This is a genomic window from Pseudomonas sp. C321 (assembly GCF_055407105.1).
The window spans coordinates 396,272-509,486 of record NZ_JBUZRB010000001.1; the positions used below are offsets into that span (position 1 = coordinate 396,272).

112 protein-coding genes, 1 tRNA gene and 4 pseudogenes (2 of these 117 cut by a window edge) are annotated in these 113,215 nt (G+C 58.7%); 54 read left to right on the plus strand and 63 right to left on the minus strand.

Annotated elements, in window-relative coordinates:
* A protein-coding gene (locus tag ACZRJ6_RS01820) for an inorganic phosphate transporter (RefSeq protein ID WP_463966846.1) crosses the window boundary here: on the plus strand, positions 1-453 show its end. 1,164 nt of this gene lie to the left of the window's left edge; only the last 453 of its 1,617 coding nucleotides appear in the window; the start codon falls outside the window, past its left edge; its stop codon occupies positions 451-453.
* A 121-nt stretch (positions 454-574) separates the two neighbouring features.
* Here ACZRJ6_RS01820 and ACZRJ6_RS01825 read toward each other — a convergent pair whose 3' ends face one another.
* Entirely contained in the window at positions 575-1,012 is a 438-nt protein-coding gene (locus ACZRJ6_RS01825) for a multidrug/biocide efflux PACE transporter (RefSeq protein WP_463966847.1), read from the minus strand.
* Between the two features lie 89 nt (positions 1,013-1,101).
* Here ACZRJ6_RS01825 and ACZRJ6_RS01830 point away from each other — a divergent pair, with 89 nt between their 5' ends.
* Positions 1,102-1,956: a LysR family transcriptional regulator gene (locus ACZRJ6_RS01830; protein WP_463966848.1), complete on the plus strand. Its 855-nt coding sequence runs from the start codon at positions 1,102-1,104 to the stop codon at positions 1,954-1,956.
* Between the two features lie 74 nt (positions 1,957-2,030).
* On the opposite strand, the pseudogene ACZRJ6_RS01835 reads toward ACZRJ6_RS01830, so the two are convergent.
* The 3 genes and pseudogenes from ACZRJ6_RS01835 to ACZRJ6_RS01845 all read right to left on the minus strand — a co-directional run.
* Positions 2,031-2,360 (minus strand): annotated as a pseudogene (locus ACZRJ6_RS01835) (sigma factor); the annotation flags it as partial.
* Positions 2,357-2,851: an SRPBCC family protein gene (locus ACZRJ6_RS01840; RefSeq protein WP_463966849.1), complete on the minus strand. Its 495-nt coding sequence runs from the start codon at positions 2,849-2,851 to the stop codon at positions 2,357-2,359. The pseudogene ACZRJ6_RS01835 and the gene ACZRJ6_RS01840, both read right to left, overlap by 4 nt.
* A 33-nt stretch (positions 2,852-2,884) precedes the next feature.
* Positions 2,885-3,229, minus strand: a complete 345-nt coding sequence (locus tag ACZRJ6_RS01845) for a YciI family protein (protein ID WP_149413817.1) — start codon at positions 3,227-3,229, stop codon at positions 2,885-2,887.
* 279 nt (positions 3,230-3,508) lie between these two features.
* On the opposite strand from ACZRJ6_RS01845, the gene ACZRJ6_RS01850 reads away from it, so the two are divergent.
* A complete protein-coding gene (locus tag ACZRJ6_RS01850) occupies positions 3,509-4,003 on the plus strand; it encodes a GNAT family N-acetyltransferase (protein ID WP_463966850.1) in 495 nt (164 codons plus the stop codon).
* 8 nt (positions 4,004-4,011) lie between these two features.
* Here ACZRJ6_RS01850 and aac(6') read toward each other — a convergent pair whose 3' ends face one another.
* Both aac(6') and ACZRJ6_RS01860 read right to left on the minus strand, forming a co-directional pair.
* Complete coding sequence (gene aac(6'), locus ACZRJ6_RS01855; protein ID WP_463966851.1) at positions 4,012-4,473, minus strand: aminoglycoside 6'-N-acetyltransferase; 462 nt, start codon at positions 4,471-4,473, stop codon at positions 4,012-4,014.
* Between the two features lie 57 nt (positions 4,474-4,530).
* On the minus strand, positions 4,531-5,013 hold the full coding sequence (locus ACZRJ6_RS01860) for a GyrI-like domain-containing protein (RefSeq protein WP_463966852.1): 483 nt from the start codon (positions 5,011-5,013) through the stop codon (positions 4,531-4,533).
* Between the two features lie 196 nt (positions 5,014-5,209).
* On the opposite strand from ACZRJ6_RS01860, the gene alaC reads away from it, so the two are divergent.
* Positions 5,210-6,418, plus strand: coding sequence for an alanine transaminase (alaC, locus tag ACZRJ6_RS01865; protein WP_463966853.1), 1,209 nt, complete (start codon positions 5,210-5,212; stop codon positions 6,416-6,418).
* 59 nt (positions 6,419-6,477) lie between these two features.
* Here the strand turns inward: alaC and ACZRJ6_RS01870 are convergent, their stop codons facing one another.
* Together ACZRJ6_RS01870 and ACZRJ6_RS01875 are read right to left on the minus strand one after the other, a co-directional pair.
* Complete coding sequence (locus ACZRJ6_RS01870; RefSeq protein WP_133099489.1) at positions 6,478-7,830, minus strand: GntT/GntP/DsdX family permease; 1,353 nt, start codon at positions 7,828-7,830, stop codon at positions 6,478-6,480.
* A gap of 84 nt (positions 7,831-7,914) precedes the next feature.
* On the minus strand, positions 7,915-8,448 hold the full coding sequence (locus tag ACZRJ6_RS01875) for a gluconokinase (protein ID WP_463966854.1): 534 nt from the start codon (positions 8,446-8,448) through the stop codon (positions 7,915-7,917).
* A gap of 211 nt (positions 8,449-8,659) precedes the next feature.
* On the opposite strand from ACZRJ6_RS01875, the gene gntR reads away from it, so the two are divergent.
* The 3 genes from gntR (at position 8,660) to ACZRJ6_RS01890 (ending at position 11,156) form a co-directional block, all read left to right on the plus strand.
* A complete protein-coding gene (gene gntR, locus ACZRJ6_RS01880; protein WP_463967406.1) occupies positions 8,660-9,691 on the plus strand; it encodes an HTH-type transcriptional regulator GntR in 1,032 nt (343 codons plus the stop codon).
* 131 nt (positions 9,692-9,822) lie between these two features.
* Positions 9,823-10,455 (plus strand): glutathione S-transferase family protein, encoded by a 633-nt coding sequence (locus ACZRJ6_RS01885; RefSeq protein ID WP_463966855.1) that lies wholly within the window; start codon positions 9,823-9,825, stop codon positions 10,453-10,455.
* Positions 10,456-10,655: 200 nt separating this feature from the next.
* Positions 10,656-11,156 (plus strand): hypothetical protein, encoded by a 501-nt coding sequence (locus ACZRJ6_RS01890; RefSeq protein ID WP_463966856.1) that lies wholly within the window; start codon positions 10,656-10,658, stop codon positions 11,154-11,156.
* Between the two features lie 89 nt (positions 11,157-11,245).
* On the opposite strand, the gene ACZRJ6_RS01895 is transcribed toward ACZRJ6_RS01890, so the two are convergent.
* Entirely contained in the window at positions 11,246-11,815 is a 570-nt protein-coding gene (locus tag ACZRJ6_RS01895; RefSeq protein WP_463967407.1) for a methyl-accepting chemotaxis protein, read from the minus strand.
* Positions 11,789-12,565: pseudogene (locus ACZRJ6_RS01900) on the minus strand (PAS domain-containing protein); the annotation flags it as partial. The pseudogene ACZRJ6_RS01900 and the gene ACZRJ6_RS01895, both read right to left, overlap by 27 nt.
* 511 nt (positions 12,566-13,076) lie before the next feature.
* Here ACZRJ6_RS01900 and ACZRJ6_RS01905 point away from each other — a divergent pair.
* Both ACZRJ6_RS01905 and ACZRJ6_RS01910 read left to right on the plus strand, forming a co-directional pair.
* Positions 13,077-13,433 (plus strand): annotated as a pseudogene (locus ACZRJ6_RS01905) (glutathione binding-like protein); the annotation flags it as partial.
* 298 nt (positions 13,434-13,731) lie between these two features.
* Positions 13,732-14,169, plus strand: a complete 438-nt coding sequence (locus tag ACZRJ6_RS01910; protein WP_463966857.1) for a GNAT family N-acetyltransferase — start codon at positions 13,732-13,734, stop codon at positions 14,167-14,169.
* 121 nt (positions 14,170-14,290) lie between these two features.
* On the opposite strand, the gene def is transcribed toward ACZRJ6_RS01910, so the two are convergent.
* The 3 genes from def to ACZRJ6_RS01925 all read right to left on the minus strand — a co-directional run bounded on the left by def (position 14,291) and on the right by ACZRJ6_RS01925 (position 16,140).
* Positions 14,291-14,830, minus strand: a complete 540-nt coding sequence (def, locus tag ACZRJ6_RS01915; protein ID WP_463966858.1) for a peptide deformylase — start codon at positions 14,828-14,830, stop codon at positions 14,291-14,293.
* Complete coding sequence (locus ACZRJ6_RS01920) at positions 14,820-15,773, minus strand: YihY/virulence factor BrkB family protein (protein ID WP_463966859.1); 954 nt, start codon at positions 15,771-15,773, stop codon at positions 14,820-14,822. Before ACZRJ6_RS01920 ends, def begins: the two co-directional genes overlap by 11 nt.
* A 175-nt stretch (positions 15,774-15,948) precedes the next feature.
* A complete protein-coding gene (locus ACZRJ6_RS01925; RefSeq protein ID WP_463966860.1) occupies positions 15,949-16,140 on the minus strand; it encodes a CsbD family protein in 192 nt (63 codons plus the stop codon).
* Between the two features lie 199 nt (positions 16,141-16,339).
* Between ACZRJ6_RS01925 and ACZRJ6_RS01930 the strand changes: the two genes are divergently transcribed.
* Positions 16,340-16,717, plus strand: coding sequence for a hypothetical protein (locus ACZRJ6_RS01930; RefSeq protein ID WP_149413794.1), 378 nt, complete (start codon positions 16,340-16,342; stop codon positions 16,715-16,717).
* 88 nt (positions 16,718-16,805) lie between these two features.
* On the opposite strand, the gene fadD1 is transcribed toward ACZRJ6_RS01930, so the two are convergent.
* Positions 16,806-18,497, minus strand: a complete 1,692-nt coding sequence (gene fadD1 / locus ACZRJ6_RS01935; RefSeq protein WP_463966861.1) for a long-chain-fatty-acid--CoA ligase FadD1 — start codon at positions 18,495-18,497, stop codon at positions 16,806-16,808.
* A 332-nt stretch (positions 18,498-18,829) separates the two neighbouring features.
* On the minus strand, positions 18,830-20,518 hold the full coding sequence (gene fadD2 / locus ACZRJ6_RS01940; RefSeq protein WP_463966862.1) for a long-chain-fatty-acid--CoA ligase FadD2: 1,689 nt from the start codon (positions 20,516-20,518) through the stop codon (positions 18,830-18,832).
* 209 nt (positions 20,519-20,727) lie between these two features.
* Here fadD2 and ACZRJ6_RS01945 point away from each other — a divergent pair, with 209 nt between their 5' ends.
* Positions 20,728-21,672, plus strand: a complete 945-nt coding sequence (locus tag ACZRJ6_RS01945; protein ID WP_463966863.1) for an alpha/beta hydrolase — start codon at positions 20,728-20,730, stop codon at positions 21,670-21,672.
* Positions 21,673-21,731: 59 nt separating this feature from the next.
* Positions 21,732-22,202 (plus strand): MaoC family dehydratase, encoded by a 471-nt coding sequence (locus ACZRJ6_RS01950; protein WP_463966864.1) that lies wholly within the window; start codon positions 21,732-21,734, stop codon positions 22,200-22,202.
* A gap of 60 nt (positions 22,203-22,262) precedes the next feature.
* On the opposite strand, the gene ACZRJ6_RS01955 is transcribed toward ACZRJ6_RS01950, so the two are convergent.
* A complete protein-coding gene (locus ACZRJ6_RS01955) occupies positions 22,263-22,730 on the minus strand; it encodes a ferritin-like domain-containing protein (protein WP_463966865.1) in 468 nt (155 codons plus the stop codon).
* 203 nt (positions 22,731-22,933) lie between these two features.
* Here ACZRJ6_RS01955 and ACZRJ6_RS01960 point away from each other — a divergent pair, with 203 nt between their 5' ends.
* The gene (locus ACZRJ6_RS01960) at positions 22,934-23,170 is read left to right on the plus strand and encodes a DUF3820 family protein (protein ID WP_463966866.1); all 237 of its coding nucleotides are present in this window, start codon (positions 22,934-22,936) and stop codon (positions 23,168-23,170) included.
* A gap of 12 nt (positions 23,171-23,182) precedes the next feature.
* Positions 23,183-24,373 carry an aminotransferase class V-fold PLP-dependent enzyme gene (locus tag ACZRJ6_RS01965; RefSeq protein WP_463966867.1) on the plus strand — a complete coding sequence of 397 codons (1,191 nt, stop codon included), beginning with the start codon at positions 23,183-23,185 and terminating at the stop codon, positions 24,371-24,373.
* A gap of 87 nt (positions 24,374-24,460) precedes the next feature.
* Here the strand turns inward: ACZRJ6_RS01965 and ACZRJ6_RS01970 are convergent, their stop codons facing one another.
* Genes ACZRJ6_RS01970 through zwf form a run of 3 tightly spaced genes read right to left on the minus strand, consistent with a single transcriptional unit; the run spans position 24,461 to position 27,310 of the window.
* Positions 24,461-25,126 (minus strand): bifunctional 4-hydroxy-2-oxoglutarate aldolase/2-dehydro-3-deoxy-phosphogluconate aldolase, encoded by a 666-nt coding sequence (locus ACZRJ6_RS01970; protein WP_149413788.1) that lies wholly within the window; start codon positions 25,124-25,126, stop codon positions 24,461-24,463.
* A gap of 17 nt (positions 25,127-25,143) precedes the next feature.
* Entirely contained in the window at positions 25,144-25,857 is a 714-nt protein-coding gene (pgl, locus tag ACZRJ6_RS01975; RefSeq protein WP_463966868.1) for a 6-phosphogluconolactonase, read from the minus strand.
* Positions 25,844-27,310: a glucose-6-phosphate dehydrogenase gene (gene zwf, locus ACZRJ6_RS01980; RefSeq protein ID WP_463966869.1), complete on the minus strand. Its 1,467-nt coding sequence runs from the start codon at positions 27,308-27,310 to the stop codon at positions 25,844-25,846. Before zwf ends, pgl begins: the two co-directional genes overlap by 14 nt.
* Positions 27,311-27,529: 219 nt before the next feature.
* Here zwf and ACZRJ6_RS01985 point away from each other — a divergent pair, with 219 nt between their 5' ends.
* Entirely contained in the window at positions 27,530-28,390 is an 861-nt protein-coding gene (locus ACZRJ6_RS01985; RefSeq protein WP_178114508.1) for a MurR/RpiR family transcriptional regulator, read from the plus strand.
* Between the two features lie 80 nt (positions 28,391-28,470).
* On the opposite strand, the gene ACZRJ6_RS01990 is transcribed toward ACZRJ6_RS01985, so the two are convergent.
* The 10 genes from ACZRJ6_RS01990 to ACZRJ6_RS02035 all read right to left on the minus strand — a co-directional run bounded on the left by ACZRJ6_RS01990 (position 28,471) and on the right by ACZRJ6_RS02035 (position 39,589).
* Positions 28,471-29,316: a D-hexose-6-phosphate mutarotase gene (locus tag ACZRJ6_RS01990; protein ID WP_463966870.1), complete on the minus strand. Its 846-nt coding sequence runs from the start codon at positions 29,314-29,316 to the stop codon at positions 28,471-28,473.
* Between the two features lie 102 nt (positions 29,317-29,418).
* Complete coding sequence (locus ACZRJ6_RS01995) at positions 29,419-30,768, minus strand: carbohydrate porin (RefSeq protein WP_463966871.1); 1,350 nt, start codon at positions 30,766-30,768, stop codon at positions 29,419-29,421.
* A gap of 97 nt (positions 30,769-30,865) precedes the next feature.
* A complete protein-coding gene (locus ACZRJ6_RS02000) occupies positions 30,866-32,026 on the minus strand; it encodes an ABC transporter ATP-binding protein (RefSeq protein WP_463966872.1) in 1,161 nt (386 codons plus the stop codon).
* A 2-nt stretch (positions 32,027-32,028) separates the two neighbouring features.
* A complete protein-coding gene (locus ACZRJ6_RS02005; protein ID WP_133099513.1) occupies positions 32,029-32,874 on the minus strand; it encodes a carbohydrate ABC transporter permease in 846 nt (281 codons plus the stop codon).
* Complete coding sequence (locus ACZRJ6_RS02010) at positions 32,867-33,775, minus strand: carbohydrate ABC transporter permease (RefSeq protein WP_463966873.1); 909 nt, start codon at positions 33,773-33,775, stop codon at positions 32,867-32,869. The genes ACZRJ6_RS02005 and ACZRJ6_RS02010 overlap by 8 nt, the downstream gene beginning before the upstream one ends.
* A 75-nt stretch (positions 33,776-33,850) precedes the next feature.
* Entirely contained in the window at positions 33,851-35,137 is a 1,287-nt protein-coding gene (locus ACZRJ6_RS02015; RefSeq protein WP_149413781.1) for an ABC transporter substrate-binding protein, read from the minus strand.
* A gap of 105 nt (positions 35,138-35,242) precedes the next feature.
* The gene (locus tag ACZRJ6_RS02020) at positions 35,243-36,502 is read right to left on the minus strand and encodes a D-mannose isomerase (RefSeq protein WP_463966874.1); all 1,260 of its coding nucleotides are present in this window, start codon (positions 36,500-36,502) and stop codon (positions 35,243-35,245) included.
* A gap of 177 nt (positions 36,503-36,679) precedes the next feature.
* On the minus strand, positions 36,680-37,525 hold the full coding sequence (locus tag ACZRJ6_RS02025; RefSeq protein WP_463966875.1) for an ATPase: 846 nt from the start codon (positions 37,523-37,525) through the stop codon (positions 36,680-36,682).
* Positions 37,526-37,644: 119 nt separating this feature from the next.
* Positions 37,645-38,643, minus strand: a complete 999-nt coding sequence (locus ACZRJ6_RS02030) for an NAD-dependent epimerase/dehydratase family protein (protein WP_133099518.1) — start codon at positions 38,641-38,643, stop codon at positions 37,645-37,647.
* 52 nt (positions 38,644-38,695) lie between these two features.
* On the minus strand, positions 38,696-39,589 hold the full coding sequence (locus tag ACZRJ6_RS02035) for a LysR family transcriptional regulator ArgP (protein ID WP_463966876.1): 894 nt from the start codon (positions 39,587-39,589) through the stop codon (positions 38,696-38,698).
* 98 nt (positions 39,590-39,687) lie between these two features.
* Between ACZRJ6_RS02035 and ACZRJ6_RS02040 the strand changes: the two genes are divergently transcribed.
* From ACZRJ6_RS02040 to ACZRJ6_RS02070, 7 genes are all read left to right on the plus strand, one after another.
* A complete protein-coding gene (locus ACZRJ6_RS02040) occupies positions 39,688-40,089 on the plus strand; it encodes an ACT domain-containing protein (protein WP_463966877.1) in 402 nt (133 codons plus the stop codon).
* Between the two features lie 5 nt (positions 40,090-40,094).
* Positions 40,095-40,697 (plus strand): LysE/ArgO family amino acid transporter, encoded by a 603-nt coding sequence (locus ACZRJ6_RS02045; protein ID WP_463966878.1) that lies wholly within the window; start codon positions 40,095-40,097, stop codon positions 40,695-40,697.
* 187 nt (positions 40,698-40,884) lie between these two features.
* On the plus strand, positions 40,885-41,481 hold the full coding sequence (locus tag ACZRJ6_RS02050; protein WP_463966879.1) for a superoxide dismutase: 597 nt from the start codon (positions 40,885-40,887) through the stop codon (positions 41,479-41,481).
* 139 nt (positions 41,482-41,620) lie between these two features.
* Positions 41,621-41,839 (plus strand): hypothetical protein, encoded by a 219-nt coding sequence (locus tag ACZRJ6_RS02055; protein WP_133099522.1) that lies wholly within the window; start codon positions 41,621-41,623, stop codon positions 41,837-41,839.
* Between the two features lie 223 nt (positions 41,840-42,062).
* The gene (locus ACZRJ6_RS02060) at positions 42,063-44,114 is read left to right on the plus strand and encodes a putative bifunctional diguanylate cyclase/phosphodiesterase (protein WP_463966880.1); all 2,052 of its coding nucleotides are present in this window, start codon (positions 42,063-42,065) and stop codon (positions 44,112-44,114) included.
* Between the two features lie 220 nt (positions 44,115-44,334).
* On the plus strand, positions 44,335-45,675 hold the full coding sequence (locus ACZRJ6_RS02065; protein ID WP_463966881.1) for an imelysin family protein: 1,341 nt from the start codon (positions 44,335-44,337) through the stop codon (positions 45,673-45,675).
* Between the two features lie 117 nt (positions 45,676-45,792).
* Positions 45,793-47,247, plus strand: a complete 1,455-nt coding sequence (locus tag ACZRJ6_RS02070) for a TrkH family potassium uptake protein (RefSeq protein ID WP_463966882.1) — start codon at positions 45,793-45,795, stop codon at positions 47,245-47,247.
* Here the strand turns inward: ACZRJ6_RS02070 and ACZRJ6_RS02075 are convergent.
* Positions 47,204-48,265 (minus strand): AraC family transcriptional regulator, encoded by a 1,062-nt coding sequence (locus ACZRJ6_RS02075; protein WP_463966883.1) that lies wholly within the window; start codon positions 48,263-48,265, stop codon positions 47,204-47,206. The two genes, ACZRJ6_RS02070 and ACZRJ6_RS02075, sit on opposite strands and share 44 nt — an antisense overlap.
* A 172-nt stretch (positions 48,266-48,437) precedes the next feature.
* Here ACZRJ6_RS02075 and ACZRJ6_RS02080 point away from each other — a divergent pair, with 172 nt between their 5' ends.
* The 5 genes from ACZRJ6_RS02080 to ACZRJ6_RS02100 all read left to right on the plus strand — a co-directional run bounded on the left by ACZRJ6_RS02080 (position 48,438) and on the right by ACZRJ6_RS02100 (position 51,232).
* Positions 48,438-48,749, plus strand: a complete 312-nt coding sequence (locus tag ACZRJ6_RS02080; protein WP_149413769.1) for an Mpo1-like protein — start codon at positions 48,438-48,440, stop codon at positions 48,747-48,749.
* 32 nt (positions 48,750-48,781) lie between these two features.
* Positions 48,782-49,372, plus strand: a complete 591-nt coding sequence (locus ACZRJ6_RS02085) for an HD domain-containing protein (RefSeq protein ID WP_463966884.1) — start codon at positions 48,782-48,784, stop codon at positions 49,370-49,372.
* Positions 49,373-49,524: 152 nt separating this feature from the next.
* Positions 49,525-49,653: a hypothetical protein gene (locus tag ACZRJ6_RS02090; protein ID WP_256666316.1), complete on the plus strand. Its 129-nt coding sequence runs from the start codon at positions 49,525-49,527 to the stop codon at positions 49,651-49,653.
* A gap of 76 nt (positions 49,654-49,729) precedes the next feature.
* Positions 49,730-49,912, plus strand: coding sequence for a hypothetical protein (locus tag ACZRJ6_RS02095; RefSeq protein ID WP_463966885.1), 183 nt, complete (start codon positions 49,730-49,732; stop codon positions 49,910-49,912).
* A gap of 120 nt (positions 49,913-50,032) precedes the next feature.
* Positions 50,033-51,232 carry an MFS transporter gene (locus tag ACZRJ6_RS02100; RefSeq protein WP_463966886.1) on the plus strand — a complete coding sequence of 400 codons (1,200 nt, stop codon included), beginning with the start codon at positions 50,033-50,035 and terminating at the stop codon, positions 51,230-51,232.
* Here ACZRJ6_RS02100 and arfB read toward each other — a convergent pair.
* Both arfB and ACZRJ6_RS02110 read right to left on the minus strand, forming a co-directional pair.
* Positions 51,229-51,642, minus strand: a complete 414-nt coding sequence (gene arfB, locus ACZRJ6_RS02105) for an alternative ribosome rescue aminoacyl-tRNA hydrolase ArfB (RefSeq protein ID WP_133099531.1) — start codon at positions 51,640-51,642, stop codon at positions 51,229-51,231. The two genes, ACZRJ6_RS02100 and arfB, sit on opposite strands and share 4 nt — an antisense overlap.
* A gap of 96 nt (positions 51,643-51,738) precedes the next feature.
* Entirely contained in the window at positions 51,739-53,160 is a 1,422-nt protein-coding gene (locus tag ACZRJ6_RS02110; RefSeq protein WP_463966887.1) for an amino acid permease, read from the minus strand.
* Between the two features lie 426 nt (positions 53,161-53,586).
* On the opposite strand from ACZRJ6_RS02110, the gene ACZRJ6_RS02115 reads away from it, so the two are divergent.
* Together ACZRJ6_RS02115 and ACZRJ6_RS02120 are read left to right on the plus strand one after the other, a co-directional pair.
* Complete coding sequence (locus ACZRJ6_RS02115) at positions 53,587-53,724, plus strand: hypothetical protein (protein WP_178114440.1); 138 nt, start codon at positions 53,587-53,589, stop codon at positions 53,722-53,724.
* A 74-nt stretch (positions 53,725-53,798) separates the two neighbouring features.
* Positions 53,799-54,758 (plus strand): M29 family metallopeptidase, encoded by a 960-nt coding sequence (locus tag ACZRJ6_RS02120; protein WP_463966888.1) that lies wholly within the window; start codon positions 53,799-53,801, stop codon positions 54,756-54,758.
* Between the two features lie 84 nt (positions 54,759-54,842).
* Here the strand turns inward: ACZRJ6_RS02120 and rluB are convergent, their stop codons facing one another.
* From rluB to ACZRJ6_RS02150, 6 genes and pseudogenes are all read right to left on the minus strand, one after another.
* On the minus strand, positions 54,843-56,090 hold the full coding sequence (gene rluB, locus ACZRJ6_RS02125; RefSeq protein WP_463966889.1) for a 23S rRNA pseudouridine(2605) synthase RluB: 1,248 nt from the start codon (positions 56,088-56,090) through the stop codon (positions 54,843-54,845).
* A 177-nt stretch (positions 56,091-56,267) separates the two neighbouring features.
* Positions 56,268-56,390, minus strand: a pseudogene (locus tag ACZRJ6_RS02130) (outer membrane lipoprotein carrier protein LolA); the annotation flags it as partial.
* On the minus strand, positions 56,378-57,277 hold the full coding sequence (gene scpB, locus ACZRJ6_RS02135) for an SMC-Scp complex subunit ScpB (protein ID WP_463966890.1): 900 nt from the start codon (positions 57,275-57,277) through the stop codon (positions 56,378-56,380). The pseudogene ACZRJ6_RS02130 and the gene scpB, both read right to left, overlap by 13 nt.
* A 12-nt stretch (positions 57,278-57,289) precedes the next feature.
* Entirely contained in the window at positions 57,290-57,988 is a 699-nt protein-coding gene (locus ACZRJ6_RS02140) for a segregation and condensation protein A (protein WP_177410104.1), read from the minus strand.
* A 120-nt stretch (positions 57,989-58,108) separates the two neighbouring features.
* Entirely contained in the window at positions 58,109-58,738 is a 630-nt protein-coding gene (locus tag ACZRJ6_RS02145; RefSeq protein ID WP_053257721.1) for an L-threonylcarbamoyladenylate synthase, read from the minus strand.
* A gap of 13 nt (positions 58,739-58,751) precedes the next feature.
* Positions 58,752-59,615: a PHP domain-containing protein gene (locus ACZRJ6_RS02150; protein ID WP_149412004.1), complete on the minus strand. Its 864-nt coding sequence runs from the start codon at positions 59,613-59,615 to the stop codon at positions 58,752-58,754.
* 87 nt (positions 59,616-59,702) lie between these two features.
* On the opposite strand from ACZRJ6_RS02150, the gene ACZRJ6_RS02155 reads away from it, so the two are divergent.
* The 6 genes from ACZRJ6_RS02155 (at position 59,703) to ACZRJ6_RS02180 (ending at position 63,835) form a co-directional block, all read left to right on the plus strand.
* Complete coding sequence (locus tag ACZRJ6_RS02155) at positions 59,703-60,299, plus strand: septation protein A (protein WP_463966891.1); 597 nt, start codon at positions 59,703-59,705, stop codon at positions 60,297-60,299.
* 1 nt (position 60,300) lies between these two features.
* The gene (locus tag ACZRJ6_RS02160) at positions 60,301-60,600 is read left to right on the plus strand and encodes a YciI family protein (protein ID WP_133099539.1); all 300 of its coding nucleotides are present in this window, start codon (positions 60,301-60,303) and stop codon (positions 60,598-60,600) included.
* Positions 60,601-60,705: 105 nt separating this feature from the next.
* Positions 60,706-61,128, plus strand: coding sequence for an SH3 domain-containing protein (locus tag ACZRJ6_RS02165; RefSeq protein ID WP_463966892.1), 423 nt, complete (start codon positions 60,706-60,708; stop codon positions 61,126-61,128).
* A 7-nt stretch (positions 61,129-61,135) separates the two neighbouring features.
* Positions 61,136-61,813: a response regulator transcription factor gene (locus ACZRJ6_RS02170; RefSeq protein WP_463966893.1), complete on the plus strand. Its 678-nt coding sequence runs from the start codon at positions 61,136-61,138 to the stop codon at positions 61,811-61,813.
* A 147-nt stretch (positions 61,814-61,960) separates the two neighbouring features.
* Positions 61,961-62,425 carry an LTXXQ domain protein gene (locus tag ACZRJ6_RS02175; protein WP_463966894.1) on the plus strand — a complete coding sequence of 155 codons (465 nt, stop codon included), beginning with the start codon at positions 61,961-61,963 and terminating at the stop codon, positions 62,423-62,425.
* Positions 62,426-62,491: 66 nt separating this feature from the next.
* The gene (locus ACZRJ6_RS02180; RefSeq protein WP_463966895.1) at positions 62,492-63,835 is read left to right on the plus strand and encodes a sensor histidine kinase; all 1,344 of its coding nucleotides are present in this window, start codon (positions 62,492-62,494) and stop codon (positions 63,833-63,835) included.
* Between the two features lie 167 nt (positions 63,836-64,002).
* Here ACZRJ6_RS02180 and arcD (ACZRJ6_RS02185) read toward each other — a convergent pair whose 3' ends face one another.
* Positions 64,003-65,430, minus strand: a complete 1,428-nt coding sequence (gene arcD / locus ACZRJ6_RS02185) for an arginine-ornithine antiporter (protein WP_463966896.1) — start codon at positions 65,428-65,430, stop codon at positions 64,003-64,005.
* 450 nt (positions 65,431-65,880) lie between these two features.
* On the opposite strand from arcD (ACZRJ6_RS02185), the gene arcD (ACZRJ6_RS02190) reads away from it, so the two are divergent.
* From arcD (ACZRJ6_RS02190) to ACZRJ6_RS02245, 12 genes are all read left to right on the plus strand, one after another.
* Positions 65,881-67,308: an arginine-ornithine antiporter gene (gene arcD / locus ACZRJ6_RS02190; RefSeq protein ID WP_463966897.1), complete on the plus strand. Its 1,428-nt coding sequence runs from the start codon at positions 65,881-65,883 to the stop codon at positions 67,306-67,308.
* A 34-nt stretch (positions 67,309-67,342) separates the two neighbouring features.
* Positions 67,343-68,599 carry an arginine deiminase gene (gene arcA, locus ACZRJ6_RS02195; RefSeq protein ID WP_463966898.1) on the plus strand — a complete coding sequence of 419 codons (1,257 nt, stop codon included), beginning with the start codon at positions 67,343-67,345 and terminating at the stop codon, positions 68,597-68,599.
* Between the two features lie 68 nt (positions 68,600-68,667).
* Positions 68,668-69,678: an ornithine carbamoyltransferase gene (locus ACZRJ6_RS02200; protein WP_463966899.1), complete on the plus strand. Its 1,011-nt coding sequence runs from the start codon at positions 68,668-68,670 to the stop codon at positions 69,676-69,678.
* 193 nt (positions 69,679-69,871) lie between these two features.
* Positions 69,872-70,801, plus strand: coding sequence for a carbamate kinase (gene arcC / locus ACZRJ6_RS02205; RefSeq protein ID WP_463966900.1), 930 nt, complete (start codon positions 69,872-69,874; stop codon positions 70,799-70,801).
* A gap of 62 nt (positions 70,802-70,863) precedes the next feature.
* On the plus strand, positions 70,864-71,226 hold the full coding sequence (locus ACZRJ6_RS02210) for a DUF5064 family protein (RefSeq protein WP_133099550.1): 363 nt from the start codon (positions 70,864-70,866) through the stop codon (positions 71,224-71,226).
* Positions 71,227-71,477: 251 nt separating this feature from the next.
* Positions 71,478-72,986: a sigma-54-dependent transcriptional regulator gene (locus ACZRJ6_RS02215; protein ID WP_133099551.1), complete on the plus strand. Its 1,509-nt coding sequence runs from the start codon at positions 71,478-71,480 to the stop codon at positions 72,984-72,986.
* Positions 72,987-73,772: 786 nt separating this feature from the next.
* Entirely contained in the window at positions 73,773-74,156 is a 384-nt protein-coding gene (gene gcvH / locus ACZRJ6_RS02220; RefSeq protein WP_463966901.1) for a glycine cleavage system protein GcvH, read from the plus strand.
* Between the two features lie 10 nt (positions 74,157-74,166).
* On the plus strand, positions 74,167-77,016 hold the full coding sequence (gene gcvP / locus ACZRJ6_RS02225; protein ID WP_463966902.1) for an aminomethyl-transferring glycine dehydrogenase: 2,850 nt from the start codon (positions 74,167-74,169) through the stop codon (positions 77,014-77,016).
* 147 nt (positions 77,017-77,163) lie between these two features.
* Positions 77,164-78,540, plus strand: a complete 1,377-nt coding sequence (locus ACZRJ6_RS02230; protein ID WP_463966903.1) for an L-serine ammonia-lyase — start codon at positions 77,164-77,166, stop codon at positions 78,538-78,540.
* 39 nt (positions 78,541-78,579) lie between these two features.
* On the plus strand, positions 78,580-79,704 hold the full coding sequence (gene gcvT / locus ACZRJ6_RS02235; RefSeq protein WP_463993530.1) for a glycine cleavage system aminomethyltransferase GcvT: 1,125 nt from the start codon (positions 78,580-78,582) through the stop codon (positions 79,702-79,704).
* A gap of 387 nt (positions 79,705-80,091) precedes the next feature.
* Positions 80,092-80,307 (plus strand): cold-shock protein, encoded by a 216-nt coding sequence (locus tag ACZRJ6_RS02240; RefSeq protein WP_133099556.1) that lies wholly within the window; start codon positions 80,092-80,094, stop codon positions 80,305-80,307.
* 96 nt (positions 80,308-80,403) lie between these two features.
* Positions 80,404-80,892 carry an RDD family protein gene (locus ACZRJ6_RS02245; protein WP_463966905.1) on the plus strand — a complete coding sequence of 163 codons (489 nt, stop codon included), beginning with the start codon at positions 80,404-80,406 and terminating at the stop codon, positions 80,890-80,892.
* Between the two features lie 7 nt (positions 80,893-80,899).
* Here the strand turns inward: ACZRJ6_RS02245 and nadA are convergent, their stop codons facing one another.
* From nadA to ACZRJ6_RS02260, 3 genes are all read right to left on the minus strand, one after another.
* Positions 80,900-81,958 carry a quinolinate synthase NadA gene (gene nadA / locus ACZRJ6_RS02250; protein ID WP_463966906.1) on the minus strand — a complete coding sequence of 353 codons (1,059 nt, stop codon included), beginning with the start codon at positions 81,956-81,958 and terminating at the stop codon, positions 80,900-80,902.
* Between the two features lie 254 nt (positions 81,959-82,212).
* Positions 82,213-82,905, minus strand: a complete 693-nt coding sequence (locus ACZRJ6_RS02255) for an RES family NAD+ phosphorylase (protein ID WP_463966907.1) — start codon at positions 82,903-82,905, stop codon at positions 82,213-82,215.
* Positions 82,899-83,303, minus strand: a complete 405-nt coding sequence (locus ACZRJ6_RS02260) for an antitoxin Xre-like helix-turn-helix domain-containing protein (protein ID WP_463966908.1) — start codon at positions 83,301-83,303, stop codon at positions 82,899-82,901. Before ACZRJ6_RS02260 ends, ACZRJ6_RS02255 begins: the two co-directional genes overlap by 7 nt.
* A 650-nt stretch (positions 83,304-83,953) precedes the next feature.
* Between ACZRJ6_RS02260 and ACZRJ6_RS02265 the strand changes: the two genes are divergently transcribed.
* On the plus strand, positions 83,954-85,669 hold the full coding sequence (locus tag ACZRJ6_RS02265) for a ShlB/FhaC/HecB family hemolysin secretion/activation protein (protein WP_463966909.1): 1,716 nt from the start codon (positions 83,954-83,956) through the stop codon (positions 85,667-85,669).
* 104 nt (positions 85,670-85,773) lie between these two features.
* Positions 85,774-90,729, plus strand: a complete 4,956-nt coding sequence (locus tag ACZRJ6_RS02270) for a hemagglutinin repeat-containing protein (RefSeq protein WP_463966910.1) — start codon at positions 85,774-85,776, stop codon at positions 90,727-90,729.
* Positions 90,730-91,163: 434 nt separating this feature from the next.
* Here the strand turns inward: ACZRJ6_RS02270 and ACZRJ6_RS02275 are convergent.
* From ACZRJ6_RS02275 to ACZRJ6_RS02355, 17 genes are all read right to left on the minus strand, one after another.
* Positions 91,164-91,239, minus strand: a tRNA-Lys gene (locus ACZRJ6_RS02275).
* Positions 91,240-91,302: 63 nt separating this feature from the next.
* Complete coding sequence (gene queC, locus ACZRJ6_RS02280; protein WP_463966911.1) at positions 91,303-91,992, minus strand: 7-cyano-7-deazaguanine synthase QueC; 690 nt, start codon at positions 91,990-91,992, stop codon at positions 91,303-91,305.
* Between the two features lies 1 nt (position 91,993).
* On the minus strand, positions 91,994-92,641 hold the full coding sequence (gene queE, locus ACZRJ6_RS02285) for a 7-carboxy-7-deazaguanine synthase QueE (RefSeq protein WP_149411983.1): 648 nt from the start codon (positions 92,639-92,641) through the stop codon (positions 91,994-91,996).
* Positions 92,642-92,806: 165 nt separating this feature from the next.
* Entirely contained in the window at positions 92,807-93,640 is an 834-nt protein-coding gene (ybgF, locus tag ACZRJ6_RS02290; RefSeq protein WP_463966912.1) for a tol-pal system protein YbgF, read from the minus strand.
* A gap of 6 nt (positions 93,641-93,646) precedes the next feature.
* Entirely contained in the window at positions 93,647-94,147 is a 501-nt protein-coding gene (gene pal / locus ACZRJ6_RS02295; RefSeq protein WP_133099567.1) for a peptidoglycan-associated lipoprotein Pal, read from the minus strand.
* Between the two features lie 52 nt (positions 94,148-94,199).
* On the minus strand, positions 94,200-95,480 hold the full coding sequence (tolB, locus tag ACZRJ6_RS02300) for a Tol-Pal system beta propeller repeat protein TolB (RefSeq protein ID WP_178114441.1): 1,281 nt from the start codon (positions 95,478-95,480) through the stop codon (positions 94,200-94,202).
* Positions 95,481-95,497: 17 nt separating this feature from the next.
* A complete protein-coding gene (tolA, locus tag ACZRJ6_RS02305) occupies positions 95,498-96,568 on the minus strand; it encodes a cell envelope integrity protein TolA (protein ID WP_463966913.1) in 1,071 nt (356 codons plus the stop codon).
* The gene (gene tolR, locus ACZRJ6_RS02310) at positions 96,568-97,020 is read right to left on the minus strand and encodes a protein TolR (protein ID WP_178114448.1); all 453 of its coding nucleotides are present in this window, start codon (positions 97,018-97,020) and stop codon (positions 96,568-96,570) included. Before tolR ends, tolA begins: the two co-directional genes overlap by 1 nt.
* A 23-nt stretch (positions 97,021-97,043) precedes the next feature.
* A complete protein-coding gene (tolQ, locus tag ACZRJ6_RS02315) occupies positions 97,044-97,739 on the minus strand; it encodes a protein TolQ (protein ID WP_133099571.1) in 696 nt (231 codons plus the stop codon).
* Complete coding sequence (gene ybgC / locus ACZRJ6_RS02320; RefSeq protein WP_149411979.1) at positions 97,729-98,196, minus strand: tol-pal system-associated acyl-CoA thioesterase; 468 nt, start codon at positions 98,194-98,196, stop codon at positions 97,729-97,731. Before ybgC ends, tolQ begins: the two co-directional genes overlap by 11 nt.
* Before the next feature lie 139 nt (positions 98,197-98,335).
* Positions 98,336-99,394, minus strand: a complete 1,059-nt coding sequence (gene ruvB, locus ACZRJ6_RS02325) for a Holliday junction branch migration DNA helicase RuvB (protein WP_463966914.1) — start codon at positions 99,392-99,394, stop codon at positions 98,336-98,338.
* A complete protein-coding gene (gene ruvA, locus ACZRJ6_RS02330; RefSeq protein ID WP_149411977.1) occupies positions 99,395-100,006 on the minus strand; it encodes a Holliday junction branch migration protein RuvA in 612 nt (203 codons plus the stop codon).
* Between the two features lie 117 nt (positions 100,007-100,123).
* Complete coding sequence (ruvC, locus tag ACZRJ6_RS02335) at positions 100,124-100,648, minus strand: crossover junction endodeoxyribonuclease RuvC (RefSeq protein ID WP_133099575.1); 525 nt, start codon at positions 100,646-100,648, stop codon at positions 100,124-100,126.
* A 157-nt stretch (positions 100,649-100,805) separates the two neighbouring features.
* Complete coding sequence (locus ACZRJ6_RS02340) at positions 100,806-101,552, minus strand: YebC/PmpR family DNA-binding transcriptional regulator (RefSeq protein WP_463966915.1); 747 nt, start codon at positions 101,550-101,552, stop codon at positions 100,806-100,808.
* Between the two features lie 149 nt (positions 101,553-101,701).
* Positions 101,702-103,477: an aspartate--tRNA ligase gene (gene aspS, locus ACZRJ6_RS02345; RefSeq protein WP_463966916.1), complete on the minus strand. Its 1,776-nt coding sequence runs from the start codon at positions 103,475-103,477 to the stop codon at positions 101,702-101,704.
* A 107-nt stretch (positions 103,478-103,584) separates the two neighbouring features.
* Complete coding sequence (locus ACZRJ6_RS02350) at positions 103,585-103,806, minus strand: FmdB family zinc ribbon protein (RefSeq protein ID WP_010208103.1); 222 nt, start codon at positions 103,804-103,806, stop codon at positions 103,585-103,587.
* A gap of 258 nt (positions 103,807-104,064) precedes the next feature.
* Entirely contained in the window at positions 104,065-104,538 is a 474-nt protein-coding gene (locus ACZRJ6_RS02355; protein ID WP_463966917.1) for a Dps family protein, read from the minus strand.
* Positions 104,539-104,964: 426 nt separating this feature from the next.
* Between ACZRJ6_RS02355 and ACZRJ6_RS02360 the strand changes: the two genes are divergently transcribed.
* Positions 104,965-105,567 carry a cold-shock protein gene (locus ACZRJ6_RS02360; protein ID WP_463966918.1) on the plus strand — a complete coding sequence of 201 codons (603 nt, stop codon included), beginning with the start codon at positions 104,965-104,967 and terminating at the stop codon, positions 105,565-105,567.
* Between the two features lie 81 nt (positions 105,568-105,648).
* On the opposite strand, the gene ACZRJ6_RS02365 is transcribed toward ACZRJ6_RS02360, so the two are convergent.
* Positions 105,649-105,855 (minus strand): SlyX family protein, encoded by a 207-nt coding sequence (locus tag ACZRJ6_RS02365; protein WP_133099580.1) that lies wholly within the window; start codon positions 105,853-105,855, stop codon positions 105,649-105,651.
* A 3-nt stretch (positions 105,856-105,858) separates the two neighbouring features.
* Complete coding sequence (locus ACZRJ6_RS02370; RefSeq protein WP_463966919.1) at positions 105,859-106,284, minus strand: HIT domain-containing protein; 426 nt, start codon at positions 106,282-106,284, stop codon at positions 105,859-105,861.
* A gap of 729 nt (positions 106,285-107,013) precedes the next feature.
* Between ACZRJ6_RS02370 and ACZRJ6_RS02375 the strand changes: the two genes are divergently transcribed.
* Positions 107,014-108,309: an OprD family porin gene (locus ACZRJ6_RS02375; protein ID WP_463966920.1), complete on the plus strand. Its 1,296-nt coding sequence runs from the start codon at positions 107,014-107,016 to the stop codon at positions 108,307-108,309.
* A gap of 189 nt (positions 108,310-108,498) precedes the next feature.
* Here the strand turns inward: ACZRJ6_RS02375 and ACZRJ6_RS02380 are convergent, their stop codons facing one another.
* Together ACZRJ6_RS02380 and ACZRJ6_RS02385 are read right to left on the minus strand one after the other, a co-directional pair.
* Positions 108,499-109,341: a mechanosensitive ion channel family protein gene (locus ACZRJ6_RS02380; RefSeq protein ID WP_463966921.1), complete on the minus strand. Its 843-nt coding sequence runs from the start codon at positions 109,339-109,341 to the stop codon at positions 108,499-108,501.
* Positions 109,342-109,473: 132 nt separating this feature from the next.
* Positions 109,474-109,959, minus strand: coding sequence for a YajQ family cyclic di-GMP-binding protein (locus ACZRJ6_RS02385; protein ID WP_133099584.1), 486 nt, complete (start codon positions 109,957-109,959; stop codon positions 109,474-109,476).
* A gap of 130 nt (positions 109,960-110,089) precedes the next feature.
* Here ACZRJ6_RS02385 and ACZRJ6_RS02390 point away from each other — a divergent pair, with 130 nt between their 5' ends.
* The 3 genes in view from ACZRJ6_RS02390 to ACZRJ6_RS02400 are tightly spaced (at most 46 nt apart) and all read left to right on the plus strand, a layout consistent with a single transcriptional unit that may run on beyond the window.
* On the plus strand, positions 110,090-111,007 hold the full coding sequence (locus ACZRJ6_RS02390; protein WP_463966922.1) for a putative 2-dehydropantoate 2-reductase: 918 nt from the start codon (positions 110,090-110,092) through the stop codon (positions 111,005-111,007).
* A 46-nt stretch (positions 111,008-111,053) separates the two neighbouring features.
* Positions 111,054-113,090: a sensor histidine kinase gene (locus tag ACZRJ6_RS02395; RefSeq protein ID WP_463966923.1), complete on the plus strand. Its 2,037-nt coding sequence runs from the start codon at positions 111,054-111,056 to the stop codon at positions 113,088-113,090.
* A 2-nt stretch (positions 113,091-113,092) separates the two neighbouring features.
* Positions 113,093-113,215 carry the 5' end (the start) of a cob(I)yrinic acid a,c-diamide adenosyltransferase gene (locus ACZRJ6_RS02400; protein ID WP_463966924.1) on the plus strand. It continues 456 nt past the right edge of the window, so the window shows 123 of its 579 coding nt (coding positions 1-123); its start codon is at positions 113,093-113,095; its stop codon lies beyond the right edge, outside the window.

Consider the following 113,215-nt stretch of genomic DNA (forward strand, 5'->3'; position numbering starts at 1 on the left):
CGCCTGATAGATAAGGGCAAGGTCGGTAATTTCGACGCCGACACCCAAGGCAAGCTGCAACTGTTCAAGCAACAGATCGACAACGCCACCCGTTTTATTCCGCTGTGGGTGAAAATTTCCGTGGCCATTGCCCTCGGGCTTGGGACCATGGTCGGTTGGAAGCGCATCGTGGTAACGGTGGGCGAGAAGATCGGCAAAACCCACATGACGTACGCCCAGGGCGCTTCGGCGGAGATGGTAGCGATGCTGACCATTGGCGCGGCGGACATGTTTGGCTTGCCGGTGTCCACCACCCACGTGCTGTCCTCGGGCGTGGCCGGGACCATGGTCGCCAACGGCGGCGGCTTGCAGATGAAGACCATCCGCAACCTGCTGATGGCCTGGGTGCTGACCTTGCCGGCGGCGATTGTGTTGTCGGGGAGTTTGTACTGGTTATTCACCCAATTGTTCTGAGTTGTGGCGAGGGGCTTGCCCTAATTGCTCGCTGACGGCAGCAACTGGATCACCCGTCAGCGGATCGAAGCTTCGGGCGTGATGTTCCTGTAATACCAGCGGTGCAAACGTCAGTGCTGTCTTACACAGTGAGCGCCCGACGTTGCATCAGTTTCTCGCGCAGCACGTCATACCCCCAGTGGTATACGTAGGTGTACGGCAGGAAGAACAGCAGCACGCCGATGTCGAGGATGAACGCCTGCAACAGGCTGATATTCAGCCACCAGGCAATCAACGGGACACAGCCAATCACCAGGCCGCCTTCAAACAGCAAGGCGTGCAGCACACGGGTCCAACCGCCGCTGGCCAGTTGCAGGCGCACCTTGAGACGGTCGAACAGGCTGTTGAAAACGATGTTCCAACTCAGCGCCATCAGGCTGATCGCCAGGGTCACCATGCCCATTTCCAGGGCCGGTTTATCCATGATCCATGCCAGCAGCGGTGTGCAGATCGACAAGGCCAGGATCTCGAAACCGATGGCCTGGAAAACGCGTTCAGTAATTGACTTGGTAGGGTTCATGACCCGGCTCCATGAGTGACAACGGTTGCCATAATTACCCCTCAGACCGATACTTCATAACCAATAACCATCGATCAAGGCGATAGAGCGTGGCCTCTCATGAAGTGTTGCAGGCGTTTGTCCAGGCGGCGACCCAAGGTTCGTTTTCAGCGGCGGCGCGCAAGCTTGGCAAGAGCCAGTCCACCGTCAGCGCGGCGGTGGCGAGCCTGGAAATTGACCTGAACGTGATGCTGTTTGATCGCAGCAGCCGCAAACCCAGCCTCACCCCGGCTGGCCATGTCTTGCTGCAACGGGCCGAACAGGTGCTGGAGGCCAGCAGCCGCCTGGAACTGGCGGCCAGTCAGCTGTCCCAGGGGCTGGAACCCAGGCTCAGTATCGCCATGTCCGATACTTACCAGTCGCAGCGTTTTGAAACCGCCATCATCGCTTTTGCAGAACGTTACCCCGACCTGGAGCTGGAATGGCTGATCGCCGAATGCGATGACCTGATCGATCTGGTGCAAAGCGGCCGGGCGCAGATTGCCTTTATCGAACAGCAGAAGGTTTATCCGCCGGATCTGACCAGTTCCCCGGTGGAAGAACGCACGGAAATCGCCTTGTTCGTTTCACCCCAACATGTGCTGGCCAGCCTTGAGGTCGTCGATCAGCAGACCTTGCAGCAACACCGCGAGCTACGCCTGGCGAGCATCGTCAACCCTTATGACAACCGCGCCACAGGCCGGGTGTGGTCGGCGGCCAGTTACCTGATGCTGATGGAAATGGCACAGCTTGGTTTCGGCTGGGCGCCGCTGCCACGCTGGCTGGTGGAGCGTTTCGGCAACGATAGCCTGCAGGAACTCAACGTGCGCGGCTGGCCGCGTTTGGTGGCGGTGGATGCGCTGTGGTCACGCCAACGTCCACCTGGGCCAGCCGGGAGTTGGATGCTGGAAAAGATACTGGAGTAATCCCGGATAGCGACGCGCCAGCCAGCGTTAAGCGAGCGTGCTCGCGTCTACAGGTGATCATCCATGTTCAGTTGCATCAGGCGCCGGCGATCGTCTTCCACGTCTTCAGCGCTCCAATCGACCTCTTCCAGCTCTTCAGCCTGGGCCAGCAGCAGCGTCTGGGACGCGGCGAACCGTGCCTGTCGACGCAAGCGGTCAATCGCCTTGAAGCGCCCGGTAGACACCAGCCAGGCGCGAGGATTTTCTGGTACACCGTCCTGCTGCCAGCGCTCGACGGCGACGAAGAACGCCTCGTGCAAGGCTTCTTCGGCGAGGTCGAAATCGCCCAGCAAGCGAATCAGCGTGGCAAGGATGCGCCGCGATTCACTGCGGTATACCGCTTCAACCTGGGCCTGGACTGTCAATCGACCATGCCCTCAGTGACCAATGTCACCAGCCTATCCAGGCTCTGGCCCCAGCCCTCATGAAAGCCCATGGCTTCGTGGGCCTGCTTGTCGGCCTCGGTCCAGTGCATGGCCCGAGCGGTGTAGAGGGTTTTACCGTCGACTTCTTCGAGGGTCACTTCGGCGGTCATGAACGGCTTGCTCGACGGAATCCAGCCTGGAGTGAAGGCATCGGTGAACACCAACCGCCGTGGCGCAACGATCTCCAGGAATACGCCCTGGGTCGGGTACTCGGTGCCATCCGGGGCGCGCATCAGGGTGCGAAACAGCCCACCGACCCACAGGTTCATTTCGCACTCGGGGGTGGTCATGCCATGGGGCCCCCACCATTGTTGCAACAATGCAGGTTCCGTCCAGGCGCGAAACACCCGGCGGCGTGGCGCGTCGATCAAGCGGCTGATGGATAACTCGAATTGGGCGGGCTGTACACCCGCCTGGGGTTGAGTGCTCATGGGTAAATCTCCTGAGTTTTATGATTGTTTTGTTCAGAGATTCAATTCACGCACAGGGCGTACTTCCACGCTGCCGACCCGCGCCGCCGGAATGCCCCCGGCGAGCTGGATCGCTTCATTCAGGTCCCTGGCGTCGATAAGGTAAAAGCCCGCCAGTTGCTCCTTGGTTTCGGCAAACGGCCCGTCGGTGATCGACAACTTGCCGTTGCGCATACGCACGGTGGTGGCTGTCGTGACCGACTCCAGCGCCTCGGCGGCAATCATCCGCCCGCTGCCTTGCACCGATTCGGCATAGGCCTGGCATTCGGGATCATTCGGGCTTTCAGGCAAGCTGTGAAGCAACTGCTCGTCGCTGTAGACCAGGCATAGGTACTTCATAAAATTCTCCGTTTTCGGACTATCAACTATGGCTGCAGATGAGCGGGTCGGCTGAATTCCCGACGATCAGGGTTTGAGCTCAAACAAGCCCGCGCCGGTTGCCATGTCAAAGGGTGTCGACCAGTGTTCATGGCGGTGCTCCTTTTATGGGGAAAAACACGGAAGACACCCTTAGTCGAGTGGGCATTCGGCAAATCGACAAGTCGGCGAAAAATAATTGCGCTCACGGCAAACCCGCTAGAATCCGCGCTTCTTTGTAGGATTTCGGATGCCCTGCCGATGGAAACCCGCCTCGTCGCCTATGAGACGCTGAACGCTGTGCAGCAACAGCAACTGAGCGCCCTTGAAGTCCATCCCGAGCAACTGCCGTATTCCGGCGACATCTACTGCGCGCTGAACACGCTGCTGGTCAACCCCTGCCCAGGCATTAAAGGCTTCGCGCTGTTGGCCGACGAAATTCCCGTCGCCTTCCTGTTGCTCAAACGCCCGCCCTGCCTGCCCCATTGGGCCGACGAACACAGCGCTACCCTGCATGCTCTGCAAGTCGACCGTAGCCAGCAAGGCCGGGGGTTTGGCAAAGCCTGCCTGCAGGCGTTGCCCGCCGCTGCGCAATTGGCGTGGCCGCAGATCAAGGCCCTGGAGTTGTCGGTGGACAATGACAATGTGGCGGCGATGGGGCTGTATTTGCAGCAGGGTTGGGTAGATAGCGGTGAGGCTTACAAAGGACGAATTGGCTATGAGCGCCGGCTGGCGTGGGTGTTTGCTCAGGAGTAAACGCCCGACTACTCCGACTCGGGCGCCCCCAAAGGCTTCAAGAAGTAAACCACTCGTTCGGTTTCAGCGAAGCCCAGAGATTGATGCATGGCGTGGCTCCCTTGGTTATCCAGCAGCGCATCCGAGGCCAGTTCCGTGCAGCCCATTTCCCTGGCCCACTGTTCGACAGCCACCACCAATTGCCGGGCCACCCCGTTACCACGGCTGGCTGGCACTACGTACAAACCTTCGAGAAAGGCCACCGGTGAGGTGCTGGTACCGTTGACGTAATCACGCCGGATCGACGCCTCGGTAAAACCGAGGGCGTTGCCGCTGTCATCGTTGAAAGTCAGCACAAGATAGCGGTCTGGAGCGCTCAACAGAGTGTGCATTTCATGCTCATTGCCTGGTTCCGAATCCGAACCCGGCCACAGGGCAACGCGCAGAGCCTGCCAGCCAGCGAAGTCGAGCAAAGTACAGTGCCTGATCATCAAAGGGCCACTCGAGAGAAAACGGCCAAAGAGGATAAATCATCTTTGGCCACGGTTTCAGGCCTTTGCTTCAACCGGCAACCAAATCTCCACGGTGCCAGTACCTTTATCTGCATTGAAGTCGGCGCTATAGCGCTCAAAATCAGGCCCTACGACCTTGTATCCAGAGCTTGGCAGCCACTCATATATAACCCGCTCATAGGTCTGTTTAAGTGCCTGCACCGGGCCGTAGTGTGGGAAGACCGCATAGCGGTGGGCCGGGATTTCAATCGACTGGAAGTTGCTCGGCACATCGCGCTTGGCAAGCACTTCGACCCCGGCGACGTAGTCGAACTCATCGTGCTTGTTGTTGTAGCAGACGCCGTAGCTCATGCCATCAACGCGTTTACGAATACCCTTGATGCAACTATCGAACAACTCCCACAACCTGGGAATATCCCCCATCGTGGCCTTGCCGTAACGGCCGCCAACACCCGCGATCACCAGGGCCTTGCCCTCTTCCATGCGCGGTTCCAGTGATAGCTTTGCCTGTTGATTCATCTGAACAGTCTCCATCAATGAGTGAATAAAGCCTTACCGAGTATAGGGTCATACAGGCGTTTCACTCAAAGCACAAAATATTCATCGCGCCATCTGGACAACTGGCCATCATCGCCCGTATCGTCTGCCCGCAGGCCACCGCAGTGGCCGACGTCGCTCGGACGGTTCCGGGCGCTTACGTACTTCGAGGCAACACATGGCCGACCAAGGTTCGCCGCGCCGCTTTGCGCGCATAGATCGACTCCCCCCTTACGTATTCAATATCACTTCCGAGCTGAAGATGGCCGCCCGTCGTCGTGGCGAAGACATCATCGACTTGAGCATGGGTAACCCCGACGGCCCCACTCCACCGCATATCGTGGAAAAAATGGTGACCGTCGCCCAGCGTGAAGACACCCACGGTTACTCCACTTCCAAAGGCATTCCGCGTCTGCGCCGGGCGATTTCGCGCTGGTACAAGGACCGCTATGAAGTGGACATCGACCCGGAAACCGAGGCCATCGTCACCATCGGTTCCAAGGAAGGCCTGGCGCACTTGATGCTCGCCACCCTCGACCAGGGCGACACCGTATTGGTGCCCAACCCCAGCTACCCGATTCACATCTACGGTGCCGTGATTGCCGGTGCCCAGGTGCGTTCGGTGCCGCTGATTCCCGGCGTGGATTTTTTCGCCGAGCTGGAACGGGCGATTCGCGGCTCGATCCCCAAGCCGAAGATGATGATCCTGGGCTTTCCGTCCAACCCCACCGCACAGTGCGTGGAGCTGGATTTCTTCGAACGGGTGATCGCCCTCGCCAAGCAGTACGACGTGCTGGTGGTGCATGACCTGGCCTACGCCGACATCGTCTACGATGGCTGGAAAGCCCCCTCGATCATGCAGGTGCCCGGCGCCAAGGACATCGCGGTGGAGTTTTTCACCCTGTCCAAGAGTTACAACATGGCCGGCTGGCGCATTGGTTTCATGGTCGGTAACCCGGAGCTGGTCAACGCCCTGGCACGGATCAAGAGTTACCACGACTACGGCACCTTTACCCCGCTGCAAGTCGCCGCGATTGCTGCATTGGAAGGCGATCAGCAGTGTGTGAAGGACATTGCCGACCAGTACCGCCAACGCCGCAACGTGCTGGTCAAGGGCCTGCATGAGTTAGGCTGGATGGTGGAAAACCCTAAGGCATCGATGTACGTCTGGGCGAAGATTCCCGAAGCTTATGCGGCGATGGGTTCGCTGGAGTTTGCCAAGAAGTTGCTGCTGGAGGCGAAGGTTTGCGTATCACCGGGGATCGGCTTTGGCGAGTATGGGGATGATCATGTGCGCTTTGCGCTGATCGAGAACCAGGACCGGATTCGCCAGGCGATACGAGGGATTCGCGGGATGTTCCGGGCGGATGGGCTAGTGCAAAAATAACGGCTGACACGCATGTAGGAGCGAGCTTGCTCGCTCCTACAGTGGTTCGCTGATGTGGCCTACACCACCAACGACAGCAACATGATGAACCCTAACGCCACGATGGACAGAATCGTCTCCATCGCCGTCCAGGTCTTGAAGGTCTCGGCCACGGTCATATTAAAGTACTGCTTGACCAGCCAGAACCCCGCATCGTTGACGTGAGAAAGAATCAACGACCCTGCACCCGTCGCCAGCACCAGCAACTCCAGGTTCACCCCCGGCACCATCCCCACCACCGGCACCACGATGCCTGCACCGGTAATGGTCGCCACCGTCGCCGAACCGGTCGCCACGCGAATCACCGCCGCCACCAGCCACGCCAGCAGGATCGGATTGATCTGCGCTGTCACCGCCATATGGCCGATTACGTCACCCACGCCACTGGTCACCAGCATCTGCTTGAAGCCGCCGCCTGCACCGATGATCAGGATGATGGCTGCGGTCGGCGCCAGGCTGGCGTCGAGCCACTTGAGGATCTGTTTGGAACCGATGCCCTGGCGATGGCCAAAGGTGTACAGCGACAGCAGCAACGCCAGGAGCAAGGCGCTGATGGGGTGGCCGATCATGTCCATCCAGTTGCGCACGATGTGGCCGTCCGGCAGGGCAATGTCGGCGAAGGTTTTCAGCAGCATCAGGAGGACGGGCAGCAACACGGTGATCAGGGTCACGCTGAAGCTCGGCAGCGTTTTGGAGTCTGATTCGCGAGCCAGTTGATCCACCAGCTCCTGGGACGGGTTGCCGGGGATGTACTTGGCAATGAACGTGCCGTAGAGCGGGCCGGCGATGATTGCCGTAGGCAGCGCGACAATCAGACCGTAGAGAATGGTCTTGCCGATATCAGCACCAAACACGCCAATGGCCAGCAGCGGGCCCGGGTGCGGTGGCACCAGCCCGTGGACCGCCGACAGGCCGGCCAGCAGCGGGATACCGATCTTGATCAGCGACACGCCGGTGCGGCGGGCGACGATAAACACCAGCGGGATCAACAGCACAAAGCCGATCTCGAAGAACAGCGGGATGCCCACCAGGAACGCCGCAAACATCATAGCCCACTGCACCCGCTCCTTGCCGAAGGCGCGGATCAGGGTCTGGGCGATCTGATCAGCACCTCCCGATTCAGCCATCATCTTGCCGAGCATCGTACCCAGCGCCAGGATAATCCCGACAAAGCCAAGCACCCCGCCGAAGCCGTCCTGAAACGCCTTGATGATCTTGTCCACGGGCATGCCCGAGGTCAGACCAAGGAAGCCTGCCGCGATGATCAACGCAATGAACGGATGAAACTTGAACCGAGTGATCAGGACGATCAACCCGATAATGGTGACCACTGCATCAAGCAGCAGGTAGGAATCGTGGGACATGCCAAACATGGGGGTGTCTCCTGTTTGTTGTTGTTATTAAAGCGGGTATTGAATTTCCTGCGTCAGGACAGCGCTACCTTGTCCGGCAAAAAATCATTTGATTAGTTCAAAGCCGTGTTGGCGCCACCAGACATCGGTTTGCTCGGCCAATTGCTCGACGCTGTCTTTGCTGGCATTCAACGCCAGGGTCAACGGCTCGCCCACCGGGGATTGGAGGGTGGCGAACTGGCTGTCGATCAGGCTCGCTGGCATGAAATGGCCGGGGCGATGGGAGACGCGGTCGGCGGCGACCTCACGAGTCAGATCCAGGAAGACAAAACCCAGGCCCGGCGCAGCCTCGCGCAGGTGGTCGCGGTATTTCTTCTTCAGGGCAGAACAGGTCAGCACCGGATGCTCGCCAGCTTTAAGCGAACGGCGCAGCTCCTCACAGAGGATGTCGAGCCAGCCGGCACGGTCGTCGTCGTTGAGGGGGTGGCCAGCGCTCATTTTTTCAATGTTGGCGGCAGGATGAAAGCTATCGCCTTCGATGGCCGTGGCGCCGTTCAACAGGCACAAAGCCTCGCTGACGCTGGACTTGCCACAGCCAGAAACACCCATGATCACCAGGGCAGTAACAGGTTGACTCATGAAACACCTCAGGACGCAGACAGCGCTACCTTTGCCAACCGTAAGGCTAATGCAAAAATAGGCTTTCCCGCGCCTTCTTGTCATTTTTATGGAGTGACGCGTGCATCCTCGCCAGGGACTCAAACAGGATCAGGCAACCCGACGCTCAAGTATTTGCAGGCTTATGGAGACAGCGCTACCTTAGTGCCTCGATTTTTGTTTGGCAAGCCGCCTGATGACCTCCAAGAACGATAAAAATACCCGCACGACGGGACGCCCCACCCTCAACGAAGTTGCACGCCTGGCCGGTGTCAGTCCGATTACCGCCTCCAGGGCCTTGCGCGGTATCAGCACCGTGGCCACCGAACTGGTGGAAAAAGTGCAGAAGGCCGCCGCCGAGCTGAGCTACGTGGTCAACCCCGCCGCCCGCGCCCTAGCTTCGGCCCAGAGCCAGTCGGTGGTGGTGCTGGTACCATCGTTGTCCAACCTGCTGTTCATCGAAACCCTGGAAGCCATTCATCAGGTGCTGCGGCCCAAAGGCTTTGAGGTGCTAATTGGCAACACCCATTACTCCCGTGACGAAGAAGAAAACCTGCTGCGCAACTACATGGCCTATCAGCCGCGTGGCTTGCTGCTGACCGGATTTGATCGCACCGAAAGCGCCCGGCGCATGGTCGAGTCGAGCAATGTGCCGTGTGTCTACATGATGGATCTGGACCCTGGCGCCGGCTTGAACTGCGTTGGCTTCTCGCAAACCAGCGCCGGCGAAACCGCTGCCAAGCACCTGATCTCGCGGGGCCGCAAGCGCCTGGCCTACATCGGCGCACAACTGGACCAGCGCACCCTGCTACGAGGCGAAGGCTTTCGCCGGGCATTGCAACAGGCAGGGCTGTATGACCCGGACCTGGAGTTGCTGACACCGCGCCCGTCATCCGTTGGCCTGGGCGGTGAACTGTTCCTGCAAATGCTGGCCAGTCATCCCGATGTGGATGCGATCTTTTTCGGCAACGACGACCTGGCCCAAGGCGCCCTGCTGGAAGCCCTGCGCCACTCAATCAAGGTGCCGGAACAAGTGGCAGTATTGGGTTTCAACGACCTGCCCGCCTCCTCATTTATGGTGCCGCGCCTGAGCAGTATCAGTACGCCTCGGGAGGCCATTGGCCGACGGGCAGCGGAGCATTTATTGACGCTGTTGGCGGGTAACAAAATTGCCAGGCCGGTAGTGGATATGGGGTTTGAGTTGATGGTGCGCGAGAGTACCTAAACCGATCGCGCATGGCTCAACCCCTGCGTACTGGTGACGCAGAGCGTGGGAACGATCTTAAACAACCTCGTCGCCATCCCACGTCCCTGCTAAATTGCCTGCTGCCAATTCACCATTGTCAGGGAAGCACCATGGGACACACGCTGAAAATCTTGGGTCGCACTTCGTCCATCAACGTACGAAAAGTCCTGTGGACCTGCCAGGAACTGGACATCACCTACGAGCGTGAGGACTGGGGCATCGGTTTCTCCCCAACCCAGTCGCCCGAATTCCTGGCCCTGAACCCCAATGCCCAGGTTCCGGTGATCCTCGATGAAAACGGCGTGCTGTGGGAATCCAACACCATCTGCCGCTACCTGGTGGGCCTGCACCAACGCCATGACCTGCTGACGACCGAACCGGCTGCGCGGGCACGCGTCGAGCAGTGGATGGACTGGCAAGCCACCGAACTCAACCCCTCCTGGGGCTATGCCTTCCACGCTCTGGTGCGCAACAACCCCGACTTCCAGGACACGCAACGCATCGCCGCCGGCGTACGTGGCTGGAACGACAAGATGGGCTTGTTGGAACAACAGCTGATTCGAACCGGGGCTTACGTGGCCGGTGAAAATTTCACCCTCGCTGACATCCTGATCGGACTATCAGTGCATCGCTGGCGGATGACGCCCATGGCGCGTCCGTTCTACCCTGCTGTCAGCGCTTACTACGAAAAGCTCAGCCAACGCCCTGGCTTCAAGACCTTCGCCCTCGACGGTCACAACTAAGCACAAGGACTACACGATGAAAGAACTCATCGCCTTGTGCATCAACGCCCGGCGCCTTGCCTGTCACCGGCAATGTTTGACCGTCTACAGGACAAACGTTGCCTCAACCACCGTACCCCACCCCGTAAAACCAGGCATTTGCCCCTCGGCACGCTAATTGCTCCACCTGACGCACCGCCCACACTCACAGGTGCCCGATCATGTTGGTCAATACCCAAGCTGCTTCAGTGGTTCAGCAATCCAAGCGTTCCGACATGGACCCCGCCAACGCCGCCGCCAGCGCGCTGTACAGCGGTGTCATGCAAAACGTGCAGAACGCCGTCACCGCCACACAGGTACAGGCTACGCAAAAGGCCAAGGACACTACCGCCGACAACGTCGAAGCAGCCTTTGCCAAGACCCGCGTACAACTGCAAACCACGCCAGAGACCACTGCCACGCCAAAAACCGAGGCCAGCACCCAGGCCCGGGCGGACTTCAACGAGTACATGACCAAAACCCCGGCCGAGCGTATTCGCGATCAGATCCTCAAGGAAAAGGGCCTGACCGAAGAGGATGTTAAATCCATGCCGATTGAGCAACAGACCTCAATTGCCAATGAAGTGGCCGACCGCTTGAAGGCACAGACTGCGGAACAGATCGCGGCTAAAACCGCCGACCCGCAAGTGCAGGCAGTGAAAGAGACCCTGGCGGCGATTTGATCGCAGCTAAACATGCGCTGTCTCCCGTAGAGACTCTGTCGGGCCCCAGCGAGGCTGCGCTGGGCGCGCCTCGGTGGGGGTCGACAACTTTATTGCAACTGCAACGTCGAGTTGAACTGACTGATGGCATCCACCACATGCCGTGAGCCTTGCTGAATTTCCAGAATCACCTGCCCCGCCTCATTGGCCAACTCCACGCCAAGCCCGGTGCGACTCAAGCTCGACTGCATGCTCGACACCGCGCTCAGCGACAGGTCGTGGTTCTTGCGCACCACATCAACAATCTCCAGGGTCGCCTGACTGGTGCGAGCCGCCAGGCTGCGCACTTCATCGGCCACCACCGCAAAACCCCGGCCATGCTCGCCGGCGCGAGCTGCTTCAATGGCGGCATTGAGTGCCAGCAAGTTGGTTTGATCGGCAATGCCGCGAATGGTCTGGACGATGCTGCCAATGATGTCCGACTGCTTACTCACCGCATCGATGCTCAGCGCCGCCTCGTTGAGGTCGCGGGAAATTTCTTCGATGATCTGCACCGTTTGCTGGACCACTTCCGAGCCTTTTCGGGCGCAGACGTCGTTTTGTACCGAAGTGCTGTGGGCCGACTCGGCGGCGGTACGCAGGGTGGTGACTTGATCGGTAATATCAGTGGCAAACTTCACCACTTTGTACAACCGCCCGCAGGCATCGAAGATCGGGTTATAGGAGGCTTCCAGGAATAACATCTGCCCGTATTTGTCCTTACGTTCAAACCGATGAGAGTGGTATTCGCCGCGATTGAGAGAAGCCCAAAACGCCTTGTATGCCGGCGAATCGGTTTCGCTGCGATGACAGAATATGCTGTGGTGCTGACCGACAATTTCGTTGAGGGAGTACTTCACCGTCTTCAGGAAGTTTTCGTTGGCATTGATGATCTGGCCCTGCGGGGTGAACTCGATCACCGCCATGGAGCGACCGATGGCGTCCATCAGGCTTTGGTTTTCATGTTCGTGATGGGCCCGTGCAGAGATGTCCGACGCCACCTTGATTACGCTCTGCACCTTGTTGTCGGCGCCGATCACCGGCATATAACTGGCTTCCAGCCACACTTCCTGGCCGTTTTTATTCAAACGCATAAAGGTGCCACTGATCGGTTCGCCTCGGGCGAGGTCTCGCCACAACTTGGCGTAGGCGTCGCTGCGGTAGAACGACTCTTCGCAAAAAATCCGGTGATGCTTGCCACGGAGTTCTTCAGCGCTGTAGCCCATAGCCTTGCAGAAGTTCTCATTGGCATCGAGCACCATGCCGTTGCAATCGAACTCGATCATCGCCATGGATCGGCTAATGGCCGCCAGCTTGGCTTTGGCCTCGGTCAGCGCGCAGGAAAAACGCTCGATTTCCAGCAGGGCGGATTTGTGTTGGCGGTTAAACATGATCGGATCACCTTCAGCGCTGTCTTTGATTGACGGTTAGTTTTTGGATTTGACCCACTACAACTTTCCACAAAACAGGCAAACGCAGTCGTCCAGAGACAGGACAAGTGTCAGGCGATCGATAAGTGATGGTTAATCGGAGAGTCCATGAGGCAACACTCTTATCAAATCATCCTTTTCTTGATAGCGCCCCGTCTGGGGCCTACTTCAACCGACACACGCAAATCCATTTAAACCACCACTCCTTTTTTCCCGGCGCCTTGGCATGCGCACTCGTTTTATTCATATTTTCAATAGTGATGACTAACCACTATTGAAATCCATTCAAAACGCTTGATATGGCAAGCGACATAAATGGTTATGGGTGAGCATAGACAGGGCTTGGCACTATGCAAGGCCATTAATCGGCCAGCATCTGTAATAACGCATTGACTGCGGGTGAAGGCAGACGCGTTCGTGAACTGACCAAGGCAAACTCACGATGCACCGGGACGCTCAGCGACATGATGCGCAAGCCCTGGCGGACCTGGTACCGGCTGCAGGACTGGAGCGGTTACAGGAGTGGTTGAATTTTGTTTCCAGCGAAATTCACGGTGGCCTGGGCGTGTTGTTCAATACCTCGATTCCCGAAGAGGTGAAGCTGCTCTTCAAGGCCACGTTGTTCAAGCGCTTTGCAATCCTGGTGCAGACGTTGGAGCGTCAGGACTATTTGCTTGGCGAGCAGCTTTCGGTGGCCGATGCCTACCTGCTTGTGGTGCTGCGCTGGGCGGCGTTTTTTGATATCGATTTGCAGAAGTGGCCGGCATTGGCGGGCTCAGGGCAGGCTGGGCCGACGAAAAAGTCGGCTTCATCCTGCTCTGTGCAATGAGACGGGGAGATCTTGCAGATCGTTTGGTGCTTAGCTTAGAAGCAGATGTTGCGGTGACTACCGAGAATCAATGCCCAAACAAACCCGCTTCGGATTTTTTGGTTTTCTTGTCGGCGCGTTTTTCATCGGCGGTTTTTGCCGGTTTTTTCTTCGCGGCTTTCTTTGAATCCATGCCTTTGGCCATGATGCGTGCTCCACTTACAGGGGATGTAACAAGGGGTATAACACCTATTGCCCGACAGAAGGTGCTTTGCCCGACTTATAATCCCCGGCCCACGATCACGGCTGTCAAAAAACCATGCCTGAGTTGCATATTGATCTGCTGGCAGAGCCTTTATGGCCGCTGCTGAACAAGTTTTACCGCAGCCACAATTCGCCGATGAAAGCCGTCAAGGGCGGGCAATTGTGGGTGGCCCGGCACAGCGAGATTGTCGCCGGATTGTGCTTGAGCCCTGTGGTCGGCGGGCAATGGCTGACCGGGCTGTTTGTCGAGCCATTGTGCCGTAGGCAGGGGCTGGCGGCGCGACTGATTCGTAAGGCCGTTGCGCCGGTCGAAGGCACCGTTTGGCTATTCTGCCATCCGGAGCTTGAAGGGTTTTATCAGGGGATCGGGTTTACTCAGGAAACAGTACTACCGCAGTCTCTGGCGGAACGACTGGCGCGCTACAAACGCAACAAACCAATGATCGCCATGGGTTTAAAGCCGTTACTGAGGTCGACCGACGATAATGTGTGATCGGCGGTTGTTAGCTGCTGCGACCGATGCGCATAGATATCGACACATCTTGAAGACAGCAACTAACGTAGCGGTTGTCGAGCCCCTGCGAGGCTACGTTGGCCGCACCGTGTGAGCCGGATCACTCGTCGGCAGTAGGATCCATATCCGGAAACATCACATCAATAAATCCAAACTTGCTGAAGTCGGTGATCCGCGACGGGTACAACCGACCGATCAGGTGATCGCACTCATGCTGCACCACCCGCGCATGAAAGCCGTCGGCAATGCGCACAATCGGCTCGCCCTTGGGATCAAAGCCTTCGTAGCGAATCTGTTGATAGCGGTCCACCGCGCCGCGCAAGCCAGGCACCGACAGGCAACCTTCATAGTCCTCTTCCAGCTCCGGGCTTAGCGGCGTGATAAGCGGGTTGATCAGAATGGTCTGAGGCACCGCAGGGGCATCCGGGTAGCGCTCGCTGCTCTCGAAACCAAAGATCACCAGTTGCAGGTCTACGCCAATCTGCGGTGCGGCCAGGCCCACGCCGCCAACGTGCTCCATGGTCTGGAACATGTCGTCGATCAACTGCCACAACTCAGGGCTGTCGAACATTTCCAGCGGGACCGGTGGCGCGATACGCAGCAGGCGCTCGTCGCCCATTTTCAGAATTTCACGAATCATGTTCAGGCTTCGTTGGTAGTGGGTGCGAATGGTCCCGGCCAAGGCCCGAGACGTGCTGTTTTTCATCGTGTTCGCCGAAGTCCTTTTCACCAGGAGCCTTGCCTTCGGTGGACATGTGTTCGATCACCGCATTCATCTCTGCGCCGAGCAACAGCACGGCCGCTGAAATGTAGAAGTACAGGAGCAAGACGATGATCGCGCCGATACTGCCATACATGGCGTTGTAGTCGGCAAAGGTTTTGACGTAATAGCCAAAGCCCAGGGAAGCGATGATCCACACCACTACCGCCAGCACGGAACCTGGGGTGATAAAACGGAATTTCTGCTTCACGTCGGGCATCACGTAGTACATCAACGCCACAGCGAACATCAGCAAGATTACGATCAATGGCCAGCGCAGGATGGTCCACAAGGTGACCACGAATTCCTGCATGCCAATCTGCATCGCCAGCCATTCCATCACTTGTGGCCCGAGGACCATCAGCGCGGCTGCGGCCAGCAACATGCCGGCGATGCCCACGGTGTAGAAAATCGACAGGGGGAAACGCTTCCAGATCGGCCGGCCTTCGACCACGTCGTAGGCGGCGTTCATTGCGCTCATCATCAGACGCACGCCCGCAGAGGCCGTCCACAGCGCAATGACGATACCCACCGACAGCAAGCCGCCCTTGGATTGCTGCAACTGGTCAATCACCGGATTGACCTGCTCCAGGGCCTGAGGCGGCAACACCAACTCCGACTGCAGGCGCAGCCAGGTAAAGAAGTCCGGCAGGTGCAGGAAACCGATCAGCGCAATGAGGAACAGCAAGAAGGGAAACAGCGAGAACAGCATCTGGTAGGCCAGTGCCGAGGCGTAGGTAGGCATCTCGTCATCGACGAACTCGGTGATGGTGCGCATCAGCACGCGATGCAGCGGCAGGCCTTTTAATACTGGAAAAATCATAGCGTCTCCTTTCGCCGCAAAAGGTTGAGTTCGTGGGCGACTCAGGGGCCGTTTTCTACATCAAAGTAGCCTATTTGGCGACATTGAAACAATTTCGAAACTTTAATCACTGCTTGTGACACAAAAACGGCCATCCATAGATGGCCGCCTCGCTGCTCAAGTGCAGTCAACCGGGTCAGGCGTTGTCGATGGTTTTCTTTACCGCATCCTTGACCTTGCCGACGGCTTGCTGAGCTTCGCCTTTCTTTTCCTGAACCTTGCCTTCGACCTGCAACTTATCGTTGTCAGTGGCTTTACCGACACCTTGCTTGATGTTGCCGATGGCTTCGTTCGCCAAACCTTTTGCCTTATCCGCTGTGCTGCCCATGGTATTACTCCTGTGAACATTCAAGGGTTTTGGTCATTACGCAAGGGTTGACCCTGGGCCTTTGTGCAGAGTTTCAATTATTTTTACCCAGGCATTTCATCGCCCTGCACAGGTTTGGCTTTATGTTTTGCGGCCAACCCACGAGAATGCCCGGCACATTCAGGCTCAACCGCTGAATAACAGATCCCGTAGGAAGGTTATGAAACTCAATAAAACACAGGCCATCGCCCGCAGAAACCTGGAACTGGGCGGTGCCGTGCTCGGCGTCAACAACTGCCACTTCACCGACCTGGACCGCAAACGCAACATCTGGTGGTTCGACCTGCCGGTGGGCCGTATTGCCGTGGGCCAGTACGAGTGGATTCATTTGTTGATGCACAACGCAGACAGCGACCAGTTGCTGCACTTGAAAGTGCCGACAGCGTTCCTGCGTGAAAAGCTTGAAGGGTTGGTGGTGCGCAATGCTGGCAAGCGCAAGCCGGAGATTACCCTGGAGCTGAGCGCCGACAAGGATTCGTTCCTGAAAGATGTACGCCCGGCAGGTGCCGGTGTGAGCTTTACGCAATTCATGTTCTGACACTGATCGTCCCCACGCAGATCAGAGCGCAGGAACGATCACTCAACAAAAAGCCCCGCAAATGCGGGGCTTTTTGTTGGGTGGCGGGTTACTTCTTCACACCCAGTTTCTTCAGTTCTTCATCGCGCAACTCACGTCGCAGGATCTTGCCAACGTTGGTGGTCGGCAATGCATCGCGGAACTCCACGGCCTTGGGCACCTTGTAGCCGGTGACGTTGGCGCGCATGTGCTCCATCACCTGTTCTTTGGTCAGGGTGGCACCCGGTTTGACCACGATGAAGATTTTGATGATCTCTCCGGACTTCTCGTCCGGCACACCGATGGCCGCGCATTGCAGCACGCCCGGCAGGCCGGCCAGTACGTCTTCCAGTTCGTTGGGGTAGACGTTGAAACCAGAGACCAGAATCATGTCTTTCTTGCGGTCGACGATGCGCATGTAGCCGTCTGGCTGGATAATCGCGATGTCACCGGTCTTCAACCAGCCTTCGCTGTCGAGGACTTCGGCGGTAGCGTCCGGGCGCTGCCAGTAGCCTTTCATCACTTGCGGGCCCTTGACGCACAGCTCGCCGATTTCCCCCAGGGCCAACTCCACGCCGTCATCGGTGATGATCTTGCACAAGGTCGATGGCACCGGAATACCGATGGTGCCAATCTGGATGTGCTGGATCGGATTGACGGTGGCCACCGGGCTGGTTTCGGTCATGCCGTAGCCTTCGCAGATGGAGCAGCCGGTGACCGCTTTCCAACGCTCGGCCGCCGCCAGTTGCAGGGCCATGCCTCCGGACAGGGTGACTTTCAGCGCAGAGAAGTCCAGCTTGCGGAAACCTTCGTTGTTGCACAGGGCAACAAACAGCGTGTTCAGGCCGACAAAGCCACTGAACTTCCACTTCGACAACTCCTTGACCATCGCCGGCAGGTCGCGCGGGTTGCTGATCAGGATGTTGTGGTTGCCGATCAGCATCATTGCCATGCAATGAAAGGTGAAAGCGTAGATGTGGTACAGCGGCAGTGGCGTGATCAGGATCTCGCAACCTTCGTTAAGGTTGGAACCCATCAGCGCCTTGCACTGCAGCATGTTGGACACCAGGTTGCGGTGCGTCAGCATCGCGCCCTTGGCCACGCCGGTGGTGCCGCCGGTGTATTGCAGCACCGCCACATCGTCGCTGGTGGGGCTGACTTCGGTGACCGGCTGGCCGTACCCCTTGGCCAGCACGTCGTTGAACTTGATCGCCTTGGGCAAGTGATAGGCCGGGACCATTTTCTTCACGTACTTGATGACGCTGTTGATCAGCAGCCGCTTGAGCGGCGGCAACAGGTCAGCCACTTCGGTAACGATCACATGCTTGACGGAGGTCTTGGGCACCACGTTTTCTGCCAAGTGCGCCATATTGGCCAGGCAGACCAGGGCCTTGGCCCCGGAGTCGTTGAACTGGTGTTCCATTTCCCGCGCGGTGTACAGCGGGTTGGTATTGACCACGATCAGGCCGGCACGGATAGCACCAAATACGACGACCGGGTATTGCAAAACGTTAGGCAGTTGCACGGCGATTCGATCACCGGGCTGCAAGTCGGTATGCTGTTGCAGGTACGCGGCAAACGCTCCGGACAGCTCGTACAACTCACCGTAGGTGATTGTCTTGCCCAGGTTGCTGAAAGCCGGTTTGTTGGCGAAGCGCTGGCAGGACTGTTTCAGTACCGCCTGAATATTTGGATACTCGTCTGGATTGATCTCTGAAGCAATCCCGGCGGGGTACTTATCCTTCCAAAAGTCTTCGTTCATGGAAGCCCACTCCTCAGCGACGCGAATTCATCATCGCATTTGATGCGATTATTATTTGTTTGTATTTTTTAGGGTGAGTCTGGCTGTTTCAAGCAGGCCGAGAGGTCACAAAGCGCGCCGAGAGTAGCAGCTTTGCCAAGGGCCGCCTAGAGCCAAAAGCAGGCTCTACAGTCATAATCATGACTCAAGAATATCTAATGGTCACTTTTAGAGCAAAGATTCTATAATCCGAGAAAAGGCTCTGGAATGGGGGCTTTACCAACCTCAAGAGCTGACGCGGAGCGTCCAAAGCGGCATTCCCACGCAGAACGTGGGAATGATCTGACTTTTATCTAGGCGATATCGCGAAGTTCTCTGCGCAAGATTTTGCCTACTGGTGTCATCGGTAACGACTCACGCAACACAATCTGTTTGGGCACCTTGTAGCCAGTGAAGTTGGCCTTGCAGTAGCTCTTCAGCTCTTCAAGACTGACCCCTTGGGCGCGAGCCACCACAAACAGCTTCACCGCCTCCCCGGTGCGCTCGTCTGGCACCCCGATCACCGCACAACTGGCGACATTTGGATGGGCCATGACCACGTCTTCGATTTCATTGGGGTAGACGTTAAAGCCCGAAACAATGATCAGGTCCTTCTTGCGATCGACGATGCGCACAAAGCCGTCGGGGTCGATCACTGCAATGTCGCCGGTCTTGAGCCAGCCTTCGGCGTCCAGGGTCTCGGCGGTGGCGGCTGGCTGCTGCCAGTAGCCTTTCATCACTTGCGGACCTTTCACACAGAGTTCTCCGCGCTCTCCTAATGGCAACTCCACGCCTTCATCATCAATGACTTTCATCGCCGTACCCGGCACGGGAATGCCGACCGTACCCAGCCGTGACTTGTTGCCATAGGGGTTGGTACTGGCCACCGGCGAGGTCTCTGTCAGCCCATAACCCTCGCCAATGGCGCAACCGGTGAGTTGCTGCCAACGTTCGGCGGTGGCCTTGACCAATGCGGTGCCGCCAGAGTTGGTGAGCTTGAGATGTGAAAAGTCCACGCTCTTGAAATCAGGGTGATCCATCAGCGCCACAAACAGCGTGTTGAGCCCCAGCAGCCCGGAGAAGCGCCACTTTTTCAGCTCCTTGATAAAGCCGCCAATGTCTCGGGGGTTGGTGATCAGTACGTTGTGGTTGCCGGAAACCATCATGCACATGCAGTTCGCGGTGAAGGCATAGATATGGTACAGCGGCAGCGGCGCGATCATCACCTCCTGCCCCTCCTTGATCAGCGGGTGGCCGTCGTCACCGATTTGCGACATGCAGGCGCGCACCTGCTGCATGTTCGCCACCAGGTTGCCGTGGGTAAGCATCGCGCCCTTGGCCAGGCCGGTGGTACCGCCGGTGTATTGCAGCACGGCGATGTCGTCGAGGGTCACGGGGTGACGGGTGATCGCCAGGCCAGCGCCCATGCGCAGCGCGCGCTTGAACGAGACGGCCTGGGGCAGGCTGTAGGCCGGGACCATTTTCTTCACTTTGTCGACCACGGTGTTGATCAGCCAGCCCTTGGCGGCGGGCATCAGGTCGCCCATTTTTGCTTCGATCAGGTATTCGATCTCGGTATCGGCGGCGACTTCCTGGACCCGCGAGCCGAACAGATTGAGGTAAACCAGGGCGCGAATGCCGGCATCCTTGAACTGATGACGCATTTCCCGTGGTGTGTACAACGGGTTGGTATTAACCACGATCAGACCGGCACGCAGGGCGCCGAACACGGCAATCGGGTATTGCAGGACGTTGGGCATCTGCACCGCAATGCGATCGCCCGGCTTGAGGTCGGTGTGCTGTTGCAGGTAACCGGCGAACGCCGCACTCTGGCGCTCAAGCTCGGCGTAAGTCAGGGTGATGCCCATGTTGCTGAACGCCGGACGATCGGCAAAGGTCTTGCAGGAACGCTCGAAAACTTCGATCACCGACTTGTAGACGCTAAGGTCGATGTCGGTGGGAACGCCCGCCGGGCGTTTGTCATTCCAGAAATCAGGTTGCATTATTCTTGTCCTTTACCTGAGTGTGCCCGACCGCTTACTGCTGATTATGGAAAGCGGAGCTTTGGGGACGTTAGCAGTTATGGCCAAACAGGCAAATACACAAAAGCATGTCATTGATTGTATGAATCTTGTTCCTGAGGCCAGGGCTGATCAAACGCCTGCCCACGGATGAGCTATACACTGCAACGACACCGAGCAAAGGAAGCGCCATGAACCACACCACTTTCTGGCTGACCGCGAATGACCGCAGCCGCCTGTACGTCAACCAGTGGCTCCCGGACGAGCCGCCCAAGGCGTTGATCATGCTGGCCCACGGCATGGCCGAGCACGGTGGTCGCTACACCCGCCTGGCCCAGGAACTGTGTGACGCCGGCTATGGGCTGTACGCCCCCGACCAGCGTGGTCATGGCCGGACCGCCGACGAAGGCACCCTCGGGCTGTTTGCCGAGAAGGATGGCTGGAACAAAGTGGTGGGCGACCTGGCCAGCCTCAACCAGCACATCGGCCAGCAAGCGCCTGGGGTGCCGATCATTCTGCTGGGCCACAGCATGGGTAGCTATATCGCCCAAGCCTATCTTTTGCACCACAGCGCCAGCCTGCATGGAGCGATTCTCAGTGGCTCGAATTTCCAGCCAGTGGCGCTGTACCGCGCCGCGCGTGTGATCGCCCGCGCCGAACGCCTGCGCCAAGGCTTGAGGGGCCGTAGCGCACTGATCGAGTTTCTGTCGTTCGGCTCTTTCAACAAGGCTTTCAAGCCCAATCGCACCGCGTTCGACTGGCTCAGCCGCGCCCCGGACGAAGTCGACAAGTACGTCAACGACCCGCTTTGCGGCTTCCGATGCACCAACCAGCTATGGATCGACCTGCTGGGCGGCTTGCAGCAAATCAGCAAAGCGTCCAATCTCGCTCAAATAGATCCGGGCCTGCCGATCCTGGTGATGGGCGGTGAATGTGATCCGGTCAGTGAAGGCAAGCGTCTCAAGAACCTGGCCCACGCCCTGCGTGAAGCCGGCTGCCAGAACCTGCAGCTGAATATTTACCCGCAGGCGCGCCACGAATTATTCAACGAAACCAACCGTGACGCGGTCACAGCCGATGTGCTGGCGTGGCTGACGAAGGCCGTGAACCATCGTCGGCCTGCGCGATGCGAATAACTATTTCGTTTAAAATCAACGCATTAAGATTACTGATTAGCCACAGGATGCACCAATAGATGACCCAGGTTACCAACACTCCGTACGAAGCTCTCGAAGTCGGCCAGACCGCCAGCTACAGCAAAACCGTTGAAGAGCGCGATATCCAGCTGTTCGCGGCGATGTCTGGCGACCACAACCCGGTGCACCTGGACGCCGAATTTGCCAAGGCAACCCTATTCAAGGAGCGTATCGCCCACGGCATGTTCAGCGGTGCTCTGATCAGCGCGGCGGTGGCATGTGAGTTGCCTGGTCCCGGCACTATCTATATCGGGCAGCAAATGACCTTCCAGAAGCCGGTGAAAATCGGCGACACCCTGACCGTGCGTCTGGAAATTCTCGAAAAGCTGCCCAAGTTCCGGGTGCGCATTGCAACCCAGGTGTTTAACCAAAGGGATGAGTTGGTAGTGGATGGCGAAGCGGAGATCCTCGCGCCGCGCAAGCAGCAGACGGTGACATTGACTCAGTTGCCGGCAATCAGCATCGGCTGATTATCGCCCACCCATGAAAAACCCCGCATTTGCGGGGTTTTTTTATCACTCAAACACGACTCAAGACTGAGCGCGCGCCTGGTTACGCAGGACTTTTACCTGATCGTGATTGCGTTGCACGCCATGGAACTGCCGTTCAACCAGATCACGAATGCCCAGCAAGTTATGTTTGTTGATTTTCTCGATGGCCTCTTTATAGGCCTTCAGTGCATGGTCTTCACCGCGCTCGGCTTCGTTCAACACGGCCTCTTCATCCTTGCCGGTCACCAGAGACTTCACGTCGACCCAGCCGCGATGCAAGGCACCGCTGACGCTACCGGAGTCTTGCGGATCACCACCCAAGGCACGCACGGCAGTCTGCAATTCAGTAGCCGCGGTAGCGCAATCGCTGGAGCGCGTTACAAACAGCGCCTTGAGTTCTGGATGCTTGATGTCTTCGGCACAGGTCTTGAAGCCTTCCTGGCCGTCTTTGCTGGTTTCGATCAGATCATTGAGAACGGAGATCGATTCTTTGTTGATGTCAGTCATTTTTCAATTCCTTCCCAGGTTAAGAAGCTTGTCTTAATGACTGCAGTGCCCGTGCCAGTTTCCAAAAACAAATTAATCGTTACTTTTCATATGCTTACAGATTATCAAAAAACTGTATCCGCTTTATTTGCATGATCTGTCATTTGGCCTCCATGCAGAATGCCTGTATTTTCCAAGGTATCGACCTGATTGCCTGAAGCCCCATGAATCCCGAAAAACTCGAACTGCTGATCACCCGCCAAATGCCCTTCGGCAAGTACAAGGGCCGAATCATCGCCGACTTGCCTGGCCAATATCTGAATTGGTTCGCCCGTGAAGGTTTCCCTCACGGTGAGCTGGGCGGTTTGCTGGCGCTGATGCAGGAAATCGACCACAACGGCCTGTCCGAATTGCTGGAGCCGCTACGCGCCAAACACGGCAAGCCCGAGCCTCGTCATTAAAGGAGTCCGACCATGCAACGGAACGCAGACAGCACCCGTGACGAACTTCACTGGCAGGCCATCGCTCTGCGCTATGACCTGGAGCCCGGCCCCATCAACCTGGAAAACGGTTACTTCGGGCGCATGAGCCGTGCGGTACTTGACCAGTACCAAGACAATGTTGCCTTCATCAATCGCAGCAATTCGATCTATGTGCGCCAACATTACGAGCAGGGCGAAAACGTCGAGGTTCGTGACCAGTTGGCGCACTTGTTGGGCGCTGATCCCGAAGCCATCGCCCTCACCCGCTGCGCCTCCGATGCGTTGCAATCGCTGATCCGCAATTACAACCGCTTGCAGCCTGGCGACCAGGTGCTGATCAGCGACCTGGAATACGACACCGTCAAAGGCGCCATGCGCTGGCTGGCGCGCCATCGTGGGGTGGAAGTGGTCGAGATTGCCCACGCGCATCCGGCCAGCTTCGATAGCCTGGTGCAGACCTACCGCGATGCCTTTGCACGCTACCCACGCCTAAAATTGCTGGCCCTAACCTATGTCACCCACCGCACCGGGCTGGTGATGCCGGTCGAAGCGATTGCCACAGCCGCCAGGGAACACGGCGTTGATGTCATCCTCGACGGCGCCCACGCCCTGGGCCAGATCGAATTCAACCTGGCACAGCTGGGCATAGCCTTTGCAGGCTTCAATCTGCACAAATGGATCGGCGCGCCGTTGACCCTGGGTTTTATCTATATCGACCCGCAGCGGTTGGCGGACATTGATCCAGACATGGGCGAGTTTCACTACCCGACCACCGATGTACGCGCCCGCACGCCCTACAGCACGCCGAATATTCCAGCGCTGATGACCTTGCCACTGGTATTCGAAGAGCATCGAGCATTGGGTGGTGCCAAGGCCAAGGGCGCCCGCCTCAACTACCTGCGGGATTTATGGGTGCGTGAGGTGCGGCCATTGCCGGGGGTTGAGGTGCTGACGCCGGATGATCCACGGCTGTATTGCGGCATCACGGCGTTCAAGTTCACCGGGCAGGTGGATCAGCAGGTGATGGTGGATCGGCTCTTGAATGAGTACAACCTGTTCACCACAACCCGCAGCGGGGCCGCATTTGGCAGTTGTATTCGAGTGACACCGGGGTTTGTGACTTCGGCAGTGGACATCGGTGTTCTGGTTAAGGCGATTACCGAGTTGAGCCGTTGCCCGTGATTTTCACCAGACAAAAAAAAGCGGCGCACCGACCAAGTGCACCGCAAAAAACCGTAGAACACAGCAACAACGATTCGGTAAATCCAATCAGTCCAGCAGCGCCAAGGCCTCGGCGGTGCATTCCTGAATGCGGGCCCAGTCGCCGTTCTTGATCCACTCGGGGTCAAGCATCCAGCTACCGCCCACGCACATCACGTTTTTCAACGCCATGTAGCTCTTGATATTGGCCGGGCCTACGCCGCCAGTCGGGCAAAATTTCACTTCTCCGAACGGGCCGCCAAGGGCCTTGATGGCGGCGACGCCACCGCTCACTTCCGCCGGGAACAGCTTGAAGCGGCGATAACCCAGGCCGTAACCTTCCATGATGCCGGAGGCGTTACTGATGCCTGGCAACAGCGGAATCGGGCTGTCGACTGAAGCCTCCAGAAGGTCACGGGTAATGCCAGGGGTAACGATAAACTGCGAACCGGCAGCTTCAGCCGCCGCCAGCATGGAGCGATCCAGCACGGTGCCAGCACCGGTCATCAACTCCGGGCGCTGCTCGCGCAGCACCTGGATGGCCTTGAGGCCAAACTGCGAACGCAGGGTCACTTCCAATGCGGTCAAGCCACCGGCCGCCAGGGCATCGGCCAACGGCAGAATGTCCTGTTCGCGGGCAATGGTGATCACCGGCAAGATCCGCGCCTTGGCGCAGAGGCTGTCGATCAGGGCAACTTTGTCCGCCATGGAAACGGTGGGTTGAGGGCTTTTCATCGCGGCTGATCCTTGGCTTATGGGCACCAGTAAATCTCTAAAGTAGGTTGCAAAAACGCGCGAACCGGCATGGCAGCGACATCGTCACTGGCCAGCGCTTCGCTCAGGGTGGTCAATTTCGAATTGCCGGAAATCGACAACACGGTGTACTTGGCAGTGGCCAGCAACGCGCGACTCATGGTCAGGCGTTGGTGAGGCACGGTAGGCGCCAGCATCGGCCAGCAACGGCGCGTGCCGTCCACTTTCAATGCTTCGGTCAGGTTCGGGCTGTTGGGGAACAGCGACGCGGTGTGACCGTCATCACCCATGCCCAGCACCAGCACATCAATCCCAGGCAGCTCTGCCAACTGGCGATCAGCCTGCTCGGCGGCGGCCTCCAGGTTAGCCGCGACACTGTACAGGCTCAGAAACTTGGCCTGGGCCGCCGGGCCTTGCAGCAAATATTTCTTCAACAGGCCGGCGTTGCTGTCGGCATGTTCCACCGGCACCCAGCGCTCGTCGGCCAGGGTAATAACCACCTTGGACCAGTCGAGGCCTTGCTTGGCCAGGTTCTGGAAAAACGCCACCGGGCTGCGGCCACCGGAAACCACCAGGGTCGCCTCGCCACGGGCACTGATGGCCGCGCGCAGTTGTTCGGCCACATCATTGGCCAAGCCCTCGGCAAGCAGCACCGGGCTGCGGTACTCATGGGCGCTAACGCCCTGAGGCAGTTTCAATTCAGATATCGCCATACCACGACCTCCCATCCCGCGTAATCAGTGCAATGGAGCTCATCGGCCCCCAGGAACCCGCCGCATACGGCTTGGGCGCGTCACCGGACTTTTTCCAGCCGGCGATCAACTGGTCACACCACTTCCACGCAGCTTCGATTTCATCTTTACGGACAAACAGGTTCTGATTGCCGCGCATCACTTCCAGCAACAACCGCTCGTAGGCATCGGGAATCCGCGCGCTGCGATAGGTGTCGGAAAAATTCAGTTGCAACGGCCCGCTGCGCAGTTGCATGCCCTTGTCCAGGCCCTGCTCTTTAGTCATCACGCGTAAGGAGATCCCTTCGTCCGGTTGCAGGCGGATGATCAACTTGTTGCTGATCTGCAGGCGCTGCTCGGGGGCGAAGATGTAGTGGGACGGTTCCTTGAAGTGGATAACGATCTGCGACAGCTTCTGCGGCATGCGCTTGCCGGTACGCAAGTAGAACGGCACCCCGGCCCAACGCCAGTTACGAATATCGGCACGCAGGGCGACGAAGGTTTCGGTGTCGCTCTGGGTGTTTGAATTCTCTTCTTCCAGATAACCCGGCACCGGCTTGCCGGCGCTGTAGCCGGCGATGTACTGGCCACGCACCACCTGGGTGGTCAGACCATCTGGGCTGATAGGCGCCAGAGCCTTGAGCACTTTGACTTTCTCGTCACGGATGCTGTCGGCGGACAGGTCAGCCGGCGGGTCCATGGCAATCAGGCAGAGCAGTTGCAGCAGGTGGTTCTGGATCATGTCCCGCAGTTGCCCGGCCTTGTCGAAATAACCCCAGCGACCTTCGATACCGACCTTCTCGGCCACGGTGATCTCCACGTGGGAGATGTAGTTCTGGTTCCACTGGGTTTCGAACAGGCTGTTGGCAAAGCGCAGGGCAATGAGGTTTTGGACGGTCTCTTTGCCCAGGTAGTGGTCGATACGGTAGGTGCGATTTTCCGGAAAAAACTGCGCGACGGCGTCGTTGACCTTGCGGGACGAATCCAGGTCCGAGCCGATGGGTTTTTCCATCACCACGCGAGTGTTTTCCGAAAGGCCAACCTTGGACAGGTTTTCGCAGATCGCGCCGTACACCGCCGCCGGGGTAGCAAAGTAGGCAATCAGACGCTGCTCGTGACCGGCTTTTTCGGCCAGGGCGACGTAGTCGTCAACCTTCATGAAGTCGACGTGCAGGTAAGTCAGGCGTGCCAGGAAGCGTTGAACGATACTTTCGTCCAGTTCCTGACCCACATATTTACGTAATTCTTTCTCGATGTAGGCCAGGTGCTGTTGCTCGGAACCGGCTTCACGGGCCAAGGCCAGGATGCGAGTATCGTCGTGCAGGAGCCCGGCGCCATCAAGTTGATAGAGGGCAGGAAACAACTTGCGCAGCGCCAGATCACCCAAAGCGCCAAACAGGGCAAAGGTGCAGGGTTCTACGGTTATCGAAGGCATGATGTTTGTTCTTTTATCAAGTTAAGCTACAAATACCTTTTTTTAAGGCATCACTCAAGGAAAAATGTAGTAATAACCACAACATTTTCCCGAATTACTGATTGTAAGTGGTGGTGTTCAACTACCCTCAGTAGGATAGGCCACCGCAAAGGGCCGCTCGTCGATTGGTTGACGACTCTTATTTGCATCGTCGCCCTAAGGAAACACTGAATGGACCGCGTGCGAAATCTCCTGGAACAGATCCAGAAACGCCTCGAAGAATTGAACAAGGCTGAACGTAAAGTCGCCGAGGTCATCCTGCTCAACCCACAGCAGGCGACCCGCTTCTCTATCGCCGCCCTCGCCCAGGCTGCTTCGGTCAGCGAACCGACGGTCAACCGCTTTTGCCGCTCGTTCGGCGTCAGTGGTTACCCTGAACTTAAATTGCAGCTGGCACAAAGTTTGGCCAGTGGCGCCGCGTATGTCAGCCGCGCCGTGGAGCCCGATGATAACCCCGAGGCCTACACCCAGAAGATCTTTGGCAGCGCCATCGCGTCCCTGGACAGCGCCTGCCAGGCCCTGGACCCGAACCTGATAAGCAAAGCCGTGGACCTGCTGATCCAGGCCCGGCAGATTCACTTCTTCGGCCTCGGTGCTTCAGCGCCCGTGGCCATGGATGCCCTGCACAAGTTTTTCCGCTTCAACCTGGCGGTGACGGCCCATGCCGATGTGCTGATGCAACGGATGCTCGCCTCGGTGGCCCACACCGGGGAGTTGTTCGTGATCATTTCCTACACCGGCCGCACCCGCGAACTGGTGGAAGTGGCACGCATTGCACGGGAAAACGGCGCTTCGGTGCTGGGCCTGACTGCCGAAAACTCACCACTGGCCAAGGCCAGCACCCTGAGCCTGAACATTCCGCTGCCGGAAGACACCGACATCTATATGCCGATGACTTCGCGGATCATCCAATTGACGGTGCTGGATGTGCTGGCCACCGGCATGACCTTGCGCCGCGGCGTGGATTTCCAGCCGCATTTGCGCAAGATCAAAGAGAGTTTGAATGCCAGCCGGTATCCGGTTGGGGATGAGTTCAACTAGGCCAAATCTTTATCGACAGTACGGGCCGTCATCGCGGGCAAGCCCGCGATGACGGCATCAGCAACACTGCAGATTCTGGACTAGACCCCCGCCCGCGCCTGCAAACTCAAATGCGCCCTCTCCCCCGGCGCCAGGCTGGCACCGGCCATCGCCGACTCAACGCAGACAAACCCCGCCGCCTCGTTAAAACTCACCCCCAACAACGGACGACTGCCCGGATGCCACACCACCGTGTCGGCGCTGTCGCCGGTATCGATGCACAGTTCCCGCTGCCAGGCATGGTCCTTGAGGTGCAATTCGCCGTCATGTTGGAACACCCGCTGGCAGCCGCCATCGACCCGCAGCTCACCTTCCTGCTGGCACGTCTGGCGGTTTAGTTGATCATAACCCTGCGCGCCTTCGAGCCCAGACAGCGCTACCTCACCGACGTTGCCAATCCGCCAATAGGCGTGCAAAGCATGGCTCAGTTGGCAGGGCAGTTCATCCTGATGCTCGGTACCCAAGCGTAATTCCAGGCTCTCCCCAAGGTGCGCATGCAGGTCGACCTGCCAATCGCACAACTGCAATTGCCAGTGCAAACGCACGCCATCGTCGTCGGTGCTGCTGTCCAGTAGTTTCCAGTCGATCAATCGTGCCCAGCCATGGGACGGCCAAGCGTTTTCGCTGGGGTGACGGCCATACCACGGCCAACACACCGGCACGCCACCACGGATCGCGCCCACTTGCGGCCACTTGGCCGCGCACCACAGCCAGGGTTTCTGGCCCTTGGGCTGAAAGTGCAGCAATTGTGCGCCCTGGCGACTGAACACCGCTTGGCACAGCGGGTGGTCGATCACCAGCACCTCGCGCATCTGAAAGCGCTCCCACGCAAACACCGGACGTTCGCGCAGGCATGTGAAAAAGCGTTGCAGCGGATGCTCATGCATGTGCCACGGTCCTGAAAATCATCACAACGCGTCCCAAAAAAAACGGATAGCCAAAGCTATCCGCAAAATGCGCACAGAGAGGAGGAGCTTATCGCAACAGCGTTAGAACACCGACTGAATTTTCAGGCCGGCGACCAAGGCGTTGTCGACTTTATCCACGCCACCTGGGTGCACAACGTATTGCAGGTTAGGACGCACGGTCAGCCAATTGGTGACGTGAAAACCGTAGTTGATTTCAGCGTTGTATTCAGTGCTGAGAATCGGCCGGTAGCCCATGTTGTCGTAGTCATCGATACCGTTGACAGCGTTAGCCAACTTGGCGTTCTTCGCAACATCGTCGTTCACGTGGATACGCGCAATACCAATACCCATATCATCCTTCGGACGGGAATCGAACGCGCCTTTGTACACCAGCATCACCGACTGGTAGTTGTCGACAGTGTTGGTGTCCTTGTCATGGAACGTAGCGTTGGCGGCGATGTTCAGGCCGCGCGACGCGTCACCGTTGTGGGTGGTGAGTTGCTGTTGGGCCACGAACCAGTAGCCGTGCTTGCTGCTGTGGGTCGCGTAATCCTTGTTGTTCGGGCTTTGCGGAGCACCGTTGGCGCCTTCATAGACGTCATTGGCCTCGGCGGTGCTCTTGTAGTAACCGACACGGTATTCGCCCGGCAGGTTGTTAACCTTCGGCGACCACACCAGTTCGACCGGGATGATGGTGCCTTTGGTGCCGCTGCCGCTGAGCTTGAAGCCGTTGCCGCTTTCCAGTTGCGATGGGTTCTGGTTGTACGCACCGATTTGCGCGTAGAACTCAGGCGTGAGGTGGTACTTCACGCGGATCGCCGCCTGGCTGACCGGCCAGTTGTACCAGATGCTGCCGACCCAGTTACCCACCTGGGAACCGCAGAACGCCAGGTTCTGGAATTCGCACGGGAAGGTATTGAAGTCTTCGCCTTCGCCGAAGTAACCGGCCTTGACGTCCAGTTTACCGTCGAGGAACTGGTGTTGGACCCACAACTGGGTCAGACGGGTCATCTGCCCACGACCCCAGACTTCCTGGGAAGAACTGAAGGTGCCGGCACGCGGGTCGCCGATACGGTCGTTGGAGATGTTGCGACCGTTACGGTGAGTGACCTGGATCTTGGCCTGGGTGTTATCCCAGCCGACCAGTTTTTCCAGGTCCAACGCCACGCCCAGGCCGTACTGGTCGGAGTAACGTGCAGTCTTGTCGTCGTTGTAGCCGCCCTTGAGGTTGGCACCTACTTCACCGACGTAGTCCATCTTGATGTCGATACCTTGCTCGATCAGCTTGGTCCGCTCACCACCCCAATCGCCCGTCATCCACTTGGAATCAGCGCTAAACGCATCGTCCGCCATCGCATTAGCAGACAAGACCAGTGCTGCCACACCCGACAATTGGCAGATCAGCCGGGCATTGATGTGTTTCTTTTTCATCCGTACATCCTCGTCTTTATTGTTATTAAACTGTTTTTATCTAACGCGGTTTACATTTTTTATCTAAAACAATGAGTTATCTGTCCTTGCGGTGCTCTTAACGTCCCTTGAACTGGGCGACGTTGTCGGCACGATCCTGTGCGGGCAACGACGCGACAGTACCCAGGCGCTCGCCAGTCTTGGCGTCGAACAGCAACACCTTGGCCGGGTCGAACTGCAGGGTCAGGGTCTCGCCCACCTGTGGCGCCACATCGGGCGCCAGGCGGCAGCAGACCTTGCTGTCATTGAGCGTGACAAAGACCAGCGTGTCCGGACCGGTCGGCTCGGTCACTTGTACCTCGGCACGAATGGTCGGCATGCCCGCCGACTCGCCGGACGCCAGCACGATCTGCTCCGGACGAAGGCCCAGAATGACCTCACGGTCTTCAAGGCCGGCGTCGCTCATGCTCATCGGCAATTCACAACGCGCCTGGCCGCTGTCCAGCAGCGCCATCAGGCGGCCATCCTTGCGTTGCAAACGCAGTGGAATGAAGTTCATCGGCGGCGAACCGATAAAGCTGGCGACGAACAGGTTGGCCGGATCGTTGTAGATCTGTTTCGGCGTGCCGAACTGCTGAATGATGCCGTCCTTCATCACCGCCACTTTGTCGCCCAGGGTCATCGCCTCGATCTGATCGTGGGTGACGTAGACGGTGGTAGTTTTCAGACGCTGGTGCATCAGTTTCATTTCGGTGCGCATCTCGACCCGCAGCTTGGCGTCGAGGTTGGACAGCGGTTCGTCGAACAGGTAGATCTTCGGCCGACGGGCCAGCGCGCGGCCCATGGCCACACGCTGTTGCTGACCACCGGACAACTGGCCCGGCTTGCGATTGAGCAAGTGCTCGATCTGCAGCAGCTTGGCGACCCGCGCGACTTCCTCGTCGATGGCCAACTGCGGCATCTTGCGAATTTTCAGACCGAATTCGATGTTCTCGCGCACGCTCATGGTCGGGTACAGCGCGTAGGACTGGAACACCATGGCGATGTCGCGATCCTTGGGGCTCATGCCGCTGACGTCCTGGTCGCCAATCATGATCGCGCCGCCGGTAATATTTTCCAGGCCGGCGATGCAGTTCATCAGCGTCGACTTGCCGCAACCCGAAGGTCCAACAAGAATCAGGAACTCACCTTCCTTGATCGACAGTTCGATGTTCTTCAGGGTGTCGGGCAGGCCGGCGCCGTAAGTCTTGTTTACATTGCGAAGTTCGAGCGTTGCCATGATTACCCCTTGACTGCGCCGGCCGTCAGCCCGCGCACGAAATACTTGCCTGCGATCACATAGACCAACAGGGTCGGCAGCCCGGCGATCATCGCCGCTGCCATATCAACGTTGTATTCCTTGGCCCCAGTACTGGTGTTGACCAGGTTATTGAGCGCCACCGTGATGGGCTGCGAGTCGCCACTGGAGAACACCACGCCGAAGAGAAAGTCGTTCCAGATCTGAGTGAACTGCCAGATCAGGCAGACCATGATGATCGGAGTCGACATCGGCAAAATGATCAGGCGAAAGATCGTGAAAAATCCTGCGCCATCCAAACGTGCCGCCTTCACCAGTACATCGGGAATGCTGACGTAGTAGTTACGGAAGAACAGCGTGGTGAACGCCAGGCCGTAAACCACGTGTACGAACACCAGGCCAGCGGTGGTGTTGGCCAGGCCCATTTTGCCCAGGGTGAACGAGGCCGGCAGCAGTACGGTCTGGAACGGCAGGAAGCAACCGAACAGCAACAGGCCGAAGAACAACTGCGAACCACGAAAACGCCACATCGACAGCACATAGCCGTTCAGCGCACCGATGGCGGTGGAGATCAGCACCGCCGGGACGGTGATCTTGATCGAGTTCCAGAAGTAGCCGTCAACTGTGGCCCAGGCCTTGACCCAGCCGATGCCGCTGACCACCGTCGGCCAGCTCAGCAGGTTGCCGGTACTGATGTCTTCCGGCGTCTTGAAGCTGGTCAACAGCATGACCACCAGCGGCACCAGATACAGCAGCACGGCGAGGATCAGCACCGCGTAGATCGCGATGCGACTCAGGCTGATGGAGGATTTGTGGGCGAGACTAGTCATTGCGCTTGGTCCTCAGCTCGGAGTACAGGTAAGGCACGATGATTGCGAGAATCGCACCGAGCATCAGAATCGCACTGGCCGAACCCATGCCCATCTGACCGCGACTGAAGGTGAAGGAATACATGAACATGGCGGGCAGGTCGGACGAGTAGCCCGGACCACCGGCAGTCATCGCCGCCACCAGGTCGAAACTCTTGATGGCGATGTGCGCCAGAATCATCACTGCGCTGAAGAACACCGGACGCAGGCTGGGCAGCACCACTTTCCAGTAGATGTGCGGCATGCTCGCGCCATCGATCTGGGCGGCACGAATGATCGATTGATCGACACCGCGCAGGCCAGCCAGGAACATCGCCATGATAAAGCCCGAGGCTTGCCACACTGCGGCAATCACCAGGCAATACACCACACGATCAGGGTCGATCAGCCAGTCCAGGCGAAAGCCTTCCCAGCCCCAGTCACGCAACAGTTTGTCCAGGCCCATGCCTGGGTTGAGTAGCCATTTCCAGGCGGTACCGGTGACGATCATCGAGAGCGCCATCGGGTACAGGTAAATGGTGCGGATAAAACCTTCGCGGCGGATGCGCTGGTCGAGGAACACCGCCAGCAGCACGCCGATTACCAGGGTGATGCCGATGAACATCCCTCCGAAAACCGCGAGGTTCTTGCTCGCCACCCACCAGCGGTCGTTGTCGAACAACCGTGCGTATTGCGCCAGGCCTACCCATTTGTAGGACGGCAGGAAAGTCGAGTTAGTGAACGACAGAAGGAACGTCCACAGGATATAGCCATAAAAGCCCACCAGAACGATGAACATGCTGGGCGCCAGCACCAGTTTGGGTAGCCAGCGCTGCAGTGCATCGAACGGCGAGGCTTTGCTGAACACAGCAACAGAACTCATGGGGAAAATCCGCGCAAGGGGAAAATTACAAAGGCATTCCTTGTGGGAGCGGCGGTGCGCCGCTCCCATAGGGGTTTACTTGGCAGACTTGATCGCTGAGCCCAGTTGCTTGGCGGTTTGCGCAGGGTCGGCCTTCGGGTCGTTGATGAAGTTGGTCACCACGTCAAAGAACGCGCCCTGTACGGCCAGCGTGGTCGCCATGTTGTGCGCCATGCTTGGTTGCAGGCCGCCAGACTTGGCATCCACCAGGAAATCCTTGGCCGCAGTCTGGGCGCAGGAGTCAAAACCGTACTTGCCCATGTCGCTCAGCATGTCGTTACGAACCGGGATCGAGCCCTTGTTGATGCTGAAGACTTTCTGGAAGTTCTCACCCAGGACGACCTTGGCGATGTCCTGCTGACCCGCCGCAGTGCCCTTGTCTTTCTGCTTGAACACCGCCAGGGAGTCGATGTTGTAGGTGAAGGCTTTTTCGGTGCCAGGGAAGGCTACGCATTCGTAGTCCTTGCCGGCGACTTTCTTGGCCGCTGTCCACTCGCTCTTGGCCCAGTCACCCATGATCTGCATACCGGCCTTGCCGTTGATGACCTTGGCCGCTTCCAGGTTCCAGTCCTGGCCCTTGCCATCGGCGTCCATGTAGGTCGCGACTTTCTTCAGTTCTGTCAGCGCCTTGACCATTTCAGGACCGGTCAGGGTGGCGTTATCCAGATCGACCAGGGCTTTCTTGTAGCCGTCTACACCCATGACCGAAAGCACTACGGCTTCGAAAACGGTGCTGTCCTGCCAAGGCTGGCCGCCGTGAGCGAGCGCGATGAAACCCGCCGCCTTGAGCTTGTCGCCGGCTGCGTAGAATTCCTGGAGGGTGGTAGGATTTTTTTCGATACCGGCTTTTTTGAAGACTTCAGGGTTGATCCACAGCCAGTTGACGCGGTGAATGTTCACCGGCACGGCGACGTATTCACCTTCGTACTTCACGGTATCGGAGACTTTCTTGTCGAGCAGGCTGTCCCACTTCTCTTCCTTGGCAACGTCCTTCAGGACGTCGGTGTCGAGCAGCCCGGTAGACGCCCATTCCTGGATGTCCGGGCCTTTGATCTGGGCAACACCTGGCGGGTTGCCAGCGACCGCACGGCTTTTCAGCACGGTCATGGCTGTGGCACCACCGCCACCTGCGACGGCGCCGTCTTTCCAGGTGAAGCCGTCTTTCTCGACTTGGGCCTTCAGGACATCTACCGCCGCTTTCTCACCGCCGGAGGTCCACCAATGCACAACTTCAACCGTCCCTTTCGAGTCGGCGGCAAGAGCAGTGAGGGGAAACAACGAGGCAATGGAAATAGCGACGGCGAGGCGATTAATCGCGTTCATCTGAGTACCTTTTCTTGTTGTTATGCATGCAAGTCTGGTGCTTGCGCTGCATGGGATTCTAAACAGGGATTTTTGACTTGCAGGTAACAAAGGGACGCTCGAATGTCACCAGCTGGTTACATGGGCGCCCGTGCCCAGAGCGCTGGCCATGCTCGGGGATAAGGGGAGGCCGGGCAGCAGCACCGCTTGCCAGGCATGGTACAGGTCCGGCTTGCCGCCCCAGATCTTGCTGCTCGGCAGGTTTTTCGGGTTCAGTTCATGGTGCCAACTGCCATGGATGCGGTCGATAAAGCGGGTTTCACAGAACTCCCAGAACCGCCGATACCAGGCTTCGTAATGCAGCTCGCCGGTGCGTTTGAGCAAGACCTGTGCGGCGGCGCTGGCTTCGGCGTGGGTCCAGTGCAAACGCTCGCGCACCACCGGGCGTTGCTCCCAGTCGAGGGTGTAGACGATGCCGGGCGCGCCATCCACGGCCCAGCCGTATTCGCAGGCGCTGGCGAACAAACCCTTGGCGTCGGCCAGCAGCCAGTCGGGTGTAACCAGCCCGGCTTGCTCGCGCGCCGCTTCCAGATGCAGTACCAGCCGCGCCCACTCAAAGCCATGGCCAGGGGTGATGCCGTAGGGACGAAAGCCGTCAGCCGGGTTGTCTTCGTTGTAACCGCGCAACGGTTGCCAGTGGCGGTCGAAGTGTTCGATCACCATGAATTGATTGGTGCCAGCGTGGTTGTGGATAACACGCTCGACGATGCGCAGCGCCCGATCCAGCCAACGCTTGTCACCCGTGACATCGGCCAGGGCAAGGAAGGCCTCGGTGGCGTGCATGTTGCTGTTGGCACCGCGATAGGCTTCTACGCCGCTCCAGTCCTGCGAGAAGGATTCGAGCATCGCGCCCTCCTCCTCGCTCCAGAAATACTGGTCGATGATATGGATGGCGTCGTTGAGCAAGGTTTGCGCACCGGGTGCGCCGGCTACCACGGCAGAGCTGGCCGCCAGGGCGACAAAGGCATGCAGGTAGGCAGCCTTGCCGGTGTTGCCGTCGCAGGCGCCTGGGGTCGCGAACCAGCCGCCATATTCAGCATCCCGCAGCGGGCCGCTGAGGCTTGCGACGCCGTGTTCCACCAGATCGGCGTAACCCGGCAGCCCCATGGCATGGGCCATGGCGAAGCTGTGGGTCATGCGGGCGGTGTTCATGGTTTCCGCGCGGGCATTGGTGGGCAGGCGACCTTGGTCGTCGAGGTTGCCGAAACCGTCAGGGAGTTTGGAGGCCTTGGCGAACGACAGCAGGCGCTGGCCTTCGGCGGAGAGCCAGGCGTGATGGGCGGGTGCGTTCAGCCAACTGCTGGAAGGCAGCGGTTGCATGGTCATGATTGGCCCTTTTTGTTTTTGTGGGATGACAGGAGTCTAAACAAAGGGTGGGCGGGGGCAAGTAACGAAGGGGGCTGGAAATGTCACTGGCTGGTGACATGAATCGAACAGATCACTTGTGATGAGGGCTTGTTGTGGCAGGCCCCCTCGCCACAACAAGCCCACTCATTCAGGAGGTCATTGCCCGAGCGGCGTGACCTTGGCTGGCGCGTTGAGTTGCTGTTGCAGGTTCTGCACCTGGCTCTGCAAGGTGGTGATATTGCGGGTGGTCTGGATGCGGAACACATCGAATTCTTTGTTGGTAGGACCCTCGGAAGCAGCCGGACGGTTGTCCTGCTCGCTCTTGAGTACCAGTAGATCCTGCTCCAGACGGGCGATGGCTACCGTTGGATTGCCCTGTTTCTTCAAGGACGCTACATCGGTGCTCAGTTCCTTGACCTCGGCATTCACCTTGCCCGCTTCAACTTGAGCGGCTTTAAGCGTCGCCAGTTCAGCCGCCAGGGCTTTGGCCTGGGCTTGCAATTGCACATTGGCAGTCGCCAGCTCAGTGGTGCTGGCAGTCATCTGCGCCAGGCGCTTGTCCAGGTCGGTAGCCTGGCCGGCCACGCCTTGTTGCTGCTTGCCCTGCTCCAGCAATTGGCTTTCAAGCTGCTTGATCTGCATCTTCAGCGCTTCGCTGCCGTTATTGACGCTGGCCTCACTGGCCACCACCTTGCCGGAAATGTCCTGCAGGCGCCCTGCCGCCTCTTCGCTAATGCGCGCGAAGCTTTCCTGGGTCGCCACCAACTGCTGCCCCATCAGGGAAATCTGCTGGAAGCTCCACCAGGCAAGACCGGCGAAGGCGAACAACAGCGCACCAACCAATGCCCACAGCGGGCCGGTGCTCGCACTCTTGACCTTGACCACCGGTGCGGTTCGGGAGCGTACGGAAGTGGCCGGGGTCGGCACAAAATCATCGTCGTCCGCACTGTCGGCGCGAAGGCTCGGCACGTTGTCGAAGTCGTCGTTAGCATCGTTACGCATGAATCAACCTTAAACCCTTGAGGTAGCCACATGGAAAGCCCAGCGGCGGGAGTATAAACCCCTTGCACGTCGCGTTGATCGGCCATGAACCCGAAATTCGGCTCCCGGTGTATTGCCGGTTATTTGAAGGCCGCATCCTGAGCCTTCCACCAACTGCAAAACTCATCGAGAGCGGTCCACAGGCTGACCTTGGGCTGGTAGTCGAGGTAATGCTGGGCGCGGCTGATGTCGAGGGTGAAATCCTTGTTCATCACCTGCATCCCCAACCGTGACAGGGCAGGCTCCGGGCGCCCCGGCCACATCGCGCAAAACGCCTCGTTGAGCGCCGCAACGCTGTAGGACAAACCGTAGGAACGGTAACGGGTGACCTGAGGCAGTTCCATTTGCCGCATCACGTAGTTGACCACATCCCACACCGGCACCGGCGCGCCGTTACTGATGTTGTAAGCCTTGCCCAACGCAGAGCCCGTGGCGAGCAAACTGCTGAGCAGCGCTTCGTTGAGGTTGTGCACACTAGTGAAGTCGACCTTGTTCAAGCCATCACCGACGATCGCCAGACGATTTTTGCGCTGCATTTTCAACAGGCGCGGGAAGATGCTCATATCGCCGGCGCCCGTGACAAAGCGCGGGCGCAGGGCCAGCACTTCGAGGCCGAACTCCTGGGCGCCGAATACCTTTTGCTCAGCCAGGTACTTGGTGGCTGCATAAGGATGCTTGAAGCGTTTGGGCACTTGTTCTTCGGTCAGCCCCAGGTGATCGCGGCCATCAAAATAGATCGACGGCGACGACAAATGCACCAAGCGCCCGACCCGCTGCTTGAGGCAGGCTTCAACAACGTTTTCGGTGACCAGCACGTTGCCCTGGTGAAAGTCCTGGTAACGCCCCCAAAGCCCTACGGCGCCAGCGCAATGGACCACAGCTTCGACATCGTGGCACAGGTCGCGCACCAGGTCCGGATCATTCAAGTCACCCTGGATAAACTCGGCGCCGCGCCTTACCAAGTGCTCGACACCTTCGGCCCGGCGCCCGTTGACCCGCACGTCCAGGCCCTGCTCCAGGGCGAAACGCGCAAAGCGCCCGCCGATGAAGCCGCTTGCGCCGGTGACCAGAATTTTCATGTATTACTCCGCATTCTTTGGTTTTTCCTACCTGTTGCCTTGACGCTGACTGTCACTCCAAGGGCACCAGCAATTGGCCGCCGGCCCGGGCCAGATGCTCGGTCAACAAACCGAGCAATTGCCCGCCACTGCGCCAATGATGCCAGTACAGCGGCACATCAATGGGCTTATCTGGCAATAACTCCACCAGGAGACCGCGCTCAAGCTGGTCGCGCACCTGCAACTCGGGCACCAGGCCCCACCCTAAACCGGCTTCCGTCAGGCGGATAAAACCTTCGGAAGACGGGCACAAGTGATGCTCAAAACCACCGTCGACGCCCAAGGACGCCAGGTAGCGATGCTGCAGGAAATCGTCAGGGCCGAACACCAATGCGGGGGTACGCGCCAGTTGATCGGCACGCACGCCATCGGGAAAGTGCCGGGCGATAAATGCTGGGCTGGCCAGCGCCCGGTAACGCATCGCCCCCAGCAACAAACTGCGGGCACCGGCGACCGGCCGTTCACTGGCGCAAACACAGGCCGCCACTTCACCGGCACGCATGCGTTTGAGGCCAACGGTCTGGTCTTCCACCACAAGGTCCAGCAGCAGGTGCTGTTCGGCGCAGAAATCACCCACCGCTTGCGCCCACCAGGTCGCCAGGCTGTCGGCGTTCAAGGCGATGCGCAGGCGTTCGGGCATGCCCTCTTCGTCCAGCGCCGGGACCTGGCTTTGCAGGTCGCGCTCCAACAGCCGTACTTGCTGCACGTGGTTGAGCAACCTCCGGCCGATTTCCGTAGGCACAGGCGGTGTGGCTCGCACCAGCACAGGCTGGCCGATTCGCGCTTCCAACAGTTTGATGCGCTGGGAGATCGCCGATTGCGAGATGCCCAGCACTTGGGCACCGCGCTCAAAACCGGCTTGTTCCACCACCGCCGCCAGGGCGGAAAGCAATTTATAGTCGAACATCAGTTTCCCTAATGAGCGATCAGCAATATTGGTTTTTCTTATACAGCTTTGGGCCGGAGAATAGCCAGCATCGCTTCTTATCTTCAAGGATTATCCACATGGCTGGCGAAACCGCCCTGGCAACCCTGTTGCGTAGCATGAGCCCGCACCTCAATGACGGTGACTACGTGTTCTGCACCCTGGCCGACAACCGTATCCCGGAAGGTTGCGAGGTGATCGGCAGCTTCCGCGAGCAGGAAGGATTGACGGTAATCGTCGAGCGCCAGCAGGCCGAGCAGGCCGGGTTGCCGTTCGAATATGTGGCAGCGTGGATCACCTTGAATGTGCATTCGGCCCTGGAAGCCGTTGGCCTGACCGCGGCATTCGCCAGCGCCTTGGGCAAGGCTGGCATCAGTTGCAACGTGATCGCCGGTTACTACCACGATCACTTGTTTGTCGGCCGCGACGACGCTGAACAGGCAATGACGGTGTTGCGGCAATTGGCGGCGGACGCGGAGTAAACCTTATGTGGCAAAGCTATGTGAACGGACTGCTGGTGGCCCTGGGGTTGATTATGGCCATCGGTACACAAAACGCCTTTGTCCTGGCGCAAAGCCTGCGCCGTGAGCATCACCTGCCGGTGGCGGCACTGTGTGTGGTCTGCGATGCGCTACTGGTGGCCGCCGGGGTGTTTGGGCTGGCGACGGTACTGGCGAGTAATCCATTGCTGCTGGCGATTGCGCGCTGGGGTGGCGCGGCGTTCCTGCTGTGGTACGGCGCCCTCGCCTTGCGTCGGGCCTGTTCGCGGCAGAGCATGGGCCAAGGGGCAAACCAAAAGGTTCGCTCGTTGCGTGCGGTGATGCTCAGCGCTTTGGCCGTGACGCTGCTCAATCCTCACGTGTATCTCGACACCGTATTGTTGATTGGGTCGTTGGGCGCCCAGCAAACCGAACCCGGTGCCTATGTAGCAGGCGCCGCCAGTGCGTCATTCCTGTGGTTTTCCGCCCTGGCCCTGGGTGCGGCGTGGCTGGCACCCTGGCTGGCGCGCCCTGCGACGTGGCGCCTGCTGGACCTGTTGGTGGCGGTAATGATGTTCAGCGTCGCCTATCAATTAATAAGCGCCGTCTGATCTTAATTGAAGAGCATCCAAAAGACTTTGGAACCTCTATCCCACACAGTTGTTGCGTGGTTATGCCGCACCCCCGGTGCTATGATCCTGTCCCTGCGCCGCAAAGAGTACAAACTCCCCGGCGCTTGTTTGGCCGCCCGTGATCGGCCTTGCGCTCACCGCAACTGACCTGATTAGGAGAATCATCATGGCTTTCGAATTGCCGCCGCTGCCCTACGCACACGATGCCCTGCAGCCGCACATCTCCAAGGAAACCTTGGAATTTCACCACGACAAGCACCACAACACCTATGTCGTGAACCTGAACAACCTGGTGCCTGGCACCGAGTTCGAAGGCAAGACCCTGGAAGAGATCGTCAAATCCTCTTCGGGCGGCATCTTCAACAACGCAGCTCAGGTCTGGAACCACACCTTCTACTGGAACTGCCTGGCGCCAAACGCTGGCGGTCAACCTACCGGCCCGCTGGCTGAAGCCATCAACGCTGCGTTCGGTTCGTTCGACAAGTTCAAGGAAGAATTCACCAAGACGTCCGTCGGCACCTTCGGTTCCGGTTGGGGTTGGCTGGTGAAAAAAGCTGACGGTTCCCTGGCCCTGGCCAGCACCATCGGCGCCGGCAACCCGCTGACCAGCGGCGATACCCCGCTGCTGACCTGCGACGTCTGGGAACACGCTTACTACATCGACTACCGCAACGTGCGTCCAAAGTATGTGGAAGCGTTCTGGAACCTGGTCAACTGGAAGTTCGTCGCTGAGCAGTTCGAAGGCAAGACCTTCACTGCTTAAGCAACCCTTGCAGTAGAAAGAGCCCGGCAATTGCCGGGCTTTTTTATGCGTTTTATGCGGTCAATGTGGAACCCAATGAGTAGCTGCTGCCACCTAGTCGATGAGGAATAACCCTCTCATCCCTGTCGGAGATTTCACGATGTCTATGTCAGTATTAGCAGCACTCCCCGTGATTGGCGAGTTGGCCAAAGCGGCTGCCGATATAACCAAGTCGATCGCGCCCCTGATCCAACCCTTCGCCGATGTGGTAGCGAAAACATTGGGCGACACACTGAAAAACACAACCGCGGAGCAAAACAAGTCCGTAAATTTCGACGCCACGATAAAAGCTCAGAACAAGACCATCACGTTCAGCTGAGGTTCGAACCTCTAAAGCCACCGTTCCAAACCTGCCCATAAGTTACCCGTCTCCAGCCCCGCTACCGCGCAGGCGGATGTAAATCCGCCGCGCACCATCGCCCAGAAACGAGCCCGCGCGGTGTCAAACATGCAACTGCTTCAATGTCCCTTTGACTGCCACCACGGGATTGCCAATACTCATGGCATATTGAGGCTACCCGCATGGAACAAGGAATGACCCTTTGAAGCTGGAACTCAAAAACAGCTTGTCGGTGAAGTTGCTACGGGTTGTGCTGCTTTCGGCATTGATAGTGGGCGTGGCGCTGAGCGTGGCGCAGATTGTCTTCGACGCCTACAAGACGCGCCAGGCCGTGGCCGGCGATGCCCAGCGCATCCTCGACATGTTTCGCGACCCCTCGACCCAGGCCGTCTATAGCCTGGATCGCGAAATGGGCATGCAGGTCATCGAAGGCCTGTTTCAGGATGACGCTGTACGCATGGCCTCCATTGGCCACCCCAACGAAGCCATGCTCGCGAAAAAAAGCCGCGATTTGCAGCAATCCCCCAGCCGCTGGCTCACTGACCTGATTCTCGGCCAGGAGCGCACCTTCACCACACCGCTGGTGGGGCGCGGGCCCTACAGCGAGTATTACGGCGACCTGAGCATCACCCTCGACACCGCCACCTACGGCAAAGGCTTTATTGTCAATTCGGTGATCATCTTTATCTCCGGGGTGCTGCGAGCCCTGGCCATGGGCCTGGTGCTGTACCTGGTCTATCACTGGCTACTGACCAAGCCGCTGTCGCGGATCATCGAGCACCTGAGCTCGATCAACCCCGACCGCCCCAGCGAGCACAAGATCCCACAGCTCAAGGGCCACGAAAAGAACGAGCTGGGCCTGTGGATCAACACCGCCAACCAGTTGCTCGAGTCCATCGAACGCAACACCCATCTGCGCCACGAGGCGGAAAACAGTCTGCTGCGCATGGCCCAGTACGACTTCCTCACCGGCCTGCCCAATCGCCAGAAACTGCAGGAGCAACTGGACAAGATCCTGATCGACTCCGGACGCCGGCAACGGCGAGTGGCAGTGCTGTGCGTCGGGTTGGATGACTTCAAAAGCGTCAACGAGCAGTTCACCTACCAAGTCGGCGACCAATTGTTGCTGGCCCTGGCCGACCGTCTGCGCGCCCACAGCGGCCGCCTCGGCGCCCTCGCCCGCTTGGGGGGCGACCAGTTCGCCCTGGTCCAGGCCGATATCGAGCAACCCTATGAAGCCGCCGAACTGGCGCAAAGCATCCTCGATGACCTGGAAGCCGAGTTTGCCCTCGATCACGAGCAAATCCGTCTGAGGGCCACCATCGGCATCACCCTGTTCCCGGAAGACGGCGACAGCACCGAGAAGCTTCTGCAAAAAGCCGAACAGACCATGACGTTGGCCAAAAGCCGCTCACGCAATCGCTATCAGTTCTACATCGCCAGCGTCGACAGCGAAATGCGCCGCCGCCGCGAACTGGAGAAAGACCTGCGCGAGGCCTTGGGCCGCAATCAGTTTTACTTGGTGTATCAGCCGCAAATCAGCTACCTCAATCACCGCGTGGTCGGCGTCGAAGCGTTGATTCGCTGGCAACACCCGGAACACGGCTTGGTACCGCCCGATCTGTTCATTCCCCTGGCGGAACAGAACGGCACGATTATTTCCATCGGCGAATGGGTGCTGGACCAGGCTTGTCGGCAACTACGGGAATGGCATGACCAGGGTTTCACCGAACTGCGCATGGCGGTCAACCTGTCCACGGTGCAGTTGCACCACGCCGAGTTGCCGCGAGTGGTCAATAACCTGCTGCAGATCTACCGCCTGCCGCCCCGCAGCCTGGAGCTGGAAGTCACCGAAACCGGCCTGATGGAAGACATCAGCACCGCCGCCCAGCACCTGCTGAGCCTACGCCGTTCCGGGGCGCTGATCGCCATTGATGACTTCGGCACGGGTTACTCATCCCTCAGCTACCTGAAAAGCCTGCCGCTGGACAAGATCAAGATCGACAAAAGCTTCGTCCAGGACCTGCTGGACGACGACGACGATGCCACCATCGTGCGGGCGATCATTCAATTGGGCAAAAGCCTCGGCATGCAGGTCATCGCCGAAGGGGTAGAGACCGCCGAGCAGGAGGCCTACATCATCTCCGAAGGCTGCCATGAAGGTCAGGGCTATCACTACAGCAAGCCATTACCGGCGCGGGAGTTGGTGGCATACCTGAAACAAGCCGAGCGCAATAACTCCTTGATTCTGTGATGGATTTTTGCTCACTACACGGCATAACCGCTGTTGAGTAGAACGAGGCAGCGGCTATGCCGATGATGGCACTCCGTGGCGCGGTGCTGGGCCAGTGGCAAATCGATATTAACTATTTACAGCGTTAACCCTTTACAGAAAATGCAAATCTTTCGCATTATGTCGTAGTTTTGCGCGCAGCCATGCGCCCCCGATAATCTACCGAAGCAGGATGTTCGCCATGATTCGTATGCCCCTGGCCACCGCCAGTCTGCTGGCCATTGCCATTTCTCTCGCCGGTTGCGGTGAGGGCAAAGACAAGGCTGCTGCTCCTCAAGCACCTGCTGCAGCCGCCAGCACTACCGCACCCGCTGCCGGCACGGCAGGCCAGGTCGACGAGGCCGCCGCCAAGGCAGTGGTCGCGCATTACGCTGACATCGTGTTCGCTGTCTACAGCGACTCCGAGTCCACGGCAAAAACCCTGCAAGCCGCCATCGACGCCTTCCTTGCCAAGCCGAACGACGAAACCCTGAAAGCGGCCCGTACCGCCTGGATCGCCGCACGCGTGCCGTACCTGCAGAGTGAAGTGTTCCGCTTCGGCAACACCATCATTGACGATTGGGAAGGTCAGGTGAACGCCTGGCCATTGGACGAAGGCCTGATCGACTACGTCGACAAAACCTACGAACACGCCCTCGGCAACCCGGGCGCCACCGCCAATATCATCGCCAACACCGAGATCCAGGTCGGCGAAGACAAGATCGACGTCAAGGACATCACTGCAGAAAAACTCGCCAGCCTCAATGAGCTGGGCGGTTCCGAAGCCAACGTCGCCACCGGCTACCACGCCATCGAATTCCTGCTCTGGGGCCAGGACCTGAACGGTACCGGCCCTGGCGCCGGCAACCGTCCGGCCTCGGACTACCTGCAAGGTGAAGGCGCCACTGGTGGCCACAACGAGCGTCGCCGTGCTTACCTGAGCGCTGTGACCCAGCTGCTGGTCAGCGACCTGGAAGAAATGGTCGGCAACTGGAAGCCCAACGTCGAAGACAACTACCGCGCCACCCTGGAAGCGGAACCTGGCACCAACGGCCTGCGCAAAATGCTGTTCGGCATGGGCAGCCTGTCCCTGGGTGAACTGGCGGGCGAACGCATGAAGGTGTCCCTGGAAGCCAACTCGCCGGAAGACGAACATGACTGCTTCAGCGATAACACCCACAACTCACAGTTCTACGACGCCAAAGGCATCCGTAACGTCTACCTGGGCGAATACACCCGTGTCGACGGTACCAAGCTGACCGGCGCCAGCCTGTCCTCCCTGGTGGCCAAGGCTGACCCAGCCGCCGACGAAGCCCTCAAGGCTGACCTGGCTGCCACTGAAGCGAAAATCCAGGTCATGGTTGACCACGCCAACAAGGGTGAGCACTACGACCAACTGATCGCGGCAGGCAACGAAGCTGGCAACCAGATTGTGCGCGACGCCATCGCCTCCCTGGTCAAGCAAACTGGCTCCATCGAGCAGGCGGCCGGCAAGCTGGGCATCGGCGACCTGAACCCGGACAGTGCCGATCACGCGTTTTGATCGCCAAGGGTTGAGTGAGTGAATGAGGCGGCCTTCGGGTCGCCTTTTTTATGCCCGGTTTACATGGACTGCACCACAGGTAGAATGGCGGCCTTTCCTGTCACCCGAGTGGACCTCATGGCGTTGCCGACCTTACGGATCATCGGTTTCATTATCGGCATCTTCCTGATCACCCTCGCGATCGCCATGGTGGTGCCAATGGCGACCCTGGTGATTTTCGAACGCACCAGCGACCTGCCGTCCTTTCTCTGGGCCAGCCTGATCACCTTTATCGCAGGGTTGGCCCTGGTCATCCCCGGTCGCCCGGAACACGTGCACCTGCGTCCTCGGGACATGTACCTGCTGACAGTCTCCAGTTGGGTGGCCGTCTGCATGTTTGCCGCGCTGCCATTCCTGCTGACCCAACGCATCAGCTACACCGACTCCTTCTTCGAAAGCATGTCCGGCATCACTGCCACCGGTTCCACGGTGCTCAGCGGCCTGGACAACATGTCGCCGGGCATCCTGATGTGGCGCTCGCTACTGCACTGGCTCGGTGGTATCGGCTTTATCGGCATGGCAGTGGCGATCCTGCCACTGCTGCGTATCGGCGGCATGCGCCTGTTCCAGACCGAGTCCTCGGACCGCTCGGAGAAGCTCATGCCCCGCTCGCACATGGTGGCGCGACTGATTGTGGCGGCCTATGTCGGTATCACCATCCTCGGCAGCCTAGCGTTCTGGTGGGCTGGGATGAGCCTGTTCGATGCGATCAACCACGCCATGTCGGCAATTTCCACCGGTGGCTTCTCCACCTCTGACGAGTCCCTGGCCCACTGGAAACAGCCGGCGGTGCACTGGGTAGCAGTGGTGGTGATGATTATGGGCAGCTTGCCGTTCACCCTGTACGTCGCCACCTTGCGCGGCAACCGGCGGGCGCTGCTCAAGGATCAGCAGGTGCAAGGCCTACTCGGATTGCTGCTGGTGACCTGGCTGGTACTGGGCTCCTGGTACTGGTGGACTACCAATCTGCACTGGCTAGATGCGTTGCGCCACGTGGCACTGAACGTTACCTCCGTGGTGACCACCACCGGTTTCGCCCTTGGGGACTACAGCCTGTGGGGCAACTTCTCACTGATGTTGTTCTTCTACCTGGGCTTTATCGGTGGCTGCTCGGGCTCCACGGCGGGCGGGATCAAGATCTTCCGTTTCCAGGTGGCCTACATCCTGCTCAAGACTAACTTGAACCAGCTGATTCACCCGCGTGCAGTGATCAAGCAGCAGTACAACGGTCACCGTCTGGACGAGGAGATCGTGCGTTCGATCCTGACCTTCTCGTTCTTCTTCGCCATCACTATCTGCGTGATCGCCCTGGCCCTGTCACTGCTGGGCCTGGACTGGATGACCGCGTTGACCGGCGCCGCCAGTACCGTATCCGGCGTAGGCCCTGGGCTGGGAGCAACCATCGGTCCGGCTGGCAACTTCTCCAGCCTGCCGGATGCAGCCAAGTGGATCCTGTCCCTGGGCATGCTGCTGGGACGGCTGGAGATCATTACGGTGTTTGTGCTGTGCATTCCGGCATTCTGGCGTCACTGACGATCGCGGCACCCTCCAACAACCGCGCCCGGTACTCGCCGGGCGTGGCATCGAACCAACGCCGGAATGCCCGGAAGAAGTTGCTCGGATCGGCAAACCCCAACAAGTAGGCAATTTCCAGCAGGGTCATCGACGGCTGCGCCAGGTATTGCTCGGCCAGTTCGCGACGGGTGTCGTCCAGTAGGGTCTGGAAACTGGTGCCCTCCTCCTGCAAACGCCGTTGCAGGGTGCGCTGGGACAGGTGCAACGCCTGGGCCACCACCTCGCGCTTGGGTTCCCCTTGGGGCAGCAGCCGGCACAGCATTTGCCGCGCCTTGTGGGTCACCCGACTTTCCGAAAAGCGCGCCAGATACTCGCCGGCGAAGCGATCATGCAGCAACGCCATCGCCTCGTTCGCCGTGGGCAGTGGCGCTTCCATATCCGATCGTTCGAAGATCAGCGCGTCATAAGGGGCGTTGAACACCAGGGGCGCATGGAATGCCTGTTTATAGGGCTCCAGATCCGCCGGCTGATCGCCCTGCACCAGCACCTTGCGCGGTTGCAGGGTTCGTCCGGTCAGCCAACCGCATAATGCCAAGGCACAGGCCAGTGACGCCTCGGCACTTTGCCGGGTGGGTGGTAGATGGTCGCCGTGTACCGTAAGAATCAGCGCATAGCCTTCGGGTAAAAGTCGGAAACTCAGATCGGCGCTTTCGGCAATGATCCGCTGATAACGCACCAGGCGCATAAAGCCTTCAGCCAGGGTGCGGCTGGACATCAAGGCATAGCCAGCCACATGAAACGAGGCCGGGCGCACTACCTTGCCCATGTTCAGGCCAATCGCCGGGTTGCCCGACAGCTCCACCGCCCGCTGCCAGAGCCGGGTCATGGAGTCCTGCGGGAAGCGTGCATCAGGATCATCCAGAGCGGCGTAGTCCAGGCCAAGCTGCTTGAACAAGGCGCGGCAATCCAGGCCGTCCATCTCCAGTGCCTTGACTATCCCCATCGCCCAGCTTGCAGAAGTCGTTCGTTCGCTCATGGCGTTTTTTAACACGCTTTCCAATAAAGGTAGGCTGAAACCACAGCCAAGAACCCAAGGATACTAAAGTGGCATCTATTGTCACTGGCCGTTACCAGTGATGACTCTAGACTCAAATAAGCTCCCCGCCGAGCATCTGTCGAGCAGAACAATAAACAAAGGGCCATCCACCGTGGAAAACGTCAGACAATTCAAAAGCTTCGCCGAGTTTTATCCCTATTACCTGAGTGAACACGGCAACAGCACCTGCCGCCGCCTGCATTTTATTGGCACCAGCCTGGTGATTTTTATTCTGGCCTTTGCCGTGGGCAAAGGCGCCTGGTGGCTGCTGCTCGCGTTGCCGGTGGCCGGCTACAGCTTTGCCTGGATCGGCCACTTTTTCTTCGAAAAGAATCGTCCGGCGACCTTCCAGCATCCGCTTTACAGCTTGTTGGGGGATTTTGTGATGTACCGCGACATGGTTCTGGGCAAGGTACCGTTTTAGTCCACGCCTTAAAAACAATAAGAGAACCGCCGATGAACCAGCAGGCCCGCTTCACCCATATGCAGGACGGCACCCAGGAAGACTGGGCGATCATCGCCAAGGATTTCAGCGCCTATGCCCGGCAATTGCCGACACGGATTGTCGCGCACCTGCGGTTATTGGAGGGCGACTTCGGCGGTTTCCCGGTGGACCGCCTGACCCACTCGCTGCAAACAGCCAGCCGCGCCTGGCACGATGGCCGTGACGAAGAGTACGTGGTGTGCGCACTGCTCCATGACATCGGCGATACCCTGGGTTCCTATAATCACCCGGACATCGCCGCCGCTATCCTCAAGCCCTTCGTCAGCCCCGAAAATTTATGGATGGTGGAAAAGCACGGGGTTTTCCAGGGCTACTACTTTTTCCACCACCTGGGGATGGACCGCCACTTGCGCGAGCAATTTGGTGACCACCCGCAGTACCAGCAAACCATCGAGTTCTGCGCGCAGTACGACGCGGCGGCGTTCGACCCGGCCTACGACACCCTGGCGTTGAGCTTTTTCGAACCGATGCTGGCCCGGGTCTTTGCCCAGCCGAAGAACTCAATCTACAAGGCGGCGATGGAGCGCCAGGGCCAAGTGTGACCTCTTGTCACTTGCGTCTTTGCGATGAAGGTTCGTACATCCGCCGATATAAAAGTCTTTTTGTCATTTACAGTGCTGTATCCTGCCAAGGCTTTCTGAAAGCGCGGAATCACCTGCAATTGAAAAAACAGACCTTGCGAGGAGCGACGACGATGCACGAAATACCTAATCTCCCCTTCCCAAGCCTGCGCGAAACTGAGCAGCCAACCCCGCAACAGGCCGGCAGCGAACAGCCCCAGCCAAAAGAGGCAAAGCCAGTCGACAGCGAAAGCCAGGACTGAGCGCCGTACCCAGACCGTGTGGAAAGCGTGACATTGAGCGCTTTCCACACCGCCTGAACACCGTGAGACACCCGCCATGACCAACACCACCAACACCCCACCCGACAACGCCTTGCTCGACACTGCCTTGCAGATGGTCGATGTCTGGAACCGCCTCAGCGCGCAAAAACAGGCCCTGCTGCTCAAGCGCTTCGGCACCCAGGAAAACGCCCTTGCCGCCCTGGTAACCACGCAATTGCTCAAACCTACCGAGCGCTGACTGGCAGCTGGCATCCCAGGCCTTTGATCCGGGCTTTTTCGTTTTGCCGCCCTGCATCGACCAATGCATCGGTATCATAAGCTGCCTATCTTTTCCTGCTGCGACAGTGGACCTCTCCCCATGCCAGATACCCAGCGCCCCATGGCGGTCACACTGCAAGTTGTTTCCATTGTTCTCTTCACCTTCATCGGCTACCTGAATATCGGCATTCCCCTGGCCGTGCTGCCGGGCTATGTGCACAGCGACCTGGGCTTCGGCGCCGTCATCGCTGGCCTGGTAATCAGCGTGCAATACCTGGCCACCCTGCTGAGCCGACCGTATGCCGGGCGCATCATTGATAACCTGGGCAGCAAGCACGCAGTGATATATGGCCTGGCAGGTTGCGGCCTGAGCGGCGTGTTCATGTTGCTCTCGGCCTGGCTTTCGGACCTGCCGGCGCTGAGCCTGACCAGCCTGTTGATCGGCCGCCTGGTGCTCGGCAGCGCCGAAAGCCTGGTGGGCTCAGGCTCCATCGGCTGGGGCATTGGCCGGGTCGGCGCAGCGAACACCGCCAAAGTCATCTCCTGGAACGGCATCGCCAGCTACGGCGCCCTGGCGGTCGGCGCGCCGCTGGGGGTGCTGCTGGTCCGTCACTTCGGACTATGGAGCATGGGCGTCAGCATCATCTTGCTCGCGGTACTGGGCTTGCTGCTGGCCTGGCCGAAAGTGGCGGCGCCCATCGTGGTGGGCGAGCGCTTGCCATTCATGCATGTGCTGGGCCGCGTACTGCCCCACGGCTGTGGCCTGGCGTTGGGCTCTATTGGTTTTGGCACCATCGCCACCTTCATCACCCTGTATTACGCCACCCAACAATGGGACAACGCGGTGCTGTGCCTGAGCCTGTTCGGCGCCAGCTTTATCGGCGCGCGGCTGTTGTTCGGCAACCTGATCAACCGTATTGGTGGCTTTCGCGTGGCGATTGTCTGCCTGTCGGTGGAAACCCTGGGCCTGCTGTTGCTGTGGCTGGCACCGGACGCCCATCTGGCTCTCGCCGGGGCGGCGTTAAGCGGGTTTGGCTTTTCCCTGGTGTTCCCGGCATTGGGTGTGGAGGCGGTCAATCTGGTGCCAGCCTCCAGCCGGGGCGCGGCGGTGGGGGCGTATTCGTTGTTTATCGACCTGTCGTTGGGCATCACCGGGCCACTGGCCGGGGCGATTGCTGCGGGGTTCGGCTTTGCGTCAATCTTCCTGTTTGCAGCCATTGCGGCGTTTTGCGGGTTGCTGCTGAGCCTGTACTTGTACCGGCAGGCGCCGAAGCACCGTGAAGAGCGGCAAGCGACCTAGAAGTCGACCTTGCCGCGTCCGGCCTTGATGCTGCCGCGCTTGGTCTTGGATTCCAGGCGACGTTTTTTTGAGCCCAAGGTGGGTTTGGTGGGGCGGCGCTTCTTTTCGACCTTGGTAGCGCTGAGGATCAACTCCACCAGGCGTTCCAGGGCATCGGCGCGATTCTGTTCCTGGGTCCGGTATTGCTGGGCCTTGAGGATCAGCACACCTTCGCTGGTGATGCGACTGTCGCGCAGGGCCAGCAGGCGTTCCTTGTAGAACGCCGGCAGGGACGAGGCAAGGATGTCAAAACGCAGGTGCACGGCGCTGGAGACCTTGTTGACGTTTTGACCACCGGCGCCTTGGGCGCGGATGGCGGTCAACTCGATCTCGGCGTCGGGCAGGTGCACGTTGTTGGAAATCACCAGCATGGAAAGCAAGGTCCGTGGTTCAAGGGAGTCAAGGATACGCGAAGGCAGGAACGGACAAACCCGGCATATCGCCGGGTTTGCTGTGATGCAGGGGAGTTACTTCAGTTGCGAAACCTGCGCACTCAAATCCTCCCGAGCCTTGCGCTTATTCTTAATGATGTAGCAAACCCACATAAACGCCACCCACACCGGAATCGCATACACCGAAACCTGAATCCCCGGAATCATCAGCATGATGCCCAGGATAAACACCACAAACGCCAGGCAAACGTAGTTGCCGTAGGGATACCACAGCGCCCTGAACAGCGGCACCTGGCCGGTGCGGTTCATGTGTTGGCGGAACTTGAAGTGGGAGAAGCTGATCATCGCCCAGTTGATCACCAGCGTTGCAACCACCAGGGACATCAACAGTTCCAGCGCATGTTGCGGGATCAGGTAGTTCATCAGCACCGCGACAAACGTAATCACCGCCGACGCCAGGATCGAACGCACCGGCACGCCGCGCTTGTCGATCTTCGCCAGAGCCCTGGGCGCGTCACCCTGCTCGGCCATGCCCAGCAGCATACGGCTGTTACAGTAGGTGCCGCTGTTGTACACCGACAGCGCTGCCGTCAGCACTACGAAGTTGAGGATGTGCGCGGCGGTGTTGCTGCCCAGCATCGAGAACACTTGGACGAACGGGCTGCTGCTATAGGCATCGCCGGAGGCGTTGAGGGTCACCAGCAAGCTGTCCCACGGTGTAAGTGACAACAGCACGACGAGGGCGCCGATGTAGAAAATCAGAATCCGGTAGATCACCTGGTTGATGGCCTTGGGAATCACGGTCCGTGGCTGGTCCGCTTCAGCAGCAGTGAAACCGAGCATTTCCAGGCCGCCGAAGGAAAACATGATGATCGCCATGGCCATCACCAAGCCACCAACGCCATGGGGAAAGAAGCCGCCGTGTTCCCACAGGTTGGTCACCGAGGCTTGTGGCCCGCCATTGCCGCTGACCAGCAGGTAGCTGCCCAAGGCGATCATGCCGATGATGGCGATCACCTTGATGATCGCAAACCAGAATTCGGCCTCGCCAAAGACTTTGACGTTGGCCAGGTTGATCGCGTTGATCATCACGAAAAATACCGCGGCCGAGGCCCAGGTCGGGACGTCCGGCCACCAGTAATGCACGTATTTGCCGACGGCCGTAAGCTCCGACATGCCCACCAGAATGTAGAGAATCCAGCAGTTCCAGCCCGACAGAAAACCGGCGAATCCGCCCCAATACTTGTGGGCAAAGTGACTGAAGGAACCGGCTACCGGCTCTTCGACGATCATTTCGCCGAGCTGGCGCATGATCATGAAGGCGATAAAACCGCAGATGGCGTAGCCGAGGATCATCGACGGCCCGGCGGATTTCAGCACGCCGGCCGACCCCAGGAACAGCCCGGTACCAATCGCGCCACCGAGGGCGATCAGTTGAATATGACGATTTTTCAGGCCGCGCTTCAGTTCACCTGAATGCGAGTTGGGTTCACTCATGAAAAAGGCCTCACGCCAGGTTTGATGATGTTCGTTGCACGTTGCTACCCCGGTAACGTAATCAGGAAGCACCGATCAAACCCCAACACCGTAAAAAATCCGCGCATTGTACACCGCAAAACCCACTCGGACCGAACTCCGCGTTTCACCGGCCAGATATCTGCAGGTGTCTGTTCAGCACTCGCTGAGGCAAATTCGTGCGACAACAGGAAATTGGCGAAGGCTCTTTCCTGCTAACAACTCCCAGCTAGACCACTGTTTTCAATTGATAAAAACAAGCACGCAAAAACAGAAAAATTTATCCAAATGGAACCGTGTCAATATATTTTTTGCATTATGAAACACTCTCGCCTAGGTTCTTTCCACTTGCTCAACGAAGCCCGTTGGCATGTCTGTCCTCAAACAACGTCCTCTAGGAGATTCACCATGCAAGCACTGGAAACCGACCTGGAAACCGAACTGCAGCTCGACGATTGGTTTGAAGCGCCGACCCATGAGGCCGCCGTTGAAATGATGCAGGCCGATGCCGTTGTGCCATTTGGCACGGCGATGTGGCCTTTCTGACCTGATCAGCCATCCGGGCAGATGCGGTGCGCCACATCTGCCACTCCTACCGAAGGCTTTGAAGGAAGGACGTCATGGACAAGGCCCGCGCTGTTGAACATTTTCTCTACTACCTCGCCCATCACCCGGCCCTGACCGGCGTTCACCACCCCACCGTACTCGTGGGCTACACCGAGCGCTATGAAGCCATCACTCAGGCGATCACCCAAGGCAGTGCCGCCCGATTCAACTTCCAGCTGCAGCGCCTGGAGCTTGCGCCCAGTGAAGCCCTGGCCAAGTCCATCGAAGACTGCGACCTGTACATGTTTCTCTACGATTCCTCGACCTTGCCCAACCCGCGCGCCGAAGGTCCGGACTTTATTCGTGCCCTGCAAGACGTGATGGCCGAGCACTGGAAAAAGTCCCTGCTGCTCAAGGACTATGGCGACTATTTCTACGACACCTTCAGCGTCGCCCCACAGCGCATTGCCGACCTCAACGCCACGCTCATCCGGCGCATGTCCCAGGCCAGCGTGTTGAGCTTTACCGACGAACATGGCTCGCGCCTTGACGCGCCCATGAGCAGCATTAAGAAGTGGACCAATATCAACGGCGTCGGTAACCACGACCTGGCCCCCGGTGAGATCGCGACCCACAGCGAGGCCATCAACGGCCAAGTCAAGTTTGTTGGTACCTTCCTCAGCACCATTCCCTTCGCCCGCAAATACGGCGTGCTGCAATCACCGCTGGAATTGTGGATTGAGAACTCGACCATCTGTACCGTCGCCACTGATGTGCCGGGGCTGGCGGATGACTTCAACAAATACCTGAATGCCAACCCTTCCAACCGTCGGGTGGAGGAGCTGGGCATTGGTACCAATGAAGGAGTCAAGGATCTGTATGCGCGTAATGCTGGCTTTGAGGAGCGCCACTGCGGGCTGCATTTGGGTCTGGGCGGCGGCCAAAAAGGCAGCCATCACTTGGACTTGATCTTTGCCAGTGGCGTGTTGGCGCTGGATGACAAGCCGGTGTTTGACGGGGCCTTTGTGTTTTAGGACCAGCCACAAGCAAAAAAAAACGCCAACTCAAGAGTTGGCGCTTTTTTCTTACAGCTTGAAGCTTAACGCTTGCAGCTGCCCTTAAGGCTTCTTGCGACCAAAACCTGGACGCTGGCCGGAACCGGCCGGTGCACCACGACGCTTGCCCGATGGCGCATCATCCACCAACTTCAGCCCCGGACGCTTTTTCGGCGCGGGCTTGGCTGGGCGCTTGGTGCTGGCGCTGTCGGACGAACGATCCGTCGCAGGCGCACCACGACCAGGCTCGCCACGATTGCCGCGACCGCCAGTTGGCGCGTCACCACGGCCGGCCGGACGCGGCGTGCGTGGAGCACGTTCGCCGTCCTGACGAGCAGGAGCCGAAGGACGACGCTCGCCTTCAATGTGCGGCTCACGGGAGATACGACCGCCAGTCGCCGGTGCATCCAATGCCGGGCGCAAGGCACGAGGAGCAACGCGCTCGGTACGTGCCACAGGACGCGACGACTTGCGCTGCATGCGTTCAAGCTTATCTTTGCTCTTGGCGTTCATCTGCGGCATGGACACAGGCGTCAGGCCCACTTCGGCACTGAGGATGTCGACTTCGTACTGGCTCATTTCGCGCCAGCGGCCCATCGGCAGGTCGGAGTTGAGGAACACCGGACCGAAACGTACGCGCTTCAGGCGGCTGACCACCAGGCCCTGGGATTCCCACAGACGACGTACTTCACGGTTACGACCTTCCATCACCACGCAGTGGTACCAATGGTTGAAACCTTCGCCGCCTGGAGCCTGCTTGATGTCGGTGAACTTGGCCGGGCCATCTTCCAGCACCACGCCTGCTTTCAGGCGCGCGATCATGTCGTCATCGACTTCGCCACGAACACGTACCGCGTATTCGCGGTCCATTTCGTAGGACGGGTGCATCAGGCGGTTGGCCAGTTCACCGTCGGTGGTGAACATCAACAGACCCGTGGTGTTGATGTCGAGACGACCGATGTTGATCCAGCGACCTTCTTTAGGGCGCGGCATCTTGTCGAATACGGTTGGGCGGCCTTCCGGGTCGTCACGGGTGCAGATTTCGCCATCGGGCTTGTTGTACATGATGACGCGGCGCACCGATTCGGCGGCCTCTTCACGCTTGATGACCTTGCCATCGATGCTGATGGCGTCGTGCAGGTCGACCCGCTGACCGAGGGTGGCGTCAACGCCATTGACCTTGATCCGCTTCTGGGTGATCCAGGCTTCAACGTCGCGGCGCGAGCCGACGCCGATACGGGCGAGGACTTTCTGCAGCTTTTCGCCTGCGGGGCCGATTTCCTGGCTGTCTTTCTGGTCTTGGTCACTCATCTTAAGCACCTCCCGGTGTGTCGATTCAGGCTTGGCCTGAAGATAGTAAAAGCTGGGCTTCTGGCGAACGCATCGCCAAAGGGTCGCGAATCATACGCGTAAGGCACACGTTGCGCATCAAAGACTAGTCGATAAGTCGGGGCTCACGCGGCATTGCGCCGACCAGTGGTGCCTTTATGTAGGAGTGAGCTTGCTCGCGAAAAACCTGAGGGCGCCGTTGGGCATCTGATTTCCCGCGTTATCGTTCACGACCTTCGCGAGCAAGCTCGCTCCTACAGGGCACCGCGCTAGTCTTCGAATTCGCGTCGCTCGTTTTCGATGGCTTCGGCCAGGGCGCGGGCTTCGTCTTCTTCGTCGCTCAGTGGCGGTTGTTCGAGCGCCGCGACGGCAGCCAGGAGTTTCGCACGGGCTTCGGCGACGCCGAGGATGTCTTCTTCAGGCTCTGGCCCAGACTCACCATCACCCACCGCGCCATCACGCAGCAAATCGTCGAAGTCGGTTTTGATGCCCTGCTCCATATCGTCCAGTTCCAGCAACAGCGTATGGAAACTGGTTTCGTCCTTCGGCTCTTCCGGCTCGGCGCTGGCGTCCGCCAGTTCCTGCAAACTTGCCGGCACCGGTGCGTCGTCGAAGTCCAGGACCGGGTCCGGTTCCATCTCCCGCAGTTCGGCCAACGGCGGCAAATCGTCGAGATTTTTCAGGTTGAAGTGATCGAGAAACACTTTGGTGGTGGCAAACATCGCCGGCTTGCCGGGCACATCGCGGTAACCGACGATCCTGATCCACTCACGTTCCAGCAACGTCTTGACGATATGGCTGTTGACCGCCACGCCACGCACGTCTTCGATCTCGCCCCGGGTGATCGGCTGGCGGTAAGCAATCAGCGCCATGGTCTCCAGCATCGCCCGTGAATAACGTTGCGGGCGCTCTTCCCACAGGCGGCCAACCCACGGCGAAAACTTCTCGCGAATTTGCAGGCGATAACCCGACGCCACTTCCCGCAACTCAAAAGCCCTTCCGTCGCAGGACTTGCGCAAGATCTCCAGGGCCTTCTTGAACACCGGCGGTTCCGGGCGCTCGGCCTCTTCAAACAGTTCGAACAAGCGCTCCAGCGATTGCGGTTTACCCGAGGCCAAGAGAAAGGCTTCCAGCAGCGGGGCCAGTTCGCGGGGTTCTGTCAGATTCATCGATTCAGCTCTTTATTCGGCTCGCGCCCGCACGTGGATAGCCGCAAAAGGCTCATTCTGGACCAGCTCAACCAAGGATTCCTTGACCAGTTCGAGGATCGCCATAAAGGTCACTACCACCCCCAGGCGCCCCTCTTCCTTGGTAAACAGCTCGACAAACGGTACAAAACCGCCGCCCTTGAGACGTTCCAGCACATCACTCATGCGCTCGCGGGTGGATAAGGCTTCGCGGCTGACCTGGTGGCTTTCAAACATGTCGCCCCGGCGCAGCACCTCGGCCATGGACATCAGCAATTCTTCCAGGCTCACGTCCGGCAACAGCTTGCGCGCGCGGGCCTCCGGAGCATCAAGTTTGGGCACCACCACGTCGCGGCCAACGCGGCTCAAGCCGTCGATGCCTTCGGCGGCGGCCTTGAAACGCTCGTATTCCTGCAGGCGGCGGATCAGTTCGGCGCGAGGGTCATCTTCTTCCGCCTCGATGGTTTCCGAACGAGGCAGCAACATGCGCGACTTGATCTCCGCCAGCATGGCCGCCATCACCAGGTACTCGGCGGCTAATTCCAGGCGTACCGTCTGCATCAACTCGACATAGCCCATGTACTGGCGGGTGATTTCCGCCACCGGGATGTCGAGGATGTTGATGTTCTGCTTGCGGATCAAGTACAGCAGCAAGTCCAGCGGGCCTTCAAAGGCTTCAAGAAAAACTTCCAGGGCGTCCGGCGGGATGTACAGGTCCAGCGGCATTTCCATGACCGCCTGGCCGTAGACCATGGCGAATGGCAGCTCCTGCTGGGCGCCGGCCTGGCTGTCGACGGTTTCCACAGCCGACATTCAGGCCTCGACCATGAACGGCGTTGGATCGCCACAACCGACGCGGACCACTTCAGGCTCGCCATCGGCCAGGTTGATCACGGTAGACGCCTTGTTGCCGCCATAGCCGCCGTCGATGATCAGGTCGACGTGTTTTTCCAGCAACCGGCGCATTTCGTAGGGGTCGTACAACGGCTCGGTTTCGCCGGGCAGGATCAGCGACACGCTCATCAGCGGCTCGCCCAACTCCGCCAGCAGCGCCAGGGCAATCGGATGTTCCGGCACCCGTAGGCCGATGGTGCGTTTCTTGGGATGCAGCAACAGGCGCGGCACTTCCCGCGTGGCGTTGAGAATAAACGTGTAAGGGCCCGGCGTGTGGGCTTTGAGCAGGCGGAAGGTGCCGGTGTCGACCTTGGCGAACAGCCCCAACTGCGACAAGTCACTGCAAATCAGCGCGAAGTTGTGGTTTTTGTCCAGGTCACGCAAGCGTCTTACTCGCTCAACCGCGCTTTTATCGCCGATCTGGCAGCCGATGGCGTAGGACGAATCGGTGGGGTAGATCACCACACCACCGGCACGGATGATCTCCACGGCCTGTTTGATCAGGCGCGCTTGCGGGTTTTCCGGATGAATCTGGAAAAATTGACTCACGTTCTCTACCTGTTCAGACGGTGGCAATAATGGGGTCATGTTTGAAGCGACACCAAAGGGGCGGCAAATCTTCCGGGAGTGGGCGGTATTCGCCAATCTCGGACCAGCCGCCAGGGCCATGGAAATCACTGCCGGCGCTGACCAGCAGACCAAATTCGCGGGCAAGAATCGCCAGGCTGCCGACCTGTTCGGCAGGTTGATGCCCGTTGACCACTTCAATGGCGTGGCCGCCCGCTTGAATATAGTCGCCAATCAGCTTGCGGCGCTTGCTGCGGGTGAAATCGTAATGCCAGGGATGTGCCAGGCTGACCCAGGCTCCGGCGGCACGCAGGGTGGCGACGGTGTCTTCGAGGGTCGGCCAGTGTTGCTTGACGTCCCCCAGTTTGCCCGCGCCCAGCCATTTGCGAAACGCCTCGGCGCGATCCTTTACAAAACCTTCACGTACCATCCAGTCGGCAAAGTGCGGACGGGCCGGGGCGTTGCCACTGTCGCCCAATTCCTGCTGGATGGCGCGGGCGCCTTCGAGGCCGTTGGGCATGCCCTTGAGGGCCAGTTTGCGGCTTATTTCTTCAGACCGCAGCCAGCGACCATCGTGCAGTTTGGCGATGGCCTCCACCAAAGGCGGCGCATTTACGTCAAAACCGTAGCCCAATACATGAATGGTTGCGCCGCCCCAGGTGCAGGACAATTCAACACCGTTGACCAGTTGCATCCCCAGGGCATTCGCCGCTGTACGGGCCTCTTCCAAGCCTTCGAGGGTGTCGTGGTCGGTCAATGACAAGACTCGCACGCCTTTTTCAAATGCACGTGCAACCAGTACCGCGGGGGCCAGGGCACCGTCGGAGGCCGTGCTGTGGCAGTGCAAATCAACATTCACGGAAGTGTGTAACCTCAAGTCAGCTGGCGCTTTCGCTACCAAGGATGTTTGTTATTATGCCGCCACATCCAGCTTCTGGCTCTTACTGTGAAACAATTCATCGACTTCATCCCGCTGTTGCTGTTTTTCATCGTTTACAAACTCGACCCTCGGATCATCGATATCGGCGGACATGAGCTGTCGTTTGGTGGCATCTACAGCGCCACGGCGATGCTGATCATCAGTTCCCTGGTGGTCTACGGTGCGATCTTCATCTCTCAGCGCAAGCTGGAAAAAAGCCAGTGGCTGACCCTGATCGCCTGCCTGGTCTTCGGCAGCCTGACCCTGGCCTTCCACAGCGAAACCTTCCTTAAGTGGAAAGCCCCGGTGGTCAACTGGCTGTTCGCCCTGGCCTTTATTGGCAGCCACTTCATCGGCGATCGCCTGCTGATCAAGCGGATCATGGGCCACGCGCTGAGCTTGCCGGAGCCGATTTGGGTCCGCCTGAACATCGCCTGGGTCGTCTTTTTCCTGTTCTGCGGTGCGGCCAACCTGTTTGTCGCCTTTACCTTCCAGAACTACTGGGTCGACTTCAAGGTGTTCGGCAGCCTGGGCATGACCGTGCTGTTCCTGGTCGCCCAGGGCATCTACCTGTCCCGTCACCTGCATGACACTGACCCTACCACGCCAAAAACCGAGGACTGACATGCTCTACGCCATCATTGCCACCGACGTTGCCAACTCGCTGGAGAAACGCCTGGCCACTCGCCCAGCCCACGTCGAGCGCCTCAAGCAGCTGCAAGCCGAAGGGCGCGTGGTGCTTGCCGGCCCTCATCCGGCCGTCGACAGCAATGATCCGGGAGATGCCGGGTTCAGCGGCAGCCTGATCGTGGCCGAGTTCCCATCCCAGGCAGATGCACAAGCCTGGGCCGAGGCTGACCCGTATGTGGCGGCGGGCGTGTATGCCAATGTAGTGGTCAAACCGTTCAAGCAAGTCCTGCCTTGATTGCGTTGCGCTGAACCTATTGGGTTCGGCGCACTCCTAATCGCTCATTATTCTCGGCAACCTGCCGACAACGTTCTGAATATTCGTGTGGAATCAGGAGTTCCGATGCGCTTACGTCAGTTGTGTCTGTTGGCAGTGTTAATGATCGGGGCTACGGCCCACGCTGAAGAAACCTCGAACACCGGCAGTTCTACGCCCCTGTCCTTGAGTGCCGGCAGCCAGATCACCGAGTTGCAGCAACGCTTGAAAGAAAGCGAACGGCTGCGTGAAGAACTGAGCAAGCAATTGCAAGGCACTGAATTGAAAGGTGCCGACGCGGCCCGGGAAAGTGCTCAGTTGAGTCGACTGCGCCAGGACAACCAGCGCCTGGCCCAACAGCTCAAGGAAGCACAGTCCGGCGCTCTGCCGCGCTGGCTCACCGAGCAGCAGCAATGGTTCGTTACAGGTGCAGGAGTAGCGCTGATCGCCCTGCTGTGCGGTATCTTCGCCAGTGGCGGGCATCGGCGTCGTCGACAATGGCTAAATTGAGTGAGTCATGAGCGAGCTGTTACTGATAGATGATGACCAGGAGCTCTGTGAGCTGCTGACCAGTTGGTTGAGCCAGGAAGGTTTCCAGGTGCGCGCCTGCCATGACGGTTTGAGCGCACGCAAGGCCTTGGCCCAAGCTGCTCCCGCTGCCGTGGTGCTCGATGTGATGCTGCCAGACGGCAGTGGCCTGGAATTGCTCAAGCAACTGCGCAGTGACCACCCGGAGCTGCCGGTTCTGATGCTGTCGGCCCGTGGCGAACCCCTGGACCGGATTCTTGGCCTGGAACTGGGCGCCGACGATTACCTGGCCAAGCCCTGCGACCCGCGCGAGCTGACCGCGCGCCTGCGCGCCGTGTTGCGCCGCAGCCACCCGACAGCCGTGTCGACGCAGCTGGAATTGGGCGACCTGTGTTTCAGCCCGGTGCGCGGCGTGGTCACCATCGACGAACAGGAATTCACCCTCACCGTCTCCGAAAGCCGCCTGCTGGAAGCCTTGATGCGCCAGCCCGGCGCCCCCCTGGACAAGCAGGAACTGGCGCAAATCGCCCTGGGTCGCAAGCTGACCCTGTACGACCGCAGCCTGGACATGCACGTCAGCAACCTGCGCAAGAAGATCGGCCCGCACCCTGACGGCCGGCCACGGATTGTTGCGCTGCGCAGCCGCGGCTACTACTACAGTATCTAAGCCTGCGGCAGCCTCTGCACAGAGTTTTGTCAGCGCCCACCTAAATCGTCTTTACCCAAGCTTTACCCTCCCCTGACCGCCGCTGACCTTGATCTCCTTAATCTACTCACATCCGGACTCACCGGAATCGAGACAAGGAGAAACACCATGCGCAAGACCCTTATCGCTCTGATGTTCGCTGCAGCCCTGCCTACCGTTGCCCTGGCAGCCATGCCAGAAGGTCCAGGCCCGATGGGCGGTCCTGAAGGCCACACGATGGGCGGCCCGGGCCACGGCGGCGAACACGGTATGCGCGGCAAAGGCGGTCCCTTCAGCCAGCTTGATTTAACCCATGAACAGCGCCAGCAGATCGGCAAATTGATGGGCGAACAGCGTGAAGGTCGCCAGCAACTGGTCAAGAAGTACCTGGACAAACTCCCGGCCGCTGACCAGAAAGCCATGAAAGACGACATGGCTGCCGCCAAGCAGAAAACCCAGACCGAGATCCGCGCCGTGCTCAAACCCGATCAACAGAAGACATTCGACGAGATCGTCAAGAAGCAAACCGAGCGCCGCGCCGAGTGGAAGGAATTCCAGGCCTGGAAAGCGCAACAACCGCAAAAAGCGCAATAATGAGTTAGCTCCACCTCCCAGCTCAGTGGCCCGTGCCGCTGGGCTTTTCCTGTTTGAGGGTTTCCTGTGCGTTCATTGTTCTGGCGCATCCTTGCCAGCTTCTGGCTGGCCATCGCCCTGGTTGCCGGGTTGTCGATCCTGCTTGGGCACATGCTCAACCAGGACGCCTGGATTCTCAGCCGTCACCCCGGCCTCAATAATCTGGCCGAAGAGTGGACCCAGCTCTACGAATCCCAGGGCGAGAACGCCGCCCAGGACATGCTGCAACAGCGCAAGCGCCAGTACCACATTGACGTGCAAGTGCTTAACGAAAGCGGCGAACCGGTGGTACGCGGCACTTTCCCGCGTCGGGCCGCCGCCTTTGAAGCACGACAGAATGACAGCCAGGAGGGTCACCTGCCCTGGCGCCGCCTGACGGCGGAGTACACCAGTGCGAAAACCGGCGACACCTACTTACTGATCTACCGCATCCCACACCCGGAACTCGACGCCTGGCACCGCAGCAGCCTGCTCTGGCCCCTGAGCGCATTAGCGATTGCCTTGGTGGTGTTGACCCTGTTCAGCCTGCTGGTGACGCTGTCCATTACCCGCCCGCTGAGCCGCCTGCGAGGTGCGGTCCACGACCTGGGCCAGGCCACCTACCAGCAAAACAGCCTGGCGAAATTGGCCAACCGTCGAGATGAATTCGGTGTTCTAGCCACCGACTTCAACCGCATGGGCGCCCGCCTGCAAAGCCTGATCGGCAGCCAACGCCAGTTGCTTCGGGACGTGTCCCATGAACTTCGTTCACCCCTGGCGCGCCTGCGTATCGCCCTGGCTTTGGCTGAGAGGGCCACTCCCGAAGCACGGGAGAAACTCTGGCCGCGACTGACCCGCGAGTGCGACCGTCTCGAAGCCTTGATCAGCGAGATCCTGGTACTGGCCCGGGTCGATGCCGACAACGCCAGCGCAGAAGACATCGACCTCAACCTGCTGCTCAAGACCCTGCAAAAAGACGCCCAACTGGGAGCTCCCGATCAGCAGGTACAGCTCGACGTTGAAGCAAACCTGGAACTCAAGGGCTGGCCGACCATGATCGAACGGGCGCTGGACAACCTGCTGCGCAATGCCCAGCGCTTCAACCCGGCCGGCCGGCCGATTGAAATGCAGGCCCAACGCCAGGGCGAGCGCATTGTGATCAGTGTGCGCGACCATGGGCCGGGGGTTGAGGCCAAATACCTGAGCCAGTTGGGCGAACCGTTCTACCGTGCGCCAGGGCAAACCGCCCAGGGCCACGGCCTGGGACTTGCCATCGCCCGCCGCGCTGCCGAGCGCCACGGTGGCAACCTGATCCTGGCCAATCATCCCGAGGGCGGTTTTATCGCCAACCTGGATTTGCCGCTGGTGCCGGGGGTTGCCGTACAGCCCTAGGTGGCTCCCACATTTTGACCGAGCACGCCTGGACAACTCGGTCGAATGTGGGAGCCGGGCTTGCCCGCGATAAGGTCCTCACAGCCCCCGCTCAACGAGGCCCACAAATGCTGCGCCGCATATGCCTGAGCGGCCGCCAGGCCCGGGCCAATAAGCCAACTACACCTTCACAGCGACAACACCCCGCTGTACAGCCCATACGCGGCCAGGCTCGCGCCGGCAATCACACAGACGAAAATGCCTTTTTCCACATGGGTAAACAAGGGCTCACCCTGCTCTCGCTTGGCCTGGGCGAACAAAATCACCCCCGGCGCATACAGCAGCGCCGACAACAGCAAGTACTTCAAGCCGCCGGCGTAGAGCAGCCACACCGCATAGCCCAGGGCGATCAAGCCGATCAGCAGGTCCTTGACCCGCTCGCCATGGGCACCTTCGTAGGTTTCGCCACGAGTACTGAGCAGCACCGAATAGGCTGCCGACCACAAATACGGTACCAAGATCATCGACGAAGCCAGGTAAATCAGGGTGGTGTAGGTGCTTTCGGAAAACAGGGTGATCACCAGGAATATCTGGATCATCACGTTAGTCAGCCACAGTGCATTGACCGGCACATGGTTGGCGTTTTCCTGTTTCAGGAACGCCGGCATCGTCTTGTCATGGGCGGTGGCATAGAGGATTTCCGCGCAGAGCAAGGCCCAGGAAAGCAACGCTCCAAGCAGGGAAACCGCCAGGCCTATGCTGATCAATAGCGCACCCCACGGGCCGACGATATGCTCCAGCACACCGGCCAGGGACGGGTTCTGCAAACTGGCCAGTTCCGGCTGGTTCATGATCCCCAGGGACAACAGGTTGACCAATACCAGCAGCACCAACACCCCGAAAAAGCCGATCACCGTGGCCCGACCGACGTCCGAACGTTTCTCGGCCCGCGCCGAGTAGACACTGGCGCCCTCAATACCGATAAACACAAACACGGTGACCAGCATCATGTTGCGCACTTGGTCGACGACGCTGCCAAGACTCGGGTTGCTCAGGCCCCAGATGTCGCGGGTGAAGATCTCGGCCTTGAACCCCACGGCGGCGATGACGATAAACATCAGCAGCGGCACGATCTTCGCCACGGTGGTGATCAGGTTGATGAACGCGGCCTCCTTGATGCCACGCAGTACCAGGAAATGCACGGCCCACAGCAACAGCGAGGCACAGCCGATGGCCACTGGCGTATTGCCCTGGCCGAACACCGGGAAAAAGTAGCCCAGGGTGCTGAACAGCAGCACGAAGTAACCAACGTTGCCCATCCACGCACTGATCCAATAACCCCAGGCGGACGAGAAACCTATGTAATCGCCAAAGCCGGCCTTGGCGTAGGCATAGACCCCGGAATCCAGATGGGGCTGACGGTTGGCGAGGGTCTGGAAGACAAAGGCCAGGGTCAGCATGCCCACGGCGGTGATTGCCCAGCCGATCAGTACCGCACCGACTTCCGCCCGTGCCGCCATGTTCTGCGGCAAGGAGAAAATCCCGCCGCCGATCATCGAACCCACCACTAAGGCAATCAACGCGCCTAGTCGTAGTTTTTGTGCCGGTTGCGACATGGATGCTCCTGAGAAAAAAATAATGATCGAGCCAACAACTGTGCATTCAGTAAATTTATTGAGCGAGATCAACGTTTATTAGATATAGCCAATAAAGCCGAACGCTTAATAACTTAAATGCATGTCAATAAATAGTGGTTAGGCAAATTTAGATTTTCAATAAAGGTTGAACTTTTTCGACTGAAGGCTATTTGGAAAACCTCACTGAAATAGTTTGCACATCTTGAAAAAAGGGCTAGTTTCAAACCTCCAAGCCCTTGGTAATCCGCTCCTTGCAGCGGAGAACGGCTCTGAAGAGCACCTCCCCGAGGCATTCTAGCGCCCGTACTATTTTTCATCATAAGTCATTAATCCACAATGGAATGTGTCAATTAAGTGATCTGAGTCAGCTGCTTGCCTAGCGCACGGACTTATTCTGTGGTCTCTCTTCTCCTGCATTGGAGTTATGCAATGTCTGAATCTCCCGGAAAACTACGATTAGGTGCACTGGTTGCTCTTGTTGTGGGTTCAATGATTGGTGGCGGAATCTTTTCACTACCGCAAAATATGGCCGCCAGTGCCGATGTTGGCGCTGTGTTGATTGGCTGGCTTATTACCGCCATCGGAATGCTGACCCTGGCCTTCGTTTTTCAAACGTTGGCCAATCGCAAGCCGGACCTTGACGGCGGCGTCTACGCCTACGCCAAGGCTGGCTTTGGCGACTACCTGGGTTTCTCGTCCGCATGGGGTTACTGGATCAGCGCTTGGCTGGGTAACGTCGGCTACTTCGTACTGCTGTTCAGCACCCTCGGTTACTTCTTTCCCATCTTCGGTGAAGGCAATACCCCGGCGGCGGTGATCGGCGCTTCGGTGCTGCTGTGGGCCGTGCATTTCCTGGTACTGCGTGGCATCAAGGAAGCGGCGTTCATTAACCTGGTGACCACCGTTGCCAAGATCGTGCCGCTGGTACTGTTCGTACTGATCGCGATATTTGCCTTCAAACTGGACATCTTCACCGCCGACATCTGGGGCATCAAGAACCCGGACCTGGGCAGCGTGATGAACCAGGTGCGTAACATGATGCTGGTCACCGTCTGGGTATTTATCGGTATCGAAGGCGCGAGCATCTTCTCGTCCCGTGCCGAGAAACGCTCCGATGTGGGCAAGGCTACCGTAATCGGCTTTATCACCGTGCTGCTGTTCCTGATGTTGGTGAACGTGCTGTCCCTGGGGATCATGACCCAACCGGAATTGGCCAAGCTGCAAAACCCATCGATGGCCGCTGTGCTGGAGCACGTGGTCGGGCATTGGGGCGCGGTTCTGATCAGCGTCGGCTTGATCATCTCGCTGCTGGGAGCGTTGCTGTCGTGGGTGCTGCTGTGTGCGGAGATCATGTTCGCCGCCGCCAAGGACCACACCATGCCGGAGTTCCTGCGTAAGGAAAACGCCAACCATGTGCCGGTCAACGCCCTGTGGCTGACCAACGCCATGGTGCAGGTTTTCCTGATAATCACGCTGTTCTCCGCCAGCACTTACCTGTCGCTGATCTACCTCGCCACCTCGATGATCCTGGTGCCTTACCTGTGGTCGGCGGCCTATGCGGTGCTGCTGGCAGTGCGCGGCGAGACCTACGAGAACGCCCTGGCCCAACGCAAGAAGGACCTGTTTATCGGCGCTGTCGCACTGATCTACGCGATCTGGCTGCTGTACGCCGGCGGCACCAAGTACCTGCTGCTGTCCGCCCTGCTCTACGCCCCTGGCGCGATCCTGTTCGCCAAGGCCAAACGTGAACTGGGCAAACAAGTTTTCACCACTATTGAAAAGTTGATTTTCGTCATAGTCGTCATCGGCGCCCTGGTGGCAGCTTATGGGCTCTACGACGGTTTCCTGACTCTGTAACACAAGTTAGATTTCTTTTACTGGAGGATCTGTAATGACCACTGAAAAAGTTAAGTTCGGCGTACATTCCGAAGCCGGCAAACTGCGTAAAGTTATGGTGTGTTCCCCAGGTTTGGCCCACCAGCGGCTAACCCCAAATAACTGCGATGATCTGCTGTTCGATGACGTGCTCTGGGTTGCCCAGGCCAAGCGTGACCATTTCGATTTCGTCAACAAGATGCGCGAACGGGATGTACATGTGCTGGAAATGCACAACATGCTGACCGAGATCGTCGCCATTCCCGAAGCCCTGGACTGGATTCTGGAACGCAAGGTCACCTCCAACATGGTCGGCGTCGGCCTGGTCAATGAAGTCAGTTCGTGGCTGCGCAGCCTGGAGCCGCGCAAGATCGCCGAGTACCTCATCGGTGGCGTCTCGGCCGATGATCTGCCCGACAGCTTCGGTGGCAAAACCATCGAGATGTTCCGCGAATTCCTCGGCCACTCGAGCTTCATCCTGCCACCGCTGCCGAACACCCAGTTTACCCGCGACAATACCTGCTGGATCTACGGCGGCGTGACGCTCAACCCAATGTACTGGCCGGCGCGACGCCAAGAAACCTTGCTGACCAGCGCTATCTACAAATTCCACCCTGAGTTCACCAACGCCGACTTCCAGATCTGGTACGGCGACCCGGACCTGGAACACGGCAACGCAACGCTTGAAGGCGGCGACGTGATGCCAATCGGCAACGGTGTGGTGTTGATCGGCATGGGCGAACGCACGTCCCGCCAGGCCATCGGCCAACTGGCGCTGAACCTGTTCAAGAACAAGGTAGTGGAACGCGTGATCGTCGCCGGTCTGCCAAAATCTCGCGCCGCCATGCACCTGGACACCGTGTTCAGCTTCTGCGACCACGACTTGGTCACCATCTTCCCGGAAGTGGTCAGCCAGATCGTCGCCTTCACCCTGCGCCCTGATGAAAGCAAGCAAGGCGGCATCGACATTCGCCGTGAAGACGCAAGCTTCCTCGACACCGTGGCCGACGCACTGAACCTGAAAGCCCTGCGCATCGTTGAAACCGGCGGCAACAGCTTCGCCGCCGAACGCGAGCAGTGGGATGACGGCAACAATGTTGTCGCCCTGGAGCCAGGCGTGGTGATCGGTTACGACCGCAACACCTACACCAACACCCTGCTGCGCAAGGCTGGCGTGGAAGTCATCACCATCAGCGCCGGTGAACTGGGTCGGGGTCGCGGCGGCGGCCACTGCATGACCTGCCCAATCGTTCGTGACCCAATCGACTATTAATTTTTAAGCCTTGGCCGCCGCTCACAAAGCGTCGGTCAGGGGATAACCTAAACAGAAGGAGATCCACCATGGCTTTCAATATGCGCAATCGCAGCCTGCTCTCGCTGATGCACCACACTACTCGCGAGCTGAACTACCTGCTGGACCTGTCACGCGACCTCAAACGCGCCAAGTACACCGGCACTGAGCGTCCGCACCTGCAAGGCAAAAACATCGCACTGATCTTCGAAAAAACCTCGACTCGCACCCGTTGCGCCTTCGAAGTTGCGGCCCACGACCAAGGTGCTCACGTCACCTACATCGACCCGATGTCGTCGCAGATCGGCCACAAAGAAAGCATGAAAGACACCGCCCGCGTACTCGGCCGCATGTTCGACGCCATCGAGTACCGTGGCTTTGAGCAGGAAATCGTCGAAGAGCTGGCCAAGTTCGCTGGCGTACCGGTGTTCAACGGCCTGACCGCTGAATTCCACCCGACGCAAATGATCGCCGACACCCTGACCATGCGCGAGCACAGCGACAAGCCGCTGCATGAAATCAGCTACGCCTACCTGGGCGACGCACGCTACAACATGGGCAACTCGTTGCTGATGATCGGCGCCAAACTGGGCATGGACGTGCGCATCGGCGCGCCAAAAGCGCTGTGGCCAACCCAAGAGTTTATCGACCAGTGCAAAGCGTTCGCTAAAGAAAGCGGCGCCCGCGTCACCATCACTGAAGACCCTGTAGAAGCCGTCAAAGGCGTGGACTTCATCCACACCGATATCTGGGTTTCCATGGGCGAACCAGTGGAAGCGTGGGACGAGCGCATCGAGCAACTGCTGCCGTACCAAGTCAACGCCAAGATGATGAAAGCCTCGGGCAACCCACGCGTGAAGTTCATGCACTGCCTGCCAGCCTTCCATAACAACGAAACCAAGGTCGGCAAGGACATCGCCGCCCGTTATCCGAACCTGGCCGGTGGCGTGGAAGTGACCGAAGAAGTGTTTGAGTCGCCCGCCAACATCGCCTTTGAGCAAGCGGAAAACCGCATGCATACCATCAAGGCGATTCTGGTGTCCGCGTTGGCGGATATCTAAACCCCGATACGGCTCTTACTGACTGATCGTTCCCACGCAGAGCGTGGGAATACCGCTCCGGACGCTCCGCGTCCAACTGACCACGCCGGGCTCAAGCCTTGCGCGATGGTGACGCGGAGCGGCACAGGATGCATTCCCACGCAGAGCGTTGGAACGATCAAATACCCCACTGAATTTTAGAAGGACAGCCTCTATGCGCATCGTCGTTGCACTGGGCGGTAACGCTCTCCTGCGTCGTGGTGAACCCATGACCGCAGACAATCAACGTGCCAATATCCGCATCGCCACCGAACAGATCGCCCGCATCGCGCCGGGTAACGAACTGGTGGTGGCCCACGGCAATGGCCCACAAGTCGGCCTGTTGTCGCTGCAAGCGGCAGCCTATACCTCCGTCAGCCCTTACCCGCTGGATGTGCTTGGTGCCGAAACTGAAGGCATGATCGGTTACATGATCGAACAGGAACTGGGCAACTTGCTGCACGCCGACGTACCCTTCGCCACCCTGCTCACCCAGGTCGAAGTCGATCCCAAAGACCCTGCGTTCCAGAACCCTACCAAGCCTATCGGCCCGGTCTACTCCAAGGCCGAAGCGGAAAAACTCGCAGCTGAAAAGGGTTGGGCTATTGCTCCAGATGGCGACAAGTTCCGCCGTGTGGTGGCCAGTCCAAAACCAAAGCGTATCTTTGAGATCCGCCCGATCAAGTGGCTGCTGGAAAAAGGCAGCATCGTGATTTGCGCTGGCGGCGGCGGGATTCCGACCATGTACGGCGAAGACGGTAAGCTCAAGGGTGTGGAAGCGGTAATCGACAAGGACCTGTGTTCCTCCTTGCTGGCTGAGCAACTGAACGCCGACTTGCTGGTGATCGCCACCGACGTCAGTGCAACATTTATCGACTTCGGCAAACCGACTCAGAAAGCCATCAGCCACGTCCATCCCGACGAATTGGAAAAACTCGGCTTCGCCTCCGGCTCCATGGGCCCTAAGGTTCAGGCTGCCTGCGAGTTCGCCCGCAACACTGGCAAAACCGCAGTGATCGGCTCGCTCTCGGACATCGAATCCATCGTCCAGGGCACCGCCGGCACCCGTATCAGCACGGCAAAACCTGGCATCACTTACCTATAAATGCACCTAGGGCGGGTTTCAGACCCGCCCTTCTCCAATGCCTTGTAAAGGAGAGACGCCTCATGGCCACGTTTGAACCCGGTCACTTGCATATCGAACGCCACGCGCTGAACAAGGACGACTACAGCTACAACCTGTGCATCGACTATGAAGTCAGCCAGGACCCCAAGGAAGGCAAGGGGATGTTGTTCAAGATGCATGGTTCGGTGCAAGGCAAGGACCTCAAGGAGGAATTCTTCCTGCCCAAGGACCAGGCCTTCGACTTTGCCCGGCAGGCGATGAATATTACGCAGAAGTACGGCATGCCGAAGATTGCAGTGTTGAACGGCTCCATGCACAAGCAGTACGACCAGATGTTTGAAGACGTACGCCACCAACTGGATGTGAAGCCGGGAGATCCGGTGAAGCTCGAACACCTCGAATAACTCACCGAACACCTGACCTGGTTGATCGTCCCCACGTTCATTCCACGTGGGAACGCATCCCGTGACGCTCTCCGCGTCGCCAGTGCACAAGACTTGACCCTGCATCGAGCCCAGGACGCAGAGCGTCCAAAGCGGCATTCCCACGCAGAGCGTAGGAACCATCAGCCCCCTCGCCACAGACGGCAAATTTCACCTCGGCCCCGCGCCAAGGCATACTGGCCATCCTCCGCAGTCCAGAACCGTTAGCCCCCATGCGTATCCACGTCAGCTTCATCGACCGCGTCGGCATTACCCAGGAAGTCCTGGCCTTGCTCGGTGGGCGCAATCTCAACCTGGACGCAGTGGAAATGGTTCCGCCCAACGTCTATATCGACGCCCCGACCCTGAGCGCCGAGGTATTGGAAGAGTTGCGTGATGCCTTGTTCAGCGTCCACGGCGTGCAAGCCGTCACCGTGGTGGACATCCTCCCAGGCCAACGCCGGCACCTGCAACTCGACGCCCTGCTGGCGGCCATGACCGATCCGGTGCTGGCCCTGGACAGTGCCGGCAAGGTGTTGCTGGCCAACCCGGCGCTGATCGCCCTCTACGGCCGCGAGCCCGCCGGGGAAAGCATCGCCGAGCTGTTTGACGACACGGCGCTGCTGGACACCCTGCTGGAGCAGGGCTTTCGCCTGCCCTTGCGGGAAATCAGCGTCAACGGCCAGACCCTGTTGCTGGACGCCACGCCAATCACCGACGCCGGTGCCCTGCTGACCCTGTACCAACCCAACCGCATCGGCGAACGCTTGTCGGCGCTGCATCACGATCACGCCGAAGGCTTCGATGCGCTGCTGGGCGAATCCCCGGCGATCCGCACCCTCAAGGCGCGGGCACAGCGGGTAGCGGCTCTGGATGCACCGTTGTTGATCCAGGGCGAAACCGGCACCGGCAAGGAGTTGGTAGCCCGAGCCTGTCACGCGATCAGCGCCCGTCACAGCGCGCCGTTCCTGGCGCTGAACTGCGCGGCGCTGCCGGAAAACCTGGCCGAGAGCGAACTGTTCGGCTACGCCCCCGGTGCCTTTACCGGCGCCCAACGCGGCGGCAAGCCGGGGCTGATGGAGTTGGCCAACCAGGGCACGGTATTTCTGGATGAGATCGGCGAGATGTCGCCGTATTTGCAGGCCAAGCTGCTGCGTTTTCTCAATGACGGCAGCTTTCGCCGGGTGGGCGGCGACCGTGAAGTAAAGGTCAATGTGCGCATCCTCAGCGCCACCCACCGCGATCTGGAAAAGATGGTCAGCGAGGGGACTTTCCGTGAGGACTTGTTCTACCGGCTGAATGTGCTCAACGTCGAAGTGCCGCCCCTGCGCGAACGAGGCCAGGATATTTTGCTGTTGGCACGCTATTTCATGCAGCAGGCCTGTGCGCAGATCCAGCGTCCGGTCTGTCGTCTGGCGCCGGGCACTTATCCGGCGTTGCTGGGGAATCGTTGGCCTGGGAATGTGCGGCAACTGCAGAATGTGATTTTTCGGGCTGCGGCTATTTGTGAAAGCAGCTTGGTGGATATTGGTGATCTGGATATCGCCGGGACTTCGGTGGCGCGTCAGAGTGATGGTGAAGTCGACAGCCTGGAGCAGGCGGTGGAGGACTTTGAGCGTTCGCTGCTGGAGAAGCTGTATGCCAGTTATCCGTCGACGCGGCAGTTGGCGAGTCGGTTGCAGACTTCGCATACGGCCATCGCTCATCGCTTGCGCAAGTACGGGATTCCTACGAAGGTCTGAAAGTTGGGTGCATATCCGTTGCTGCGGTTATGGCGGCTTGGGGTTACGCCCTTACGGCGTGTCACTTTTGGAAAAGAGCCCGGAATGCCGGCCCAGCCAAAAGTAACCAAAAGGGCTCTTGCCCCACCACTCGGTGCCTCGCTGCGGCTCGGCATGTTCACTCCGGCATTGCTCCGTGGGCCGCCGCGATGGGCCATCCTTGGCCCAGCGCGGCTAAACCGGCGTCCTGCCGGTTTACCCACGGATCAATGCCTGCGTTCAGCCATCGTGGTTAACGGGGCGCCTTAGATCAAAAGCAAAAGCACGGCGGCCTGGTAGCCGACCTGAGTGGTGAGAAGCAAGAGCGGATCTACTGCCCACTGCCCACTGTAGGAGCGAGCTTGCTCCGGGCGGCGTTCCGACGATGGTCGTTAACGATGACGCTGGTTTCCTGAATCACCGCGGCGCCCTCTGGTTCTTCGCGAGTAAGCTCGCTCAGAACCGTCAACCACCTCACGCCCAGTCAAGTGCCTAAAACCGACCTCGGCCCGTACTGAAAACGCTACAGCGTAACGATATCACTACACGCATCCTCAGCCGTCTCCATGCAAGGCTTTGATCCTCATAGCCTTTTTTTCACCCTCTCAACCGTAGCGATATCGCTACACCCACAAATCAACCATTCCCACAGAAATCAAATAACCAATTGATTTATAACAACTAAAAAACATTGGCCGCGATTTTGCTAAGTAACTCCTCATTATTACAATCCCGTCCACCAGACGAATCTGGCCCTGAGGAGTTTCCATGAGCGAGTTGCGCTTTACTGAAGATCACGAATGGCTGCGCGCCGAAGCCGACGGCAGCGTTACCGTAGGTATTACCGCTTTCGCGCAGAACGCGCTGGGTGATGTGGTTTTCGTGCAACTACCTGAATTGCAGGCCTACGACAAAGGTGCAGAAGCCTCCACCGTGGAATCGGTCAAGGCGGCCAGCGGTGTGTACATGCCCCTGGACGGAGAAGTCCTCGAAGTGAACGACAAGCTGGACGCCAGCCCCGAGTTGGTCAACGAAGACCCGATGGGCGAAGGCTGGTTCTTCCGCTTTAAACCGACCGATGCCGATGCGGTGGCTAAACTGTTGGATCAAGATACATACGACCGCCTGATCAAAGCCAATGCCGAAGCCTGAGGAGCGCGTCATGACCATTCAATTGAGCACCGCCAACGAATTCATCGCGCGCCACATCGGCCCGCGCCAGGAAGACGAGCAACAGATGCTCGCCAGCCTGGGCTTTGATTCCCTGGAAGCCCTGAGCGCCAGTGTGATCCCGCAAAGCATCAAGGGCACCAGCGTGCTGGGCCTGGAAGACGGACTGAGCGAAGCCGATGCCCTGGCTTCGATCAAGGCCATCGCCAGCAAAAACCAACTGTTCAAGACCTACATCGGTCAGGGCTACTACAACTGCCACACGCCGTCGCCGATCCTGCGCAACCTGCTGGAAAACCCGGCCTGGTACACCGCCTACACCCCGTACCAGCCGGAGATTTCCCAGGGCCGCCTGGAAGCGCTGCTGAATTTCCAGACCCTGATCAGCGACCTCACTGGCCTGCCGATCGCCAACGCTTCCCTGCTCGATGAAGCCACCGCCGCTGCCGAAGCCATGACCTTCTGCAAACGCCTGAGCAAGAACAAGGGCAGCCACGCCTTCTTTGCGTCCATCCATAGCCACCCGCAAACCCTCGACGTGTTGCGCACCCGTGCCGAGCCGTTGGGCATTGACGTGGTGGTGGGCGACGAGCGCGAACTGACCGACGTCAGCGCCTTCTTCGGTGCGCTGCTGCAATACCCAGCCAGCAACGGTGACGTGTTCGACTACCGCGAACTGACCGAACGCTTCCACGCCGCCAATGCGCTGGTGGCCGTAGCCGCTGACCTGCTGGCCCTGACCCTGCTGACCCCGCCGGGCGAGTTCGATGCCGACGTGGCTATCGGCAGCGCGCAACGTTTCGGCGTACCGCTGGGCTTTGGTGGCCCGCACGCGGCGTATTTCTCCACCAAGGATGCGTTCAAACGCGACATGCCGGGCCGCCTGGTGGGCGTCTCCGTCGACCGTTTCGGCAAGCCGGCCCTGCGCCTGGCCATGCAGACCCGCGAGCAACATATCCGTCGCGAGAAAGCCACCAGCAACATCTGCACCGCCCAGGTGCTGTTGGCCAACATCGCCAGCATGTACGCGGTGTATCACGGCCCTAAAGGCCTGACCCAAATCGCCAACCGCATTCATCACCTGACCGCGATCCTCGCCAAAGGCTTGACCGCGTTGGGCCTCAAGGTTGAGCAAGCCAACTTCTTCGACACCCTGACCCTGGCCACCGGCGCCAACACCGCCGCCCTGCACGACAAGGCCCGTGCCCAGCGCATCAACCTGCGCGTGGTTGATGGCGAACGCCTGGGCCTGTCGGTGGACGAAACCACCCTTCAGGCTGATATCGAAACCCTGTGGAATGTGTTCGCAAACGGTAAAACACTGCCGGACTTCGCCGCATTGGCCACCAGCGTTGACAGCACCCTGCCGGCCGCGCTGCTGCGCCAGTCGCCAATCCTCAGCCACCCGGTGTTCAACCGTTACCACTCGGAAACCGAGCTGATGCGCTACCTGCGCAAGCTCGCCGACAAGGACCTGGCACTGGATCGCACCATGATCCCGCTGGGCTCCTGCACCATGAAACTCAACGCCGCCAGCGAAATGATCCCGGTGACCTGGGCCGAATTCGGTGCCCTGCACCCGTTCGCCCCGGCCTCGCAAAGCGCCGGCTACCAACAGCTGACTGACGAACTGGAAGCCATGCTTTGCGCGGCCACCGGTTACGACGCCATCTCCCTGCAACCGAACGCCGGTTCCCAGGGCGAGTACGCAGGCCTGCTGGCCATTCGTGCCTATCACCAGAGCCGTGGCGAAGAACGCCGCGACATCTGCCTGATCCCTTCGTCAGCCCACGGCACCAACCCGGCCACCGCCAACATGGCGGGCATGCGTGTTGTGGTCACCGCTTGCGATGCACGCGGTAACGTCGACATCGAAGACCTGCGGGCCAAGGCCATCGAGCACCGCGAACACCTCGCTGCGCTGATGATCACCTACCCGTCGACCCACGGCGTGTTTGAAGAAGGCATCCGCGAAATCTGCGAGATCATTCATGACAACGGCGGCCAGGTGTACATCGATGGCGCCAACATGAACGCCATGGTCGGCCTCTGCGCACCAGGCAAGTTCGGCGGCGACGTGTCCCACCTGAACCTGCACAAGACCTTCTGCATCCCTCACGGCGGTGGCGGCCCAGGCGTTGGCCCGATTGGCGTGAAGTCGCACCTGACACCGTTCCTGCCGGGGCACGGCGCCCTGGAACGCAAGGAAGGCGCGGTCTGCGCGGCACCGTTCGGCAGCGCAAGCATCCTGCCGATCACCTGGATGTACATCAGCATGATGGGCGGCGCCGGCCTCAAGCGCGCGTCGCAGTTGGCGATCCTCAATGCCAACTACATTTCCCGTCGCCTGGAAGAGCACTACCCCGTGCTCTACACCGGCAGCAACGGCCTGGTGGCCCACGAATGCATCCTGGATCTGCGCCCGTTGAAAGACAGCAGCGGCATCAGCGTCGATGACGTGGCCAAGCGTTTGATCGACTTTGGTTTCCATGCACCAACCATGTCGTTCCCGGTGGCCGGCACCTTGATGATCGAACCGACCGAAAGCGAATCCAAGGAAGAACTGGACCGCTTCTGCGACGCCATGATCCGCATCCGCGAAGAAATCCGCGCAGTGGAAAATGGCTCGCTGGACAAGGACGATAACCCGCTGAAAAACGCCCCGCACACCGCCGCCGAACTGGTGGGCGAATGGACGCATCCCTACAGCCGCGAACAAGCGGTGTACCCGGTAGCGTCGTTGATCGAAGGCAAGTACTGGCCGCCGGTTGGCCGGGTCGACAACGTGTTTGGCGATCGCAACTTGGTGTGTGCGTGCCCGTCGATCGAAAGCTACGCCTGACCGTGAACCTGTAGGAGCGAGCTTGCTCGCGAAAAACCTGAGAGCGCCGCGATCATCCTGAATGAACGCGGTGCCTATCAGTTCTTCGCGAGCAAGCTCGCTCCTACAGAAAAGCGGTACCCAATAACAAGAAACCGGAGAACAACCATGTCTTTAAGCGTGTTCGACCTGTTCAAAATTGGCATCGGCCCCTCCAGTTCCCACACCGTCGGCCCGATGCGTGCTGCAGCGCGCTTCGTCGAGGGCTTGCGACGTGACAACCTGTTGAGTGCGACCACCCGCGTCAAGGTCGAACTCTACGGCTCGCTTGGCGCCACCGGTAAAGGCCACGGCAGCGACAAGGCCGTGTTGCTGGGCCTGGAAGGCGAACACCCGGACACCGTGGACACTGAAACCGTTGCTGCACGCTTGCAGGAAATCCGCAGCAACGGGCGCTTGAACCTGCTCGGCGAACACAGCATTGCGTTCAACGAGAAAGAACACCTGGCGATGATTCGCAAACCCCTGGCCTATCACCCCAACGGCATGATCTTTCGTGCCTTCGATGAGGCGGGCCTGCAAGTTCGCAGCCGCGAGTACTACTCGGTCGGCGGCGGGTTTGTGGTGGATGAAGACGCGGCCGGCGCCGACCGGATTGTCGAGGACGCCACCCCCCTGACCTTTCCCTTCAAAAGTGCCAAGGACTTGCTTGGCCATTGCGCCACCTATGGGCTGTCCATCAGCCAGGTGATGCTGACCAACGAAAGTGCCTGGCGCCCGGAAGCAGAGACCCGCAGCGGCTTGCTGAAGATCTGGCAGGTAATGCAGGACTGTGTGGACGCGGGCTGTCGCAACGAAGGGATTCTGCCCGGTGGTCTCAAGGTCAAGCGGCGGGCGGCGGCGCTGCATCGCCAGTTGTGCAAGCACCCGGAGTCGGCGCTGCGTGATCCGCTGTCGGTGCTGGACTGGGTCAACCTCTACGCCCTGGCGGTCAACGAAGAAAACGCCAATGGCGGGCGCGTAGTAACCGCGCCCACCAACGGTGCGGCCGGGATTGTGCCGGCGGTGTTGCACTACTACATGCGTTTTATCCCCGGTGCCAGCGAAGACGGCGTGGTGCGCTTTCTGCTCACCGCCGCCGCCATTGGCATCCTCTATAAAGAAAATGCCTCGATCTCCGGCGCTGAAGTCGGTTGCCAGGGTGAAGTGGGCGTCGCCTGCTCCATGGCCGCCGGCGCCTTGTGCGAGGTGTTGGGCGGTACGGTTTCCCAGGTGGAAAACGCTGCCGAAATCGGCATGGAACACAACCTAGGCCTGACCTGCGACCCCATCGGCGGGCTGGTGCAGGTGCCCTGTATCGAGCGCAACGCCATGGGCTCGGTCAAGGCCATCAATGCGGTGCGCATGGCCCTGCGCGGCGACGGGCAACACTTCGTCTCGCTGGACAAGGTCATCCGCACCATGCGCCAGACCGGCGCCGACATGAAAAGCAAATACAAGGAAACCGCCCGTGGCGGTTTGGCAGTCAACATTATCGAGTGCTGACGCTCTCAAGCACGTCCGTACGTTTTTCAGGAGCTGAATATGTCCACCGAAACCCTGTTGAAAACCCCGCTGCACGCCCTGCACATCGAACTGGGCGCGCGCATGGTGCCGTTCGCCGGCTACGACATGCCGGTGCAATACCCGCTGGGCGTGATGAAGGAACACCTGCACACCCGTGAACAGGCCGGGTTGTTCGATGTATCGCATATGGGCCAGATTCGCCTGAGCGGCGCCAACGCCGCCAAGGCCCTGGAAACCCTGGTGCCGGTGGACATCATCGACCTGCCGGTGGGCATGCAGCGCTACGCCATGTTCACCAACGAGCAGGGCGGTATCCTCGACGACCTGATGGTCGCCAACCTGGGTAACGACGAACTGTTCCTGGTGGTCAACGCCGCCTGCAAGGATCAGGACCTGGCCCACTTGCGCCAGCATATCGGTGACCAGTGCACCATTGAGCCGCTGTTCGAAGAGCGCGCCCTGCTCGCCCTGCAAGGTCCGGCGGCGGTCAGCGTATTGGCGCGACTGGCGCCTGAGGTCAAGCACATGACCTTTATGCAATTCGCGCCTACGCGCCTGCTGGGCGTGGACTGCTACGTCAGCCGCTCCGGCTACACCGGCGAAGACGGTTTCGAAATCTCCGTGCCGGCCGCCAGTGCCGAAGCCCTGGCCCGCAGCCTGCTGGCAGAAACCGAAGTACAGGCCATTGGCCTTGGCGCCCGCGACTCCCTGCGCCTGGAAGCTGGCCTGTGCCTCTACGGCCATGACATGAACACCGAAACCACACCGATTGAAGCCAGCCTGTTGTGGGCCATCTCCAAGGCCCGCCGCGCCGATGGTGCACGCGCTGGTGGCTTTCCGGGTGCCGACAAGATCTTCACCCAACAACAAACCGGTGTCAGCCGCAAGCGCGTTGGCCTACTGCCGCAGGAGCGTACCCCTGTCCGTGAAGGTGCAGAAATCGTCGATGAGCACGGTACCGTGATCGGTAGCGTGTGCAGCGGCGGTTTTGGTCCGAGCCTTGGCGGCCCGCTAGCCATGGGGTACCTCGACAGTGCGTTCGTTGCGCTGGATACCGAGGTCTGGGCGTTGGTGCGTGGGAAAAAGGTGCCACTTCGTGTAAGTAAAATGCCATTCGTGCAACAACGTTACTACCGTGGTTGATTGGCTGTTCCTATAAGTAACGCGAATGCGGTTGTGTGCACTAATCTGTAACGCAACCGCCACAAAAAAGTGCACTGACGATAGTCACCGCTATGTGCCTTAACCTATAACAAGTGATCAAGTCTATCGAATAAGCCTTATACCCAACGTTGACCGAAGTGTCATAAAACTGAGGAAAACCGTGGCTTGCAGAGGGCTTGTTTTTTCCGTATTAGTTGGCGTAGAGTTTGCCTACTGTGTTTGCATGGGTCGCTTGGAACCTGGACCTGGGCAGTAGCCAAAGTTTGCTACAACCCGTTCGACGTCTCTTACTTTCCTGCAATCCAGCCCAGTACTCTTTCATGTGAAAGGGGCTGTCATTAACTTTAGCGTCAAGGAAATAAGAAAATGGCTGATCGTCAGAGCGGTACCGTCAAGTGGTTCAACGACGAGAAAGGGTTTGGTTTTATCACTCCAGAAAGCGGTGCAGATCTGTTCGTGCATTTCCGCGCGATTCAGGGCAATGGCTTCAAGAGCCTTAAAGAAGGCCAGAAAGTGACCTTCATTGCCGTGCAAGGCCAGAAAGGCATGCAGGCTGACGAAGTACAAGCAGCAGAAGACTGATCCTTGCTGCGACAAAAAAGCCTCTGATGGTGACATCAGAGGCTTTTTTATATGTTTTATCCGTAAAATGGCTTTTTTCCTTCCGAGAGCCCTGCCATGTCGAAACACCTGCTAAGCCCTCAAGGCGATTTCCCCGCCGTTGGCCTGGGCCGTCGTCTGGCAGCGATGTTCTATGACTTCCTGTTGTGCACCGCCCTGCTGATCGTCACAGCCCTCATCTACAAGCTGGTGTGGATGGCCTTTGTCGGTGAAAGCAAAATGCGTGCGCTCTCTGAGTCCGGTGCCCTGGACGGTGATCCATTGCTGTCGACGATTTTGTTTTTTGTGTTGTTTGGTTTCTTCGCCAAGTTCTGGACCCATTCCGGGCAGACGCTGGGCATGCAGGTATGGGGCGTGCGGGTGCAGAACGCGGATGGCTCGCGGATCAGCCTGTGGCAGGCTTTACTGCGTTTTGTGGTGTCGATTGCGTCGTGGTTGTGCGTAGGGCTGGGGTTTATCTGGTCGCTGGTCGACAAGAAGAAGCGCAGCTGGCATGACATCTATTCCGACAGCCAGCTGGTTCGTATTCCAAAGAAGAAAAAATAAGCGCTTATCAGGCGTTGCCCGCCAGTTTCAGGCGCGCGGCCTGGGTAAAGTCCAGCATTCGCTTGAGCGGGCGCACCGCGTGGGGGATCACCGACGGCTCGACGAAGATCTCGTTACTGCCCTCGCGCAAACACTGCAGAGTCCGCTCCAGCGTATTCATCGCCATCCACGGGCAGTGCGCACAACTGCGGCACGCCGCGCCGTTCCCAGCGGTCGGCGCTTCGACAAACACCTTGTCCGGGCACAACTGCTGCATCTTGTAGAAGATGCCGCGGTCGGTGGCGACGATAAAAGTCTTGTTCGGCAGGCGCTGCGCGGCGGCGATCAACTGACTGGTGGAACCCACGGCATCGGCCAGTTCGATCACCGAAGTCGGTGATTCCGGATGCACCAGAATCGCCGCGTCCGGGTACAGCGCCTTCATGTCTTCCAGTTGCTTGGACTTGAACTCTTCGTGGACGATGCAGGCACCGTCCCACAGCAGCATGTCGGCACCGGTCTGGCGCTGGATATAAGTGCCCAGGTGTTTGTCCGGGCCCCAGATGATGGTCTCGCCGTTATCCATCAGGCTTTCGACGATCTCCAGGGCGCAACTGGAGGTCACCACCCAATCGGCACGGGCTTTGACCGCCGCCGAAGTATTGGCATAGACCACCACGGTGCGCTCGGGATACTGGTCGCAGAACGCGGAAAACTCATCCACCGGGCAACCCAGGTCCAGGGAGCAGGTAGCTTCCAGGGTGGGCATCAGGATGCGTTTTTCGGGGGTGAGGATTTTGGCTGTCTCGCCCATGAAGCGCACACCGGCGACCAGTACGGTCTTGGCCGGGTGAGCGGCGCCAAAACGGGCCATCTCCAGAGAGTCGGAGACACAGCCGCCGGTTTCTTCGGCCAGGGCCTGGATTACCGGGTCGCAGTAAAAGTGAGCCACCAGCACCGCGTCCTGAGCCTTCAGCTCGGCGGCGATAGCGGCACGTAAAACCGCCTCCTCGGCACCACTGAGCACCTTGGGCTGTTTGGCATCAAGGTGGGCTTGAACCAGAAGACGTTCGGAAATTTGCGTCATGTTCGCAAGACCTGCAGGCGCAGTTGCGCGAAAGTCGAGTGTACCACCGGCTCTGGGCCCCTTGCGGGTACCGCCGGACGAAGTGATTGTGTTCATCAGCACGGACAACGGTGAAGCCGCGCAAGGCTACAGAATATCGATTGGATTCAAAAGCCTAATCTGGGGTGCGGGCGCTTTGTCCGTTGTAGCTGGTGGTGCTTACCACCGGCTACAACTACAAATACGCTCGCATCGCCCAGGAAGAAGCCAGGCCGTCAGGCTTCGCTGATTTTGTTGACACTGGTGATCTCACCGTTCCAGATCATCTCGTAATGCGCCGTTTGAACGATGGATGAGACAGGCATGGGCGTCATCAACGCCCAACAGTGGCTCTCTTGTGAACGCACGGACCTGTACCGCAGGCCGGGAAAGCCTGCTTCCTTGATAGCCCTCCCCAAACGATGGGAGTGCGTGTAATCGTCGGGATCGTAAATGGGATCAGTCATAGGAATGGATGTCGCATCCTTCATCGAATTATCCACGAAGGAACAGGACAGCCCCCGGAACATAAAGCGCTCGTAGTTGAGGCCGCGAACGTTCGACCAATACTGACTCTGATGATGACGCACCTCTGCCAGTGCAGTCTCCATCGTGGCGGCCAGGTACAGCACACCGAAGCTGCCATCGCTGAAACGCGACCCGGCTGGATTTACATGAGTGAACGGTGCCGTTGCATATGAACACCCAGGAATGCCGAAGGGGATTTCCTTGCGAGGTATCAACTCAATAAGACCGACCTCGTTATGCAGCCTGGGATTGGTCAGGGCCTGAATCTGATAGAGCACATCAAATTCGTCTGCGCTCGCCACGTCGTCAAACAGGGCAATGGGCGGAAACTTTGAGTTGACCAGTCGATAGGCCTGCAATTGCTCTGCGGCCATATCTGACAACTGACTCAGCATCACCACTGCGCTCCACGTAGAACATCAATCCGGCGAAACGTCTCGTACAGGGAAATCATATCGCCCTGGGCCATGATTTCGAGGGGCGTACGACCGTTGAAAAAGCTGTTGTCATTCGCCATCGCCGGGAAGCCATATACGTTCTCGGGATTATCAAAGACCAGGCGAAGCGCTGCGTGGATGTTCAGTACAAAGCTGATTCGCTGCATCTGGTCAGAATCCAGGCCCACCGACCAATCGACATCACGCTGCTTGGCACGCGTATAGGTGCTGCGGGAAATACGCAAGATACGGCAAGCCTGGTCACTGGTTGCCTGCCATTTTTCGAGAATGCCTACGGCAGCGCGCAGACCGGTCACGCATTGCTCCTTGGAAAATGCTTGCGCTTGGAGGGGTAGTGTCATGGTCACAACCTCACACTTAATCTACAGACTCAAATATAAGAATATTGAACCTATAGATCAACCCAAAGCAACTACCCTACCTTTTTACACGCCAAAAAAAACCCGGAAATCCTCACTATCGTGGGCCTTTCGGATTTTCTAAACTGCAATATCAGCTAGTTAGCTGCTAAAGCCTGCGCCAGCAGATACTGAGAAACGTCGAGAGCCTGAGCCTTGAGACGACGCGGTGAAGTCCAGGCCGCCAAGGCTGCGGCGATTGCGCAGATCAATGAGTCGATTCTGGTTCGAGGGCAAAACTGAGCTGAAACATGACAGCCCCGCTCTCTTGCCGAGGCAGGGGCTGTACTTGCCGACCACTGATAAACAAACCGATTAACAGGCTCCGCTGCAACAATCTAAAAGCACCCTTCGCGACATCTTTCACTATGCCAGCCAGAAAAGCCGATCTATTCCAAGCGTATGCTTGCCCTCCCCGCACCTTCTTCGTGCACTTTTTTACTGAATAACGCGGCACTCCTCACGTTTTATGTAATAAATCCGACACCGATGTAACAATCCGCTTAATGATGGCTCAACTATGGCAAGTCCCTGAGTTCACCATCTGGCTCCAGGGGCATGGATCGTCCGTATTTTCACGTTAAGGATGTCGAGTGCCGAATCAGCCCTCAACCGAGCGTCTCCTTCTTACCCGGAGCCTGATCGTTTCCCTGCTCTGCCTGGGCTCATTACCGGTGGTTGCTGCCGATGGGCCGCAGGCCGGCCAAGAAGCCCTGCGCTTGCAGCAACAACAACAGCGCGACCTGCAACAGCTGCAATTGGAACAACGCCAGCGCCAGATGCAGCGAGGCAGTTTCGGCACCCAACCAGAAGCGCCAGCACTGCCTGCAGACACCGTGAAAGATGAGCGCTGCTGGCCCCTGAGCGGTACGCGCCTGGCCGGGGTCACGCTGTTCAGCAAGACCGAGCTCAACACGCACATCGAACCCTATGTGACCTCCTGCATGGGCGTCACCCAGATCAACCGACTGCTGGCCGAGATCACCCGCCTGTACGTCGAGGCTGGCTATATCGCCAGCCGTCCTTACCTGATCAGCACCCCGGCCGCTGGGCAGCCTCTGGATATCCACGTCGAAGAAGGCTATATCGAAGCCATCGAGCTGGCCGACCAGAGCCTGCCAGTGTCTTTGCGCGGGGCGTTCCCTGGAATGCTCGGCAAACCATTGAACCTGCGAGACCTGGAGCAGGGCCTGGACCAGCTCAATCGCCTGCGTTCGGTGGACCTCACCGCCGACATTGCGCCCGGCAGCGAGCCAGGCGCTTCGCGGCTCATCCTGCGCTCACGCAGCAGTGCCTCGCGCTGGGGCCTGGGCCTTGGAGTGGATAACCTCGGCAGCGCCGGCACCGGGCGTGATCGCAACTCCATCAGCCTGAACCTGGACAGCCCGTTGCAGCTCAACGACTCGCTCAACTTAAGCTTCAGCGACACCCTCAACCACGGCCCGCGCTACAGCCGCAGCAACAGCCTGTTTTATTCCATCCCCTACGGTTACTGGACCTACAGCCTGTTCGCCAGCCATGCCGAATACCGCTCGCCATTCAAGCTCAGCAGTACCACGTTCTATAACAGTGGCCGCACCGATCAGGTCAGCCTGCGTACCGACCGTGTGCTGTGGCGCGATCAGGGCCATCAACTGAGCGCCAACTTGCAATTGGCCTACAAGGACGTCGACAGCTACCTGCAAAAGGTTCGCCTGGGGATCCAGAGCCCGACGCTGACCGTGGCCGAGGCGGGATTGAACCTGTTCTGGCTCAACAGCGCGGTGTGGAACCTGGACGTCAATTACGCCCAGGGCCTGACCTGGTTCGGCGCCGATCGGGATGCCGACCAAGTGCAAAAGAACCTGCCCCAGGCGCAGTTCCACAAATACCGCGCCAACCTCACCCAATGGCGCAATGGCCAGCTCAACGGCCAACCGTGGCAGTGGCAAAGCCAGTTATCGGCGCAGTACAGCCCCGACGCCTTGCCCGCCATCGAACAACTGCTGGGCACCGACGATTCGGCGGTGCGAGGCTATCGCGAGAACAGCGCTTCCGGTGCCATCGGCGCGGTCTGGCGTAACACCCTGCGCTTACCGCTCAACAGCGACCTGCCGATCAAGATCACCCCACGCCTGGGCCTGGACAACGGCTTGGTCAAGCGTGAGCACGGCTCCCAGAGCCAACGTCTGAGCGGTGCCAGCGCCGGACTCAACCTGAGCTGGAAGAACGTGCAGCTCGACTTCGACTACCAACGCAACCTGAACACCCCTGCAGGTTTTGGCCAGGAGCCGGAAGTTTGGCTGACGCGCCTGAGCGTGCAGATATGAGCCGATGCCCGATTAGCCTGACATAACCGCTGTACCTGACCCCACAGCAGCCTCGCACCGAACGACGCACTGCGCGGATCAGCCAACATAGAGCGAGACTTTTTATGCCCAATGACATACACAGCTTTCACCTCTCCCCCAGCGGCAAACTGCGCTGGGCCATCGCCAGCCTGTTCCTGTTACCTCAACTGGTATTGGCCGGTGGTTTGACGGTAGTCGAGGGCCCTGGCGGCACCCCGCAACTGCAAAATCAGGGGGGGGTGCCAATCGTCAATATCGTCGCGCCCAATGCCGGCGGCCTGTCGCATAACCAGTTCCTGGACTACAACGTCGATCGCCAGGGCGTGGTGCTGAACAACGCCCTGCAGGCCGGGCAATCCCAGCTCGCCGGGCATCTGGCGGCCAACCCGCAATTCCAGGGCCAGGCGGCCAGCGTGATCCTCAACGAAGTGATCAGTCGCAACGCCTCGACCCTCAACGGCGCACAGGAGATTTTCGGGCGGGCGGCCGATTATGTTCTGGCCAACCCTAACGGGATCTCGGTCAACGGTGGCAGCTTCATCAACACCCCCAACGCCAACCTGGTGGTAGGCCGTCCCGAGCTCAATGACGGCAAACTGCAAGCCTTGAGCACCCGCGATGCTCGCGGCCAACTGACGGTGCAAGGCCAAGGCCTGCAAAACCGTGGTGGCTCGATCAACCTGATTGCCCCGCGCATCGACAGCCAGGGCCGTCTCGACGCCCGTGACCAATTGAACCTCACCGTCGGCCGCAACCAGGTCGACTTCGCCAGCGGCGAAGTGCGCAAGGTCGACCCGGCCAGCAAGACCCAGGACCAGCGCATCGACGCCAGCCTGTTCGGCGCGATGCAGGCCGGACGCATCAACATCATCAGCACCGCCGAAGGCGCAGGTGTGCGGGTCGGCGCGGTGCAAGTAAGCGGCCGCGACGGCGTAAACGTCAGCTCTGCCGGCGACCTCGATATCAGCGGCCAAGTGCACGCCAATAGCCTGGAGGCCAATCGCGCCGGGGTGCAGAGCCACCAAGGCGATGTCAACCTGCACAGCGGCAAGGACTTGAACCTGGCCGCTACTGATGTCAGCGGGCGTAACGTCAAGCTCGACGCCAGCCGCAATCTGACCCTGAGCAGCCTGGAAAGCCGCAAGCTTCAGGAAGATCGTCACAAGTGGGAAAACAGCAACTTTCTGTTCACCTACGAAACCTATGACGCCACCACCACCGACAAGGACTCGCGCCAGCACGGCAACAAGGTCGTGGCCCAGCAGAATGCCACGCTGTCTTCCGGCGCCAAGACCGAAATCAAGGCCAGCAGCGTTGAAGCAGGCGACACCCTGAACATCAAGAGCGGCGACGATCTGCGCCTAAGCGCCGCCACGGAGACCCACGAAACCCGCGACCAGGGCAAGCACCGCAAGCACCTGTGGAAAGCCAACTGGGACAAGTCCAGCAGCGAGCAACGCAGCGTCACCAGTAGCCTCAAGGCCGGCAAGAACCTTGAGCTGACCAGCCAACAAAAACTACAACTGCAAGGCGCTGAACTGAAGACTCCGGGCGACATTCAACTGGCCGCCCGACAAGTTGAAATCACCAGCGTCAGCCGCACCCAGAGCAACAGCGACAACGCCTACTCTGGCGACTTGGTAGGCGGCAGCTTCTTCGGAAAAAACAGCGACGGCGACAAGGGCAAGACCTTGAACACCGGCAGTAAGGTCAACGCTGACGGCAAACTGATCGTCAAGGCTGACGAAGTGCGCATCAGCGGCAGTCAGGCCCGTGGCGGCAAGCAAGCCAGTGTGATCAGTGAGAAAGGTTCGCTGGTGATCGACGGCGTGCGCGATCTATCCCACGACAACAGCTACAGCAAGGACAGCAAGTTTTTCGGTATCTCCAAGGACGAAAGCCGCAAGAACCTCAAGGACAGCACCGTCGTCGCCAGCAACCTGCGCTCGGACAGTAACCTCAAGCTGCAAAGCGCCAAGGACATCGAAGTCAGTGGTTCCCAGGTCTCGGCGGCAGGCGAGCTGAAGGCTGACGCCAAGGGCGACATCAAGATCGCCTCAGTTGAAAACACCTCCCACGACACCACCAGCACCCACATCCGTGGTTTTGACGGCTACGCCAAGGAAACCGCCGACGGCACCCGCCAGTACCGTGCGGGCGTGCGTTATGAAGACCAGCAGCAAACCAGCAAGACCGACACCACCCGCCAGCAGGCCTCCAGCCTCAGCGGCGGCACCCTGGCCGTCACGGCGGATGGTGATTTAAGCGTCAAGGGTTCCGACCTCAAGGCCACCCAGGGCGATGCAACCTTGAGCGGCAAAAACGTCGACCTGTTGGCGGCTCACGACAGCACCACCAACACCACCGACAAGACCACCGCCGGTGGCGGCGTCTACTACACCGGCGGTCTGGACAAGGCCGGCAGTGGCGCAGAGTTCAGCCATCAGAGCAGCCACGACACCCGCAGCAAAACCACCGCGCAAACCAGCAACGTGGCAGCGACAGGCAAGCTGACCATCAATGCCGGCAACACCCTCACCAGCCAGGGCGCACAGGTCAAGGCCGGTTCCGAGTTGCAGGTCAATGCCGCCCAAGTCGATAACCAGGCGGCCCATAACAGCGAAACCAGCACCCACAAAGAGAACGGCTGGACCGCCGATGTCGGCGCGAATGTCGAATACAAAGGCATCACCCGCCCGATCGAAAAAGCCGTCGAAGGCTTGGCCCAGACCAAGTTCCATCAGCCTGGGCTGCTGGACGCGTTCGAGCAGCCCAATGTCGGGCTCGATGTGGAAGTGGGTCACACCAACAAGACCCGGACCCAGCAGGACAGCACGGCGGTGGTCAGCCAGTTCAGCGGCGCCACGGTGCAGGTCAATGTGGCAGGCCAGTTGAAGGATGAAGGCACCCAATACCGTGCCACTGATGGTGAGTTGAAGATCGATGCCGGCAGCCACGTTGCCACGGCGGCGGCCAATACCCACAGTAGCAGCGAGCAAGGCGTGGACGCCAAGGTGGGCGTGCGGGTCTACACCACCACTGGTGAAGACCTGAACGTACGCGGCAGCGGTACCGGCGGCAGCAGCGACGTGCGGGAAACCTCCAGCACGGCAGTGGTCGGCAGCTACTCCGGGACCCAGGGCGTCAACCTCGACGTCAAGGGCGATGCCCGTTATGAAGGCAGCCAGTTCAATGGCGGCCAGGCGGGGGTCAACCTCAAGGCTGGCGGTGAGCTGGCGCTGAACCAGGCCAACGACACCCAGAGCAAAAACAGCAACACCCTGCGCGGCAATGGTTCGTTGACCGTGGGCACCGCACCGGGCACCAGCGGCACTAACGTCAACCTCGGGGCCGGCGTGCAACTGGACCACAAACGCCTGGACACCCAGGACAGCCAGGCCCACGTCGCGACGATCCAGGGCAACGGCCCGATCCTGCTCACCAGCGGCGGCGACCTGACCCTGCAAGGCACCCAGATCGGCAGCAGCACCGCCAAGACGGGTGACATCAGCCTCAATGCCGGTGGCAAGCTGGACCTGCAGGCGGCAACCGACACCCACGTCAGCAGTGGCAGCAACCTGGGCGGCGGTCTGACCGTCGGTGCGGGCAAGACCAGCAGCGCCGAAAGCAGCAGCAATACCGGAAGCCTGAGCGCCAACTTCAACATCGGCAAAGTCGCGGAAAACGACCAGGGCGTCACCGTTGGGCAGTTGCACAGCAACGGCAAGGTCACTCTCGCCAGCGCTGCTGACACAGCCGATGCCATCTACCTGCAAGGCACTCAGGTCAAGGCCGGCAGCGTCAGCCTCGATGCGCAAAAAGGCGGCATCCTGCAAGAGTCGGCGCAATCGACCCAGGCTCACAACAGCTGGGGCGTGGGCCTTGGCGCAGGCGGTAGTGGCGGAAAAACCACCCTCGCCGATGCCGGTGAACACGACACGCCAAAGACCCAGCACGGCATCAATGCCCGAGCGAAAGTCGATGTCGATCATCTGCAAGGCACCACCCAGCACGACAGCCTGATCAAGGCCGACAACGTGGTTATCAACAGCGCTGGGGATACTCACCTGGCTGGAGCGCGGATCGAAGCGGATCAGGTCAGTGGCAAGATTGGTGGAGATCTCGTGGTAGAGAGCCGCAAGGACCAGATCAGCAGCACTCAGGTCAATGTCGATGCCAAACTGGATGTCGAGAAAAACCAGCCCGGCGTAGTCGACAAACTGGCCAAGACCACCGGCCCGCTCAAGGACAAGGTACAAGCCAAGGCCGAGGGCGCATTCGACAAACACCGCGAGAAACTGGAGAACGTCGTCGACAAAGGCACCGAGCATTTGGTCTCAGCCAAAGACAGCGTGGTCAACACCGTCGGTAATGCCAAGGAGCGCCTGGGGGAGAAACTCACCCGCAGCGGCAGCTACGACGTCAACCCAGAACCACGCGGCGCCTTCGGCACCAGCGTGGACAAAGCCAAGACCTACCTGGCGGACAAGAAGGATGCCTTGGGCACTCGCCTGTCCGGCGTCAAAGATAAGTTCTGGCCGAAAACCAGTGACAGCTACTCCGTCAGCGACAAGAACACCACTGGCAGCTCAGTGGCCAATACCACAGAAAACGTGCTGTTCGGCGACAAGAGCGGTAACACCGCCTACACCCCGACCTTGAACCTGGACGTCAGCCATATCGTCAAAGACAGCGTCACCCAAGCATCGGGCATCAGTGGCAACCAGAGCGTCAATCTGCAGGTAGGTGGGGACACTCGACTGACCGGCGCACGGATCAGCGCCAGCGACGGTAAGGTCAACCTCGGCGGCTCCAGCGTCACGACCACTACCTTGGCAGGTAGCGACTACCGCGCTGATGTTGGGCTGAACGTCTCGAAGTCGCCGGTTAACCTGATTCTTGGTGCGAAGGATGAACTGACCCAGAAACAGGACGAGGCCACCCGTAAGGGTCAAGCCTTCAACCTTGGACCGCTGCGGGTTGGCGGGCACAGTGACAGCCAGGAGTTGCAGGCTGGGATTGATCAGAAGATCAACTAAGTAGGAGTGGCCCTCAGTGGGAGCGAGAATACCCGTTCTCACTGGGGCCATCGTTGCGTCAGCCTTTTGCTAACGCGATGCAGCTATCACGCAGAGTGATCGTTGAACCAGGTGACCACATTACCCACCGTACGATCCACTACATCCGGCTGATCATAGTATTGAAAATAATTGGTACCGTTCTCCCAGATGAGTTTCTTGCCTGAGGTGGGGATCGATTCAAAATGCCGGCGAGCCGCAGCCGGGTTCATACAGCTATCAGAATGCACGAATGCATTCGATTTCGCTTCGACAGCGCAGCGATATACCGGTGGGAGTTTGCCCGCCAGCGAAACAACACTTCCCGATCCCGTACATTCACCAAATCGCAGGCAAAAAAAAACCCGGAAATCCTCACTTTCGTGGGCCTTCCGGATTTTCTAAACTGCAATATATGGTGGGTCGTGTGGGATTCGAACCTACGACCAATTGGTTAAAAGCCAACTGCTCTACCAACTGAGCTAACGACCCGCTTCGTGGTGGTGCGTATAATACTGATTTCTAACGGAAATTCAACACCTAATACGAAATAAATCAGAAATAATGTGTTGGGTCACTGATTCCGGCTGCCGAGAAGCCTTCTGCACGCAGGCGGCAGCTGTCGCACTTGCCACAGGCACGGCCCTGATCGTCTGCCTGATAGCAGGAAACGGTGAGTGCGTAATCAACCCCAAGACGCACGCCTGCCTTAACGATATCGGCTTTGCTCAGGTTCTGCAGGGGAGCCTGAATGCGGAAGCCCTGCCCCTCTACACCGGCCTTGGTAGCCAGGTTGGCCATGCGTTCGAAAGACTCGATGAACTCGGGACGGCAGTCTGGGTAGCCTGAGTAATCCACGGCATTGACGCCGATAAAGATGTCTCGTGCATTGAGCACTTCTGCCCAGCCCAGGGCCAGGGACAGGAACACGGTGTTGCGCGCCGGCACGTAGGTCACTGGAATGCCTTCGCTGGGTGCCTCGGGGACGTCAATGGAGCTGTCGGTCAGGGCCGAGCCGCCAATGCCGTTGAGGTTCAGGCTGATTACCTTGTGTTCAACCACACCCAGGTCGCGAGCAACGCGGGCGGCAGCATCCAGTTCGGCGCGGTGACGCTGGCCGTAGTCAAAGCTCATGGTGTAGCAGCTGTAGCCGTCAGCACGAGCCATGGCCACTACGGTGGCGGAATCGAGGCCGCCGGACAGCAGGATCACAGCACGTTTTTGATCTAGCGTTTGTTCAGTCATTTCAGCGCCCCGGCTCGTCATTCCAAAGATATTTATGCAGTTGCAGTTGCAGGCGTACCGGCAAATTGTCCGCGACCACCCAGTCGGCCAGTTCGCGAGCGTTCAAGTCGTGGTGGCTTGGAGAAAACAGCACCTCGCCTGCGCGCCGGTCGAGACCATACTGAATCAGCTTGGAACTGGCCCAGTCGTAGTCGTCACGGGAACAGATGACGAACTTGACCTGATCGTTGGCCGTCAGCAGCTCGATGTTCTCGTAGCGGTTGCGATTCACTTCCTTGGAGCCAGGCGTCTTGAGATCGACCACTCGGCTTACCCGAGGGTCTACCGCGGAAATATCCAAGGCACCACTGGTTTCCAGGGACACCTCGTAACCGGCATCACATAGTTGCTTGAGCAAAGGAATGGCATTGGGCTGGGCCAACGGCTCGCCGCCCGTCACACAGACGTAGCGTGGCCGGTAGCTGGCAACCTGCTGGAGGATGTCTTCGAGGGTACGCACGGTACCGCCACTGAAGGCGTAGGCGCTGTCACAGTATTGGCAGCGTAGCGGGCAGCCGGTGAGGCGCACAAATACTGTGGGCAAGCCGGCGGTGCGCGTTTCACCCTGTAACGAGTAAAAAACTTCGGTAATACGTAATGTATCTTGCATAGTCGCCACGGGCGTAACAGCTAAACAGGCTGTCCGCCTCCGTCAGGCACTTCAAGGAGCTCCGCTAACGCGCAAACCCCAAAAAGCGTGTTTCATAAAAGGGCGTGGATTCTAACGAAAAAACCCGCGACAAGCGCGGGTTTCTTCCAAGCGGAGCAGCACCGCTTACATACGCTGCAGATCACGCTGGGCCAACTGAGCGGCGGATGTACCCGGATATTGGGCCACCACTTGCTGCAGAATGCCTTTGACCTTGTCGGCATGACCCAAGCGGCGCTCTACGTCAGCAAGCTTGTACAGCGAGTCAGGCACCTTGGCGTGCTTTGGGTAGAGCTGGCTGACCTTGGCAAAAGCCTGGCCTGCACCTTGCAGATCACCCTTGGCCAGGTTCACCTCACCCAACCAGTATTGGGCATTGCCCGCATACTGACTGTTCGGGTATTTGCGCAGGAAAGCGGCGAAAGCCAGGCTGGCCTTGTCGAAATCCTTTGCCTTGATCAGGTCGAAGGCTGCGTCGTAGTACAGCTTTTCCTTCGCTGGATCACCCGGTTCACTGCTGGCGGCAGGGGCCTGGCTGGCAGCCCCAGCCCCCGCAGCTGCACCACCGGCGGCGCTTGCGGCGCCACCGGCAGAAGAATTATCAGGAGTGGCGGCTGGTGTAACGCCGGTTCCTATGCGCCTATCAAGATCCTGGTATCGCTCCAGGCCTTCTTGTTTCAGGCGATTTACTTCATTTTGCAGAACTTCAATGGTGCCTTGTTGCTGCGCCAATTGATCCTGCATACGTTGCAGCTGGTTGAACAGCTCGCCCTGTGCCGAAGGAGGGGCCGTAACCCCACCTCCGGCATAGGCGCCGTTCGTGCCATAACCTGCTGGCGGATAGCTGCTCCCGCTATTGTTATAGCCAGAGTTGCTATCTTCCACAGGAACCGCAGCCCACACCGCAAGCGGTGCGAGGCTGAGAGCCAATACAGTTACAACACGACGGCACGTTCGCATGACGAATTACTTACGCAGTTCGACGCGACGGTTTTGAGCCCAGGATTGCTCGTCGTTGCCGGTAGCAACTGGACGCTCTTCACCGTAGGAAACCAGTTCCAGCTGAGCTGGGGAAACGCCTTGCAGTACCATGTAGCGCTGAACGGCTTTAGCACGACGCTCGCCCAGAGCCATGTTGTACTCACGAGTACCACGTTCGTCGGTGTTACCTTCCAGAACAACGCGAGCGCCGTTAGCTTTCAGGTCTTTGGCGTGAACGTCCAGAGCGCGCATGGCTTCTGGCTTCAGGTCCGAACTGTCGTATTCGAAGTAGAAAGTGGTGATAGCGCGCAGAGCAGCTTCTTCGCTCAGGGAGCCGTCAACTGCACCAGTGTTAGCGCCGTAACCAGCGTTTGGATCAACAGCTGCGCCTTCACCGGCATTGTCGCCGCCTTTAGACGAGCAACCAACGGCTACGGACAAAGCCAGAGCCAGAGCAGCAAACTTACCAAACTTCAGCATTTCCATCGTGAAACTCCTAATGAACCCCAGTGTGTTAAGCAAATCTTGTAGCGCCGCGTCAGTTCAGGTAAGGGGACCAGGACGGTTCTCTGACTTCGCCTTGTGCGGTAGGAAGCGGGAGCCTTACGCGTCCATTAATGGACACGAGCATCAAGACTCCCCGGCCCTGCTGGCGGGTGGCGTAGATTACCATGGTGCCGTTGGGCGCAACAGTAGGCGACTCATCAAGAGTGCTCTCTGTAAGGATTTTTACGCTTCCGCGCTGCAAATCCTGGGCCGCAACCTTGAAATTAGTGAAGCCTTCCTGACGATGGATCATCACCAGGGTCTTTTCATCGGCCGAAAGCTTCGGATTGGCGTTGTAGTTACCAATAAAAGTCACACGTTCGGCACCACCACCGCTGACACTGCTTTTATAGATTTGCGGCTTGCCGCCACGGTCGGAGGTGAAGTAGATGGTTGAACCATCCTTGCCCCAGAACGGTTCGGTGTTGATGCCAGGACCATTGGTGACACGGCTGATCTGGCGCGAACCAAGGTTCATCACGTAGATATCCGGGTTACCGTCCTTAGACAGTACGAATGCCAGGCGATTGCCATCCGGCGACCACGCAGGCGCGCCGTTCAGGCCTTCAAAATTGGTGATTTGCTCGCGGCGACCGGTGTCGATGTGCTGAACGAAGATGCGCGGACGCTTCTGTTCAAACGACACGTAGGCAATACGCTTGCCATCCGGCGCGAAGCGCGGCGACAGGATTGGCTCACGGGACTGCAACAGGGTCACCGCACGGGCACCGTCGTAGTCCGAACGCTGCAGGGTGTAGCGAGTGTTGTTCACCGAAAAACGCTCGGCTGTCACGTACAGTATGCGAGTGGAGAACGCACCTTTGATACCGACCAGCTTTTCAAACGACTGGTCGGCAATGTAGTGCGCCATGTCCCGCAGTTGATCGACACTTCCCGAAACGCTACCGGTCAGCACTTGTTGCTCGGTGGCAACGTTGAACAGGGCGTATTGCACCTGCAGGCGACCACCGGCCGGAACGATGCTACCCACCATCAGGTACTGGGCACCCAAGGCCTTCCAGTCACGGTAGATGACTTCGCTGGCCTGGGTCGGCTGGCTGATCATGTTCTGTTTTGGAATTGGCGAGTAGTAACCCGAGTTACGCAGGTCATTACCAATGATTTCCGCCATGTCGTCCGGCAGTACGCTACCGCCCTGCCAGCCAAACGGTACAACAGCAATCGGAGTGGCCCGATCGCTACCGCTGGTGACCAGGATGTTCTTTTCATCCGCCGCCGCTATCCCTGCCATGCAGCAAATAACGACAAGCATTCCTCGAAGAAGGTTTCTCACAAGGCTAGATCCTCAGGTGTGAATGTCATCTTGAATGAACGATAGGGAGCGAAGTCGCTTGGTTTCATTCCCTGCATCTCGGTCAACCGGCCAATATTCTTGACCGCTGCAACCGCGGAACTGTCGAACGAACCATCACCACTGGACTTGGCCACACTGACCGAAGTCACCGTACCGTCCGGCAACATGCCGATCTGCAGCACTACTGTCATGCCTTTGCGCGCCGACGGTGGGCGTGCCCAACCTTCCGCTGCCCGTGCTCGAATCAGATCGTCGAAACTGCCCGCGACTTCATCACCAAGTTCATCGGCCAAGGCCTGCTGACGCTGAGGCGTGTCGGAAAGCAAATCGGCCAAGGCCTGGGCCTTTTTGTCTTCGGTCGATTTACGCGCTGCGTCCTGCGCCTTTTTCTTGGCCGCATCAGCAGAGGCTTTCTTCTTCGCATCGTCGGCGACTTTTTTCTTCGCCTCGTCTGCTTCAGTTTTCTTCTTGGCGTCGTCCGCGGCTTTTTTCTTCGCGTCTTCGACTATCTTTTTCTTAGCCTCTTCAGCGGCCTTTTTCTTGGCCTCTTCTTCGGCAGCTTTCTTGGCTTCTTCTTCAGATTTTTTCTTGGCTACATCAGCCAACTGTTTCTCTTCAGCCTTTTTGGCTTCGGCAGCTTTATCGGCTTTTTTGGCTTCATCAGCCTTTTTAGCCTCGTCGGCTTTCTTCGCTTCGTCAGACTTTTTAGCTTCCTCGGCCTTTTGAGCAGACTCTTCTTTCTTTTGTTCCGCAGCCTTCACCGCTTCCTGCTCGACCTTCTTCTGTTCCATCTGTTCGACTTCAGTCTGGCGCGCAGCCGACTTCTGGGCCTCACCCGCAATCTTCTGATTGGTCTGGGTGGTGGCCTGACTTTTCGATTTCAGTTGATACAGGGTCGCCTGCACGATCGGCTTGGCTGGAGGCAGGTCCGGTGTCATGGCAAAGCTGACGAACAGCATGCCAAACGCCAGGACGTGCAGGGCAATTGCCCAAACGCTAGGCCAAAAGAAGCTTTCCGAAGCGGACGGCTCTCGCTGTTGGTGCATCAGGGCGCCTCGGTAATCAAGCCAACATTACCGACCCCAGCCTTCTGCAGGCCGCCCATGGCACCCATCACGGACCCGTAGTCAACGACCTTGTCGCCACGAATGAACACCTGGGTGTGCTTGCCGCCTTCGTTGCCGGCGCGAATGATCTTGGTCACTGCCTCGGTCATCTGCGGCAAGGTCATGGCCTTGTCTTGCTGTTTCTGGGTATCGACTTCGCTGCCAAGGTTCCAGTAATAGGTCTTGTCAGCCTTGATCGAAATGGTCAGGACCTGGGTGTTGTTGTCTTGCGGCAAGGCTTCACTGGAAACCTTGGGCAGATCAACCTTCACGCCCTGATTGAGCATCGGCGCGGTCACCATGAAGATAACCAGCAGCACCAGCATCACGTCGATGTAAGGCACTACGTTCATCTCGGCGACCGGCTTGCGCTTTTTCCGAGCTCGAGCGATTAAAGCCATTGGGAATTACCTGCTTATTCTTCGCTGGTGTGCACTTTACGGTGCAGGATCGCCTGGAATTCATCGGCGAAGGTGTAGTAACGGCTGATCAAGGTTTCGCCGCGAGCAGCAAAACGGTTGTAGGCGATTACTGCGGGAATGGCAGCGAACAGACCGATGGCCGTGGCGATCAGGGCTTCGGCGATACCGGGGGCCACAGTGGCCAGGGTCGCTTGTTGGGCCGTAGCCAAGCCGCGGAAGGAGTTCATGATCCCCCACACGGTACCAAACAGACCGATGTACGGGCTGACGGAACCGACGGTGGCGAGAAACGGCAGGCTCTGCTCCAGTTTCTCTTCTTCACGGGAAATAGCAACGCGCATGGCACGGGCCACGCCTTCCATGACCGCTTCCGGATCAACACCCGGCTGCTGGCGCAGACGGGAGAATTCCTTGAACCCGGCGCGGAAGATTTGCTCCACGCCCGAATCCGGGTCCGGGTTGCTGCCGGCCTGACGGTACAGTTTGGACAGGTCGATACCCGACCAGAAGCGCTCCTCGAAGCTCTCCAGGGCACGTCGAGCGGCGCGCAGCAGGTTGCTGCGCTGAAAAATCATGACCCATGAGGTAACCGATGCGGCTACCAGGATCAGCATCACCAGTTGAACCACGACACTGGCATTGCTGACCAAGCTCCACATGGAGGAATGGTCGACGACGTTAGCTTCCACGCTTTATCTCCTGCTCTGAATGTTTACCCGCGCCGCTCACGGCGGCAAAGGCCGCACGTAGAGCTTCGGGAATGGCCCGGGGTTTCAAACTATTGGTGCGCACACAGGCCACCAGGAACTGCCCCTCACAGAGCAGCGTTGCATCCGTAGCCCGCCTGACCTGCTGTTTAAAGCGCAGGCTGGCACGGTTCAATTCGGTTATTTGCGCACTGACCAGCAGTTCATCGTCCAGTCGCGCCGGCGCGTAGTAACGGGCCTCGCTGGAATGCACGACGAACAACAGGTCCTCCCCTGCAAGCGTGGATTGGGCAAAGCCCATCTCCCGTAGCCGCTCGGTTCGAGCCCGCTCCATGAACTTGAGATAATTGACGTAATACACGATGCCGCCAGCATCGGTGTCCTCGTAATAAACGCGACAACGATGTGTGAACGACTGATCCCCGTTTTGCGCGCGCATACTCTAGTGCTTACTCCTCAGGTTGCCAATCCGGCCAGGCAACTGTTTTTGCATTCTCTGACACATTTCTAACGAAAGAATGACGACACCAGCCACTAGGACAGCACAAACGTCGAATAAATCGACTCGCCACGCCTTTTTAATCGTCTACCGCATCAAGGAATTCGTCTACCACGGGCATCTCCCCCAATCGTGACGGAATGTTTAACCCGAAGTGCAAGTACGCATGCCGGGTCACTACGCGGCCCCTCGGCGTACGCATGATATAGCCCTGCTGGATCAGGTAAGGCTCCAGCACGTCCTCGATGGTATGTCGCTCTTCACTGATGGCCGCCGCGAGGCTGTCCACACCCACAGGGCCACCGTCGAACTTCTCGATCATGGTCAACAGCAAGCGCCGGTCTTGATGGTCGAAACCATGCTCATCGATATCCAGCAGGTTGAGCGCTCGGTCGGCGACGGCCTTGGTGATATGGCCATTGGCGCGCACTTCAGCAAAGTCCCTTACCCGACGCAACAAACGGTTGGCAATACGCGGCGTCCCACGGGCGCGACGGGCGATTTCGTAGCCGCCATCAGGGTCCAGCGGCAAACCGAGAATCCCCGCGGAACGACCGACAATAGTCGCCAGGTCGGCAGTGCTATAGAACTCTAGACGTTGAACAATGCCGAAACGGTCTCGCAGCGGATTGGTCAGCATCCCGGCACGAGTGGTCGCGCCCACCAGGGTAAAGGGAGGCAAGTCGAGCTTGATCGAGCGCGCCGCCGGCCCTTCGCCGATCATGATGTCCAGCTGAAAGTCTTCCATGGCCGGGTACAACACTTCTTCGACGATAGGCGAGAGCCGGTGGATCTCGTCGATAAACAGCACATCATGAGGCTCAAGGTTGGTCAGCAGCGCCGCCAGGTCGCCCGGACGCTCCAGTACCGGCCCAGAGGTGCTCTTGATCGACACACCCATTTCCTGGGCAATGATGTTGGCCAGGGTAGTCTTGCCCAGGCCCGGCGGACCGAAGATCAACGTGTGGTCCAGGGACTCGTTACGCCCGCGCGCAGCCTGGATGAACAGCTCCATCTGCTCGCGCACGGTGGGCTGGCCAATGTATTCGGCAAGGCTCAGGGGGCGAATGGCCCGATCCTGTACTTCTTCACGGTCGCGAGGGCCGGTGGCCGCAATCAGACGATCAGCTTCAATCACTTAAATCATTCCCTTCAGGGCGCGGCGGATCATGTCTTCACTGCTCAGGTTCTTGTCCTTGATCGCTGACACCGCCTTACTGGCCTCCTGAGGCTTGTAGCCCAGGGAAATCAGCGCGCTGACTGCATCACTCTCGGCGCTGGCCACCGGCACACCCGGAGCATCCGGTTGATTGGGTACCAGGGCAAACATGCTCGGCACGACCTCCCAACCCTTGAAGCGGTCCTTGAGTTCCACCAGCAGTCGCTCGGCGGTTTTCTTGCCGACACCCGGCACCTTGGTCAACGCCGACGTGTCCTGGGCCGAGACGCAGCGCACCAGCTCATCGACTTCCAGGCTCGACATCAAGGCCAGGGCCAGTTTTGGCCCGACGCCGTTGAGACGAATCAGCTCGCGGAAAAAATCACGATCGCGCTTGCCAATAAAACCATAGAGCAATTGCGCGTCTTCGCGCACCACCAGGTGCGTGTGCAAGGTCAGCGGCTCGCCGACCGACGGTAGGCGATAGAGAGTGGTCATGGGCACTTCCAACTCATACCCCAGCCCGTTTACATCCAGAATCAGGTGCGGCGGCTGTTTTTCAGCCAAGGTGCCGCGCAAGCGTCCAATCACGTTTCAGATCCTTAAAGCTTCAGTCAGATCAGGGCCTGACCTGGAATAACGTAGCCATGTCGGCCGACAACACAGGCCGTCTCATGCGCCACATGCAAAATGATTGCGCTGATGCTATCAGAGACGCAGCCGCCCGCCACGACTGCGTGCCGCGCCCAATCCATGAGGCAGCAGGCTGGAACGGGTATGGGCGTGACAAATGGCAATGGCCAGGGCATCGGAGGCGTCGATCTGCGGTTTGGCAGTGAGCTTAAGCATGTGCATGACCATCATCTGCACCTGATCTTTATTGGCGGCCCCAGTGCCGACGACCGCTTGCTTGACCTGAGTCGCAGTGTATTCGGCGATCTCCATGCCTTCCTCGGCACCGGCAACAATGGCGGCGCCACGGGCCTGGCCCAGCTTCAAGGCAGAATCGGCGTTTTTAGCCATAAAGACCTTTTCAATGCCCATGGTCACCGGGCCGTAGGTCTGGATCACTTCACGCACGCCGCGATAGACAATCTGCAAACGCTCGGCCAACTCGCCAGAGCCCGTACGGATGCAACCCGAGGCGACGTAGACACAGCCTCGCGGGGTATCTTGGACCACCCCAAAGCCGGTAATTCGCGAACCGGGGTCGATACCTAGGATAAGAGTCATAACGCCTGCGATTTTATAGAAATGAGGCGCCAGCAACGACACCATTCTCTTGTAGGAGCGAGCTTGCTCGCGAAAGAACCGAGAGCGCCGTTGGCTTTCAGGTTCCCAGCGTTATCGTTAACAATCTTCGCGAGCAAGCTCGCTCCTACAGGGGCATTCAGCCGAGCTGTTCGGCCACGGACTCCGGAATATCGGCGTTGGAGTAGACGTTCTGCACGTCATCCAGGTCTTCCAGCATGTCGAGCAACTTCAGCACCTTCTCGGCGCCTTCCAGATCCAGCTCCGCGCTGGTGGTCGGCAGCATGACGATTTCCGCATCGGTACCCTTGAAGCCGGCGGCTTCCAGGGCATTGCGCACGGAATAGAAGCCGGCGAACGAGGTAAACACGTCGATGGAACCGTCTTCGTTGGTCACCACGTCGTCGGCGTCGGCCTCCATGGCCGCTTCCATCAGCGCATCTTCGTCAACGCCTGGCGCAAAGGAAATCTGCCCCTTGCGCTCGAACAAATAAGCCACCGAACCATCAGTGCCCAGGTTACCGCCGCACTTGCTGAACGCATGGCGCACTGCCGCCGCAGTACGGTTGCGGTTATCGGTCATACATTCGACCATCACCGCCACGCCACCGGGACCATAGCCTTCGTAGCTCAGTTCGACCATATCGTCGGTTTCGGCCGCACCGGCACCACGGGCCACGGCGCGATCAATGATATCGCGGCTCATGTTGGCGCCCAGGGCCTTGTCCAGCGCCAGGCGCAGACGCGGATTGGAGCCCGGATCAGCGCCACCCTGGCGGGCAGCGACGGTCAGTTCGCGAATCCACTTGGTAAAGATCTTGCCCTTCTTGGCATCCTGACGCTCTTTGCGGTGCTTGATGTTCGCCCACTTGGAATGGCCAGCCATAACACAACTCCGAAATTCTCTAGAAACTTTAACGATCCCGCCCCAGGCAGGACTTCTTTCTTTAACGCAAAGCCCTTGTAACGCAAAGGCGCATCCGAAGATGCGCCTTTTTGACTGCGTAAACCTTATCGCGCTTTCACGCAGCAGCCTTACTCAGCCTTCGGCGCTTCACGCAGACGGATGTGCAGCTCGCGCAAAGCCTTGGCATCCACCACACTCGGTGCTTGCGTCATCACGCAGGCAGCACTCTGAGTTTTCGGGAAGGCGATCACTTCACGGATCGACTGCGCACCGGTCATCAGCATCACCAGGCGGTCAAGGCCGAAGGCCAGGCCGCCGTGGGGTGGCGCGCCGTATTTCAGGGCGTCGAGCAGGAAGCCGAATTTCTCTTCCTGTTCCGCTTCGCTGATACCCAGCAGGCGGAAGACCGATTGCTGCATATCCTTGCGGTGGATACGGATCGAACCGCCACCCAGTTCAGTACCGTTCAGCACCATGTCGTAGGCACGGGACAGCGCGGTGGCCGGGCTGGCCTCCAACTCTTGCGGGGTGCACTTGGGCGCAGTGAACGGGTGGTGCAAGGCGCTGAAGCTGCCGTCGTCGTTCTCTTCGAACATCGGGAAGTCGACGACCCACATTGGCGCCCATTCGCAGGTCAGCAGGTTCAGGTCGTTGCCGACCTTGATCCGCAGTGCGCCCAGGGCTTCGCTGACGATCTTCGACTTGTCGGCGCCGAAGAACACGATGTCGCCGTCGACCGCGCCAACGCGGTCAAGGATCACATTGAGGTTGGCTTCAGGGATGTTCTTGACGATTGGCGACTGTAGGCCTTCAACACCCTTGGCGCGCTCATTGACCTTGATATACGCCAGGCCCCTGGCACCGTAGATGCCGACGAACTTGGTGTAATCGTCGATCTGCTTGCGCGCAATGCTCGCCCCGCCAGGAACGCGCAAGGCAGCGATGCGGCATTTCGGGTCGTTGGCCGGGCCGCTGAACACCTTGAAGTCGACGTCCTTGAGTTGATCGGCAACGTCCACCAGTTCCAGCGGGTTACGCAGGTCCGGTTTGTCGGAACCGTAACGGCGCATGGCCTCGTCCCAGGTCATGTGCGGGAACTCACCGAATTCCAGACCCAGCACTTCCTTGAACAGGTTGCGGATCATGCCTTCGGTCAAGCCCATGATGTCTTTTTCATCGAGGAAGCTGGTCTCGATGTCGATCTGGGTGAATTCCGGCTGGCGGTCGGCCCGCAGGTCTTCGTCACGGAAGCACTTGGCGATCTGGTAGTAACGGTCGAAACCGGCAACCATCAGCAGTTGCTTGAACAGTTGCGGCGATTGCGGCAAGGCGAAGAAGGAACCGGCGTGGGTACGGCTCGGCACCAGGTAGTCACGAGCGCCTTCCGGAGTCGCACGGGTGAGGATCGGCGTCTCGACGTCGAGGAAGCCGTTCTCGTCCAGGTAGCGACGGATGCTGGTGGTCATGCGCGAACGCAGGCGCAGTTTCTCCAGCATTTCCGGACGACGCAGGTCGATGAAGCGATAGCGCAGGCGGGTTTCTTCGCCAACGTCGGAGAACTCGTTGAGCGGGAACGGCGGGGTTTCCGCTTCGTTCAGCACTTCCAGCTCGTAACCCAAAACCTCGATCATGCCCGACGCCATGTTGACGTTGCCGGCACCGGCTGGACGCAGGCGTACCTTGCCGGTGATCTTGACCACGTACTCGCTGCGCACGCGGTCGGCGGCGGCGAAGGTTTCGGCGCGGTCCGGGTCGAACACCACTTGGGCCAGACCGTCACGATCACGGATATCGAGGAAGATCACCCCGCCGTGGTCGCGGCGACGGTGAACCCATCCGCACAGGGTGATTTCCTGACCTTCCAGGGTCTCGTTCAGTTGGCCGCAATAGTGGCTGCGCATCATGATAGTGGTTTCACTTCTCGTAATTCGAAATTCGGTGGAGGTCTTGCTTAACTCAGCACCTTAAGTCAGGCACCGGATAATGCAAGCGCTCGCGCGTAGAGTTCAACTCAGTCTGCTTTGTCGCCGCCGGCCAAATTCTTCTTCGAGCCGGTCTTGAAGTCGGTCTCGTACCAGCCAGAACCGCTCAAGCGAAAGCCCGGCATGGACAACATCTTTTTAAGCTCTGGCGCCTGACAAGCAGGGCAATCGACCAACGGCGCGGCGCTGATCTTTTGAATGGCTTCCAACTGATGACCACAGGAAGCGCATTGATAGTCGTACATGGGCATGGAGATGTCTCGGCGATCAGGTCACTGCTGCGCTGCGCTCTGACCCGGACCTTGGAAAAAAGCCCGGCATGCGCAGCAAAGGGCGGGATTATATCTGGTAAATCGAGGCTGTGCAGCCGTAGTGGTGCCAAGCTCTTTATAGAGAACCTGTCAGCCCGGTTTCTGCCCGATACCCAACCCTGCCGTCAGCAGGAAGCCTGCGTGGCAGGAAAGGTAGACAGGCGAGTGACGACCAAAAACGCCACTCGCCAGCGTGACTTACTGACTATCGAGCAGCGAACGCAACATCCATGCAGTTTTCTCGTGAACCTGCATGCGCTGGGTCAACAAATCCGCAGTGGGCTCGTCACTGACTTTATCGAGCAACGGGAAGATTCCGCGCGCAGTCCGGGTAACAGCTTCCTGACCCTGGACAAGTTGCTTGATCATGTCTTCAGCACTGGGCACACCCTCTTCTTCCTTGATGGATGAAAGACGGGCATAGACAGAGTACGCGCCAGGCGCTGGAAAACCCAAGGCACGAATACGTTCGGCAATTAAATCAACTGCCAGCGCCAGCTCGTTATATTGCTCTTCAAACATCAAGTGCAACGTACGAAACATCGGACCAGTCACGTTCCAATGGAAGTTATGGGTTTTCAGGTAAAGTACATAGGTATCTGAAAGCAGCCGTGAAAGTCCGTCAACAATGGATTTACGATCTTCTTCACTGATACCAATATCGATTGCCATGTTTATCCCCTTCAATTAATGGAAATTCATTGATCAGGTGCAGGACCACTCTAGCAAGAGTATCGGCCTTGTGCAGCCCGGCACCTATGCGCGAGGTGCGGCAAATCGCCTTTTGCAGCGCGCGCAACAGCAGCAGGCAAGTCTTCTCCCATGGCAAAAAAACGTACTGTGGGCGAAAAAAGCACTGCACCCGTCTAGGACGCGCGTTTGCAGGAGAAATGCCGTGGCCGTCGTAATGGCCTGAAACGCTTGATTTGAGAAGGCACAGGCTTTGCTGTTAAATAGGCAGCGTGTCGCTGCCGCTATTTTCCCGCGTTCAGCGCATAGGCTGATACCCGCGCACGTGCCCAACGCCTCCCATTGTTCAGAAGCGAACCGTGCCAGTCAGCTCTTCCTTGTGATCCGTCTTAACGTGAGTTAATCAAAATGTTGAAAATCGTCCACCTGCTAACGGGCGCTGCAGCTTTGCTGCTGTCCTTTACCCCTAGTCTGCGAACCGAAACCCTACCCTACCTGCAACAACCCGATGCTCTGTACCTGGCCTTTTTCGGCCTTATTAACCTGACACTGGCTCCAGTCATTCCTTACTGGAACAAAGGCCCGCGTCATCAACTGCAAAATCTGGTCAGCGCCCTGCTGGTGCTGGCTGTCGTCGTGCAAACCCTTACCCTGCTGGCGCCAATGCCTGAAGTCGGTGGTCATCCGGCTGTCCTGCTCAGCCTGGTGATCGCACTGATTGCTATCGTTCTTCATCTGGCCATCAGCTTCTACCGTTCGTCCCCGGCCGCCGCATCGCAAAGCTACGACATGACCAACCGGGATACCGGGACCGTCAAGTGGTTCAACACTTCCAAAGGCTTCGGCTTTATTTCTCGGGATTCGGGCGACGATATCTTCGTCCACTTCCGGGCCATCCGTGGCGAAGGCCATCGCGTCCTGGTCGAAGGCCAACGCGTGGAGTTCTCCGTGATGAACCGTGACAAGGGCCTGCAAGCTGAAGACGTGATCGCCGCCTTGCCGCGTCGCTGATTTCAGCCTGCAAAAAAAGAAACCGCGATGCAGCCAACGCTGGATCGCGGTTTTTTATTGTCTGGGGTTTAACCCGGCCAATCAGTAATGGGGCGGCGGCGCCTCTTCTTCGGACGACTCGAATTGGCCGCCCATCTCTTCCTGGCGCTTGAGCAACGCGGACATCTGCAACTGCAGGCGTTCGACCGCCCGCTGCTGGGTGACCAGAATATCGTTCAAGGTCTCAATGGTGTCGTCCTGAAAAGCCAGTCGGCTCTCAAGCTCCGTCACGCGATCTTGCAGTTCCATGGTTCAGTCCTGCGCAAAAATAAAATCGGGAGGCAGTAGCTCGCGCAAACGCGCACGAATCACCGCTACCTGTTCTTCGGTATAAGGTTGCGCCGGATGCTTGCCCCAGACGGGAGCAGGCCAGGCGGCATCATCACGCTTGCGCACGATCACGTGCACATGCAGTTGGCTGACAACATTGCCCAAGGCACCGATGTTCATTTTGTCGGCAGCAAACCCGTCATTAAGCAATTGCGCCAAAGCAGTGCTTTCCTGCCACACCTGTTGCTGGTCAGCGACATCCAACTCAAACACTTCGCTGATACCGTTGATGCGTGGCACCAGGATGAGCCAAAGGTAATTCGAGTCATTGGACAGCAGTAGGCGGCACAGGGGGAAATCCCCAATGGGCAGCGTGTCATTTTGCAGACGTGGATCTAAGGCGAACACCGCAGTCACTCCGTTCGGCTGGTCAGGTTTCAGGTGCCCAGCATACCTGCGAATGGGCCGTGCTTCACCGCCAATGCTGCGGTAACTATCGAGTCAACCAGGCGGCCGAGCACCTCGCACCAAAATGAGTCATTTATGCCCCGTATCGTGCAAGGTTCATCCGCCGATTACTCACTGCACGGGGTGGATGGGTAACGTTTTTCGTTGGCGCCTGATTTATGCCCCTGCAAAAAGGAGCAACACCCGACCGTCAAGGCCAAACTAAACGGCGCAAAAAGCCCGTGTTTATGCGGTTTTTACAGTGCCACGGAGCTTTTCACGAAAAAATGACATTCAGTTACCGGTTTGTGCACGCTTGTTGCATTCCCACCCATATCGTCGGCAACGGCACCCAGCAGGAAGCAGGTGTTTCACGGCAGAAAACAACAGTGAGTCAATGCGCACCAAGGAAGTTTTGTGACTTCGAACGCGGTATTTTTTACCGAGGTTCGGGGTATTAAAAACCGCATTGGAGTTGTCAGTCTGATTACACACAGACTGTAAATTTGCGACATGGACCTAGCAATTTACGACAGCCTCGTAAAGAAGCTGCAAGGATAGATCGGCAAGTATCGCCAACATTGTCAGCGTGCTATAAGTTTGCGCTGATACAAAAAAGAAAGAGCCGCCCAGACAAAAATACAGGTGGGACGGCAGTACTCTTCCTAAAAACCAAAGGAGCAAATCACGATGCGCGTGATGAAGTGGAGCATTATCGCCCTGGCTGTTTCAGCAGGTACCTCGCAGTTCGCAATGGCGTCCGCTCAAGACGATGCCAAGGGCTTTGTTGAAGACAGCACATTCAGCATCAACACTCGCCTTCTGAACTTCCGCCGGGACAACCGTAATAACGTCGGTGGCACAAGCTACACCAACGAAACCGGTCTGGGCTTCAACGGCCTGTACCAGTCGGGCTTTACCCAAGGCACCATCGGTGTGGGTGTCGACGTCATCGGCCTGCTGGGCGTGAAACTGGACAGCGGCAAAGGTCGTAATGGCACAGGCTTGTTCCCTGAGGGCGAAGATGGTCGTTCGCAGGATCAGTACTCCAAAGGCGGCGGCGCCATCAAGTTCCGTCTCTCTAACACCGTTCTGAAGGTCGGCGACCAGTACACCACCGCGCCGGTGTTCGCTTCCGACGACAGCCGCTTGCTACCGGAACTGCCGCAAGGTCTCTCGATCACCAGTAACGAGATCAAAGACCTCAAACTCGAAGCAGGTCACTTCACTTCGAGCGTTGCGCAGTCTCAAACCTTCAAAGACAGCATCCTCGACTTCCCTGAGACCTCCCGTGGTATCAAGGAAGCCAATTTCGTGGGCGGCGTCTACGCCTGGACTCCCGAGTTCACCACCAGCCTCTACTACTCGAAAGTCGAAGACTACTGGCGCAAATACTACGCCAACGTCAACTGGACCCATGCCCTCAGCGATGACCAGTCACTGGCTTTCGACTTCAACATCTACGATACCAAGAGCGAAGGTGCTGGCCTGCAACGCGCCTACAACGATGACGTCACCAAAATCGACAACCGCGCGTTCAGCTTGCAGGGTGCCTACACCATCGGTGCACACACCTTCACTCTGGCCGCTCAGAAGGTCTCTGGTGACGGCGACTACGCCTACGGCATCGACGGCGGCGGCTCAGTGTTCCTGGCCAACTCCATTGCACGTTCCGACTTCAACGCCGAAGGTGAGAAGTCCTACCAAGCTCGTTACGACATCAACATGGCCACCTTTGGTGTACCAGGTCTGAGCTTCATGACTCGTTACGTAACAGGTAGCGGCGCGAACACCGCCACGACCTCGAACGGCAAAGAGTGGGAACGCGACATCGAAGCCAAATACGTGATTCAGGAAGGCCCGGCTAAAGACCTGAGCCTGCGTATACGTCAAGCGACATATCGTTCGTCTGATGGCGTTTACTACGGTTCGTCGTCCATCGACGAACTGCGTCTGATCGCGCAATACCCGCTGAACATCTTGTAATTAGCCGCTTAATTACAACGATGACTCAGGGCCTCGGCCCTAAATAAAAAGCCGCTCACTTATTACAAGTGAGCGGCTTTTTTATTGCGGTTATATTTCTACGCGGCAATAACTAGCAAGCTAACTATCGAGTTTGCGTGTTCAGATCAAACCTGATCATTCGGCCAAGTTCAATCCACAAACCTGTTATTACTTGGCAGGCGCTTCCTGCATAACGCGAATAACTCGCTGCGGAAATGGAATATCAATCCCAGCCGTTTTCAAACGATCCCGCGCCAGTTCATTAAACATGAACATCACATCCCAGTAATCCGCAGTCTTGGTCCAAACCCGCAGGGAAACGGTAATTGAACTGTCACCCAAGGTCGATACCACCGCTACCGGCTCAGGATCAGCCAATACTCGTGGGTCCTTGGCCAGTTCCAGCAACACTTCCCGGGCTTTCTGCAGGTCGGCTTCATAGTCGACACCCACGTCAAACACCACTTTGCGGGTAGGTTGGCGGTTAGTGTTAGTGATGATGCCGTTGGACAGAATACCGTTGGGCACGATGACCGTCTTGTTGTCACCCGTACGGATCACGGTATGGAAGATCTGGATGCTGTCGACAGTACCCGCGGTGCCTTGGGCTTCGATCCAGTCGCCGATGCGGAACGGGCGAAACAGCAGAATCAGCACGCCACCGGCGAAGTTCGCCAGGCTGCCTTGCAATGCCAGGCCAATGGCCAGGGTCGCCGCACCGATCGCCGCGACGAACGAAGTGGTTTCCACACCAATCATCGAGGCCACGCTGACGATCAGCATCACCTTGAGGATGATGTTCGCCAGACTGGTGACGAAGCCCTGCAGCGCCATGTCGGCATTGCGCATGGCCAGTAAACGGCCCATCTTGTGGGTCAGCTTATTGATCAACCACCAGCCAACGGCCAGGGTGATGACGGCCAGCAATACCCGACTGCCGTATTCCATGATCATCGGGATCCAGGCCTGGGAAGCCTTGATCAATTGGTCCACTTCAGCGTTTAAATCCATCTACTTTCTCCTGTTAAGCGGGTGTGCTGCTTTTATGGTGCCCACAGCAATCGAGCCCCGAAGGGCTCAATCGTTTCTGCAGGTTCTGGGGCTTGGGACGTCGAAAACACCCGCAGGTTCCCCAATGCGCTATCAGTCGCGGAAATTATTGAACTGCAGCGGCATGTCGAAAGTCTTGGCGCGCAAGGCGGCAATGGCGTCTTGCAGGTCGTCACGCTTCTTGCCGGTGATACGCACCTGTTCGCCCTGGATGGCGGCCTGGACCTTGAGCTTGGCGTCCTTGACGTGGGCGACGATTTTTTTCGCCATCTCCTTGTCGATACCTTCCTTGAGTACGGCTTCCTGCTTCATCAGCTTGCCGGAGGCGTAGGCGTCCTTGACTTCAAGGCACTGCACGTCGATCTTGCGCTTGACCAGTGCCAGCTTGAGGATCTCGATCATCGCTTCCAGCTGGAAATCGGCTTCAGCGGTCAGGTTAACAGTCAGGTCCTTTTCCTTGAACTCAAAGCTGCCCTTGCCTTTCAAGTCATAGCGACGGTCCAGTTCCTTGACGGCGTTCTCGACGGCGTTGGTGACTTCGTGTTTGTCCAGTTCGGATACCACGTCGAACGACGGCATGTAGTTTCTCCAATAAAAAAGGGGCGCGGCTCAGTAGAGATGGAGCAGGCCTGGCTTGCGGGTAAAATGCGCGGCCATTATAACGGTTCTTTACCCTCCTTCACTGTGAGCTTTTTCGGAGCAAAAACTGATGTCGACCACCTGGCATGTCCTTGGTGCTGGCAGTCTCGGGACTTTGTGGGCCGCGCGCCTGGCGCGTGCGGGCCTTCCTGTCAGGTTGATCCTGCGTGACAAGGCCCGCCTTGCGAGCTATCAGGCAGTTTCGGGGCTGACCCTGGTTGAGCAGGGCCAAGCCCGTACCTACCCTGTCACCGGCGAAACCATCGACAGCCCGGAACCCATTCATCGGCTACTGGTAGCGTGCAAAGCCTATGACGCCCCAGGCGCCGTCGCACAGCTTGAACATCGCCTGGCGCCCGACGCCGAGTTGATTCTCCTGCAAAACGGCCTCGGCAGCCAGGATGCGGTCGCCGCTCAACTGCCCCAGGCACGCTGCATTTTCGCCTCCAGCACCGAAGGTGCTTTTCGCGAAAGCGACTGGCGTGTGGTCTTTGCTGGCCATGGCTACACCTGGCTGGGTGACGCCAGCCACCCCACTGCACCGCTTTGGCTGGACGATCTGCGCGGCGCAGGTATTCCCCATGAATGGAACACCGACATCCTTACTCGCCTGTGGCGAAAACTGGCACTCAACTGCGCGATCAATCCGCTGACGGTGCTGCACCAATGCCGCAACGGCGGCCTGCAAGACCATCAGTGTGAAGTGGCGACGTTATGTGCCGAGCTGGCCGAACTGCTGGAATGCTGCGGCCAGCCTGCGGCAGCGCAGGACCTGCAGGCAGAAGTGGAAAGGGTGATCCAGGCCACGGCGGCTAATTATTCCTCGATGTATCAGGACGTCGCCAATGGACGGCGCACCGAAATCAGCTATTTGCTGGGCTATGCTTGCCAGGCGGCCGCGCGCCATCAGTTGAGCCTGCCACACCTGCAACAACTGCAAGTGCGGCTGGTAAACCACCTGAACGCACACGGATTGCCCAGCGACTGAAGCACGCGCTACCCTGCCTCCTTGTTCCTTGCCTGCGAAAACCCTGATGCCACTGCGCCAGCGCCTCGAAAATCTACCGGTTGGGCAGAAACTGCTGGCGGCCCTGCTGGTGCTGCTGACCACCGTGCTACTGGTGGCCAACCTGACCTTTATCAGCGCCGCCTACTGGATCTCCCAGGAAAGCATGGCACCCCAGGCCTTGCAGGCCATCGGCCGGCTGGTCTCCAACCCGGCGCTCGCCACCGAAGCCCTGGACTCACCCGTCAAGGCGCAAACCCTGCTCAACGAGCTGACCAGCTATTCGCCGCTGCGGGCCGCTGCGCTGTACGACGGCGAAGGCAATCGCCTGGCGCAATTGCAACACGGTGATCGCCTGCACCTGCCGGACAACTACCGGAACATCGAAGCCTGGCGTGTCACCGAATTTCGCAACAACCAGGTGATCACCCTACCCAGCCCCGGCAAACCTTCAGGGCATTTGTTGTTGGTGGCCACCAGCGAACTACCGATAGCCTTCTATACCGGCACCTTGACCGCCAGCCTGGGCATCTTGATTTTCAGTGTGCTGTTGTGGATGGTGATTGCCCGGCAGATCAAGCGCCTGATTACCCGACCGATCCATGAACTGGAAGAGCTGTCACGCCAGGTCACCCGGGAAGAGAACTACGCCTTGCGCGCCAGTCGCGGCAACCATGACGAAATCGGCAGCCTGGCCGAAGCCTTCAACACCATGCTTTCGCGCATCGAAGCCCGTGAGCAGCAGCTCAAGCGCGCTCGGGACGACTCCCAGGCCGCCTATGACCAGGCTCAAGCCCTGGCCGAGGAAACCCGCCACACCAACCGCAAGCTGGAGCTGGAAGTCCAGGTACGCAGCAAGATCGAGAAAAAACTCACGGGTTTCCAGAACTACCTGAATAGCATCATCGACTCGATGCCGTCGGCGCTGATCGCCCTGGACGAACAACTCTACGTCACCCAATGGAACCAGGAGGCCAGCGCACTTTCCGGCACCCGCCTGAACGAGGCGTTGAACCAGCCGATCTTCCTCGCCTTCGAACCGCTCAAGCCGTACCTGCCGCAACTCAAGGCAACGGTGGAACAACACACCGTGGAGCGAATCGAGCGCGTTACCTGGATCAAGGGCGACGAACCCAAGCATTACGCCCTGACCTTCTACCCACTGATGGGTGGTGCCGGACGCGGGGTGGTGATCCGTATCGATGACATCACCCAGCGCCTGTCCCTGGAAGAAATGATGGTGCAGTCGGAGAAGATGTTGTCCGTCGGTGGCCTCGCCGCTGGCATGGCCCACGAAATCAATAACCCGCTGGGGGCAATCCTGCATAACGTGCAGAACATCCGCCGCCGCTTGTCAGCGGAACTGCCGAAAAATCTTGAACACGCCAAACAGGTGGGCGTCGAACTGGACACGGTCAATCGCTACCTGCAAAGCCGTGAAGTTCCGCAACTGCTCGACGGTATCCAGCAGGCCGGTGCCCGCGCGGCAAAAATCGTCACCCATATGCTAAGTTTCAGCCGTCTCAGCAACCGCCAGATGGCCCCCTGCGACTTGCCGGCGTTGATCGATCAGGCGGTGGATATCGCCGGCAACGACTTCGACCTGACCATAGGCTTCGACTTCAAGGGTCAGGCGATCATTCGCCAGTTCGACCCGCTGCTTGGCCCAGTACCCGGTACCGCCAACGAACTGGAGCAAGTGCTGCTCAACCTGTTGAAAAACGCAGCACAGGCCATCCACTTGCGGGGCGAAGACAGCGAGCCTGGGCGCATCATCCTGCGCACCCGGCTCAACCCGCCGTGGGCAGAGATCCAGGTGGAAGACAACGGCATCGGCATGAGCGAAAACGTGCGCAAACGCACCTTCGAACCGTTCTTCACCACCAAGGAAATTGGCCAAGGCACCGGGCTTGGGCTATCGGTCTCGTATTTCATCATCACCAACAATCACAAGGGCCAGATGGAAGTCCATTCGACTCAGGGCCAAGGCACGTGCTTCACCTTGCGCCTGCCCTTGGCGGGCAGCCAGCTCGCCCCTCACGAACTCACTCAACTGGAGCGCTAACCATGGGCTTTCGCCTGTCGAAAATTTACACCCGTACCGGCGACAAGGGCGAAACGGGCCTGGGCGACGGCCGCCGTGTGCCCAAGGATCACCCACGGGTGGAGGCCATTGGCGAAGTCGATGCG

Bases quoted from the DNA above. Each gene is read 5' to 3' on its own strand.
- ACZRJ6_RS01825 (WP_463966847.1), bottom strand. From the start codon at position 1,012: ATGAACCCTACCAAGTCAATTACTGAACGCGTTTTCCAGGCCATCGGT.
- ACZRJ6_RS01840 (WP_463966849.1), bottom strand. From the start codon at position 2,851: ATGAGCACTCAACCCCAGGCGGGTGTACAGCCCGCCCAATTCGAGTTA.
- ACZRJ6_RS01845 (WP_149413817.1), bottom strand. From the start codon at position 3,229: ATGAAGTACCTATGCCTGGTCTACAGCGACGAGCAGTTGCTTCACAGC.
- ACZRJ6_RS01850 (WP_463966850.1), top strand. From the start codon at position 3,509: ATGGAAACCCGCCTCGTCGCCTATGAGACGCTGAACGCTGTGCAGCAA.
- ACZRJ6_RS01860 (WP_463966852.1), bottom strand. From the start codon at position 5,013: ATGAATCAACAGGCAAAGCTATCACTGGAACCGCGCATGGAAGAGGGC.
- alaC (WP_463966853.1), top strand. From the start codon at position 5,210: ATGGCCGACCAAGGTTCGCCGCGCCGCTTTGCGCGCATAGATCGACTC.
- ACZRJ6_RS01870 (WP_133099489.1), bottom strand. From the start codon at position 7,830: ATGTTTGGCATGTCCCACGATTCCTACCTGCTGCTTGATGCAGTGGTC.
- ACZRJ6_RS01875 (WP_463966854.1), bottom strand. From the start codon at position 8,448: ATGAGTCAACCTGTTACTGCCCTGGTGATCATGGGTGTTTCTGGCTGT.
- ACZRJ6_RS01885 (WP_463966855.1), top strand. From the start codon at position 9,823: ATGGGACACACGCTGAAAATCTTGGGTCGCACTTCGTCCATCAACGTA.
- ACZRJ6_RS01890 (WP_463966856.1), top strand. From the start codon at position 10,656: ATGTTGGTCAATACCCAAGCTGCTTCAGTGGTTCAGCAATCCAAGCGT.
- ACZRJ6_RS01910 (WP_463966857.1), top strand. From the start codon at position 13,732: ATGCCTGAGTTGCATATTGATCTGCTGGCAGAGCCTTTATGGCCGCTG.
- def (WP_463966858.1), bottom strand. From the start codon at position 14,830: ATGATTCGTGAAATTCTGAAAATGGGCGACGAGCGCCTGCTGCGTATC.
- ACZRJ6_RS01920 (WP_463966859.1), bottom strand. From the start codon at position 15,773: ATGATTTTTCCAGTATTAAAAGGCCTGCCGCTGCATCGCGTGCTGATG.
- ACZRJ6_RS01925 (WP_463966860.1), bottom strand. From the start codon at position 16,140: ATGGGCAGCACAGCGGATAAGGCAAAAGGTTTGGCGAACGAAGCCATC.
- ACZRJ6_RS01930 (WP_149413794.1), top strand. From the start codon at position 16,340: ATGAAACTCAATAAAACACAGGCCATCGCCCGCAGAAACCTGGAACTG.
- fadD1 (WP_463966861.1), bottom strand. From the start codon at position 18,497: ATGAACGAAGACTTTTGGAAGGATAAGTACCCCGCCGGGATTGCTTCA.
- fadD2 (WP_463966862.1), bottom strand. From the start codon at position 20,518: ATGCAACCTGATTTCTGGAATGACAAACGCCCGGCGGGCGTTCCCACC.
- ACZRJ6_RS01945 (WP_463966863.1), top strand. From the start codon at position 20,728: ATGAACCACACCACTTTCTGGCTGACCGCGAATGACCGCAGCCGCCTG.
- ACZRJ6_RS01950 (WP_463966864.1), top strand. From the start codon at position 21,732: ATGACCCAGGTTACCAACACTCCGTACGAAGCTCTCGAAGTCGGCCAG.
- ACZRJ6_RS01955 (WP_463966865.1), bottom strand. From the start codon at position 22,730: ATGACTGACATCAACAAAGAATCGATCTCCGTTCTCAATGATCTGATC.
- ACZRJ6_RS01960 (WP_463966866.1), top strand. From the start codon at position 22,934: ATGAATCCCGAAAAACTCGAACTGCTGATCACCCGCCAAATGCCCTTC.
- ACZRJ6_RS01965 (WP_463966867.1), top strand. From the start codon at position 23,183: ATGCAACGGAACGCAGACAGCACCCGTGACGAACTTCACTGGCAGGCC.
- ACZRJ6_RS01970 (WP_149413788.1), bottom strand. From the start codon at position 25,126: ATGAAAAGCCCTCAACCCACCGTTTCCATGGCGGACAAAGTTGCCCTG.
- pgl (WP_463966868.1), bottom strand. From the start codon at position 25,857: ATGGCGATATCTGAATTGAAACTGCCTCAGGGCGTTAGCGCCCATGAG.
- zwf (WP_463966869.1), bottom strand. From the start codon at position 27,310: ATGCCTTCGATAACCGTAGAACCCTGCACCTTTGCCCTGTTTGGCGCT.
- ACZRJ6_RS01990 (WP_463966870.1), bottom strand. From the start codon at position 29,316: ATGCATGAGCATCCGCTGCAACGCTTTTTCACATGCCTGCGCGAACGT.
- ACZRJ6_RS01995 (WP_463966871.1), bottom strand. From the start codon at position 30,768: ATGAAAAAGAAACACATCAATGCCCGGCTGATCTGCCAATTGTCGGGT.
- ACZRJ6_RS02000 (WP_463966872.1), bottom strand. From the start codon at position 32,026: ATGGCAACGCTCGAACTTCGCAATGTAAACAAGACTTACGGCGCCGGC.
- ACZRJ6_RS02005 (WP_133099513.1), bottom strand. From the start codon at position 32,874: ATGACTAGTCTCGCCCACAAATCCTCCATCAGCCTGAGTCGCATCGCG.
- ACZRJ6_RS02010 (WP_463966873.1), bottom strand. From the start codon at position 33,775: ATGAGTTCTGTTGCTGTGTTCAGCAAAGCCTCGCCGTTCGATGCACTG.
- ACZRJ6_RS02015 (WP_149413781.1), bottom strand. From the start codon at position 35,137: ATGAACGCGATTAATCGCCTCGCCGTCGCTATTTCCATTGCCTCGTTG.
- ACZRJ6_RS02020 (WP_463966874.1), bottom strand. From the start codon at position 36,502: ATGACCATGCAACCGCTGCCTTCCAGCAGTTGGCTGAACGCACCCGCC.
- ACZRJ6_RS02025 (WP_463966875.1), bottom strand. From the start codon at position 37,525: ATGCGTAACGATGCTAACGACGACTTCGACAACGTGCCGAGCCTTCGC.
- ACZRJ6_RS02030 (WP_133099518.1), bottom strand. From the start codon at position 38,643: ATGAAAATTCTGGTCACCGGCGCAAGCGGCTTCATCGGCGGGCGCTTT.
- ACZRJ6_RS02035 (WP_463966876.1), bottom strand. From the start codon at position 39,589: ATGTTCGACTATAAATTGCTTTCCGCCCTGGCGGCGGTGGTGGAACAA.
- ACZRJ6_RS02040 (WP_463966877.1), top strand. From the start codon at position 39,688: ATGGCTGGCGAAACCGCCCTGGCAACCCTGTTGCGTAGCATGAGCCCG.
- ACZRJ6_RS02045 (WP_463966878.1), top strand. From the start codon at position 40,095: ATGTGGCAAAGCTATGTGAACGGACTGCTGGTGGCCCTGGGGTTGATT.
- ACZRJ6_RS02050 (WP_463966879.1), top strand. From the start codon at position 40,885: ATGGCTTTCGAATTGCCGCCGCTGCCCTACGCACACGATGCCCTGCAG.
- ACZRJ6_RS02055 (WP_133099522.1), top strand. From the start codon at position 41,621: ATGTCTATGTCAGTATTAGCAGCACTCCCCGTGATTGGCGAGTTGGCC.
- ACZRJ6_RS02065 (WP_463966881.1), top strand. From the start codon at position 44,335: ATGATTCGTATGCCCCTGGCCACCGCCAGTCTGCTGGCCATTGCCATT.
- ACZRJ6_RS02070 (WP_463966882.1), top strand. From the start codon at position 45,793: ATGGCGTTGCCGACCTTACGGATCATCGGTTTCATTATCGGCATCTTC.
- ACZRJ6_RS02075 (WP_463966883.1), bottom strand. From the start codon at position 48,265: ATGAGCGAACGAACGACTTCTGCAAGCTGGGCGATGGGGATAGTCAAG.
- ACZRJ6_RS02085 (WP_463966884.1), top strand. From the start codon at position 48,782: ATGAACCAGCAGGCCCGCTTCACCCATATGCAGGACGGCACCCAGGAA.
- ACZRJ6_RS02090 (WP_256666316.1), top strand. From the start codon at position 49,525: ATGCACGAAATACCTAATCTCCCCTTCCCAAGCCTGCGCGAAACTGAG.
- ACZRJ6_RS02095 (WP_463966885.1), top strand. From the start codon at position 49,730: ATGACCAACACCACCAACACCCCACCCGACAACGCCTTGCTCGACACT.
- ACZRJ6_RS02100 (WP_463966886.1), top strand. From the start codon at position 50,033: ATGCCAGATACCCAGCGCCCCATGGCGGTCACACTGCAAGTTGTTTCC.
- arfB (WP_133099531.1), bottom strand. From the start codon at position 51,642: ATGCTGGTGATTTCCAACAACGTGCACCTGCCCGACGCCGAGATCGAG.
- ACZRJ6_RS02110 (WP_463966887.1), bottom strand. From the start codon at position 53,160: ATGAGTGAACCCAACTCGCATTCAGGTGAACTGAAGCGCGGCCTGAAA.
- ACZRJ6_RS02115 (WP_178114440.1), top strand. From the start codon at position 53,587: ATGCAAGCACTGGAAACCGACCTGGAAACCGAACTGCAGCTCGACGAT.
- ACZRJ6_RS02120 (WP_463966888.1), top strand. From the start codon at position 53,799: ATGGACAAGGCCCGCGCTGTTGAACATTTTCTCTACTACCTCGCCCAT.
- rluB (WP_463966889.1), bottom strand. From the start codon at position 56,090: ATGAGTGACCAAGACCAGAAAGACAGCCAGGAAATCGGCCCCGCAGGC.
- scpB (WP_463966890.1), bottom strand. From the start codon at position 57,277: ATGAATCTGACAGAACCCCGCGAACTGGCCCCGCTGCTGGAAGCCTTT.
- ACZRJ6_RS02160 (WP_133099539.1), top strand. From the start codon at position 60,301: ATGCTCTACGCCATCATTGCCACCGACGTTGCCAACTCGCTGGAGAAA.
- ACZRJ6_RS02165 (WP_463966892.1), top strand. From the start codon at position 60,706: ATGCGCTTACGTCAGTTGTGTCTGTTGGCAGTGTTAATGATCGGGGCT.
- ACZRJ6_RS02170 (WP_463966893.1), top strand. From the start codon at position 61,136: ATGAGCGAGCTGTTACTGATAGATGATGACCAGGAGCTCTGTGAGCTG.
- ACZRJ6_RS02175 (WP_463966894.1), top strand. From the start codon at position 61,961: ATGCGCAAGACCCTTATCGCTCTGATGTTCGCTGCAGCCCTGCCTACC.
- arcD (WP_463966896.1), bottom strand. From the start codon at position 65,430: ATGTCGCAACCGGCACAAAAACTACGACTAGGCGCGTTGATTGCCTTA.
- arcD (WP_463966897.1), top strand. From the start codon at position 65,881: ATGTCTGAATCTCCCGGAAAACTACGATTAGGTGCACTGGTTGCTCTT.
- arcA (WP_463966898.1), top strand. From the start codon at position 67,343: ATGACCACTGAAAAAGTTAAGTTCGGCGTACATTCCGAAGCCGGCAAA.
- ACZRJ6_RS02200 (WP_463966899.1), top strand. From the start codon at position 68,668: ATGGCTTTCAATATGCGCAATCGCAGCCTGCTCTCGCTGATGCACCAC.
- arcC (WP_463966900.1), top strand. From the start codon at position 69,872: ATGCGCATCGTCGTTGCACTGGGCGGTAACGCTCTCCTGCGTCGTGGT.
- ACZRJ6_RS02210 (WP_133099550.1), top strand. From the start codon at position 70,864: ATGGCCACGTTTGAACCCGGTCACTTGCATATCGAACGCCACGCGCTG.
- ACZRJ6_RS02215 (WP_133099551.1), top strand. From the start codon at position 71,478: ATGCGTATCCACGTCAGCTTCATCGACCGCGTCGGCATTACCCAGGAA.
- gcvH (WP_463966901.1), top strand. From the start codon at position 73,773: ATGAGCGAGTTGCGCTTTACTGAAGATCACGAATGGCTGCGCGCCGAA.
- gcvP (WP_463966902.1), top strand. From the start codon at position 74,167: ATGACCATTCAATTGAGCACCGCCAACGAATTCATCGCGCGCCACATC.
- ACZRJ6_RS02230 (WP_463966903.1), top strand. From the start codon at position 77,164: ATGTCTTTAAGCGTGTTCGACCTGTTCAAAATTGGCATCGGCCCCTCC.
- gcvT (WP_463993530.1), top strand. From the start codon at position 78,580: ATGTCCACCGAAACCCTGTTGAAAACCCCGCTGCACGCCCTGCACATC.
- ACZRJ6_RS02240 (WP_133099556.1), top strand. From the start codon at position 80,092: ATGGCTGATCGTCAGAGCGGTACCGTCAAGTGGTTCAACGACGAGAAA.
- ACZRJ6_RS02245 (WP_463966905.1), top strand. From the start codon at position 80,404: ATGTCGAAACACCTGCTAAGCCCTCAAGGCGATTTCCCCGCCGTTGGC.
- nadA (WP_463966906.1), bottom strand. From the start codon at position 81,958: ATGACGCAAATTTCCGAACGTCTTCTGGTTCAAGCCCACCTTGATGCC.
- ACZRJ6_RS02260 (WP_463966908.1), bottom strand. From the start codon at position 83,303: ATGACACTACCCCTCCAAGCGCAAGCATTTTCCAAGGAGCAATGCGTG.
- ACZRJ6_RS02270 (WP_463966910.1), top strand. From the start codon at position 85,774: ATGCCCAATGACATACACAGCTTTCACCTCTCCCCCAGCGGCAAACTG.
- queC (WP_463966911.1), bottom strand. From the start codon at position 91,992: ATGACTGAACAAACGCTAGATCAAAAACGTGCTGTGATCCTGCTGTCC.
- queE (WP_149411983.1), bottom strand. From the start codon at position 92,641: ATGCAAGATACATTACGTATTACCGAAGTTTTTTACTCGTTACAGGGT.
- ybgF (WP_463966912.1), bottom strand. From the start codon at position 93,640: ATGCGAACGTGCCGTCGTGTTGTAACTGTATTGGCTCTCAGCCTCGCA.
- pal (WP_133099567.1), bottom strand. From the start codon at position 94,147: ATGGAAATGCTGAAGTTTGGTAAGTTTGCTGCTCTGGCTCTGGCTTTG.
- tolB (WP_178114441.1), bottom strand. From the start codon at position 95,480: ATGCTTGTCGTTATTTGCTGCATGGCAGGGATAGCGGCGGCGGATGAA.
- tolA (WP_463966913.1), bottom strand. From the start codon at position 96,568: ATGCACCAACAGCGAGAGCCGTCCGCTTCGGAAAGCTTCTTTTGGCCT.
- ybgC (WP_149411979.1), bottom strand. From the start codon at position 98,196: ATGCGCGCGCAAAACGGGGATCAGTCGTTCACACATCGTTGTCGCGTT.
- ruvC (WP_133099575.1), bottom strand. From the start codon at position 100,648: ATGACTCTTATCCTAGGTATCGACCCCGGTTCGCGAATTACCGGCTTT.
- ACZRJ6_RS02340 (WP_463966915.1), bottom strand. From the start codon at position 101,552: ATGGCTGGCCATTCCAAGTGGGCGAACATCAAGCACCGCAAAGAGCGT.
- aspS (WP_463966916.1), bottom strand. From the start codon at position 103,477: ATGATGCGCAGCCACTATTGCGGCCAACTGAACGAGACCCTGGAAGGT.
- ACZRJ6_RS02350 (WP_010208103.1), bottom strand. From the start codon at position 103,806: ATGCCCATGTACGACTATCAATGCGCTTCCTGTGGTCATCAGTTGGAA.
- ACZRJ6_RS02355 (WP_463966917.1), bottom strand. From the start codon at position 104,538: ATGGCAATCGATATTGGTATCAGTGAAGAAGATCGTAAATCCATTGTT.
- ACZRJ6_RS02360 (WP_463966918.1), top strand. From the start codon at position 104,965: ATGTTGAAAATCGTCCACCTGCTAACGGGCGCTGCAGCTTTGCTGCTG.
- ACZRJ6_RS02365 (WP_133099580.1), bottom strand. From the start codon at position 105,855: ATGGAACTGCAAGATCGCGTGACGGAGCTTGAGAGCCGACTGGCTTTT.
- ACZRJ6_RS02375 (WP_463966920.1), top strand. From the start codon at position 107,014: ATGCGCGTGATGAAGTGGAGCATTATCGCCCTGGCTGTTTCAGCAGGT.
- ACZRJ6_RS02380 (WP_463966921.1), bottom strand. From the start codon at position 109,341: ATGGATTTAAACGCTGAAGTGGACCAATTGATCAAGGCTTCCCAGGCC.
- ACZRJ6_RS02385 (WP_133099584.1), bottom strand. From the start codon at position 109,959: ATGCCGTCGTTCGACGTGGTATCCGAACTGGACAAACACGAAGTCACC.
- ACZRJ6_RS02390 (WP_463966922.1), top strand. From the start codon at position 110,090: ATGTCGACCACCTGGCATGTCCTTGGTGCTGGCAGTCTCGGGACTTTG.
- ACZRJ6_RS02395 (WP_463966923.1), top strand. From the start codon at position 111,054: ATGCCACTGCGCCAGCGCCTCGAAAATCTACCGGTTGGGCAGAAACTG.